Origin of the sequence: Mesorhizobium sp. M0292 (assembly GCF_040321695.1) — a bacterium.
Taxonomy (GTDB): Bacteria; Pseudomonadota; Alphaproteobacteria; order Rhizobiales; family Rhizobiaceae; genus Mesorhizobium.
The window spans coordinates 55799-171141 of record NZ_JAMYSB010000012.1 but is presented as its reverse complement, the minus strand read 5'-3'; the positions used below and the strand labels follow the sequence as shown (position 1 = coordinate 171141).

At 64.0% G+C, this 115343-nt stretch carries 98 protein-coding genes, 1 tRNA gene and 2 pseudogenes (2 of these 101 running past the window's edge); 43 read left to right on the top strand and 58 right to left on the bottom strand.

The window, feature by feature from the left end:
• The 3 genes and pseudogenes from xdhA to xdhC all read left to right on the top strand — a co-directional run.
• Positions 1-1284, top strand: the 3' portion of a protein-coding gene (gene xdhA / locus NKI96_RS20040) for a xanthine dehydrogenase small subunit (RefSeq protein ID WP_352805746.1). It extends 198 nt beyond the left edge of the window; the window shows 1284 of its 1482 coding nt (coding positions 199-1482); its start codon lies off the left edge, out of view; the stop codon is at positions 1282-1284.
• A complete protein-coding gene (gene xdhB, locus NKI96_RS20035; RefSeq protein WP_352805743.1) occupies positions 1284-3650 on the top strand; it encodes a xanthine dehydrogenase molybdopterin binding subunit in 2367 nt (788 codons plus the stop codon). Before xdhA ends, xdhB begins: the two co-directional genes overlap by 1 nt.
• A gap of 74 nt (positions 3651-3724) precedes the next feature.
• Positions 3725-4748: pseudogene (gene xdhC / locus NKI96_RS20030) on the top strand (xanthine dehydrogenase accessory protein XdhC).
• A gap of 12 nt (positions 4749-4760) precedes the next feature.
• Here the strand turns inward: xdhC and NKI96_RS20025 are convergent.
• The 3 genes from NKI96_RS20025 to NKI96_RS20015 all read right to left on the bottom strand — a co-directional run bounded on the left by NKI96_RS20025 (position 4761) and on the right by NKI96_RS20015 (position 7977).
• A complete protein-coding gene (locus tag NKI96_RS20025; protein ID WP_352805740.1) occupies positions 4761-6011 on the bottom strand; it encodes an LLM class flavin-dependent oxidoreductase in 1251 nt (416 codons plus the stop codon).
• On the bottom strand, positions 6008-6949 hold the full coding sequence (locus NKI96_RS20020; RefSeq protein WP_352805738.1) for an LLM class flavin-dependent oxidoreductase: 942 nt from the start codon (positions 6947-6949) through the stop codon (positions 6008-6010). Before NKI96_RS20020 ends, NKI96_RS20025 begins: the two co-directional genes overlap by 4 nt.
• Positions 6950-7056: 107 nt before the next feature.
• Positions 7057-7977, bottom strand: coding sequence for a LysR family transcriptional regulator (locus tag NKI96_RS20015; RefSeq protein ID WP_023671373.1), 921 nt, complete (start codon positions 7975-7977; stop codon positions 7057-7059).
• A gap of 135 nt (positions 7978-8112) precedes the next feature.
• Here NKI96_RS20015 and NKI96_RS20010 point away from each other — a divergent pair, with 135 nt between their 5' ends.
• The 4 genes from NKI96_RS20010 (at position 8113) to NKI96_RS19995 (ending at position 12921) form a co-directional block, all read left to right on the top strand.
• The gene (locus tag NKI96_RS20010; RefSeq protein WP_352805735.1) at positions 8113-9330 is read left to right on the top strand and encodes a urate hydroxylase PuuD; all 1218 of its coding nucleotides are present in this window, start codon (positions 8113-8115) and stop codon (positions 9328-9330) included.
• Between the two features lie 2 nt (positions 9331-9332).
• Positions 9333-10649 (top strand): guanine deaminase, encoded by a 1317-nt coding sequence (gene guaD, locus NKI96_RS20005; RefSeq protein ID WP_352805732.1) that lies wholly within the window; start codon positions 9333-9335, stop codon positions 10647-10649.
• Positions 10650-10959: 310 nt separating this feature from the next.
• Positions 10960-11466 (top strand): heme-degrading domain-containing protein, encoded by a 507-nt coding sequence (locus NKI96_RS20000; protein WP_023711326.1) that lies wholly within the window; start codon positions 10960-10962, stop codon positions 11464-11466.
• A gap of 174 nt (positions 11467-11640) precedes the next feature.
• Positions 11641-12921 (top strand): glycerate kinase type-2 family protein, encoded by a 1281-nt coding sequence (locus tag NKI96_RS19995; protein WP_352805764.1) that lies wholly within the window; start codon positions 11641-11643, stop codon positions 12919-12921.
• A gap of 138 nt (positions 12922-13059) precedes the next feature.
• On the opposite strand, the gene NKI96_RS19990 is transcribed toward NKI96_RS19995, so the two are convergent.
• The 4 genes from NKI96_RS19990 to NKI96_RS19975 form a co-directional block, all read right to left on the bottom strand.
• Complete coding sequence (locus tag NKI96_RS19990) at positions 13060-14529, bottom strand: UdgX family uracil-DNA binding protein (protein WP_352626367.1); 1470 nt, start codon at positions 14527-14529, stop codon at positions 13060-13062.
• Between the two features lie 2 nt (positions 14530-14531).
• Positions 14532-15173: a radical SAM protein gene (locus NKI96_RS19985; RefSeq protein ID WP_352805731.1), complete on the bottom strand. Its 642-nt coding sequence runs from the start codon at positions 15171-15173 to the stop codon at positions 14532-14534.
• A 231-nt stretch (positions 15174-15404) separates the two neighbouring features.
• Positions 15405-16790, bottom strand: a complete 1386-nt coding sequence (locus tag NKI96_RS19980) for a glutamine synthetase family protein (RefSeq protein ID WP_023742588.1) — start codon at positions 16788-16790, stop codon at positions 15405-15407.
• Between the two features lie 65 nt (positions 16791-16855).
• Complete coding sequence (locus NKI96_RS19975; RefSeq protein WP_023711330.1) at positions 16856-18238, bottom strand: aspartate aminotransferase family protein; 1383 nt, start codon at positions 18236-18238, stop codon at positions 16856-16858.
• A gap of 155 nt (positions 18239-18393) precedes the next feature.
• Between NKI96_RS19975 and NKI96_RS19970 the strand changes: the two genes are divergently transcribed.
• Positions 18394-18846: a hypothetical protein gene (locus NKI96_RS19970; RefSeq protein WP_023683507.1), complete on the top strand. Its 453-nt coding sequence runs from the start codon at positions 18394-18396 to the stop codon at positions 18844-18846.
• Between the two features lies 1 nt (position 18847).
• Here NKI96_RS19970 and NKI96_RS19965 read toward each other — a convergent pair whose 3' ends face one another.
• Together NKI96_RS19965 and NKI96_RS19960 are read right to left on the bottom strand one after the other, a co-directional pair.
• The gene (locus NKI96_RS19965; protein WP_023711331.1) at positions 18848-19822 is read right to left on the bottom strand and encodes a WD40 repeat domain-containing protein; all 975 of its coding nucleotides are present in this window, start codon (positions 19820-19822) and stop codon (positions 18848-18850) included.
• Between the two features lie 249 nt (positions 19823-20071).
• Positions 20072-21124: a CobW family GTP-binding protein gene (locus tag NKI96_RS19960; protein ID WP_023703656.1), complete on the bottom strand. Its 1053-nt coding sequence runs from the start codon at positions 21122-21124 to the stop codon at positions 20072-20074.
• Positions 21125-21545: 421 nt separating this feature from the next.
• On the opposite strand from NKI96_RS19960, the gene NKI96_RS19955 reads away from it, so the two are divergent.
• The gene (locus NKI96_RS19955; protein WP_023694717.1) at positions 21546-22016 is read left to right on the top strand and encodes a MarR family winged helix-turn-helix transcriptional regulator; all 471 of its coding nucleotides are present in this window, start codon (positions 21546-21548) and stop codon (positions 22014-22016) included.
• Between the two features lie 26 nt (positions 22017-22042).
• Here the strand turns inward: NKI96_RS19955 and NKI96_RS19950 are convergent, their stop codons facing one another.
• The gene (locus NKI96_RS19950; protein WP_352805727.1) at positions 22043-22906 is read right to left on the bottom strand and encodes an AraC family transcriptional regulator; all 864 of its coding nucleotides are present in this window, start codon (positions 22904-22906) and stop codon (positions 22043-22045) included.
• A 46-nt stretch (positions 22907-22952) separates the two neighbouring features.
• Here NKI96_RS19950 and NKI96_RS19945 point away from each other — a divergent pair, with 46 nt between their 5' ends.
• Positions 22953-23360 (top strand): DUF2000 family protein, encoded by a 408-nt coding sequence (locus tag NKI96_RS19945; RefSeq protein WP_023694715.1) that lies wholly within the window; start codon positions 22953-22955, stop codon positions 23358-23360.
• Here NKI96_RS19945 and NKI96_RS19940 read toward each other — a convergent pair.
• Positions 23357-24145: an alpha/beta fold hydrolase gene (locus NKI96_RS19940; RefSeq protein ID WP_023689240.1), complete on the bottom strand. Its 789-nt coding sequence runs from the start codon at positions 24143-24145 to the stop codon at positions 23357-23359. The genes NKI96_RS19945 and NKI96_RS19940 overlap by 4 nt on opposite strands.
• A gap of 128 nt (positions 24146-24273) precedes the next feature.
• On the opposite strand from NKI96_RS19940, the gene NKI96_RS19935 reads away from it, so the two are divergent.
• The 5 genes from NKI96_RS19935 to NKI96_RS19915 all read left to right on the top strand — a co-directional run bounded on the left by NKI96_RS19935 (position 24274) and on the right by NKI96_RS19915 (position 28801).
• The gene (locus tag NKI96_RS19935) at positions 24274-25176 is read left to right on the top strand and encodes a LysR family transcriptional regulator (RefSeq protein ID WP_023694713.1); all 903 of its coding nucleotides are present in this window, start codon (positions 24274-24276) and stop codon (positions 25174-25176) included.
• A 182-nt stretch (positions 25177-25358) separates the two neighbouring features.
• Positions 25359-26243 (top strand): DMT family transporter, encoded by an 885-nt coding sequence (locus NKI96_RS19930; RefSeq protein ID WP_352447225.1) that lies wholly within the window; start codon positions 25359-25361, stop codon positions 26241-26243.
• Between the two features lie 65 nt (positions 26244-26308).
• Entirely contained in the window at positions 26309-27331 is a 1023-nt protein-coding gene (locus tag NKI96_RS19925; RefSeq protein ID WP_352805761.1) for a LacI family DNA-binding transcriptional regulator, read from the top strand.
• Positions 27328-28308: a 2-hydroxyacid dehydrogenase gene (locus NKI96_RS19920; RefSeq protein ID WP_352805724.1), complete on the top strand. Its 981-nt coding sequence runs from the start codon at positions 27328-27330 to the stop codon at positions 28306-28308. The genes NKI96_RS19925 and NKI96_RS19920 overlap by 4 nt, the downstream gene beginning before the upstream one ends.
• An 82-nt stretch (positions 28309-28390) precedes the next feature.
• Entirely contained in the window at positions 28391-28801 is a 411-nt protein-coding gene (locus NKI96_RS19915; protein ID WP_023695942.1) for a hypothetical protein, read from the top strand.
• A 10-nt stretch (positions 28802-28811) separates the two neighbouring features.
• On the opposite strand, the gene NKI96_RS19910 is transcribed toward NKI96_RS19915, so the two are convergent.
• Complete coding sequence (locus tag NKI96_RS19910) at positions 28812-29585, bottom strand: gamma-glutamyl-gamma-aminobutyrate hydrolase family protein (protein WP_023695941.1); 774 nt, start codon at positions 29583-29585, stop codon at positions 28812-28814.
• A gap of 294 nt (positions 29586-29879) precedes the next feature.
• On the opposite strand from NKI96_RS19910, the gene NKI96_RS19905 reads away from it, so the two are divergent.
• Positions 29880-30989 carry a TRAP transporter substrate-binding protein gene (locus tag NKI96_RS19905; protein ID WP_023695940.1) on the top strand — a complete coding sequence of 370 codons (1110 nt, stop codon included), beginning with the start codon at positions 29880-29882 and terminating at the stop codon, positions 30987-30989.
• Positions 30990-31240: 251 nt separating this feature from the next.
• Here the strand turns inward: NKI96_RS19905 and NKI96_RS19900 are convergent, their stop codons facing one another.
• From NKI96_RS19900 to NKI96_RS19885, 4 genes are all read right to left on the bottom strand, one after another.
• Positions 31241-32269: a zinc-dependent alcohol dehydrogenase family protein gene (locus tag NKI96_RS19900; RefSeq protein ID WP_023695939.1), complete on the bottom strand. Its 1029-nt coding sequence runs from the start codon at positions 32267-32269 to the stop codon at positions 31241-31243.
• A 33-nt stretch (positions 32270-32302) separates the two neighbouring features.
• Positions 32303-34081, bottom strand: coding sequence for a TRAP transporter large permease (locus NKI96_RS19895; protein ID WP_023695938.1), 1779 nt, complete (start codon positions 34079-34081; stop codon positions 32303-32305).
• Entirely contained in the window at positions 34078-34683 is a 606-nt protein-coding gene (locus NKI96_RS19890) for a TRAP transporter small permease subunit (protein ID WP_023671348.1), read from the bottom strand. Before NKI96_RS19890 ends, NKI96_RS19895 begins: the two co-directional genes overlap by 4 nt.
• Positions 34684-34880: 197 nt before the next feature.
• Positions 34881-35786, bottom strand: a complete 906-nt coding sequence (locus NKI96_RS19885; protein WP_023695936.1) for a branched-chain amino acid ABC transporter permease — start codon at positions 35784-35786, stop codon at positions 34881-34883.
• Between the two features lie 89 nt (positions 35787-35875).
• Here NKI96_RS19885 and NKI96_RS19880 point away from each other — a divergent pair, with 89 nt between their 5' ends.
• The 5 genes from NKI96_RS19880 (at position 35876) to NKI96_RS19860 (ending at position 44091) form a co-directional block, all read left to right on the top strand.
• Positions 35876-36484, top strand: coding sequence for a CGNR zinc finger domain-containing protein (locus tag NKI96_RS19880; RefSeq protein WP_023694705.1), 609 nt, complete (start codon positions 35876-35878; stop codon positions 36482-36484).
• Entirely contained in the window at positions 36477-37007 is a 531-nt protein-coding gene (locus NKI96_RS19875) for a hypothetical protein (protein ID WP_023694704.1), read from the top strand. The genes NKI96_RS19880 and NKI96_RS19875 overlap by 8 nt, the downstream gene beginning before the upstream one ends.
• Positions 37008-37229: 222 nt before the next feature.
• Positions 37230-40700 carry an indolepyruvate ferredoxin oxidoreductase family protein gene (locus tag NKI96_RS19870; protein WP_352805721.1) on the top strand — a complete coding sequence of 1157 codons (3471 nt, stop codon included), beginning with the start codon at positions 37230-37232 and terminating at the stop codon, positions 40698-40700.
• A 112-nt stretch (positions 40701-40812) separates the two neighbouring features.
• Entirely contained in the window at positions 40813-43155 is a 2343-nt protein-coding gene (locus tag NKI96_RS19865) for a putative bifunctional diguanylate cyclase/phosphodiesterase (RefSeq protein ID WP_502900280.1), read from the top strand.
• 168 nt (positions 43156-43323) lie between these two features.
• A complete protein-coding gene (locus NKI96_RS19860) occupies positions 43324-44091 on the top strand; it encodes an N-acyl amino acid synthase FeeM domain-containing protein (RefSeq protein ID WP_023695933.1) in 768 nt (255 codons plus the stop codon).
• Here NKI96_RS19860 and NKI96_RS19855 read toward each other — a convergent pair.
• On the bottom strand, positions 44066-44197 hold the full coding sequence (locus NKI96_RS19855) for a hypothetical protein (RefSeq protein WP_280793507.1): 132 nt from the start codon (positions 44195-44197) through the stop codon (positions 44066-44068). The genes NKI96_RS19860 and NKI96_RS19855 overlap by 26 nt on opposite strands.
• Here NKI96_RS19855 and NKI96_RS19850 point away from each other — a divergent pair.
• From NKI96_RS19850 to NKI96_RS19830, 5 genes are all read left to right on the top strand, one after another.
• Positions 44196-44345 (top strand): DUF3096 domain-containing protein, encoded by a 150-nt coding sequence (locus tag NKI96_RS19850; protein ID WP_023671341.1) that lies wholly within the window; start codon positions 44196-44198, stop codon positions 44343-44345. The two genes, NKI96_RS19855 and NKI96_RS19850, sit on opposite strands and share 2 nt — an antisense overlap.
• 165 nt (positions 44346-44510) lie before the next feature.
• Positions 44511-44735 carry an aa3-type cytochrome c oxidase subunit IV gene (locus NKI96_RS19845; RefSeq protein ID WP_023671340.1) on the top strand — a complete coding sequence of 75 codons (225 nt, stop codon included), beginning with the start codon at positions 44511-44513 and terminating at the stop codon, positions 44733-44735.
• Positions 44736-44818: 83 nt separating this feature from the next.
• Positions 44819-46096 (top strand): Re/Si-specific NAD(P)(+) transhydrogenase subunit alpha, encoded by a 1278-nt coding sequence (locus NKI96_RS19840; RefSeq protein WP_023671339.1) that lies wholly within the window; start codon positions 44819-44821, stop codon positions 46094-46096.
• Positions 46096-46521, top strand: coding sequence for a proton-translocating transhydrogenase family protein (locus NKI96_RS19835; protein WP_032885960.1), 426 nt, complete (start codon positions 46096-46098; stop codon positions 46519-46521). The genes NKI96_RS19840 and NKI96_RS19835 overlap by 1 nt, the downstream gene beginning before the upstream one ends.
• Positions 46522-46527: 6 nt before the next feature.
• Positions 46528-47925 carry an NAD(P)(+) transhydrogenase (Re/Si-specific) subunit beta gene (locus tag NKI96_RS19830; protein WP_023671337.1) on the top strand — a complete coding sequence of 466 codons (1398 nt, stop codon included), beginning with the start codon at positions 46528-46530 and terminating at the stop codon, positions 47923-47925.
• A 91-nt stretch (positions 47926-48016) separates the two neighbouring features.
• Here NKI96_RS19830 and NKI96_RS19825 read toward each other — a convergent pair whose 3' ends face one another.
• Positions 48017-48934 (bottom strand): hypothetical protein, encoded by a 918-nt coding sequence (locus NKI96_RS19825; RefSeq protein ID WP_352805719.1) that lies wholly within the window; start codon positions 48932-48934, stop codon positions 48017-48019.
• Positions 48935-49265: 331 nt separating this feature from the next.
• On the opposite strand from NKI96_RS19825, the gene NKI96_RS19820 reads away from it, so the two are divergent.
• Positions 49266-50711: a hypothetical protein gene (locus tag NKI96_RS19820; protein WP_023703663.1), complete on the top strand. Its 1446-nt coding sequence runs from the start codon at positions 49266-49268 to the stop codon at positions 50709-50711.
• 36 nt (positions 50712-50747) lie between these two features.
• Here NKI96_RS19820 and gyrB read toward each other — a convergent pair whose 3' ends face one another.
• From gyrB to NKI96_RS19805, 3 genes are all read right to left on the bottom strand, one after another.
• On the bottom strand, positions 50748-53219 hold the full coding sequence (gene gyrB / locus NKI96_RS19815; RefSeq protein WP_023671333.1) for a DNA topoisomerase (ATP-hydrolyzing) subunit B: 2472 nt from the start codon (positions 53217-53219) through the stop codon (positions 50748-50750).
• Positions 53220-53364: 145 nt separating this feature from the next.
• Positions 53365-55998: a caspase family protein gene (locus tag NKI96_RS19810; protein ID WP_352535861.1), complete on the bottom strand. Its 2634-nt coding sequence runs from the start codon at positions 55996-55998 to the stop codon at positions 53365-53367.
• 76 nt (positions 55999-56074) lie between these two features.
• On the bottom strand, positions 56075-56644 hold the full coding sequence (locus NKI96_RS19805) for an NADPH-dependent FMN reductase (RefSeq protein WP_023745825.1): 570 nt from the start codon (positions 56642-56644) through the stop codon (positions 56075-56077).
• Between the two features lie 217 nt (positions 56645-56861).
• Between NKI96_RS19805 and NKI96_RS19800 the strand changes: the two genes are divergently transcribed.
• Positions 56862-58232, top strand: coding sequence for a cytochrome P450 (locus NKI96_RS19800; RefSeq protein WP_023736883.1), 1371 nt, complete (start codon positions 56862-56864; stop codon positions 58230-58232).
• A 15-nt stretch (positions 58233-58247) separates the two neighbouring features.
• Here NKI96_RS19800 and NKI96_RS19795 read toward each other — a convergent pair whose 3' ends face one another.
• The 8 genes and pseudogenes from NKI96_RS19795 to NKI96_RS19760 all read right to left on the bottom strand — a co-directional run bounded on the left by NKI96_RS19795 (position 58248) and on the right by NKI96_RS19760 (position 64876).
• Positions 58248-59228, bottom strand: a complete 981-nt coding sequence (locus NKI96_RS19795; RefSeq protein WP_023693143.1) for a complex I NDUFA9 subunit family protein — start codon at positions 59226-59228, stop codon at positions 58248-58250.
• Positions 59229-59332: 104 nt separating this feature from the next.
• Positions 59333-59782: pseudogene (locus tag NKI96_RS19790) on the bottom strand (DoxX family protein).
• A 326-nt stretch (positions 59783-60108) separates the two neighbouring features.
• Entirely contained in the window at positions 60109-61110 is a 1002-nt protein-coding gene (locus tag NKI96_RS19785) for an Ldh family oxidoreductase (RefSeq protein WP_023689222.1), read from the bottom strand.
• A gap of 112 nt (positions 61111-61222) precedes the next feature.
• The gene (locus NKI96_RS19780; protein ID WP_023703668.1) at positions 61223-62032 is read right to left on the bottom strand and encodes an ABC transporter permease; all 810 of its coding nucleotides are present in this window, start codon (positions 62030-62032) and stop codon (positions 61223-61225) included.
• Positions 62032-62697 (bottom strand): ABC transporter permease, encoded by a 666-nt coding sequence (locus NKI96_RS19775; protein ID WP_032891566.1) that lies wholly within the window; start codon positions 62695-62697, stop codon positions 62032-62034. Before NKI96_RS19775 ends, NKI96_RS19780 begins: the two co-directional genes overlap by 1 nt.
• A gap of 208 nt (positions 62698-62905) precedes the next feature.
• On the bottom strand, positions 62906-63706 hold the full coding sequence (locus tag NKI96_RS19770) for a transporter substrate-binding domain-containing protein (RefSeq protein WP_023671323.1): 801 nt from the start codon (positions 63704-63706) through the stop codon (positions 62906-62908).
• A gap of 54 nt (positions 63707-63760) precedes the next feature.
• Entirely contained in the window at positions 63761-64576 is an 816-nt protein-coding gene (locus NKI96_RS19765; protein ID WP_023826655.1) for an ABC transporter ATP-binding protein, read from the bottom strand.
• A gap of 144 nt (positions 64577-64720) precedes the next feature.
• Positions 64721-64876 carry a hypothetical protein gene (locus NKI96_RS19760; protein WP_196813600.1) on the bottom strand — a complete coding sequence of 52 codons (156 nt, stop codon included), beginning with the start codon at positions 64874-64876 and terminating at the stop codon, positions 64721-64723.
• On the opposite strand from NKI96_RS19760, the gene NKI96_RS19755 reads away from it, so the two are divergent.
• The 4 genes from NKI96_RS19755 (at position 64803) to NKI96_RS19740 (ending at position 68786) form a co-directional block, all read left to right on the top strand.
• Positions 64803-65675 carry a dimethylarginine dimethylaminohydrolase family protein gene (locus NKI96_RS19755; RefSeq protein ID WP_023826654.1) on the top strand — a complete coding sequence of 291 codons (873 nt, stop codon included), beginning with the start codon at positions 64803-64805 and terminating at the stop codon, positions 65673-65675. The two genes, NKI96_RS19760 and NKI96_RS19755, sit on opposite strands and share 74 nt — an antisense overlap.
• Positions 65645-66313: a TetR family transcriptional regulator C-terminal domain-containing protein gene (locus NKI96_RS19750; RefSeq protein ID WP_023755778.1), complete on the top strand. Its 669-nt coding sequence runs from the start codon at positions 65645-65647 to the stop codon at positions 66311-66313. Before NKI96_RS19755 ends, NKI96_RS19750 begins: the two co-directional genes overlap by 31 nt.
• A complete protein-coding gene (locus NKI96_RS19745) occupies positions 66310-67890 on the top strand; it encodes a 5-guanidino-2-oxopentanoate decarboxylase (RefSeq protein WP_023826653.1) in 1581 nt (526 codons plus the stop codon). The genes NKI96_RS19750 and NKI96_RS19745 overlap by 4 nt, the downstream gene beginning before the upstream one ends.
• Before the next feature lie 188 nt (positions 67891-68078).
• Positions 68079-68786 carry an SDR family NAD(P)-dependent oxidoreductase gene (locus NKI96_RS19740; protein WP_023714555.1) on the top strand — a complete coding sequence of 236 codons (708 nt, stop codon included), beginning with the start codon at positions 68079-68081 and terminating at the stop codon, positions 68784-68786.
• Between the two features lie 146 nt (positions 68787-68932).
• Here NKI96_RS19740 and NKI96_RS19735 read toward each other — a convergent pair whose 3' ends face one another.
• From NKI96_RS19735 to aroA, 4 genes are all read right to left on the bottom strand, one after another.
• A complete protein-coding gene (locus NKI96_RS19735) occupies positions 68933-69748 on the bottom strand; it encodes an MOSC domain-containing protein (protein WP_023826652.1) in 816 nt (271 codons plus the stop codon).
• Between the two features lie 248 nt (positions 69749-69996).
• Complete coding sequence (gene rpsA / locus NKI96_RS19730; protein WP_023671316.1) at positions 69997-71694, bottom strand: 30S ribosomal protein S1; 1698 nt, start codon at positions 71692-71694, stop codon at positions 69997-69999.
• A 204-nt stretch (positions 71695-71898) separates the two neighbouring features.
• Complete coding sequence (cmk, locus tag NKI96_RS19725) at positions 71899-72543, bottom strand: (d)CMP kinase (protein ID WP_352805713.1); 645 nt, start codon at positions 72541-72543, stop codon at positions 71899-71901.
• A 109-nt stretch (positions 72544-72652) separates the two neighbouring features.
• Positions 72653-74011 carry a 3-phosphoshikimate 1-carboxyvinyltransferase gene (aroA, locus tag NKI96_RS19720; protein ID WP_023746535.1) on the bottom strand — a complete coding sequence of 453 codons (1359 nt, stop codon included), beginning with the start codon at positions 74009-74011 and terminating at the stop codon, positions 72653-72655.
• A 206-nt stretch (positions 74012-74217) separates the two neighbouring features.
• Here aroA and NKI96_RS19715 point away from each other — a divergent pair, with 206 nt between their 5' ends.
• The 3 genes from NKI96_RS19715 (at position 74218) to NKI96_RS19705 (ending at position 75351) form a co-directional block, all read left to right on the top strand.
• Positions 74218-74610: a TIGR02300 family protein gene (locus NKI96_RS19715; RefSeq protein WP_023671313.1), complete on the top strand. Its 393-nt coding sequence runs from the start codon at positions 74218-74220 to the stop codon at positions 74608-74610.
• A gap of 173 nt (positions 74611-74783) precedes the next feature.
• A tRNA-Ala gene (locus NKI96_RS19710) sits at positions 74784-74859 on the top strand.
• 102 nt (positions 74860-74961) lie between these two features.
• Entirely contained in the window at positions 74962-75351 is a 390-nt protein-coding gene (locus NKI96_RS19705; protein WP_023693130.1) for a hypothetical protein, read from the top strand.
• 49 nt (positions 75352-75400) lie between these two features.
• On the opposite strand, the gene NKI96_RS19700 is transcribed toward NKI96_RS19705, so the two are convergent.
• The 5 genes from NKI96_RS19700 to msuE are packed head-to-tail and all read right to left on the bottom strand — an operon-like array spanning position 75401 to position 80094.
• Positions 75401-76165 (bottom strand): ABC transporter ATP-binding protein, encoded by a 765-nt coding sequence (locus tag NKI96_RS19700; protein WP_352805711.1) that lies wholly within the window; start codon positions 76163-76165, stop codon positions 75401-75403.
• A gap of 24 nt (positions 76166-76189) precedes the next feature.
• Entirely contained in the window at positions 76190-77188 is a 999-nt protein-coding gene (locus NKI96_RS19695; RefSeq protein WP_352460356.1) for an ABC transporter substrate-binding protein, read from the bottom strand.
• 40 nt (positions 77189-77228) lie between these two features.
• Positions 77229-78077 carry an ABC transporter permease gene (locus tag NKI96_RS19690; protein ID WP_352805708.1) on the bottom strand — a complete coding sequence of 283 codons (849 nt, stop codon included), beginning with the start codon at positions 78075-78077 and terminating at the stop codon, positions 77229-77231.
• 24 nt (positions 78078-78101) lie between these two features.
• The gene (locus tag NKI96_RS19685) at positions 78102-79478 is read right to left on the bottom strand and encodes an LLM class flavin-dependent oxidoreductase (protein WP_352805706.1); all 1377 of its coding nucleotides are present in this window, start codon (positions 79476-79478) and stop codon (positions 78102-78104) included.
• 58 nt (positions 79479-79536) lie between these two features.
• Complete coding sequence (msuE, locus tag NKI96_RS19680) at positions 79537-80094, bottom strand: FMN reductase (protein WP_023683545.1); 558 nt, start codon at positions 80092-80094, stop codon at positions 79537-79539.
• 339 nt (positions 80095-80433) lie between these two features.
• Between msuE and NKI96_RS19675 the strand changes: the two genes are divergently transcribed.
• Positions 80434-81453 carry an LLM class flavin-dependent oxidoreductase gene (locus tag NKI96_RS19675; protein ID WP_352805703.1) on the top strand — a complete coding sequence of 340 codons (1020 nt, stop codon included), beginning with the start codon at positions 80434-80436 and terminating at the stop codon, positions 81451-81453.
• 79 nt (positions 81454-81532) lie between these two features.
• On the opposite strand, the gene NKI96_RS19670 is transcribed toward NKI96_RS19675, so the two are convergent.
• From NKI96_RS19670 to NKI96_RS19650, 5 genes are all read right to left on the bottom strand, one after another.
• Positions 81533-82378, bottom strand: coding sequence for a fumarylacetoacetate hydrolase family protein (locus NKI96_RS19670; RefSeq protein WP_023671304.1), 846 nt, complete (start codon positions 82376-82378; stop codon positions 81533-81535).
• Positions 82379-82524: 146 nt separating this feature from the next.
• Complete coding sequence (locus tag NKI96_RS19665) at positions 82525-83256, bottom strand: SDR family oxidoreductase (RefSeq protein WP_352805700.1); 732 nt, start codon at positions 83254-83256, stop codon at positions 82525-82527.
• 292 nt (positions 83257-83548) lie between these two features.
• Positions 83549-85921 carry an aldehyde dehydrogenase family protein gene (locus tag NKI96_RS19660; protein ID WP_352805698.1) on the bottom strand — a complete coding sequence of 791 codons (2373 nt, stop codon included), beginning with the start codon at positions 85919-85921 and terminating at the stop codon, positions 83549-83551.
• 226 nt (positions 85922-86147) lie between these two features.
• Entirely contained in the window at positions 86148-87197 is a 1050-nt protein-coding gene (gene deoC / locus NKI96_RS19655; protein WP_023703681.1) for a deoxyribose-phosphate aldolase, read from the bottom strand.
• Between the two features lie 218 nt (positions 87198-87415).
• The gene (locus NKI96_RS19650) at positions 87416-88243 is read right to left on the bottom strand and encodes a ferredoxin--NADP reductase (protein WP_023700427.1); all 828 of its coding nucleotides are present in this window, start codon (positions 88241-88243) and stop codon (positions 87416-87418) included.
• Between the two features lie 220 nt (positions 88244-88463).
• On the opposite strand from NKI96_RS19650, the gene NKI96_RS19645 reads away from it, so the two are divergent.
• On the top strand, positions 88464-90548 hold the full coding sequence (locus NKI96_RS19645; protein ID WP_352519713.1) for a hydantoinase/oxoprolinase family protein: 2085 nt from the start codon (positions 88464-88466) through the stop codon (positions 90546-90548).
• A gap of 1 nt (position 90549) precedes the next feature.
• Positions 90550-92232 carry a hydantoinase B/oxoprolinase family protein gene (locus NKI96_RS19640; RefSeq protein WP_352805695.1) on the top strand — a complete coding sequence of 561 codons (1683 nt, stop codon included), beginning with the start codon at positions 90550-90552 and terminating at the stop codon, positions 92230-92232.
• A 22-nt stretch (positions 92233-92254) separates the two neighbouring features.
• Here NKI96_RS19640 and NKI96_RS19635 read toward each other — a convergent pair whose 3' ends face one another.
• Positions 92255-93145: an SGNH/GDSL hydrolase family protein gene (locus NKI96_RS19635; RefSeq protein WP_023703684.1), complete on the bottom strand. Its 891-nt coding sequence runs from the start codon at positions 93143-93145 to the stop codon at positions 92255-92257.
• Between the two features lie 254 nt (positions 93146-93399).
• On the opposite strand from NKI96_RS19635, the gene NKI96_RS19630 reads away from it, so the two are divergent.
• A complete protein-coding gene (locus tag NKI96_RS19630) occupies positions 93400-94170 on the top strand; it encodes an ABC transporter substrate-binding protein (protein ID WP_023671296.1) in 771 nt (256 codons plus the stop codon).
• 70 nt (positions 94171-94240) lie between these two features.
• Positions 94241-95356: an aminomethyl transferase family protein gene (locus NKI96_RS19625; protein ID WP_352538011.1), complete on the top strand. Its 1116-nt coding sequence runs from the start codon at positions 94241-94243 to the stop codon at positions 95354-95356.
• 1 nt (position 95357) lies between these two features.
• On the opposite strand, the gene NKI96_RS19620 is transcribed toward NKI96_RS19625, so the two are convergent.
• Genes NKI96_RS19620 through NKI96_RS19595 form a run of 6 tightly spaced genes read right to left on the bottom strand, consistent with a single transcriptional unit; the run spans position 95358 to position 102653 of the window.
• Positions 95358-95819, bottom strand: coding sequence for a MarR family winged helix-turn-helix transcriptional regulator (locus NKI96_RS19620; RefSeq protein ID WP_352805692.1), 462 nt, complete (start codon positions 95817-95819; stop codon positions 95358-95360).
• Positions 95816-96400 carry an amino acid synthesis family protein gene (locus NKI96_RS19615; RefSeq protein WP_023806235.1) on the bottom strand — a complete coding sequence of 195 codons (585 nt, stop codon included), beginning with the start codon at positions 96398-96400 and terminating at the stop codon, positions 95816-95818. Before NKI96_RS19615 ends, NKI96_RS19620 begins: the two co-directional genes overlap by 4 nt.
• Positions 96393-97277 carry a UPF0280 family protein gene (locus NKI96_RS19610; RefSeq protein WP_023826644.1) on the bottom strand — a complete coding sequence of 295 codons (885 nt, stop codon included), beginning with the start codon at positions 97275-97277 and terminating at the stop codon, positions 96393-96395. The genes NKI96_RS19615 and NKI96_RS19610 overlap by 8 nt, the downstream gene beginning before the upstream one ends.
• Positions 97277-98818, bottom strand: a complete 1542-nt coding sequence (locus NKI96_RS19605) for a hypothetical protein (protein ID WP_023703689.1) — start codon at positions 98816-98818, stop codon at positions 97277-97279. Before NKI96_RS19605 ends, NKI96_RS19610 begins: the two co-directional genes overlap by 1 nt.
• Positions 98815-101778, bottom strand: coding sequence for a molybdopterin-dependent oxidoreductase (locus NKI96_RS19600; RefSeq protein WP_502900281.1), 2964 nt, complete (start codon positions 101776-101778; stop codon positions 98815-98817). The genes NKI96_RS19605 and NKI96_RS19600 overlap by 4 nt, the downstream gene beginning before the upstream one ends.
• A gap of 11 nt (positions 101779-101789) precedes the next feature.
• The gene (locus NKI96_RS19595; protein WP_023829341.1) at positions 101790-102653 is read right to left on the bottom strand and encodes an FAD binding domain-containing protein; all 864 of its coding nucleotides are present in this window, start codon (positions 102651-102653) and stop codon (positions 101790-101792) included.
• A gap of 383 nt (positions 102654-103036) precedes the next feature.
• Here NKI96_RS19595 and pncA point away from each other — a divergent pair, with 383 nt between their 5' ends.
• Together pncA and NKI96_RS19585 are read left to right on the top strand one after the other, a co-directional pair.
• Positions 103037-103651: a bifunctional nicotinamidase/pyrazinamidase gene (gene pncA, locus NKI96_RS19590; protein ID WP_352805687.1), complete on the top strand. Its 615-nt coding sequence runs from the start codon at positions 103037-103039 to the stop codon at positions 103649-103651.
• An 85-nt stretch (positions 103652-103736) separates the two neighbouring features.
• Entirely contained in the window at positions 103737-105104 is a 1368-nt protein-coding gene (locus NKI96_RS19585) for a sodium:proton antiporter (protein WP_352538017.1), read from the top strand.
• 161 nt (positions 105105-105265) lie between these two features.
• Here NKI96_RS19585 and NKI96_RS19580 read toward each other — a convergent pair whose 3' ends face one another.
• From NKI96_RS19580 to gcvA, 8 genes are all read right to left on the bottom strand, one after another.
• On the bottom strand, positions 105266-106003 hold the full coding sequence (locus tag NKI96_RS19580) for an ABC transporter ATP-binding protein (protein WP_023736901.1): 738 nt from the start codon (positions 106001-106003) through the stop codon (positions 105266-105268).
• Positions 106000-106725, bottom strand: a complete 726-nt coding sequence (locus NKI96_RS19575; RefSeq protein ID WP_352805684.1) for an ABC transporter ATP-binding protein — start codon at positions 106723-106725, stop codon at positions 106000-106002. The genes NKI96_RS19580 and NKI96_RS19575 overlap by 4 nt, the downstream gene beginning before the upstream one ends.
• Entirely contained in the window at positions 106722-107684 is a 963-nt protein-coding gene (locus NKI96_RS19570) for a branched-chain amino acid ABC transporter permease (RefSeq protein WP_352805681.1), read from the bottom strand. Before NKI96_RS19570 ends, NKI96_RS19575 begins: the two co-directional genes overlap by 4 nt.
• Positions 107681-108562 (bottom strand): branched-chain amino acid ABC transporter permease, encoded by an 882-nt coding sequence (locus NKI96_RS19565; RefSeq protein ID WP_023671284.1) that lies wholly within the window; start codon positions 108560-108562, stop codon positions 107681-107683. The genes NKI96_RS19570 and NKI96_RS19565 overlap by 4 nt, the downstream gene beginning before the upstream one ends.
• A 159-nt stretch (positions 108563-108721) precedes the next feature.
• A complete protein-coding gene (locus NKI96_RS19560) occupies positions 108722-110026 on the bottom strand; it encodes an ABC transporter substrate-binding protein (RefSeq protein ID WP_352805678.1) in 1305 nt (434 codons plus the stop codon).
• 152 nt (positions 110027-110178) lie between these two features.
• Positions 110179-111621, bottom strand: coding sequence for a hypothetical protein (locus NKI96_RS19555; protein ID WP_352805675.1), 1443 nt, complete (start codon positions 111619-111621; stop codon positions 110179-110181).
• Between the two features lie 191 nt (positions 111622-111812).
• Positions 111813-113117 (bottom strand): nicotinate phosphoribosyltransferase, encoded by a 1305-nt coding sequence (gene pncB / locus NKI96_RS19550; RefSeq protein ID WP_352497003.1) that lies wholly within the window; start codon positions 113115-113117, stop codon positions 111813-111815.
• Positions 113118-113287: 170 nt separating this feature from the next.
• Entirely contained in the window at positions 113288-114256 is a 969-nt protein-coding gene (gcvA, locus tag NKI96_RS19545; protein WP_023671280.1) for a transcriptional regulator GcvA, read from the bottom strand.
• Positions 114257-114468: 212 nt separating this feature from the next.
• Between gcvA and speB the strand changes: the two genes are divergently transcribed.
• Positions 114469-115343, top strand: partial view of an agmatinase gene (gene speB, locus NKI96_RS19540; protein ID WP_023700439.1) — the 5' portion only. The gene runs 187 nt beyond the window's last position; the window shows 875 of its 1062 coding nt (coding positions 1-875); the start codon lies at positions 114469-114471; its stop codon lies beyond the right edge, outside the window.

Below are 115343 nucleotides of genomic sequence, written 5' to 3'. Positions count from 1 at the left end.
CTGGTTTATGAAAGCGTCAATGCCTGCATCCGCTTCCTGGGCTCGCTCGACGGCACCCATGTCGTCACCGTCGAGCATCTGCGCGGCGCGCCTGGCCAATTGCATCCGGTGCAGCAGGCGATGGTCGATTTCCACGGTTCGCAATGCGGCTTCTGCACGCCGGGCTTCGTCATGTCGCTCTACGGCCTGTGGATGAAGTCGCCGGACCCGTCGAATGCCGCGATCGAAAAGGCCTTGCAAGGCAATCTTTGCCGCTGCACCGGCTATGAGGCAATCATGCGCGCCGCGCGTGCCATCTCCAGCTACGGCAAGGCGGCGAAGGATCCGCTGGCGGCCGAGCGCAAGGCGATCACCGCCAGGCTCGAGGCTATGCATGACGGTGCCCGCGTCGAAATCGGCGCCGGCAAGCAGCGGCTGGTTGTGCCGGCTGACGTCGACGATTTCGCCGCTGTACTGGACAAGGAGCCCGGCGCCACTGTTGTCGCCGGCTCGACCGACGTCGGCCTGTGGGTCACCAAGCACATGCGCGACATCTCACCGGTAGTCTTCATCGGCAATCTCGAGGGGCTGTGCGCGATCTCCGAAGACAATGACGTCATCACCATCGGCGCCGGCGTCACCTACACCGACGCCTTCGCGACACTGGCCAAGCGCATCCCCGCGCTCGGGCCATTGTTCGACCGCATCGGCGGCGAACAGGTACGAAACATGGGCACCATCGGCGGCAACATCGCCAATGGCTCGCCGATCGGCGACACGCCGCCGCCCCTGATCGCGCTTGGTGCGCAACTGACGCTGCGCCGCGGCAAGAAGCGGCGCACCATCGCGCTCGAGGATTTCTTCATCGCCTATGGCAAGCAGGACCGGCAGCCAGGCGAATTCGTCGAGGCCGTGCACGTTCCCGTGCCGGCCAAGGGCACGAAGTTTGCCGTCTACAAGATCACCAAGCGCCGCGACGAGGACATCACCGCAGCCCTTGGCGCCTTTTTCCTCGACTTGGCCAAGGACGGAACCGTGGCCGATATATGCATCGCCTATGGCGGCATGGCGGCCACCCCGAAGCGGGCTTTCGGTGTCGAAAAAGCGCTGCTCGGCAAGCCGTGGACGGAGACGACGGTGGAAGCGGCCATGGCTGAATATGCCTCCGATTTCACCCCGCTGACCGATATGCGGGCATCGGCCGAATACCGGGCCCTGGCGGCGAAGAACCTGTTGCTGCGCTTCTTTGCCGAGACCAGCGGCAGCAAGGCGCCGTTCCAGGTGTCACGCAACGAGGCGGCCTGATGGACAAGCACGCCTCTCCCGACCTCAAGGCGCAGAAGATTTCCGGTGGCGTCGCCACCGACCAGCGCCACGATTCCGCGCACAAGCATGTCAGCGGCAGCGCGGTCTATATCGACGACATGCCGGAACCGGCGGGCATGCTGCATGGCTGCCTCGGCCTGTCCACGGCGACGCATGCGACGATCAGCAAAATGGATCTGTCGGCGGTGCGTGCGGCGCCTGGCGTCGTCGATGTGCTGACGGCCAAGGACGTTCCGGGCGAAAATGACATTTCGCCGACCGGTCGACACGACGAGCCGGTGCTGGCCGACGGCAAGGTGCAGTTTTATGGTCAGCCGATCTTCTGCGTTATTGCCAAGACGCGCGAGCAGGCGCGGCGCGCCACCCGGCTGGCCAAGGTCGAATACAGTCCATTGCCTTTCGTCACCGACATCGGCGACCTCGACCCCTGCAAGGACAAGCTGGTCACGCCGCCACTGACCTTGAAGCGCGGCGATGCCGCCGCCGCGATCAAGGCGGCGCCGCGCCGGCTGAAGGGCAAGATGCGCATTGGCGGCCAGGAGCATTTCTATCTGGAAGGCCATATCGCCGTGGCCATTCCCGGCGAGGACCAGGACGTCACCATCTATTCCTCGACCCAGCATCCGAGCGAAGTGCAGCATATGGTCAGCCATGCGCTGGGCGTGCCGAGCAATGCCATCACGGTGGAAATCCGCCGTATGGGCGGTGGCTTCGGCGGGAAGGAGACGCAAGGCAACCAGTTTGCGGCATTGGCGGCGATCGCCGCCAAGAAACACCATCGCGCGGTCAAGATCCGGCCCGACCGTGACGACGACATGATTGCCACCGGCAAGCGCCATGACTTCCTCGTCGACTACGAAGTAGGTTTCGACGACGCCGGCAACATTCTTGGCGTCGACTTCATGTTCGCGGCGCGTTGCGGCTTTTCATCGGACCTGTCCGGCCCGGTCACCGACCGCGCGCTGTTCCATTGCGACAACACCTATTTCTGGCCGGCGGTGCATGCGCAATCGGCGCCGCTTTACACCAACACCGTGTCGAACACGGCGTTTCGCGGCTTCGGCGGCCCGCAAGGGATGGTCGGTGCCGAACGCGTCATCGACGAGGTTGCCTTTGCCGTCGGCAAGGACCCGCTCGAAATCCGCAAGCAGAATTTTTATGGCACCAGTGGTGATAAGGACGGGGGCCGCAACGTCACCCCGTATCACCAGACGGTCGAGGACAACATCATCCACCGCATCGTCGCCGAGCTGGAGGCGAGCGCCGACTATGCGGGGCGCCGCCGCATCATCCAGGCCTTCAACGCCAACAGCCGCTTCATCAAGCGCGGCCTGGCGCTGACGCCGGTCAAATTCGGCATCTCTTTCACGGCCACCCACTACAACCAGGCCGGCGCGCTGGTGCATGTCTACACCGACGGTTCGGTGCATCTGAATCACGGCGGCACCGAGATGGGGCAAGGCCTCTACGTCAAGGTGGCGCAGGTGGTGGCGGAAGAGTTCCAGATCGACCTCGACCAGGTCAAGATCACCGCGACGACCACCGGCAAGGTGCCCAACACTTCGGCCACCGCGGCGTCGTCCGGCACCGACCTCAACGGCATGGCGGCGCAGAACGGCGCCCGCCAGATCAAGGAACGGCTGACCGACTTCGCCGCCGAAAAATACCAGGTGCCGCGCGAGCAGGTGCTTTTCCTGCCCAACCGGGTGCGCATCGGCAACCAGGAGATCGCCTTCACCGACCTCGTCAAGCAGGCCTATATGGCCCGCATCCAACTGTCGGCGGCGGGTTTTTACAAGACGCCGAAAATCCACTGGAACCGTGACAAGGGCGAGGGCCGTCCGTTCTATTATTTCGCCTATGGCGCCTCGTGCTCGGAAGTCTCGGTCGACACGCTGACCGGCGAATATGTCGTCGAGCGCACCGACATATTGCATGAAACCGGCCGCTCGCTGAACCGCGCCATCGATCTCGGCCAGATCGAGGGCGGCTTCATCCAGGGCATGGGCTGGCTGACGACGGAGGAGCTGTGGTGGGACGACAAGGGCCGGCTGCGCACGCATGCGCCGTCGACCTATAAGATCCCGCTCGCGTCCGACCGGCCGAAGATATTCAACGTCACGCTGGCCGACTGGCCGGAGGCCAACGAGCCGACGGTGCACCGTTCCAAGGCGGTCGGCGAACCGCCCTTCCCGCTCGGCATGTCTGTGCTGCATGCGCTGTCGGACGCGGTGGCAAGTGTGGCCGATCATAAGGTCTGTCCGCGTCTCGACGCTCCTGCAACACCAGAACGGGTGCTGATAGCGATCGAACGGTTGAAGGGTGAAGCCGAGAATAGCGCCTGACTCTGACCTGGATTCTGGCAAAACGTGCAATTCAGACTGAAAAACTCTATATTTCCCGTACGGGAATGCGAAATATGAACTCGAAAGTGCAAAGCCTCAGAGCTTTTCTCGCCAGCGCCGGCCGGCTTGCTCTGGTCGAAGTGGCCGGCACCAAAGGCTCGACCCCGCGCGAGAAGGGCGCCTTCATGCTCGTATCGCAGGCGGCGATTTTTGGCACGATCGGCGGCGGTCAGCTCGAGTACATGGCGATCGACAAGGCGAGGCAGATGGTGGGGTCTTCACCCTCCCCCTTGTGGGGAGGGTCGGGGGCCGGGCGCCCCCCCGGGGGGGGGGGGGGCGGTCGATCGTGCCAAGCCACCCCGTTTCGCTGACGCCGCCACACGGCGTCCGCTCACCGACCCTCCCCACAAGGGGGAGGGTAAAGAAGCCCGCATCGGCTTCGACGAAGTTTGCGCCACGCTTGACGTGCCGCTAGGCCCCGAGATCGGCCAGTGCTGCGGCGGGCGCGTCGAAGTCTTGATCCGTATCGTCGATGCCGCGCTTACTGCCGAGCTGATCGCGGCCGCAGAAGCCGAGGAAGCCCACCTGCCGCATGTCTATATCTTCGGCGGCGGCCATGTCGGCCAGGCGCTGGCCGCGACGGTAGCACTTCTTCCCGTGCATGGCGTCGTCATTGAGACGCGGGCCGAAGCGCTGGAAGGTATGCCGGAGACGGTCGAGAGGCGGCTGACGCCGATGCCCGAGGCCGAGGTGCGAAACGCTCCCGCCGGCACCGCCTTCGCCATCCTCACCCACGACCATGCGCTGGATTTCCTCATCGTCGCCGAGGCGCTGAAGCGCGACGACGCGGCCTATGTCGGCATGATCGGCTCGAAAACCAAGAGAGCGACGTTCAGGAACTGGTTCCTGAAATCGGCGGATGGCACGGAGGCTGAGTTCGCCCGCCTCGTCTCCCCGATCGGCGGCGACGCCGTCAGGGACAAGCGCCCGCCGGTGATCGCGGCGCTCGCTGCAGCCGAGATCGTGACGGCACTGGTCGTTCACAACACCGCGCCGAATGCCGACCATGAAGTCCAGCACAAGATGATGGCCGGCTAAGCTTCGGCGCGGCTAAGCAGGCCGCTTCAGGCCGAGATGATCTCGCAAGGTGCTGCCTTCGTATTCCCGACGGATCAGTCCGCGCCGCTGCAGTTCCGGCACCACCAGCGTGGCAAAGGCATCGAGCTCGCCGGGGAAGTATGACGGCATGACGTTGAAGCCGTCCGCGCCGCCGCCCTCGAACCGCGCCTGCAATTCGTCAGCGATCTGCGCCGGCGTGCCGACGATACGCCAATGGCCACGTGCGCCGGCGAAATGGCGCGCAAGCTGGCGGATCGACAGGCCGTCGCGGCGCGATTGTTCGATGACCAGCGCCTGGCGGCTTTTCATGCCCTCGGTCTCCGGCAGCTCGGGCATCGGTCCGTCGATCGGATAGCTCCCGAGATCGGAGATGCTGAGATAGCTGGACAGCAGCGCCACGCCGACATCGTCAGGGATCAGCGCCTGCAATTCCTCCTGTTTCTCCCGCGCTTCGGCCTCGGTTTCCGCCACCACCGGGGAGACGCCGGGCATGATCTTGATGTCGTCGGGTTCCCGCCCATAGGCCGCCATACGGCCCTTGAGGTCGTCGTAAAAGGCCTTGGCTTCCTCGAGGGTCTGCGCCGCAGTGAACACCACGTCGGCCGTGCGTGCGGCAAGGTCGCGGCCGACATCCGAGGCGCCGGCCTGCACCATCACCGGCGCGCCCTGCGGCGAGCGCGGCAGGTCGAGCGGGTCGCGCACCGAAAAGCTCTGGCCGTTGTGACAGTGAAAGCCACTGCCTTGCCAAAGTCCCGATACCACCTCGGCGAATTCGCGCGCCCGCTCGTAGCGGTCGGCATGGGGTTTCAGGCCCGTCGCGCCGAAATTGGCGGCTTCGATGGGGCTGGCCGACGTCACCAGGTTCCAGCCAGCCCGGCCACCACTCAGATGATCGAGCGACAGAAAGGTGCGCGCCAGCCCATAGGGCTCGTTGTAGCTGGTCGAGGCCGTCGAAACGAGGCCGATGCGGCTGGTCTGGACGGCGAGCGCGGACAGCAGGCTGATCGGCTCGAAGCCGATCGAGCGTGAGGTCTGGCTGGCGATGCCGACATTGGCTTCGCGCAGGCCGGCGGCGTCCTCGCAGAACACCATGTCGAACTTCGCCGCTTCCGCCGTGCGCGCCAGCCGGATGTGATGATCGATGTCGATGCCTGCCGTGACATGCGCCTTGGGGTGACGCCAGGCGGCGATGTGGTGGCCCGTCGCCCACAGGAAGGCGCCAAGCTTCATCTGGCGGGTCATTGCGCTCCTCCGGCAAGTCCGAGATGCGAGCGCAAGGCGGTGCCGGGATAATCCGGGCGGACGAGGCTGCGGCGCTGCAATTCCGGCAGCACGCGGCCGATGAAACCGTCAATCGCGGCAGGCGGTATTGCGATGTTGAACCCGTCGCAGCTTTGCGAGCTGAACAATGTTTCGAGCGCGTTAGCAGCGACATCTGCGCCAACGTTCAGCAGCAGCTTGACCGCACCCGGATCGCGTCCGCAGGCCACAACGCGGCGCTTGAGATCGTCATGGCGCGCCTTGGCGTCCTCTGTGGGTCTGTCCAGCAGGACGACATCGGCGGTGCGGGCGGCGATATCCAGGTCGGCCTCGGACAGGCCGGACAGCACCAGCACCGGCGTATCCTGCGGCGAGCGCGCGACGCTCAGCGGCCCGCGCACGGAGAAAAATTCGCCTTTGTGGTCGAGCAGGTGCATTTTTTCGGGATCGTGGAAGCGGCCGCCGGCCTTGTCGAACAGCAGCGCGCCGGCATCCCAGCCCTGCCACAGGCGCTGAACGATGCCGATGTATTCCTGCGTGCGGCGGCGGAACACATCGTCGGAAAATCCATCCGGCCGGCTGAAATTGGCGGCTTCCCGTGGCGCCTGCGCCATGGTCGCGTGCCAGCCGGCGCGGCCATGGCTGATGATGTCGAGCGAAGCAAAACGGCGCGCCAGATTGTACGGCTGGTGAGCCACCGTCGAGGCTGCAGCGACAAGGCCGATCCGACTTGTCACCGTCGCCAGCGCCGCCAGCAAGGTCGTCGCTTCGAAAGAACTCGACCCGGCGCTGTTCGGCGCGGAATCATCGAGGACAATCATGTCCAGCCCCGCCGCTTCCGCTTGCTTGGCAAAGCCGGCCAGGTCGCTGAACCCGAGCGGCTGCCCGGAAGTAATGTTGAGCGAAACGGCAAGATGCATTGTGGCTTGCTGGTCAGTCGGCATGGGACCATCGATCATAGGGCGGCGTATGCGAACCTAAGGTCACCTGCTTGTAAGACAACCCTGGCGACTGGGCCAACAGCCCCTCACTTGCCGGCCAGCAAATCCTTGATCAGCCGCTGGCAACGCTCGGCCATGAAGTCGAGCAACAGCCGCACCTTCGGGTCCTGCAGCTTCTTGTGCGGATAGACGGCGGCGAACTGCACCGGCGTTGGCGGCGTGCTGGCCAGGATGACCTGCAGCCGCCGGTCGCGGATGAAGGGTTCGACCTCGAAGCGCGGCTTGTTGATGATGCCGCGGCCCGACAGCGCCCAGCCGGTCAGCACATCGCCATCGTCGGTGTCGTAGGGGCCGTGCACCTCGAATTTCTGCGGGCCGGACGGCGTCTGCAGCGTCCAGACATATTCGCGCGCCCCGGAATAGCGCAGCATCAGGCAGTCGTGCTTCTTGCCGATCAGCTCCTGTGGCTCCACCGGCTCGCCGCGCGCTTCGAGATATTTCGGTGCCGCCACCAGCACGCGTTCACATTCCATGATGCCGCGCATCCGCAGGCTGGAATCCTCAATGATGCCGAGCTTGAAGGCGACGTCGATGCCTTCCTTCATGATGTCGATATTGTGGTCGGAGAGCCTCAGCCGCACCTCGATATCGGGGTATTTGTCGTGGAAATCCGGAATGCCCGACGCAACCAGCCGCCGTCCAAGGCCGAGCGGGGCGGTCACCTTGATGGTGCCGCGCGGCTGGCCGGAAAGAGCCGAGACCGCGGCTTCCGCCTCGGTGATCGCCTCCAGCACCTGCTTGGCGCCGGAGTAGAACACCGTGCCATGCTCCGTCGGCATCAATTGCCGTGTGGTGCGGTTGAACAGCCGCACGCCGAGGTGTTTTTCCAGCTCCTTGATGCGGTTGGAGGCGACCGCCGGCGAAATGCGCATGTCGCGGCCCGCCGCCGAGAGATTACCAAGCTCGACGACGCGGACGAAGACGGCGATGTTGTCGAGATAGGCCATTCGTGGCTCTTTATGTGGCGGCGTACGTGGTCAGCCTAGTATTTTCCATTTTTTTTTGAAAGTCATCGTACACCTCGCCTCTTTTCGTTTGCGCCCCACACCGTAAAGTCAGCCGATCGGCAGGGACGATTTCACATGATGGATTTGGCGATTTTCTGGGACTGGCTGAGTTTCGCCGTGCGCTGGCTGCACGTCGTCACCGGCATCGCCTGGATCGGCTCGTCCTTCTATTTCGTCGCGCTCGACCTTGGCCTGCGCCAGCGCCCCGGCATGCCGGTCGGCGCATTCGGCGAGGAATGGCAGGTGCATGGCGGCGGCTTCTACCACGTCCAGAAATATCTGGTGGCGCCGGCCGAAATGCCGGAACACCTGACTTGGTTCAAGTGGGAATCCTACGCCACCTGGCTGTCCGGCTTCGCCATGCTGTGCGTGGTCTACTATGCCGGCGCCGATTTGTTCCTGATCGACCCCAATGTGCTGCCGATGTCGGTGCCGGTCGGCATCCTTTTGTCGATGGCCACCATCGGCGTCGGCTGGGTAGTCTACGATCTGCTCTGCCGCTCGCCGCTCGGCAAAAGTGACACCGGACTGATGCTGGTGCTCTATGGCGTGCTGGTGTTCATCGCCTGGGGTCTGACGCATCTGTTCACCGGCCGCGCCGCTTTCCTGCATCTGGGCGCCATCACCGCCACGATCATGTCGGCCAATGTCTTCATGGTGATCATTCCAAACCAGAAGATCGTCGTCGCCGACCTGATTGCCGGCCGCAAGCCCGACCCGAAATACGGCAAGATCGCCAAGCAGCGCTCGCTGCACAACAATTACCTGACGCTGCCCGTGCTGTTCCTGATGCTGTCGAACCACTATCCGCTGGCGTTTGCGACGGAGTTCAACTGGGTCATCGCCTCGCTGGTGTTCACCATCGGCGTCTTGATCCGGCACTATTTCAACACCGTGCATAAGCGTGCCGGCAACCCCCACTGGACCTGGATGGCGGCTGCGGTGCTATTCGTCATCATCATGTGGCTGTCGACAGCGCCGAAAATACTGACCGGCGAGCCCAAGGCATCCGCCGCGGCCGAAGTCTATATCGCCTCGTCGCATTTCCCGGCGGTGCGCGACACCGTGCTTGGCCGCTGCTCGATGTGCCATACGGCCGAGCCGGTCTATGAAGGCATCTACCATGCGCCGAAGGGCGTGATGCTCGACACCGACGCCGGCATTGCCGAGCATGCGCGTGAAATCTATTTGCAGGCCGGGCGCAGCCACGCCATGCCGCCCGCCAACGTCACCCAGATCAGCGACAAGGAACGGGCGCTGCTGGTCGCCTGGTTCGAAGGCGCAGGGAAATAAGCATGACTTCGACACTTCTGCGCGGCCGCACGCTGAGCTTTTTGCGCTTGCCCGAAGCCATCACCGACCATGCCGCCTGGCGCTATGAGGAGGATGGCGGCCTGCTGATCCGCGATGGCCGAATCGTTGCCGCCGGCGCCTACGCTGATGTGGAAAGGCAGGCTGGCGCCGGTGCGAAAAAGATCGATCATCGGCCGCATCTGTTGCTGCCAGGCTTCATCGACGCGCACGCGCATTTTCCGCAGATGCAGGTCATCGCCTCCTATGGCGCCGAACTGCTCGACTGGCTGAACACCTACACCTTTCCCGAAGAGACCAAATTCGCAAATGCCCAGCACGGCCGCCGCATCGCGCGGCTGTTTTTGGATGAAATGGTGCGCCACGGCACGACGACGGTCGCCGCGTATTGCTCGGTGCACAAGGCCTCGGCCGAGGCGTTCTTTGCCGAATCGCATGCGCGCGGCATGCTCAACATTGCCGGCAAGGTGATGATGGACCGCAACGCGCCGGCAGGCGTGCTCGACACACCGCAATCGGGCTATGACGACACCAAGGCGCTGATTGCGGAATGGCACGGCAAGGGCCGCCAGCTTTATGCGATCACGCCGCGCTTCGCCATCACCTCTTCGCCCGAACAGTTGGAGATGTCGGGCGCGCTCTGCCGCGAGCATCCCGATCTGCATATGCAGACGCATCTGTCGGAAAACCACGCCGAAATCGCCTTCACGCAAAAACTCTATCCGCAGGCGCGCGACTACACCGATGTCTACGAGCAGTATGGCCTGCTGGGGCCAAAGAGCCTGTTCGGCCACTGCATCCATCTCTCGGAACGCGAGGCCGATGCGCTGTCGGACAGCGGCTCGGTGGCGGTGTTCTGCCCGACCTCGAACCTGTTCCTCGGCTCCGGCCTGTTCGATTACCAGCGCTTTCGGCGCCGCGACAAGCCGCTGCGCATCGCCGCGGCCAGCGATGTCGGCGGCGGCACCAACTATTCGATGCTGCGCACCATGGACGAGGGCTACAAGGTGATCGCGCTGACTGGCGAAAAGCTGAACCCGTTCCAGTCCTTCTGGCAATTAACGCGTGGCAATGCCGAGGCGCTGTCTGTGGCGGAGAAGGTCGGCACGCTGGATGAAGGCACCGACGCGGATATCACCGTGCTCGACGCCCGCGCCACACCGGCGATGCGGCTGAGGATGGAGACTGTGGAGACGCTGGCGGAGGAGCTGTTCCTGCTGCAGACGCTGGGCGACGACCGCGCGGTGCGCGAGGTCTATGTCGCGGGGCGGCCTGCCAAGAGTGATATAATCGCCGGTTAGGACCCATCATCCGCGCGGGACAAGATGATGATTGCGCCTGGTTGCCAAGTGGTTCCCCCACTCCGTCGCCGCTTCGCGGCGCCACCTATCCCCCTCCGAGGGTGAGGAAGGGAGCCTTTGCTTCGGAGGACGGGCGCCGGTTCGGACAGCTTGGCGCCCTTCCTCTACCCCGTCGATCGGGGGAGAGGTGTCGAGAGAAGCTCGAAGGAGTGGGGGGCGACCCTGGCGGGGCAAGACCACCACCGCGACGAGACCTTGACCGGGCGGAGCTTGTCGTACACACGATTTGTGAAGATTTCGGAGAACAAAAATGGCCGCCGCGGACGACATCGCTCTGATCCAGAAACAGGAAGAGACGCTGGTCTTCCCGGCCTTCGACGAGGCCGTCGCCTTCAAGGTCGGCGCGGCGATCCGCGAGCGGGCGCTGGCCGAAAAGCTGCCCATCATTGTCGATATCAGGCTGTGGGATCGGCCGCTGTTTTATGCCGCGATGCCCGGTTCAAACGCCTCCAACCCCGACTGGGCGCGACGCAAGATCAATGTGGTCAAGCGCTACCTCAGGAGCACCTATCGTCTGGTGCTGGAACAGCAGCGTCCGGACCGCACCTTCAAGGTCGGCGAGGGGCTGGATATTGCTGATTACGTACTGGCCGGCGGCGGGTTTCCGGTGACTGTAAAGGGGGCTGGCGTGATCGGCGTCATCGCCGTCTCCGGCCTGCCGGAACGCCAGGACCACGGCGTCGTCGTCGATGCACTGTGCGATCATCTCGGCGTCGATCGGACACAATTGGCGCTGCCGCCGGAAGGTAAATCGTGACGTTGGCGCTGCCCCTCATCCGCCTGCCGGCACCTTCTCCCCGTATAGGGACGGGGAGAAGGGACAAGCTCGAGCGCTGGCGATCCCCTCTCCCCGTCTTTCACGGGGAGAGGGTAAGGGTGAGGGGCAACGCCAACGTTTGCTCATTTTGAAAACCGCCAGTTACGGCCAAGGATAACCGTGCTCGATCCCAAATCCTTTCTCATCTCGATCTTCGATGCCGCCGTTGCCGCTGCCGATCCTGAACGGACCATCCGGGACCACCTTCCGGCCAGGCCGAAGGGGCGGACCATTGTCATTGGCGCCGGCAAGGGCTCGGCACAGATGGCCGCTGCCTTCGAGAAAGTGTGGGACGGGCCAATCGAAGGGCTGGTCGTCACCCGCTACGGCTATGGCGCCAAATGCGAGCGCATCGAAATCATCGAGGCGGCACATCCGGTGCCGGACGCTGCCGGTCTTGAGGCGTCGCGGCGCCTGCTCGAAAAGGTGCAAGGGCTGACTGCGGACGACCTGGTAGTGGCGCTGATATCGGGCGGAGGATCGGCGCTGCTGCCGTCGCCTGCCGCCGGCCTGACGCTCGCCGACGAAATCGCCGTCAACGAGGCGCTGCTTGCCTCCGGCGCGCCGATCGCGGCGATGAACACAATCCGCAAGCATGTCTCGACCATCAAGGGCGGCCGGCTGGCAGCTGCCGCCTGGCCGGCCAAACTGGTATCACTGGTTGTCTCTGACATTCCCGGCGACAACCCGGCGCTGGTGGCCTCCGGCCCGACCGTGCCCGACTCCGGCAACCGCGCCGATGCGCTGGCCTCGATAGCGGCCTACGGCATGAAACTGCCCGACGCCGTCATGGCGCACATCAACTCGCCAGAGGCCGATGCGCCAGATCCGGATGACCAGCGCTTTTCACGCAATGAAGTGCACCTGATCGCCTCGGCTGGCGTGTCGCTGGAAGCGGCAGCCGCTGAGGCAAAACGGCAGGGCATCGAAGCCGTCATCCTCTCCGATTCCATCGAGGGCGAGGCGCGCGAGGTCGGTGGCGTGCATGCAGCCATTGCGCGCGAAGTGGCGACGCGCAACCGGCCGTTCAAAAAGCCGGTGCTGATCCTGTCCGGCGGCGAGACGACCGTGACCTTGCGGGCCCCTGTTGACGGAAAAAGGGGCAAGGGCGGCCGCAACTCCGAATTCCTGCTCGCCTTTGCCATCGGCATCAGCGGCGCGGAAGGTATTCATGCACTGGCCGCCGATACCGACGGCATCGATGGCTCGGAAGACAATGCCGGCGCCTTTGCCGATGGCTCGACCGTCTCGCGCATGCGTGCCGCCGGCGTCGGCGCCAAGGCGATGCTGGCCGGCAACAATGCCTGGACGGCGTTCAACGCGATCGGCGATCTGTTCGTGCCGGGGCCGACGGGTACGAATGTGAATGATCTGAGGGCAATCCTGATCAGTTAATTCGGCCGTGGCGGCCGAAGTTTCCAACGTTGGATTCACGACCGTGAAGCCACTCAGCTTCGTCATCCCTGGGCGAAGCAGGAGCGAAGCTCCTTGTTCCGCCCGCGGATGACGATGTCGCTGAGGCTTTCGCTCATCTCACGACCCCATCAGCCGCTTCACCTCTTTCATATCCTTTAGGAACCGCTCGCGCTCAGCCTCCTTGTCCGTCGGCTCGTGAATGCGCAGGATAAAGGACGGGTGGATGGTGATGAACACGCGCAAGCCATCCTCGCGTTCGATCAACTGGCCGCGCATTTTCGTCACGGCAATGGCCTTGCCCAGCAGCGACAACGCCGCCGTTGCCCCAAGCGCCACGGCGAGGTCCGGCTTGATCAGCTCAAGCTCCCGGCCGATCCACCAGCGGCAGGCCTGGACTTCGCCGGTATTTGGCTTCGAGTGGATGCGGCGCTTGCCGCGCGGCTCGAACTTGAAGTGCTTGACGGCGTTGGTGACGTAGACTTTTTGCCGGTCGACGCCTGCGTCATCGAGAATTGCATCGAACACTTTGCCCGCTGGCCCGACAAAAGGTTTGCCGGCGAGATCTTCCTGATCGCCAGGTTGTTCGCCGACGAAGACCACCTTGGCGTCATCCGGCCCCTCGCCGAACACGGTCTGTGTCGCGTCGCGCCAGAGCGGGCAGCGACGACAACCCTTTGCAGCCTCGCGCAAATCGGAAATCGTCTTGGCATCGTCTTCATCCGGCGCCTCGGCCGGCTCGGGCTTCGGCCAATGTCTTGCCTGCAGCTTGGCGTGGTGCGGCGCCGGCGTCGTCGGTTGTCTGGCAATCATGGCTATAGCGGCCTCGTCCGCTCCTGCGATCAGATCTGGAATGAGCGAGGCCTCGGGAAGGTTCCGCCAATATTTCTTCGGCATCTCCTTCTGCATCGCCTTCACCTTGAGCCGCGCCGGGTTGAAGATGTTCTGGAAATAGGTCAGCCACAACGCCTCGGTGTCGTCCTGATCGGGTGCATCGCCCTTGGCCGCACCCGGGCCGATCGCCAGCCTTTCGCCATTCCAGTCGGCGGAGGCATAGGGCGTCAGGACGGTCCAGCGCATGCCGGTGAACCGCCGGACGAAGAAATCCGCGTTGCGCTCGACAATGAAATGCTCCGGCTCGAACCAGGCGACGTAGCGCTCGTCCTCGCCGTAGCCGATCTTCCGGAAGCGTACGAAGGCATGCATCTTATGGCCGTCGCGCCGCACCGCCTTTTCCATGGCTTCGAGCCGCCTGGTGTCGGGATCGGATGCGATCGCCAGCAGTTTCGGCTCGGTGCGCAGGCGCCAAAGCATCCAGTAGAGAAAGGCAAACCGGCCGGGGTCGGAGTGGCAGAAGGCGGTTTCGGCATGGGCGATGAACTCGCGCGGGACGGTAAGCTGCGCGCCCTCTGGCACCGCCGGCAAGGCATCTCGAGGATCATTGGCGTCGGACCCGACACCCCAACTAATATCCTCAGGCCGGACCTCATTCAGCGTCAGACGCCGTGCCGCATCGCGCCAACCGGCGAAATCGGTCTGGCTCGCTAGCCGGACAGTGTATCGGGCAAGGTCGAGCTGGGCCGGCTGCATGGTCAAAACAGCGACAGTTGTTCGCAGGACTTTACGATCGTATCGCGCAGGCCTGTCTTGTCGGTGAGTCCGCCCGGCGACCAGCCTTCGGCGATGATGAAGGGCCTCAGCTTGGCGATCGAATGGCAGATCCGTCCGACATCTTCCAGCCGCATGCGTCGGTGGCGGCGGGTTTTAAGGATCTTCGCCACCACCTTGGTGCCCAGACCCGGAACCCGCAGCAGCGCTTCCCGATCGGCGCGGTTGATGTCGACGGGAAACCTCGCCCGATTGCGCAAAGCCCAGGCGAGCTTGGGGTCAATGGCGAGATCGAGCATGCCGTCGCTGCTGCCGGCGAGGATTTCCGGCTGCGAAAAGCCGTAGAAGCGCATCAGCCAGTCGGCCTGATAGAGCCGGTGCTCGCGCGAGCGGTTGATGCAGTAGCTGCAATCGTAAATGCAGAAATTGGTGAGCAGGATTTTCAGGAGCGAAATGCAGCGGCCATCCGGCGCGTAGGAATGGCAGATGCCCATGCCTTCTGTGGAGCCGATACCGCCGGATTGGAGCGAATCCTTCTTCGCCGAGCCGGACGAAGCACAGGAGGCGTCGTATTTGGCGGCGTCAGACAGGATTGCCAGCTTTTCACGGACGGTGGGCGCGCTCATCTGTTCATGATATGTTCTTGAAGGCTGCAGCGCCACCTCATTTGATGCAGGCGGCGAAAAAGTGATCGCCGCCCGCCGTCAGGGCAATCAGAGACCGTTTCGAAATTCGCTCTGGCGAGTCATATGGTGGTGGTTTCGAGAACCGAAGCGCAGCGGACATTTGGTCCGTGAGCATCGGAAGCGCAGAAACCACCATCGATGGCCGCCGGAGTAGAATTTCGAAACGGTCTCTCAGACCTCGTGCAGGTAGAGGTGGTAGTCCAGCTCGCTCACCGTACGCGCGACGCGCAGATACTCCGACTGCTTGATCGCCACGAAGGTGCGATGCAGATCCTCGCCAAGCGCCTCTTTCAGGAAGCTCGAGGCCCGCGCCGCCTCGATCGCGGCGCGCCAGTCGACCGGCATGGTCGTGCGCGTGACAGCGGCTTCATAGCCATTCCCAGTGGTTTCAGGGCCGGGGTCGAGGCCTTCGTCCAGACCCTTGATGATGCCGGCCAGCACCGTTGCCGCGATCAGGTAGGGATTGGCGTCGACGCCCGACGGCCGGTGCTCGATGCGCCGGTTCTTGGCGTCGCCGGCCGGCACGCGCAGCGCCACCGAACGGTTGTTGACGCCCCAGGTCGGCGCCACCGGCGCATAGGACTGCGAGACGAAGCGCCGCCAGGAATTGGCGTGCGGCGCAAACACCAGCATCGATTCGGCCATGGTCTGGATCAGCCCGCCGAGCCCCTGCAGCAGCGGCAGCGACCAGCTTTCGCCGCCGGCTTCGGCAAAAACGTTGCGGCCGTTCTTGTCCTGCAGCGAAACATGGAAATGCATGCCGGAGCCGGCATATTTTTCGATCGGCTTGGCCATGAAGCAGGCGGTAACACCATGGCGGCGCGCCTGCGCCCGCACCAGCCGCTTCAACATGACGAGGTCGTCGGCCGCCCGCATGACATCCTTGCGGTAATTCAGCGTCAGCTCGTACTGGCCGGGCGCGTATTCCGAAATCACCGTTTCGGCCGGAATGCCTTGCGCCTTAGCCGCGGCATAGATGTCGGAAAACAACGGCTCCATGCCGTGCAGATGGTCGACGGAATAGACTTCCGTCTTGGCCGAGCGGCGGCCGTCGAGCACGGCGTCCGCCGGTTTTACCTTGCCGTCGGCGTCACGCTCATTGGCAAGCAGGAAAAATTCGAGTTCGAAGGCGCCGGCGGGATAGAGGCCCTTGGCCGCCAAGATGTCGACCTGCCTGGCCAGCGCCAGCCGTGGGTCCGACGACATAGGCTGTCCCTCGAGATGGTACATCGCCATCAGCAACTGGCCGCGCGGCGGGTTCGTGCCGTAAAGCGGCACCAGCGTGCCGGGGATCGGCCATGCCCTGAGATCGCCGTCTCCAGTCGTCCAGATCAGCCCGGTTTCGTGCACATCCTCGCCGGTGATGTCGAGGCCGAGGATCGAGATCGGCATGTGGCGGCCGCCCTCGAAGATGCTTTTCAGCTCATGCCGGCGCACGATCTTGCCGCGGCCGACCCCGTTGGCGTCGGTCAAGACGATATCGAAGGCTTCGATTTCCGGATGAGCAGCGAGAAAGGCTTGCGCCTCGGCGGGCGTCGAGCCCGAAGGTGAGGTCATGATTACTGTACTCAAGGTTTGCTTTGGCGCCTGTTTGTTGATCACCCGCTTGTTGGCAGCTTGTCTCATGCCGTCAGCCTTGCCGCAACCGTGGCGAAGGCGGTGATCAGCCGGTTGACCTGGGCGCCGGTGGTGGCCGGTGAGATCAGCATCATGTTGTGAAAGGGCGCGATCAGCACGCCCTGGTTGACCAGCGCGACATGGATAGCCGCCTCAAGCTCCGGCGCATGGGCAGTCTCGGCTTCGGCGCCGTTCCTGAGCGGGCCAGGGGCGCAGATGAACTCGACGCGGGCGCCGACGCGGGCGACATGCCAGGGCAGATTGTAGCGATCGATGACGCCGGTCAGCCCGGCATCGAGCCGCAGGGCGAGGCGATCCATCCGGGCATAATTCTCCTGCGTCATCACCTCTTCGAGCGTTGCGCGCATGGCTGCGAACTGCAGCGGGTTCGCCGACAGCGTCGTGCCCATGCCGGAATAGCCCGGCTCCTTGGTTCGGTTGTAGTCGGCATAGCGCGAGGCGACCTCGTCGCTCATGCCCCACACGCTTGCCGGCACGCCACCGGCGATCGGCTTGCCCAGCACGAAAAGGTCGGGCTGCAGCCCGAATTTTCTGGTGTAGCCCCCTGGGCCGGTCGAGATGGTGTGGGTCTCGTCGATCAGCAGCAGCGTTCCGGCCGCGCGCGTCAGTTTGCGCAAGGCGTCGTGAAAACCCGGATCGGGCAGCACCATGCAGGAATTTGTCAGCACCGGCTCGGCGATGACGCAGGCGACATCGCGGTCGGCGAGCGCCGCTTCCAGTGCAGCAACATCGTTGAATTCGATGACCTTCGCCGTCCTGGTCAGGTCGCGGAATTCGCCCGCCAGGCCCGGCCGGTTGACAGCTTTGCCGTCGACCAGCCGGACCATCGTCTCGTCGACCGAGCCGTGATAGCAGCCGTTGAAGACCAGGATCTTTTCCCGACCGGTGATAGCGCGGGCAACACGCAGCGCGAAGCGGTTGGCGTCGGTGGCGCTGGTGGCGATCTGCCAGAACGGCAGACCGAAACGCTGTGTGAGCAGCGGCCCGATGGCCAGCGCATCCTCCGAAGGCAGCATATAGGTCAGGCCGCGCCCGGCCTGGCGGCGGATGGCGCGCGCCACCGGCGGCGGCGAATGGCCGAACATCGAACCGGTGTCGCCGAGGCAGAAATCGTCCAGCCTGTTGCCGTCGATATCCGTGATGGCGGCGCCCTTGGCGCTTTCGACCAGGATCGGGAATGGCGTCGGCCAGTCGTTCATCCAGTGCATCGGCACACCGCCGAAGAAGCCTGGCAGGCCGTTACCGACCTTGGCCTGCGATTTCGGCCGCGCCTTGCGGAAGGTGTTCGCCTCGCTTGTCCGCAATGCAGCGATGCGGTCACGGCTGATACCGCCAATGGACGCCTTTGAACTGTTCGTGCTGTACATGAAATCCCTCTCGGCCGGCACACTACCCAATTGGCGACGGCAACCGCAATTGGCCGTGTTGGTGCGCTGCATTGGGTCAGCAGCAAGTTCGGCAGACTTGACCTTCCGGCGCAGTCGGGCGCCAATGCGATCGGGTCTGTGGTTTGGGGAGAAAAATGCGGACGATCATCTGCGCTATTGCGCTACTCTTGTCGGCCGCTGCGGCTTCCGCATCGGGCGGCGTCTGGTGTTCCGTCGATGACAAAGCGGTGCAATTCGAGGTCGGCGCCGGGGTCACCAGAGGTATGGGCGGCCCGACCTTCAATTTTCGCGGCGATCTCGAGATACTTGGCCGGCCGGAAGGCGACAGTCTGCGCAAGACCGTCTTCGAGGATTCCGACCTCACCCAGTACTGGCTGGACGACAAGGAGTTGCGGCTGAACGTCTACCACGAGCATCAGCTCGGAGATAAATTCAACTCTGTCGAACTGACGATCCTGACCAAGACCAGTGACGAGGGCGTCTATGACGGCCGGTACACGCTTGCCGTCTACGACAACGCCGCCGACACGGAACAGGACGGCAAGCCGAAAGAATTGACCGGCAAGGTGTCGTGCGGAGCCGAATAGGTCACGCCGAGATATCGATGACGCCGCAGTCGCCGGCGGCACTGCCGAAGGCGACCCGGCGCTCTTCCTTGTCCCACATCATCGCGGTGATGGCGCCCATGCCCGGGCGGCGCAACAGCACCTCTTTGGCATCGGTAAAGCGCACCGCCATGACCATGCCGTCATCATAGCCGACGGCGACGACATCCTGGCTCGGATGGCAGGCAACCGATGTCACCATGGCGTTGCCGCGCGTGCCGAGCTCCAGCGGCGCCTTGCCCATCGGGCCGTCCTTGCCCGAAAACGGCCAGACGATCGCCGCCGGCGCGCCGGAACTCGCCAGCCACTTGCCCTTCACGCTCCACGACAGGCTTTTGACCTTGCCGGGATAGCCGGTCATGCGCATGTGCTTGCCGTCGGCGAGCTTCCAACCATGCAGCGCGTTTTCCTGCATGGTGGTGACGAGGAAGGCGCCATCCGGCGAGAAGGTCACGCCGGTATGGGCGCCGGCCCATTCCAGCTCCACCGGTCTGCCCTCGGCGGCCGGGAAATGCAGCGTCGCGCCATTGTAGCGGGCGACGCCGAAGCGCATGCCCTTGGGGGAGAAGGCCAGCCCCTCGACCGAACGTGGATGGGCAAACTCTTTGGTCTTGCCGTCGGCAAAGCGCACGAACGCAGTCTTGCCTGTGGCATAGGCGATAGCGCCTTGCGGCCCGGCGGCGACGCTGGTGATCCACTTCTTGCCGGCGCTGGCGAGTTCGCTGACATTGCCGCCGGCGGCAACGGCAAAAATCTTGCCGTCCTCGCCGCCGGTGATCAGGCGGTCGTTGGCGGCGTCATGGAACGTGGAGAGCAGGCCGTCATTGGCCTGAATTGTCTTGTGGCCGTTGTCGAGCCTATGAACTGTCCCATCGGCGAGCGCAAAATGCGGCACGTTGTCGAGGAAGACGGCGGCAAGGCAGTGACCTTCCAGGTCGAGGGGAGCAACTGTGGGCATCAGGACCATTCCAATGAAGCTGTCACCACTCCCGGGAAGCCACTGAGGCGGCCAGGCCTGGCGTCAACCTTCTCCCCTTGTGGGAGAAGGTGGATCGGCGCGCAGCGCCGAGACGGATGAGGGGTGTTGAACGGATCGCCGTCGGTGCCGAGCTGGAGCACCCCTCATCCGACCTCGCTTCGCGAGGCCACCTTCTCCCACAAGGGGAGAAGGAAGAGCGGGCAGCGCTAGCGCCATAGAGTCCGGAAATCAAGCCGCCTGGCAGGCGTCAAAGCTCTTCTTCAGCCGTTCGGCGTCAAGCTCGCGGCCGATGAACACCAGCCGGCTCTCATGCTTTTCGCCGTCTTTCCAAGCGCGCTGGTGGTCGCCTTCGATGATCATGTGCACGCCTTGGATGACATAGCGCTCGTCGTCGCCCTTGAGCGCGATGATGCCTTTCAGCCGCAGGATGTTGGGACCTTCCATCTGAGTGATCTTCTCGATCCACGGGAAGAATTTCTTCGGGTCCATCTCGCCGCCGCGCAGCGACACCGACTGCACGGTCACGTCATGGATGTCGGAGGGATGCGCGTGACCGTGATGATGATGGTCGTGATCATGGTCGTGGTGATCGTGGTCGTGATCATGGTGGTCGTGATCATGATCGTGCGCCTCAAGGAAATGCGGGTCGTTTTCCAATGCGCGCGACAGGTCGAAGGCGCCGCGGTCGAGCACTTCGGACAGCGCCACGCCGGCGCGCGTGGTGCGGTGGATCCTGGCCGCCGGGTTGATGGCGCGGATGGTGGCCTCGACCTTGGCCAGTTCTTCGGGCGTAACCAGGTCGGTCTTGTTGAGCACGACGACATCGGCGAAGGCGATCTGGTCCTCGGCTTCCTTGGAATCCTTCAACCTGAGCGGCAGGTGCTTGGCGTCGACCAGAGCCACGACAGCGTCGAGTTTGGTCTTGGAGCGCACGTCGTCGTCCATGAAGAAGGTCTGCGCCACCGGCACAGGATCGGCGAGGCCGGTGGTCTCGACGACGATGGCGTCGAAGCGGCCGGGACGGCGCATCAGGCCTTCGACGACGCGGATCAGGTCGCCGCGCACCGTGCAGCAGACGCAGCCATTGTTCATTTCGTAGATTTCCTCGTCGGATTCCACGATCAAATCATTGTCGATGCCGATCTCGCCGAATTCATTGACGATGACGGCATAACGCTTGCCATGGTTTTCCGACAGGATGCGGTTGAGCAGCGTCGTCTTGCCGGCGCCGAGATAGCCGGTGAGAACGGTCACGGGGATTTGCGTCTGTGCTTCGCTCATATCTTGCCTCGAAATGGCTGGGCCACGGAATTGCGGGCCGCAAGAAGGGATTGTTGGCCTGATATAGGATGTGTGCCGGCCTTTTGCACGAGGCAAACCGCCTGGGTGTTTGACCCAGGATTGACGAAGCGGATGGGTAGACCCGAGAGGCCGAGTGCGAGGGATGCCGACCATCAACGTGTCGCCGGAAACGCCTCTTCGTTGACCTGTGCTGAGCCGCGCCGCGTCAAACCGTTGCAATCGCCTTGGCGGAAACTCGTTTGTCATCTAACTGAAATAAACATCTGGCATCACCATTTCGAGCACCACAAATGCTTGCCGGCAAAGCTGTTTCGAAAGCCGGAATCTTTTGGATCGTCGATTGCCAACCGGCCGGCTGCGTCTATGCTGCACGCACCGGTACGGCCGAAGAGGGATCACCATGGCCAAGGCGGACAAGACTGCAACGATGAGCCGGCTGCATTCGGCGGCAAGGCTGGCAAGGACCGCGCTGGCGGCGCGGCTTCTGGCGCACGGCTTCTATGCCGGCCAGGACCAGATCATGCTGACGCTCGACCGCGAGGACGGCCAGACGCCCGGCAATCTCGCCGGCCGCCTCGGCGTGCGCCCGCCGACCATCACCAAGACCATCAACCGGCTGCAGGCCCAGGGCTTTTTGGAAAAGCGCGCCTCTTCCGCGGATGCACGCCAGGCGCATATCTTTCTCACCGACACCGGCCGCGAGATCATCCACGCCATCGAGAAGTCGGTGAAGAAGACCGAAAAGCAGGCCTTGAAGGGCCTCGACAAGAAAGAACAGAAGACGCTGTTCAAGCTGCTCGCCCGCATCGAGGCCAATTTGTCGAACGAGGAGCTGGTGCTCGTCGACGACGACGCCGACATCGACGACTGACCGGCACGGCGGCCGCGTGTCTTGAGCTAGGCCGCCACCGAAGGGCCGCGCACCAGCGCCGACCAGCGGCCGGGCGTCAGGCCGAATGCTTTCTTGAAATGCCTGTTGAAATGACTCTGGTCGCTGAAGCCGGCGCCAACGGCAATCTCGGCCAGCGGCTCGCCCACCTCGATCATCCGTCTTGCCTTTTGCAGCCGGCGCATCAGCAGGAACCGATGCGGGCTGGTGGAATAGGTCGCGCGAAAATGGCGTGACAGCGCATAGCGGTCGAGCCCGGTGACGGCTTCCAGCTCATCGGAACGAACGGACCGCTCGGCATTCTCCTCGAGATAGCCGCGCGCCAGCGCTGCCGCACGCGAGGCCGACTTCCCCATCGGCTTTGCTTTCTGTCCCGCATGACGCCCCAGATGCTGCGCCAGCTCCGCAACGAAATCGGCGACGAACAGCTCGTCCAGTTCCTCATCGAGCGGCGACAGGGCCGAAAGCAGCGTGCCACGCAAGGCAGGATCGCTGACCACAGCATCCCTGACGAAAGGCAGCGGCGCGCCGTCGAGGCAGTCGAGCAGCAGTGAGGGTTCCAGATAGAGGATCCGGTAGCGCAGACCATCCTCGGTCCCGGCGCCGCCATCGTGCACTTCGTCGGGATGCAGCACGATAACCTGGCCGGGCAGGCTGTGGTTGACAGTGCCCCTGTAGTGGAAGCGCTGCACACCGGAAAGCGTCACGCCGACGGCAAGTGTATCATGACGGTGTAGGTCGAAGGCGTTGCCATGGAAATGCGCCTCGATGCGCTCGATGCCAGCGGTAACAGGCGCCGAGACGATCCGGTCTTCATCCGCGCACGAACGTCCAAGACCCTGTGTCGCCTCACCGTCTAGATCGTGCGTCATCACCTATCCCTGCCCTTCATGGGCGTGCTCCGGAGTCCTCATTTTGGTGTTCGATACGAAATTTGCAATCGTGCTGCGGGACGATCTCGCCGTCTGGCAAAAGCTCAACGTCACGGCCTTCCTGACCAGCGGCGTCGTCGCGCAATTCCCCGACATTATCGGCGAACCCTACCGCGACCGCGCCGGCAACCTTTACAATCCTCTGTCGATCCAGCCGGTCATCGTGCTTTCGGCCGATGGGCCGACGCTCAACTCCATCCACCGGAAGGCGCTGGAGCGGGGCGTGACGGCGTCAGCCTATGTCGAGGAGATGTTTGCCACCGGCTTCGATGCGGCCAACCGCGCCGTCTTCGCCGAGTTCGGCCCTGAGGACGCCAAGATCGTCGGCATCGCGCTGCGTGCCGACAAGAAACTCGTCGACAAGATCACCAAGGGCGCCCGCATGCACGCCTAATTCAGCAGGAAGCGTGTAACGGCGCTCATGAATTCAGTCGGCCGCTCGACGTTCAGCATATGGACGCCCGGAAGCAGTGTAAGCGTGGCGCCGGGGATGCTGGCTGCGATCGCCTCGCTGTGGCTTGCCAGCGTTACCTTGTCGTCTTCTCCACCGATCACCAGGGTGGGGGCGGTAATGAGGGAGACAGTCCGGCGCAGATCGCAATCGCGTACGGCGGCGAAGCATCCCGCGAGACCTTGGGGCGGCGTCGCCAGGACCATCGCGCGGAACGCGTCGACGGTTTCGTTTGGGCCGGCAAGCATCGAGGCGGGAAACCAGTTGTGCATGAACATGTCCGCGGCGGCCGACATGTTGCTCGCAGCAAGGACAGTACGGATCTGCTCGTCAAAGTAAGAAGCCGGCCCGAGATGTGGCGAGGTGTTGGAAAGGATGAGACGCTCGATGCGGTCCGGGGCATGGATACCCAGCCACTGCCCTACGAAGCCGCCCAGCGACAGCCCGCAGAAATGCACGCGGGCGATCTGAAGCGCATCCAGCAGCTCAAGGACGTCGCGGCCCAGCCGATCGAGCGAATAGGCTCCGGCCGGAGCATCGGAACTGCCGTGGCCGCGCAGATCATAGCGCAGCACCCGGAAAGATCCGGCAAATTCCGCAAGCTGCCGGTCCCACATATGCAGGTTCGTCGCAATGGAATTCGAGAGCACAAGCACAGGGCCGGCCCCCGCCAGCTGATAGGCGATCCGGCAGCCGTCGCCCGTCGTAAAATAAAGCGTGTCAGTCATCTGGTCCTCATCTCACCCTGGCGAAAGGAGTTCGATGCTCCCGCCGCCCTTTGAATGAGCCACCCTAGGCCTCGTAATTATCCAGGAAAATTACTATGATTGGACAATCTCAGTAGGTTTTGGCGATAATGAATGGTCTGAAACTCCACGACCTACGGTGCTTTGACGCCGTGGCAAGCGAGGGCAGCTTCCAGGCGGCCGCCCTTGCCTTGAACCGATCGCATCCATCCGTCTTCGCCGCTGTCGCACGCCTCGAGCAGTTGCTCGGGCTCACACTTCTCGACCGCAGCGGATATCGGGTGGGGCTGACGGAGGCGGGCCGCGAGTTTCACGCGCGAGCGCAGTTGACATTGCGCGAGCTCGACCATCTGCGAACCTATGCGGGCCAGTTGGCGAGTGGCGAGGAGACGGTCCTGCGTGTGGTCGTGGGTGATCTGTGCCCGCGACCGCAAATCCTGCCTATGCTCAGCGGCTTCTTTGCCGAACGCACCGGGACACGCCTGCACCTGGAGTACGAGGCGGTCGGCGGTCCGCTCGAACGGTTGATGGAAGGCGAGGCTGACCTCATCTTCCATCGCGCGGATCCTTCCGATCCGCATCTCGAGCGGATCCATCTCTGCGCGGTGCCCCTCGTGCCGGTGGTGGCGCCTGGGTTCCTTCCGTTCGCGCCTGGCCGCGAGATTGCGCCGGAGCAGATGCGGCCCTTCACCCAGTGCGTGATCCGCGACACGGCGCGGCGGCCGTCGCCGGAGAGCTATTTCCTCGTCGACGGTGCGCATCAGTGCTCGGTGCCGGATCATCTGATGAAGAAGGAACTGATCCTTCACGGATTGGCCTGGGGCCATCTGCCGGCATGGCTGATCGAGGACGAACTGCGGGATAGGAGGCTGATCTCGATCGCTGGTGCACATCTGCCCGGCCGGACGGAGACCCTGGCGGCGGTGCGCCGGCGCGACCGACCGCATGGACCCGTCGCCCAGGCGTTGTGGCTTCATCTCCAGGCGCAAGTGGCATCCGGCGAGGCGCTTTAGCCGGCATAGGATCGGCCCGCGCTGAGCCTGCGCGCGGCTCCTGTTGTGCCAGTCGCTTTTGGCTTGCCGGGCGCAGGCGATTGCCGCAAAGGTTAAGCGTTGATCCTCCCTGCCCGGCCTGACATTTGAACGTTCCCGCAAAATCAGACGAAAGCGCAACGCCGCCCGCGGCGATGCTGTTCATGCTTTCGACCTATGTCTTTTTCACCTTTCTCGACACCTCGAGCAAATATCTGGTCCTGGCCGGCGTCTCGGCGCTGATCGTCGCCTGGGCCCGCTTCACCGTCCATGTCCTGCTTGTCGGCGTCTTCCTGCGCGGCTGGCGCGAGCCGTCGCGCTTCCGCGCCAACAACCTGCCGGCCCACATCCTGCGCGGCGGTCTGCTGTTCGGCTCGACTATGTGCAACGTCATGGCGCTCAAGACCCTGCAACTGGCCGAGACCACCTCGATCTACTTCTTCGGGCCGATGGTGATCACCGCCCTTGCCGGACCGCTGCTTGGTGAATGGGCCGGCTGGCGGCGCTGGCTGGCAATCCTGTCGGGCTTTGTCGGCGTGCTCGTCATTACAAGGCCGGGCATCGGCGTGTTCGGCATCGGCCATCTTTTCGCGCTCGGCTCGATGCTGTCGAACAGTTTTTACGTCATCATGACGCGGCGGATGTCAGCCAGCGAAACCTCGGAAAGCCTGATCCTGTTTTCGGCGCTGGCGCCGGCCGTGCTGCTTCTGCCGATGCTGCCGTTCTCGCATGGGCTGCCGCAGGATGGCTGGCACTGGTTCATACTGGTGATGCTGGGCGTGTTCGGCGCCGGCGGCCACTGGCTGCTGGTGCAGGCCTACCGCCTGGCGACCACCACGGCGCTGGCGCCGTACCCCTATTCGCAGATGGTCTGGATGATCCTGTCCGGCTGGATCATCTTCCACCAGTTCCCCGACCGCTGGACGCTGGTGGGTGCAGCCATCATCGTCGCCAGCGGCCTTTACATCATCCATCGCGAGCACCGTTTGCGGCTGCGCAATCGCACGACCGTCGATGTCGAGGCGGAGGCTCTGGCGAAAAAACTTTGATTTGCTCCGAATCCGATGGCATAACGCCGCATTTAAAAAATTTAAAAAACTCGGGGAGCCAAGGGCTGGCACAAAAGATCAAGCTTTCGACGATCGCGGATGCGCTTGGCGTCTCCACGGCCACCGTCTCCCTCGCCTTGCGCGACAGCCCGCTGGTCGCAGGCGCCACGCGTGACCGCATCAAGGAGCACGCGCGGGCCATCGGTTATATCTACAATCGCCGCGCCGCCTCACTGCGCACCTCGCGCTCGGGCATTGTCGGCGTCGTCGTGCATGACATCATGAACCCGTTCTTCGCCGAGATCCTGCGCTCGATCGAGAGCGAACTCGACCGCAGCCGGCAGACCTTCATCCTGTCCAATCACTACGACCAGCTGGAAAAGCAACGCACCTTCATCGATACGCTGCTGCAGCTCGGCGCCGACGGCGTCATCATGTCCCCGGCCATCGGCACGCCGGCCTCCGACATCGTCATGGCCGAGGAAAACGGCCTGCCGGCGGTGCTGATCGCACGCAGCGTGGAAGGCGCCGACGTGCCGGTGTTTCGCGGCGACGATGCCTATGGCACGGCACTTGCCACCAATCATCTGATCTCGCTGGGGCACAAGCGCATCGCAATGATCGGCGGCACCGACCAGACCTCGACCGGGCGCGACCGCTACCAGGGCTATCTCAACGCCATGGAGGCCGCCGGGCTTGAGGTCAGGCCGTCCTGGCGCATCGCCGGGCCGCGCACCAAGCAGGGCGGATTCGAGGCGGCTGGACAGTTTCTGGCGCTTAAAGACAAGCCAACCGCCGCTTGCTGCTGGAATGATCTGGTCGCCATCGGCCTGATGAACGGCATTGCCCGCGCCGGCCTGGTGCCGGGCGCCGACATCTCGGTGACCGGCTATGACGATCTCGAGGAGGCGGCAATCGCGACACCGGCGCTCACCACAGTCTGGAATGGCCAGCGAGAGGTCGGCCGCCGTGCCGCCAGCGCGCTGCTCGACAAGCTGAACGGACAGACGGTACGGCCGTCACAGGAACTGATCAAGCCGGAACTGCATGTGCGCCAGTCGACCGGCAAGCCGGTGGAGCGTGCATGACCAAGACTGATGCGTTGCAGACCGTCGCCGTTCTGGTGCCAGGACATTTCAACGACCATGCGGTCGAGCGCATCGACCGCACCTTCAAGCGGGTCAAGATAGAGCGCGCCGATCCCGCCCTGGTCACCGACGAGATGCGCCATGACGTGCGCGCCATTGCGTCCTTCGCTGGCGTCAATGCGGCATTGATGGATGCATTGCCCAACCTCGAACTCATCGCCTCCTTCGGCGTCGGCTATGATTCGGTCGATGCCGGCCATGCGGCCAAGAAAAACATCATGGTCACCAACACCCCCGATGTTTTGACCGAGGAGGTCGCCGACACCACGATCGGCCTTTTGCTCAACACCGTGCGTGAACTTTACAAGGCCGAGAAATGGCTGCGCGACGGCAGTTGGGTGAAGAAGGGCAACTATCCCCTGAGCCGGCTGACCTTGCGCGGTCGGCATGTCGGCATTTTCGGCATGGGCCGCATCGGCCTTGCCATTGCGCGCCGGCTGGAAGCGTTCGGGCTGCCGGTGGCCTACCACAACAGGCGCAAGGTCGAAGGTCTGGCTTATGAATACCACCCGACGCTGAAGGGCCTTGCCGAAGCGGTCGATACGCTGATTTCCGTAGTGCCGGGCGGCGCTTCCACGGAGAAGGCGGTCAATGCCGAAATCCTGGCGGCGCTTGGCGCCAACGGCGTTTTCGTCAACATCGGCCGTGGCAGCACGGTCGACGAGGCAGACCTCGCCGCAGCGCTTGCCAACGGCACCATCGCCGCGGCCGGGCTCGATGTTTTCGCCGATGAACCGAATGTGCCCAAGGCTTTGCTGGACGCGCCAACCTCGCTTTTGCCCCATGTCGGCTCGGCCTCGCACCATACGCGCCGCGCCATGGCGGATCTGTGCGTCGACAATCTGGTATCCTGGTTCAGCGAGCGCCGGCCACTGACCCCGGTGCCTGAGACGGCGCAAGTCAAGCCACGAAGCTGAGCGGCTCTCTGCCACACTCGTTAACGTCGGCTTAACGCTTTGGAATCATTCTGCATCTGCGCCGGGGGGCGCGGAGTGCAAGATGACGAAAGTTCCGGCATTGATTGCGGCAGCGGCACTTTTCGCCGGCTTTCAGCTGTTTCACGGCGGCAGCAGTGAAAGTTCGGCCAATGAAGCAAGGCCGGCAACCACCTTCAGGCTGGTCGCCAATGGCGACGAAGGCGACTGCGCGGTTAGCCGCGGCGCCGCGATTGACGATGGCCTGTCGCTGTTGGCCGTGGCGCCGAGTTGCCGCGGGTTGCTGCCGGGGATCGAGCGGGCAAAATTCTGGCGAGAGGGCGAGGACGGCACAATCGCGTTCAGCGCCGACGGCACCGACCCGATCGTCACCTTCTCGGTTGCGGATGGCGACGGCTACGAATCCTACGCTCCGGCCACGCCGCTGCTTTCGCTGGCGACAACCGGCGAACGGGATCAATCCGCCGGCAATTGATCGTCGGGATTTATTCCGCCGCCGCCCGTGCACCGGCCTTCGCCGCCGCATGCAGCCGCACCGCATCGCCGAAGGCGCGGAAGATCTTGGCCGAGTTGCCGTCCGACTTGACCCAGTATTCGGGGTGCCATTGCACGCCGACGGCGAAGGCGCGGGCGTCCTTCACCGAAACCGCCTCCACCGTGCCGTCGCCGGCAACCGCCTCGACTTGCAGCTTCGAGCCGAGCCGGTCGATGCCTTGGCGGTGCAGCGAGTTGACCTTGATGTCGCCGGCGCCGAATACACCGGCCAGGCAACTGCCCGGCTTGATCGAAATGGTCTGGTGAATGGCGAAACGTTCGTCCTGATTGTCGCTCACCTGCGCGCGATGGTCCAGCGAACCTTCGCGCTCCTGGATCTCGGTGCCAAGCGTGCCGCCTAGCGCCACGTTCAACTCCTGGATGCCGCGGCAGATGGCAAGCAGCGGCACGCCGCGCTCGATCGCCTTGCGGATCAGCGGCAGCGTGGTGGAATCGCGCGCCGGGTCGTAGGGGCCGTTGGCTTCGCTGGCGTCGCCGCCATAGAGCGATGGATGCACGTTGGACTTCGAGCCAGTGACCATGACACCGTCGACCGAAGACAACAGCTCGTCGAAGTCGAGCCGGTCACCGAATGACGGCACCAAAAGCGGGAACACGCCGGCGCCGGAAAGTGCTGCCTCGATATATTGCTGCGGGACGGCATGCCAAGTGTAGTTGTCGAACTGACGGACGTCGGTTGATATGGCGACGAGCGGCTGGTGCATTTTGGGTCCGGATTCCATTTGGAGCGAAGCGAATAATCTATTGTGCCTGCAAAATAGGCGATCCGAAGGCGCTTTTCCATGCCAAGTTTCGCCATCTCGCATGGGCCACGCGCGACCGTTAGACTATAGTTGCAGGCCGGGCGCGCGCCTCGCGGATTTGTCATTAGCGCCGCCTCAAATCCCGCCGCCATGCTGGACTCGACCCCTTGCCCGTGTATTGTTTCGGGCAAATCGACAGCGGGCGCGAGGAGATGTCCCTGATGTCGGTTTGTTGGTCCAAAAGGGAGGTTCTGCATGGATCGTCGTTCATTCATCCGCAAGGCCGGGGTCACCGGCGTGGGCGCCGCGGCGGCTGCCGCGACGCTAGCCGCACCGGCAATCGCCCAGTCCAATCCGAAAGTGACGTGGCGGTTGGCGTCATCCTTCCCCAAGTCACTCGATACGATCTATGGCGGCGCGGAAGTCTTCTCCAAGATGCTGTCGGAAGCGACGGACGGCAATTTCCAGGTCCAGGTCTTCGCCTCCGGCGAACTCGTGCCCGGCCTGCAGGCCGCCGACGCCACCACTGCCGGCACTGTCGAGGCCTGCCACACGGTGTCATACTATTACTGGGGCAAGGACCCGACATGGGCGCTCGGTGCGGCAGTGCCGTTCTCGCTCAACGCGCGCGGCATGAATGCCTGGCACTATCATGGCGGCGGCATCGACCTGTTCAACGAGTTTCTTGCCACGCAGGGTCTTTTCGGCCTGCCCGGCGGCAACACCGGCGTGCAGATGGGCGGCTGGTTCCGCAAGGAGATCAACACCGTCGCCGACCTGTCCGGCCTCAAGATGCGCATCGGCGGCTTTGCCGGCAAAGTGGTGCAGAAGCTCGGTGTCGTGCCGCAGCAGATCGCCGGTGGCGACATCTATCCGGCGCTGGAAAAAGGCACGATCGACGCCGCCGAATGGGTCGGCCCCTATGACGACGAGAAGCTCGGCTTCTACAAGGTCGCGCCCTATTACTACTATCCCGGCTGGTGGGAAGGCGGCCCGACCGTCCATCTCCTGTTCAACAAGGCGAAGTACGAAGAGCTTTCGCCGGCCTACAAGTCGCTGGTGCACACGGCCGCGCACGCGGCGGACGCCAACATGCTGCAGAAATACGACTACCTCAATCCTGCAGCAGTCAAGCGGCTGGTGGCCGGCGGCGCGAAATTGCGCCCGTTCAGCCAGGACATCATGGCCGCCTGTTTCGAGAAGGCCAATGAGGTCTACACCGAAATGGAAGCCACCAACGCACCGTTCAAGAAGATCTGGGACTCGATCAAGGGCTTCCGCAAGGAGCACTATCTGTGGGCGCAGGTGGCCGAGTACAATTACGACACCTTCATGATGGTCCAGCAGCGCAACGGCAAACTGTAGGCTGGGATCTGTCCCTTCTCCCCGTCACTATACGGGGAGAAGGTCCCGGCAGGTGGATGAGGGGCGGCGCAAACTTCGGCGATTGATCGCCTTGGGCTTGGTAGCCGCCCCGAAATTATAGCTTATCTCTCCAAGCGTTGACGCTGCACCTCACCTGCCTGCCGGCATCCTCTCCCCGTATAGTGACGGGGAGAGGGACGCGGTCATCGTCGTTTCGCCAATCGCCAACGTCGCAGGATTGAGGCTGCCCTTCATTCCCTGCCCGGCACCACCAACACCTTGACCTCGCCGGGCGCTGCCGGATTGGCGATCACCGAGGCGGCTTCCTCCAGGCCGACCTGCCTTGAGATGAGCTTGTCGATCTCGATTGCGCCGGACGCGACAAGGTCCGCCGCCCGCCTGTGGGTGAAGGGGTTGATGAACGAGCCGAGAACCTTCAGTTCGCGAAACAGGATGTCGAACGGTTCGAAGGGCACTTTCACGCCTTGCGGCATCACGCCGACGATCACCACCGAGCCGCCGGACTTCGCCAGCCGCATCGATTGTTCGACGGTATCGGGGACACCGGCGCATTCGAGCACCACGTCGGCCCCGCCGGGCACAAGACCGGCTGGGCCGGCGATCGCCTCGATCGGGTCGACCGCGTTTGGGTCGACCGTCGCCGTTGCACCGAGTTCTTCAGCGAGCGCCCGGCGGGAGGCCTGCCGCGTCGACAGGATGATGGTCGCCGCTCCTGCGAGCCTCGCCAATTGCACGGTAAGCAGGCCGATGACGCCGCCACCAAGCACCACCACGGCAGCGCCGGGTCTGATTCCGGCGAGGTCGACAGCGTGCAGGCAGCAGGCCAGCGGCTCGCAGAAGGCGCCATGCGTTGGCTTGAGGTTCGCAGGCAGAAGAAAGGCCTGGTTCTGCGGCATCACGACGTAGTCGGCGAAGCCGCCGTCGCGATGGATGCCGATGGCCCTGAGATTGCTGCACAGATTGACGCGGCCGGCTCGGCAATGACTGCAGCGTCCGCAGAAGATGTTGGGATCGCCGGTAACACGGTCACCGATGGCGATGCCGGAAACCGCGTCGCCGACAGCCTCGACGATGCCGCAGAATTCGTGACCAAGCGTCACCGGCGGGCTCGAAGGGAATTCGCCGTGGAGGAGGTGACGGTCGGTGCCGCAAACGCCGCAGGCTTCAACGCGCACCAGAACGTCCTGCGGTCCCGCAACAGGCTTGTCGACCTCCCGTAGCGCAATGCTGGCCACGGCTTCCAGGCGCACGGCTCTCATGACATCCTCACTCAGGTTCTCAGTGTTCACACATCAGTTGAAGTTCGGCGGCTGCGACAGGTCGGTCGCCGGCGGCGCCGGCTTGGCGGGCGGCGTCTCGCCGAAATTCGGCGGCTGCGAGAGATCGTTCGACGGTGGCGCCGCGGGTGATGGGCCACCGTTGGCTGGTGGTGGTGTGCCGAGAGGCGCAAGGCCTGGCATATCAGGCAAGTTGATCTCGATCGTTCCCGGATCGACGGCCGCACCCTTGTAGCGCATGACCATTTGCGGGAAGGCGATGGTCAGCCCGATCATGATCACCTGGATGCAGACGAAGGGCACGGCGCCCCAATAGATCTGGCCGGTGGTCACCGGCGCGATCTGCTTGCCGGTGAGGCGATCGAGATAGGGCACGCGCGCGGCGACAGAGCGCAGGTAGAACAGCGCAAAGCCGAAAGGCGGGTGCATGAAGCTTGTCTGCATGTTGACGCCGAGCAGCACGCCGAACCAGATCAGGTCGATGCCGAGCTTATCGGCAGCCGGCGCCAAGAGCGGTACGATGATGAAGGCGAGCTCGAAGAAGTCGAGGAAGAAGGCGAGCACGAAGACCAGGATGTTGACGCCGATCAGGAAGCCGACTTCGCCGCCCGGCAGCGACGTCAACAAATGCTCGACCCAGACGTGGCCGTTGACGCCGTAGAAGGTCAGCGAGAACACCCGCGCGCCGATCAGGATGAACAGCACGAAGGAGGAAAGCCTGGTGGTCGACGCCAGCGCCTGCTTGATGACATCCAGCGACAACCGCCCCTTCATTGCCGCCATCGCCAGGGCGCCAACCGCGCCCATGGCGCCGCCCTCCGTCGGGGTTGCGATGCCAAGGAAGATGGTGCCCAGCACCAGGAAGATCAGTGCCAGAGGCGGGATCAAAACGATGATCACCTGCTGCGCCAGCCTGGACATCATGTTGATGTTCAGGCCCTTGTCGGCGATCGCCACGATGTAGATGAGGATCACGCCGATGCTGGCGCCAAGGATGTCGGCATTGTCGCCATGCGCCGGCTCAAGGTAGCGATAGGCCGCATAGGAAGCCGCGACTGCCACCAGCAGTGCCGCGAGCAGCGACAGCACGCCGTGGCCAAGCGTGCGGGCCGCCAGCGGCAACGCCGGCATCGAGTTCGGCCGGACGATCGACATGATCAGGATGTAGAGCGTGTAAAGGCCGGTCAGCACCAGGCCGGGGATCAGCGCGCCGGCATACATGTCGCCGACCGAACGGCCGAGCTGGTCGGCCAGAACGATCAGCACCAGCGACGGCGGGATGATCTGGGCGAGTGTGCCGGATGCCGCGATGACGCCCGACGCCAGTCGTCGGTCATAGCCGTAGCGCAGCATGATCGGAAGCGAGATAAGTCCCATGGCGATGACCGAAGCCGCGACCACGCCAGTGGTCGCGGCAAGCAGCGCACCGACGAAGATCACCGCATAGGCAAGGCCGCCGCGAACCGGGCCGAACAGCTGGCCGATCGTGTCGAGCAGGTCCTCGGCCATGCCCGATCGTTCCAGCACGATGCCCATGAAGGTGAAGAACGGGATTGCCAAGAGCGTGTCGTTCGACATCACCCGGCTGCCGTAGAAATTGTCGGGCAGCGCATGCAGCAGCGGCCACGCCAGGTTGATCGAGCCGCCCGAATAGGGCGACAGCACGACACCGATGAAGAAGAACATCAGGCCGTTGGCGGCGAGCGAGAAAGCGACGGGGTAGCCGATCAGCAGGAAGATGATCAGCGAAGCGAACATGATCGGCGCCATGTTCTGGGCGATGAACTCGATCATGGGCGCGCCTCCTGGGCGAGCGCCTTGGCTTCTTCGGCAAGGGCTTTCGCCTCGAGCTCGGCCTGTTCGTGCACCGAGATGAACGGATTGGGATCGTCCATGTCGCCGCGCATGATGGCGATCTTCTTGATGATCTCGGAGATGCCCTGCAGCGCCAGCAGAAAGAAGCCGACGAGCAGGATCGCCTTGGCCGGCCAGATGATCAGGCCGCCGGAATTGTTCGACATTTCGCCGCTGCGGAACGACAGCGACACGTAGGGTATAAAATAGATCACCATCAGCGTCACGAACGGCATCAGGAAGAAGACATGGCCGAGCAGGTCGATCCAGTGCTGCACGCGGCGCGACCACATGCCGTAGACGATGTCGATGCGGATATGGTCGTTCTGTTTCAGCGTGTAGGCGGCGGCCAGCATGAAGGCGGCGCCGAACAGGTACCACTGCAGTTCCAGCCAGGCATTCGACGAGACGTCGAAGACCTTGCGGATGATGGCATTGGCGGCGCTGACCAGGATTGCCAGCAGGATTAGCCACGATATCCACCGGCCGATGAACTCGTTCATACGGTCGATCGTTCTGGATAGAGCGAGCAGCCCTGCCATGCATTTCCTCCCTGAGGTCGAAGGCGCGCCGGCTCCCCTATTTTCCGTCGCGCCGCTGTGGCCCAACGGTATGCCGTGCGTGGTTCGGCGGGTCAACATGGCATGGGCGCGATCAACGCCGTCGTGACGGGAGGCAGGGGATAAGTGCCGACCGGCTGCTGCGTCATGCAACCAAAGTCTGACAGCGGATGCGGCGATCAGGCGATCTTCTGCTGGTCGCGGCCGGGACCGATCAGCACAAGTGCCGCGACCAGGAACAGATACATCCAGCCATCGCGCCATTCGATCGGGAAATAGCCGGCCCATAGCGACTCCGCCATGCCGAAGGCGGCCGCACCGAGCGCGGCCCGAGGCGGAGAGAGATAGCCGCCCACCGCCGTCACGAACAGGATTTTCAGCCCGTAGACGAGGCCGGAGCCGAAGCTGACATTGCCGTAGTAAAGGGCGGCCATGATTCCGGCCAGCGCGGCGCAGAAACCGCCGAACAGCACCGCATGCCGGAACACTGCGCGCACGTCCACGCCGCACATGGCAGCCGCTTTGGGATCGTCGGAGACGGCGCGCCAGCGGCGGCCGAAGCCCGAGCGGGCAAACGCCCATGCAGCGAGCATGATTGCCGCCAGAACCACCGCGCAATCGATGAGCTGGATCAGCGTCAGCGTCGCCTGGAAGCCGGCATCCTGAGCAAAAACGATGGGCTGCGCCAGCATCGGCGGCAGCCACCAATCATGCGTGTCGGCGGCGATACGGCTTGCTTCCGACAGCACCAGCAGGATGCCGAGCGTCGTCACCACAATGGCATTGGGCGTGCGGTCGGCCAGCGGTTCGAAGACGCTGCGCGACAGCACGTGGCCGATCAGCGCGGCATAAAGGAAAGCCGTGACGACGCCGAGCACCACTGCCGCCAGCAAGGTCAGCCACAATACCTGATAGCCGAAGGCCACGGTCAGGATCATCGTCTGGCCGCAAAAGGCGAACAGCGCGCCATAGGCGAGATTGGTCCGGTGCAGGATGCCATTGGTCAGCACGTAGCCGAAGGCAAGCAGCGCATAGAGCGCGCCGGAATGCAGCCCGTTCAGCACCTGCTGGAAGAAATAGAGCATAGACAGCTTTCCGGGCGCCGGAGCCCGCGCCAAGGTTTGCATCGTAAAATCTAACTTGTCAAACGCGATTTATCGGTTAGATTTCTGATATGACAGTATCTTGGAGCCCACATCGCTTCACCGGCGGCATTCTTGCGCTCGATACGGCCAACACCGTGGTGTTGCGCAACGATCCGGAAAAGACTTTCGACCGTTTTGCCGATCCGGCCGAGATCGCGCGCTTCGCCAACGCCGCAACCGGCTTTCGCGGTGCCGAGCTTGGCGGCAGACCGCTAGAGGCGACCTCGCCGGACAGCATCGCGCCGGTGGTGCTGGCGATCCGCGAGACGACCGACCGCCTGTTTCGCGGCGCGGTGTCGAAAGGTGCGCTTGCCGCCGGCGACCTCGCCGCTTTTCTCAAGGCCTGCGCCAACGGCCTCGATCGGAGCCCTGCCGAAATCGGCGCACCGGGTAGACCGTTCGGCGATCCATCGACGCCGATCGCGTTCGAGGCGGCGCTGGCGGTTTCGGCCTTGTCGCTGCTGCGCGACGACACGGTCGCCAGGCTCAGGATCTGTCCCAATTGCAGCTGGCTGTTTCTCGACAGGAGCCGCAATTCCAGCCGCCTTTGGTGCGATATGGCTGTGTGCGGCAACCGCCAGAAAGCAAGCCGTCACTATCGCCGCCGCACGGCGGCACATGAGGTCAACAATGCTTAGGGTTGTTTTTCGTTCAATCCTTGTCGGTGCTGCGCTCATTGCAGCCGTTGCGCTTGGCGCCTGCCGCGACACCGGCGGCGACGGCAAGCTGTTCGAGGTTTCCGGCAAGGTCGTCGTCTTCAACTACCGTCTCGCCCGGGCGACCTATGTCGTGACGCTGCGGCCCCTGCAGCCGATGGGCGAAGGCCAGGTGGCGGTCGCCAGTTTCCAGAATCCGGCCGGCGGCCCTCCCCTGGTAGTCGAGCAGAAGGTCTGGCCGAAGCTCGACAAGGTCAGCCTGGAGAGCCCGGCGCTCACCTGCATCGTCAAGGACAAACCCTATGCGATCTCCATCAGCATCAGGGGTCCTGACGGCACGTTCCTGCAGAAGATCGACACGACGCTGATGTCGAGCGAGGACCAGTCGATCCTTCCCGACCGGCCGCTGGTGGTCGACCAGCTCTATACGGCCAATCCCGATCTTGCCGGCCATCCCGACGGCAAGCTGCCGGGTGAGCCGAAGCCGGATTGCTCGAAAGGCTGACGCGTCTTTGCCGGGCGCGACTGCGTGGAAATTTTCGGTCGCCGGACAACCGCCGCGGACCGATTTCGTGCCGGATACGCGACGGCAGCGGATCGTTCGTTGCGCTTTGCCTGGCACTTTCGATTTCGTTTGACCTGCCTTGCAAGCGGAGAAAGACTGCGCCATCTCACTCCTACGTTGGCTGCGCGCCCCCCGGTGCTGCCTCCGCCGAGGAAATGCCTGATGACGCTGCACGACGTCGCGCTCGACGACAAGTTCGATCTCGGTAAGGAGCGCATCTTCCTGTCCGGCGCACAGGCGGTCATCCGCATGCTTTTGATGCAGCGCGAGCGCGACCGCCGGGCCGGCCTCAACACGGCCGGCTTCGTGTCCGGTTATCGCGGCTCGCCGCTCGGCGGCCTCGATATGCAGCTGTGGCGGGCGAAAAAGCAGCTGGCGCAGGCCGACATCGTTTTCCAGCCCGGCCTCAACGAGGAGCTTGCCGCCACCGCCTGCTGGGGCTCTCAGCAGACGGAATTGCTGGGCGAAGGCAAGCATGACGGGGTATTTTCGGTCTGGTACGGCAAGGGTCCGGGCGTCGACCGCTCCGGCGACGTTTTCCGCCACGCCAACCTCGCGGGATCGTCGAAGTATGGCGGCGTGCTTGCGCTGATGGGCGACGACCATATGGCCGAATCATCGACCAATGCGCACGCCACCGAATTCCTGTTCGTCGACACCATGGTGCCGATCCTCAACCCGGCCGGCGTTCAGGAGATCATCGACTACGGCCTCTACGGCTTTGCCATGTCGCGCTTCGCCGGCACCTGGGCGGCTATCAAATGCGTCAAGGACAACATCGAATCCACGGCCTCCGTCGATGCCGCGCTCGAGCGCCTGAACATCGTCGTGCCGGAGTTCGATATGCCGCCCGGCGGCCTCAACATCCGCGATGAGATCGACATGCTCGGCCAGGAGGAGCGGCTGCATGAATACAAGCGCGCCGCTGCATCCGCCTTCATCCATGCCAACGGCCTGAACCGCATCGTCTATTCGGGCGGCCGCGCGCCGAAGCTCGGTATCATCACGCTCGGCAAGAGCTATCTCGATGTCCGCCAGGCGCTGGAAGACATCGGCATCGACGAGGCCGCCGCCGGCCGCATCGGCATCCGCCTGTTCAAGGTCGGTTGCCCATGGCCGCTCGACCTGCAGCATATCGCCGAATTCGCCCGCGGCCTCGACACCATCGTCGTCGTCGAGGAGAAGCGCTCGCTGATCGAGGTGCAACTGCGCGAAAACCTCTACGGCACCGCCACCCAGCCGATGATCGTCGGCAAGAAGGACGAGCGCGGCGACTGGCTGTTCCCGGCCAAGGGCGCGCTCGACCCCAACGAGATCGCCATTGCGCTGGGCGAGCGCATCCTGCGCACAATCGGCCCTTCGGAAGAGATCACTGCCAAGGTGGCAAAGCTGCGCCAGTTCCAGGCGATGCTTGCCGACACCAGCGATATCGGTTCGCGCACGCCGTTCTTCTGCTCCGGCTGCCCGCACAATTCCTCGACCAAGGTGCCGGTCGGCTCGATCGCCGCCGCCGGTATCGGCTGCCATTTCATGGCGCTGTGGATGGACCGCAACACGGTCGGCTTCACCGCCATGGGCGGCGAGGGCGCACAATGGGTCGGCCAGGCGCCATTCTCCAAGCGCGGCCACATTTTCCAGAATCTCGGCGACGGGACCTACAATCACTCCGGCACGCTGGCGATCCGCTTCGCGCTGTCGACCGATGCCAACATCACCTACAAGATCCTCTACAACGACGCCGTCGCCATGACCGGCGGCCAGCCGCATGAGGGCGGCCTGACTGTCGACATGATCGCCAGGCAGGTGCGCGCCGAAGGCGTCGAGCGCATCGCCATCGTCACCGACGAGCCGGACAAATATGCGGGGAAGGCCGAATTCCCCTCCGGCGCCACCATCCACCACCGCGACGACCTCGACCTCGTCCAGCGCGAGCTGCGCGACGTCAAGGGCGTCTCGGTGCTGCTCTACGACCAGACCTGCGCCGCCGAAAAGCGCCGCCGCCGCAAGCGCGGCACCTTCCCGGATCCCGACAAGCGGGTCTTCATCAACGAACTGGTCTGCGAGGGCTGCGGCGATTGCGGGGTGCAATCGAACTGCGTCTCGATCCAGCCGGTCGAAACCGAGTTCGGCCGCAAGCGCAGAATAGACCAGTCGAGCTGCAATAAGGACTTCTCCTGCGTCAACGGCTTCTGCCCGTCCTTCGTCACCGTGCACGGCGCCAAGATCAGGAAGGCCGAAGGCATTGCCGGGCGCTCCGACCCGCTTGACGGCGTGCCGGTGCCAGCCGAATTCCCGCTCGGTAGCGAGGGTTGGGCGGCGATCATCGACGGCGTCGGCGGCACCGGCGTCGTCACCATAGGTGCTGTGCTCGGCATGGCCGCCCATCTCGAGGACAAGGGCTGCGGCATGATCGACATGGCCGGCCTCGCCCAGAAGGGCGGCTCGGTGTTCACCCATGTCCGCATCGCCCGCACCCCGGACGACATCCACGCGATCCGCGTTTCGGCCGGCAAGGCGGACCTGGTGCTCGGCTGCGACCTCGTCGTCTCGGGCGCCAAGAAGGTGCTTGGCGCGGTACGCGAAGGCCATACCATCTTCCTCGCCAACACCGCCGAGATCATGCCTGGCGAGTTCGCCCGTTCGGCCGATTTCTCGCTGCCGATCGAGCGCCTGAAGAAGGCGATCCGTGCTGCCGCCGGCGAAGACAAGACCCATTTCTTCGACGCCACGCGCACCGCCACCCAATTGTTCGGCAATTCGCTCGGCGCCAACATGTTCATGCTCGGCTTCGCTTTCCAGCATGGCGGGCTGCCGCTGTCCGCGCAAGCCGTTGAAAGAGCGATTGAATTGAATGGCGAGGCGGTGGCGATGAACATCGCCGCCTTCCGCTGGGGCCGGCGCGCCGCGCATCAGCCGGAGTTTGTGCGCGGCCTCATCGCGCAACCGAGCAAGCCCACTGAGATCGCCGAGACGCTGGACGATATCATCGCCCGCCGCGTCGCTTTCCTCTCTGCCTATCAGAATGCCGCCTATGGCAGGCGCTATGTCGAGCGGCTGGCGGTCCTGCGTGCCGCCGAGGCAAAGGCCGTGCCCGGCTCGACCGCGGTGACCGAGGCAGCCGCCAAAAATCTGTTCAAGCTGATGGCGATCAAGGACGAATATGAGGTGGCGCGGCTCTACACTGACGGCTCCTTCGCTATGGAGCTGTCAAAACAGTTCCAGAGCTACGAAAAGCTCGAATTTCATCTGGCGCCGCCGATCATGGGCAGGCGCGGCAATGACGGCAAGCCGAGGAAATCGAGCTTCGGCCCGTGGATGATGAAGGGTTTTCGCCTGCTGGCGGCGCTGAAAAGCCTGCGCGGCACGGCCTTCGACGTGTTCGGCTACAGCGCCGAGCGGCGCATGGAGCGGCAGCTTCTGGCCCGCTATGAGGCCGATCTGGAGCTTGTCGCCAAAGCACTTGCGCCAGGCAGGATCGAGGCCGCCATCGCCCTTGTCTCGGTGCCGGCGCTCATTCGCGGCTACGGCCATGTCAGGCAAGCCAGCGCCGAAAAGGCCGAGGGCGAGCGCACAAGGCTTGTCGAGCGGCTGGCCAACACGCCGGCGCGGCCTGAACTTCAGGCCGCCGAGTGATCGATACGCCTTGTTTACCTGAACACGAATTTTCGCGGTTTACGCCGATGGAGCCGACTTGACGCCAAGCGTCGAAACGGCATCTCTAAACCTTTCTTAAGGCGAATGTGACATGACTGCGGTTCGTGCGACACCGCAGGCCATGCAAGAAAACAAAGCCGCAGAGATAGGTGAGGACGTCTATGCTGGGTTCGTGCGATCGTTGTTCAACGATCCCGGGATCCTGCTGATTGGCGCATTTTGCCATGGCCTCATCGGCATTCTGGTTTATTTTACCTCGGGGCATCCGGCCTATCTTGCATTGGCCGGGCTTATGCTTGGGGCGGGGCTTTACCGTTACTACGGCATCCGCAAAGGCCTGCGCATAGGCAGTTTCGAAACTTATGAACAAGCCAAGAAGTGGGAACGCTACTACCTGGTTGGCGGCACCATCCAGGCTTTCTTCATGGGGCTTTTCTGCTTCACCTCAATCTATCTCATTCCCGATGTCTTCGGGGAAAGTGCCGCCATCGCCGTCATAATGGGCTCGACGGTGACCATTGTCGGCCGCAATTACGGCTCCAAGACCATGGTTGCGGTGCAGGCCTTCACGGTCGTGCTGCCGATCGCGGTCGGGCTGATGCTCAAGGGACATCTCGGCGATTTCATCCTCGGCCTCTACATAGTGCCGTTCATCTTCATCATCACCCGGATGGCCAGCCACGTCCGCACCGTGCTGTTCAACGCCATTTCGGAGCGCAAGACGGCCGCCAGGCTCGCCGAGCGCTTCAACCGCGCGCTCAACACCATGTCGCATGGCCTGGTCATGCTCGGCCCCGACGGCAAGGTCGTGGTCGGCAATGCCGAAGCCGCGCATCTGATGTCGCTGCGCTCTCCCGACCAACTGCTCGGGCGGTCGATCCATTCGCTGCTCCTGCGCGGCGTCGCCGGCGGCATGCTGGCGCCGAAAGACTGTCGTTATGTCGAAGCGCAGCTGACGCGCGCCTTGCGCGAGGGCCGCGACCGCAAGGTGCTGGTCTCCTTCTCCAATGGCCAGCACTACGAGTTCTCGGCCCGCGAAGGCAATCAGGACCTCGGTGTCATCACCTTCGAGGACGTCACCGCCCGTGTCGAGGCTGAGGAAAAAATCCGCTTCATGGCGCGCTATGACAGCCTTACCGGCCTGCCGAACCGCGCGTATTTCCATGAGCTGGTCGGCGAGGCCATGGCGTCGGGCAGCCGCGACCGCCTGTGTGCCCTGGCGGTGCTCGATCTCGACGATTTCAAGAGCGTCAACGACACCCTCGGCCATCCGGTCGGCGACGGACTTATCTATGCCGTTGCCGAGCGGCTGGCGGCCGTCGCCGGGCAAGGCGTCAATGTCAGCCGTTTCGGCGGCGACGAGTTCATGATCTTCTTCGACCGCGTCGAGGATGAAAGCCATCTGACGGGCCTGCTCGACCAGATCTTTGCCGATCTGCAGGGCGAGGTCGACGTCGCAGGCCACGGTCTGCGCATCCAGGCAAGCGCGGGCGCCGTGCTGTCCAGGGTCGACGACACCGATGTCGACGCCATGATCGTCAAGGCCGATCTGGCGCTCTACAAGGCCAAGGAACTCGGCAAGAACAACTGGCGGCTGTTCGAGGCAGCGATGGATGCGGCGTTCCGCAACCGCCAGCTGATGAAGGCCGACCTGCGCACGGCGGTCGAAGGCAAGGCGCTGCGGGTGGTCTATCAGCCGATCGTGGCGATGAACACCATGCGCATTGCCAGCTGCGAGGCCCTGTGCCGCTGGGATCATCCCGATCTCGGGCCGGTTTCGCCCAGCATCTTCATTCCGCTGGCCGAAGAAATGGGCATCATCTCCGAGATCAGCACCTTCGTGCTCGCGGCTGCCTGCGCCGAATGCGCCAAATGGCCGGGCCAGACCAGCGTCTCGGTCAACCTTTCGGCCAAGGATTTCCGCAACCGCGACGTTGTCCAGAAGGTTCGCGACGCGCTTGCCACTTCGGGGCTCGCCGCCGGCCGCCTCGAGATCGAAGTCACCGAAACCGCGCTGCTCGACGACAAATCGCTAACGCGCCAGTATATCGAGGAACTGAAGCAGCTTGGCGTGCGCATTGCGCTCGACGATTTCGGCACCGGCTATTCAAGCCTGAGCTACCTCCACAAGCTGCCGCTCGACAAGATCAAGATCGACCGTTCGTTCCTGATGGACGTGACCCAGAACAAGCGTTCGCTCGACTTGTTGAAGGGCATCGTCGACCTGACTCGCGTGCTCGGGCTGACCGTCACCATCGAAGGTGTGGAAACCTTCGAACAGCTGAAGATCCTGGTGCATTCGGTCAAGCCGGACCTCGTCCAGGGCTTCCTGTTTGGCGCAGCACTCAGTGCCTCGGGCATAGAGACCATGTCCAACGTGACCTGGCCTTTCGCCGCCGAGCTGCGGCCGGCGGCAAAACTCGCCACGCCCTGACCCCGTCATTAAATTGCGCTTGAAAAGCCCGTCTAAAAAGCGTTGTATTGTCTAGACGTTAACTGATTGTTAAGGTTAATGATCGGTAAACACAGACGATTAGAGTTTCATCTTCTTGTTCCTTCGGTCGTCCGGTATTGTTCTCCTGCGGCGGTACGAGGGGAAGTAATGGACACGCATCAGTCAGGTGTGCTTTCGGGTGCGGCAGTCAAATCTGGCCCGCCTTCCCTGTTCGCCCGCAACGTCCTCGACGTCCTCGAGCGTGTCGAATACCGGCGCTGCGAAAGCGGCGAGGATCTCGAAGCGGTCTACCGGCTGCGCTACAAGGCCTTTCATACACACGGCCTGCTTGACACCATTACCGAACAGAAGCTCGTCGATCCCCTTGACGAAGTGCGCAATTGCTACTGTTTCGGCGTCTTCATGGATGGCGAGCTGGTCAGCACCGTCAGGCTCCACCATTTGACCCGTGAGACCCCCGAAGCGCCGATCATGACCGTTTTCGGCGACCGGCTGCTGCTGCGGCTGGCGCGCGGTGAAACCTTCATCGACCCGAGCCGGTTGGCGATCGATCCGCAAATGTCGTCGGCCAACCGCGCCCTGCCCTATGTCACGCTGCGGCTCGCGGTTATCGCCAACACCTTCTTCAACGCCACCAGCTGCATTTCGATGATCCGCGAGGAGCACACGGCCTTCTACCATCGCATCTTCGGATCGGTGCAGGTCGGCGAGCCGCGCCTCTACCCGCCCTTCACCATGCCGATCTTCTTCTATGAATCGATCTGCGAGCAGAACATGGCCCCGACGCTGGAGCGCTTTCCCTTCTTCCAGTCGACGGCGCTGGAGCGGCGTATGCTGTTTGCCAAGGCGCCGGCCGGCGAGCTCGCGCCGCTGACCATCCTGCCCACCGCTAAATATTTTCGCGAAGCAGCGTAATGTCGGCAAAGCCGGCGCACTTTAGCGCCCGGTGCGAGGAGCTTTCCGGCCGCTTCGGCGTTCTGGACGTCACGACGCCGACGCGGCCATAGAAAGGAACCGACATGCATATTCCCGAGCTAGCACTGACCCCGCTGATCTCGCTGATTGCCGGCGTGCTGATCCTGGTGATGCCGCGGCTGCTCAACTACATCGTCGCGCTCTATCTGATCGTCATTGGGCTGCTCGGGCTGTTTCCGCATCTAGCCGGTTGAAACGCAAAATCCTCAACCTTCGACGCCAGGCCGGCGACAAGCCCATACCGCCGGCTTTCAACATTCCTTTGAGGCTGTTGTCACTGGTCGTGCGGCAATAGCGCCATTGCTCTTGGCCCGGCTTTTCGCTATGTGCCTCAAAGATGTCTTCGAAGGGGTATTCCTATGGCTGATCACACGCCGACCGGTCCTGTCGAACTGGGCGCGAAGATGGACTATGCCGAACATGACCGCACCTATCATGGCTTTCTGGCGCTGGCCAAATACGGCTCGCTGTTCTGCGGCGCCCTGCTCCTGGCCATGGCTTTCGGCTTCTTCGCAGGCGGCTTCTTCTCCGCGACCATCCTGTTCGTGCTGATCCTCGCCCTCGGCGCCTTCATTCTCCGATAGTCTATACAGACCCCTTGCCAGGGCGTAGCCGGATATCCGGCCGCACTCTTGCGCAAACAGGTTCCAGCCGAAAGGATCATGCGGTGGGACAGACGGTTTTCATCCCTCGCGAGCTCGATGCCAGCGAGCCTCGTGTCGCGGCCTCGCCCGATACCGTGAAGCGGCTGGCGGCGCTGGGCTTCGACGTCACCGTCGAGACGGGCGCCGGCACCAGGTCGCGCATTCCCGATGAGGAGTTCGCCAAGGCGGGTGCCGCGATCGGCAAGGCTTCGGATGCGAGACGGGCGGATGTGGTGCTGAAGGTGCGCCGGCCGACCGACGCCGAGCTGAAGGGCTACAAATCGGGTGCGGCGGTCATCGCCATCATGGATCCCTACGGCAATGATGCCGCGGTCGCGGCGCTTGCCGAGGCTGGGGTCACCGCCTTCTCGATGGAATTCATGCCGCGCATCACCCGCGCCCAGTCGATGGATGTGCTGTCGTCGCAGGCCAATCTCGCCGGCTACCAGGCCGTGATTGACGGCGCATCGGAGTATGACCGCGCGCTGCCGATGATGATGACTGCGGCCGGCACCGTGCCGGCGGCGAAGATCTTCATCATGGGCGTCGGCGTTGCCGGCCTGCAGGCGATCGCCACGGCGCGCCGTCTCGGCGCTGTCGTCACCGCCACGGACGTTCGTCCCGCCGCCAAGGAACAGGTGGCGTCGCTTGGCGCAAAGTTCCTCGCCGTCGAGGACGAGGAGTTCAAGGCGGCCGAGACCGCCGGCGGCTACGCCAAGGAAATGTCGAAGGAGTACCAGGCGAAGCAGGCAGCGCTCACCGCTGAGCACATCGCCAAGCAGGACATCGTCATCACCACGGCGCTGATCCCCGGCCGGCCGGCGCCGAAGCTGGTGTCGGCGGCGATGGTCGCCTCGATGAAGCCGGGTTCGGTGATCGTCGACCTCGCCGTCGAGCGCGGCGGCAATGTCGAAGGCGCGGTTGCGGGTCAGGTGGTGACGACGGCCAACAACGTTAAGATCGTCGGCCACCTCAACGTGCCCGGCCGCGTCGCCGCATCGGCCTCGCTGCTCTACGCCAGGAACCTGTTCGCCTTCCTCGAGACGCTGGTCGACAAGACCAGCAAGACGCTCGCCATCAACCGCGAAGACGATCTGGTCAAGGCGACGATGCTGACCGACGCTGGCCGCGTGGTGCATCCGGCCTTCGCCAAGGCGGCGGAACAGCCCCATATCGAACCGGCGGCCATTCCGGCCGAGACCATGGTGGCTGATGCCACGCCGAAGAAGGCTGCACCGAAAAAGGCGTCCGACAAAGCCACTGCCGGCAAGTCCGCCGCCAAGCCGAAGGGGATCGCGTGATGGATCAGACCTTGCAGAAAGCCCTCGATCAGCTCGACCAGGCAAGTGCCGCCGTCCGGCTGGCTGTGCAGAACCTGGCCAACGCGCCCGGTGGCGCCGATGCGGCGGGCGATGCCGCGCACGCACTGTCCGGCGGCGCCATCGATCCCTTCGTCTTCCGCTTCGCCATCTTCGTACTTGCGATATTCGTCGGATACTACGTCGTCTGGTCGGTGACGCCGGCGCTGCACACGCCGCTGATGGCGGTCACCAACGCCATCTCCTCGGTCATCGTCGTCGGCGCGCTGCTGGCCGTCGGCATCTCGGCCTCCGGCATTGCCACCGGCTTCGGCTTCGTCGCGCTGATGCTGGTCTCGGTCAACATCTTTGGCGGCTTCCTGGTCACCCAGCGCATGCTGGCCATGTACAAGAAGAAGGACCGGTAGAGAGCCATGAACGCCAACTTCGCGTCCTTCCTCTACCTGGTCTCCGGCGTCCTGTTCATCATGGCGCTGCGCGGCCTGTCGCATCCGACCACCAGCCGCCAAGGCAATCTCTACGGCATGATCGGCATGGGCATTGCCATTGCCACCACGCTGGCGCTGGCGACTCCGTCCGCCGGGCGCTTCGGCCTGATCGTGCTTGGTCTGGCCATCGGCGGCGGCGTCGGCGCCGTTACAGCGCGCCGCATCGCCATGACTTCGATGCCGCAGCTGGTCGCCGCCTTCCACTCGCTGGTCGGCCTTGCCGCCGTCATGGTAGCGGCAGCCGCCATCTACGCGCCGGAAAGTTTCGGCATCGGCACGAATGGCGACATCCACGCCCAGGCGTTGATCGAGATGAGCCTTGGCGTTGCCATCGGCGCCATCACCTTCACCGGCTCCGTCATCGCCTTCCTCAAGCTCGATGGCCGCATGTCGGGCAAGCCGATCATGATCGGCGGCCGTCACATCATCAACGCGGTCCTCGGCATCGCGCTGATCGTGCTGATCGTGCTTCTGGTCACCACCGAGGCCAAGCTGGTGTTCTGGCTGATCGTCGCGGCGTCGCTGGCGCTCGGCGTCCTCTTGATCATCCCGATCGGCGGCGCCGACATGCCGGTCGTCGTCTCGATGCTGAATTCCTATTCCGGCTGGGCCGCCGCGGCACTCGGCTTCACGCTTGGCAATCTGGCGTTGATCATCACCGGCGCGCTGGTCGGCTCGTCCGGCGCCATCCTGTCCTACATCATGTGCAAGGGCATGAACCGGTCGTTCATCTCGGTCATCCTCGGCGGCTTCGGCGGCGAGACCGCGGCGGTTGCCGATGACGGCATCGAACGCACGGTCAAGCAGGGCTCGGCCGACGACGCTGCCTATCTGATGATGAACGCACAGAAGGTCATCATCGTGCCGGGCTACGGCATGGCGGTCGCCCAGGCCCAGCACGCGCTGCGCGAAATGGCCGACAAGCTCAAGGCCAATGGCGTGGATGTCAAATACGCCATCCACCCCGTGGCCGGCCGCATGCCCGGCCACATGAACGTGCTGCTCGCCGAAGCCAATGTTCCCTATGACGAAGTGTTCGAACTGGAAGACATCAACTCCGAGTTCGCGCAGGCCGATGTCGCCTATGTCATCGGCGCCAATGACGTCACCAATCCGTCCGCCCGCGACGACAAGTCGTCGCCGATCTACGGTATGCCGATCCTCGACGTCGACAAGGCCCGCACCTGCCTGTTCGTCAAGCGCTCGCTCGGCTCGGGCTACGCCGGCATCGACAACACGCTGTTCTACAAGGACGGCACCATGATGCTGCTCGGCGACGCCAAGAAGATGACCGAGGAAATCGTCAAGGCCATGGATCACTAAGCCGCCGCAACCTTCCACTGGAAGGTTGTCGGTCCATCATCGGAAACAAAAAAGCCCGGTTCGACCGGGCTTTTTGATGTTGAAGACCGGTTCAGCGGCTGGTCAGGAAAACCGCTTCCTCGTCGTCGCGCTGCCTGCCGCCCAGGGCTGCCGCAGCGCTGGCGATGAAGGCGCCGATAACCAGCGACAGGGCGCCAAGCAGGGCGAAGGTGGCGCTGCCTTTCCGCGCGGCGTCGGCGGCCTGCTTTGCCTTGACCTTGGCGTCCTCGACCCTGGCCACCAGGGCGTCGACACGCGCCTTGGCGTCGGCCTCGGAAAGCCCGGTGCGGGCGGCGACCAGCTGCGACAGATAGGTCTTGTCGTCAGCCGAAACTTCGCCTGCCGCCGCACTGGCGACGAGGATGCGCGAAGCCTGCCCGGCCGCAGCCGCATCGCTGTCCGGATTGGCCGCCGCGAGCCTGGCGGCATCAGCCGGACGGAACAGCGTATCCACGAGATAGGACGTTGCATTGTCGGCCGGTGCGCTGCCGGCATTGGCGGACGCGCCGGCCGAAGCACCCATGGCGGCGCCTGAGGCAACAGTAGAAGCCGCCTGCACGCCTGAACCAAGCACTGCCGACAGCGCCGACCCGAGAATGCCGACGACCAGCAATGTCGCCAGCGCCCAGGCGAGGAGGCCGTGCGCGGTGTCACGGAAATAGACCTCGTCGGTGTGGATGCCGACCCATTTGGTGCGCAGGCGTCCGGCAAGATAGCCACCGACCCCGGAGGACAGCCATTGCACGATGATGAGCCAGATGGCGCCGGACACCGCGAAGGTGGTCAGCGAGGCACTGGCGCCGGACCACGGCGAGACCATGGTCAGCCCCAGCCCCGAACCGAGCAGCATGAGGATGAAGGTCAGCGTCGAGGCCGCGAAGGCGCCGGCGATGATCGGACCCCAGCTGACGGCCGGGGCGGAGGATTCCGTTGAGGCGGATACGTCGACAGCCGATACGGTGGACTGCATCGACGCCTCCTACCGTACGAACAGCATGATGAGAATGATGATCGGGATCGGAATACCGAGCAACCAGAGCAAAATACCGCGTCCCATAAAGAGCCTCCCTGCGAGAAATTGATCGATGTCGTCACAATGTTCCTGAGCGATTTCCGTTCCGAAGGGCAATGAAATGATTTGCTTGCCGGGAACGGAACTATTTTCCGCGCGGCCCGAGGCACAACTGCGAAACTGTGGATTGGTTCACGGAGTTCCACATGGGCTGCCGTGTATTGTTGGCTCGGTGAGCCGGGGGTAGCATGAGCGATCCCGCCGTCGGATGTCGTCAACGGAGACGCTGATGCCCAAGACTGTCGCATCGCTGGCTTACAAAAAGGCGCAGCCCGGCCAGGCGGTGGTGATCGTGCACGGCATGGGCGAGCAGCGGCCGATGGGTACGCTGAGGGGATTCGTCCAGGCGGTCTGGAGCAGCGATCCCACCCGTGCTCCACCCTACGCCCAGATTCCCGATCCGGCCGTTTCCGGCGCCACGATCAACCAGAGCTGGATCACGCCCGACAGCCGGACCAAGTCACACGAGCTGCGCCGCATCACCACGCCCTACGACGTCGATGGCCGCCGTACCGATTTCTACGAGCTTTATTGGGCCGACATCACGCAAGGCACGACGCGCGGCCGGCTGGCCGCCTGGGTGACGAACCTGTTGTGGCGCAAGCCCGCCGACATTCCGCTCGACGCCCGCAAGCTTTACGTCGCCACACTTCTGATCGTTATCGTCATTCTGGGCGCAGCACTCGTGCTGGCAACATCGGTCTGGCAACAGGCCGTTACCTTGACGACCGGCCTGATGATCACCACCCTCGCTTCTTTTGTCATCTGGGCGGTGGATCAGTTCGCCCTGCCCTATTTCGGTGACGTCGCCGCTTATGTGCGCGCCGAGGCGGCGACGATCGAGAAGCGTGCGCTGATCCGCGACAGAGGCCTGACGTTGCTCAAGACGCTGATGAAGGACGATGCTTACGACCGCATCGTGCTGGTCTCGCACAGCCTTGGGTCGATCATCGCCTATGATTTGCTGCAGATCCTGTGGGCCGAGTTCCGGCCGCGAAGGCTGGAAGCGGTCCGCGACAAGGCCAAACTGGCGGCGGTCGAGGCCGTCGACAAGGCAACGCTCGGCTCTGATGGGTCAGCGTGGCCAAAGAACCTTGAAGACCTCGCCGGATTCCGGCGCGGTCAATGGGCGCTCTACCAGCAGCTTCGGACCAAGGACGCCGACCACCCGCTGCCCTGGAAGATCAGCGATTTCGTCACGCTTGGCAGTCCGCTCTCCCACAGCGAATTCCTGGTGACCTACAATCTCGCGGAATTCAGGCGTGGCCTTGCCGAGCGCCTGTTCTCGGCTTGCCCGCCGATTGCCGATGACGGGCGCCCCGGCGGCACCGTGCTTTACCGGGAAGGACACAGCCAAGGCAAGGCGCAGCGCGCGGTGCATCATGGCGCGGTGTTTGCGGCAACGCGCTGGACGAACGTCTACGACCGCGGCAATGGCTGGGCGACAGGCGATCCGATTTCCGGTCCGATGACGGAAAACTTCGGCCCCGGTGTGGAGAACATCCAGATCGAGCTTCGCAGCTCACTTGGCCGTATCTTCACCCACACGCTTTATTGGTCATCGACGGCAAACGGCGTCGAAATCGCCCTGCCGGCGGGCACCGCGCCGCGCTCGCATCTGCAAGTGCTGCGCGACGCGGTGGACCTTGGTCGGAAGCTGGAGCCAAAGGCCTGACCCGGAGTGGAGCTCCGGCGGCAAGGCCCCCAGCCCTCAAATGTCCAGATTGGCAACTGACAGCGCGTTGTCCTGGATGAATTCGCGCCGCGGTTCGACCTCGTCGCCCATCAGCCGCGAAAACAGCGAATCCGCATCGGTGGCGTCATTGACCTTGACCTGCAGCAGCGAACGCACATTCGGGTCGAGCGTGGTTTCCCAGAGCTGCTCGGCATTCATCTCGCCGAGGCCCTTGTAGCGCTGCATGGTCAGGCCCTTGCGGCCGGTCGCAAACACCGCGTTGAGCAGCGCCAGCGGCCCCGAAATGGTTTCGGAGACATCCTTGCGGCGCAGCACCGGCGGCTCGCCATAGACTTCCATGAGGCGCGGGGCATAGCGGTCGAGCTGGCGTGCGTCGGCCGAATTTATCAGCCCGGCATCGAGCTGCGCGAATTCCTTGACGCTGCGCACCGTGCGTTCGAACACATAGCCGCCGACGCCTTCATTGGAGGTCGACAGCCGGCCGGTCCAGCCGCGCTCGGTGTCCTCGGCAATGATGTCGAGGCGCTGGGCGACGCGTTCGGCCATGGCATTGGCGCGGCCGAGGTCGTTTAGCACATCGGCGTTGAGCGCGCCGGCGATCGCCGCCTGTTCGACCACGCCCCTGTTGTAGCGCGTGTGCAGCCCGTTGATGAGCTGGCGCACGGCCAGTGCATCATCGATCGAGCCGCGCAGATCCTGTCCGGCCCGCGCCTCGCCGGAGGCAAGCGTCAGCGACGCCTCCTCCAGCCCGGAGCCGATCAGGAACTCCTCGAAGGCGCTCTCGTCCTTGATGTATTGCGAGCTTTTTCCGCGCGTCACTTTGTAGAGCGGCGGCTGGGCGATGTAGAGATGGCCGCGCTCGATCAGCTCCGGCATCTGGCGGAAGAAGAAGGTGAGCAGCAAGGTCCTGATATGGGCGCCGTCGACGTCGGCGTCGGTCATCAGGATGATCTTGTGGTAGCGCAATTTGTCGGCGTTGAACTCGTCCTTGCCGATCGAGGTGCCGAGCGCGGTGATCAGCGTGCCGATCATCTCGGAGCCGAGCATGCGGTCGAAGCGCGCCCGCTCGACATTGAGTATCTTGCCGCGCAACGGCAGGATTGCCTGGTTCTGGCGCGAACGGCCGCCCTTGGCAGAGCCGCCGGCCGAGTCACCCTCGACGATGAAGATTTCGGATTTCGCCGGGTCGCGTTCCTGGCAGTCGGCAAGCTTGCCAGGCAGAGAGGTGACGCCGAGCGAGCTTTTGCGGGTGATGTCTCGGGCCTTGCGCGCGGCTTCGCGCGCCGCGGCCGCCTGGATCACCTTGTCGATGACCACCTTGCCCTCGGTCGGGTGTTCTTCCAGCCAGGTGCCAAGCGCCTCGTTGACCAGGCCTTCGACCACCGGGCGGACTTCCGACGAGACCAGCTTGTCCTTGGTCTGGGAGGAGAATTTCGGGTCGGGAACCTTGACCGACAGCACCGCCGTCAGGCCTTCGCGGCAGTCGTCGCCGATCAGCGCCACCTTTTCCTTCTTGGTCAGGCCCGACGATTCGCCATAGCCGGTGATCTGGCGCGTCAGCGCGCCACGGAAGCCGGCCAGATGGGTGCCGCCATCGCGCTGCGGGATGTTGTTGGTGAAGGCCAGCACGTTCTCGTGGTAGCTGTCGTTCCACCACATCGCCACTTCGACGGTAATGCCGTCGCGCTCGGCCTTGATGGCGATCGGCTTGTCGATCAGCGGTTTCTTGACCCGGTCGAGATATTTGACGAACTCTTCCAGGCCGCCATCATAGTGCAGTTCGTGGCGCACGAGATCGGCATGGCGGGCATCGGTCAAGATGATGCGTACGCCGGAATTCAGGAAGGCGAGTTCGCGCAGCCGGTGCTCCAGCGTGCCGAAGTCGAACTCGACCATGGTGAAGGTTTCGGACGACGGAAAGAAGGTGATCTCGGAACCGCTGCGGCCCTCATAGGTGCCGGGCTGCTTGTTCTGCTCATAGCTGCCGGTCGCCTTGAGCGGCGCATCGGCATTGCCATGCGTGAAGCTCATCTCGAAAATCTGGCCGTTGCGGCGGATTTTCAGCTTCAGCCAGGCCGACAACGCGTTGACCACCGAGACGCCGACGCCGTGCAGGCCGCCGGACACCTTGTAGGAATTCTGGTCGAATTTGCCGCCGGCATGCAGCTGCGTCATGATCACTTCGGCCGCCGAAATGCCTTCGCCAGTGTGAATATCGGTCGGAATCCCGCGGCCATTGTCGATAACGGTGACCGAACCGTCGGGATTGAGCGTCACCGTGACGAGATCGGCATGGCCGGCCAGCGCCTCGTCGATGGCGTTGTCGACCACCTCATAGACCATGTGATGCAGGCCCGAGCCGTCGTCGGTGTCGCCGATATACATGCCCGGCCGCTTGCGGACAGCGTCCAACCCCTTCAAAACCTTGATGGAATCGGCGCCGTATTCGGCCTCAGCGCCGTTGGCGTTGTCGCTTTGATCGCTCATGAAAACCTGTCTGATTGATGCCGCATGCTCAGCGCGAAAAAATGGCTTCGAATCACGCCGCTTTGATGTCCTAGATATAGGCGCAAAAGGCGGTTTTTCCAAGGTTTGCGGGCATTTCAGGGCTGAATCCCGAGCTGGCAGCCGGCTATTTTTTCGCGGCTTTCAATTTGGCCAGAAGACGGCGCAGATATTTGATCGTGGGTTTGTCCCTCGGCGCCAGTTTGCCTGTGCGGTCAAGCTCCAGCGTCAGGTCTAGCGCCTGGGACAACACAGCCTTCGGATTCTTCGCCACATAGGCATAGTTGATGTAGGCCTGTACCAGATCGAATTGCCAGATCGCATTGTCCGGATCGGACAGGGCCAACCGCTGGCGGATGGCCAGGCTGGCTTCGAAGGCCTTCTTCGAGCCATCATAGTGGCGCTGCTTGGTCTCCAGCAGGCCTATTTCCTCGAACGTGATCGACAGGTCGCGCTGCCAGTCGGAATTGCCCGGGTCGAGATTTGCCAATCGGTTGGCAATGACGAGACTGTCCTGATAGTTCTGCAAAGCACCGGCGATATTGCCCTGGGCATCAAACACGCCGGCAATTTTTTCCAAACAGACCGATAGGTCGCGCTGCCAGTCGGTGTTGCCTGGGTCGCTGGCGGCAAGGTCTCGCGCCGTGGCCCGCGCTTGCTGGTAGGCCTCCAACGCGAGTGGCCAGTCCTTCTGGTCGCCGTAAGCATTGCCGATCTTGGCGTAACCGACCGACAGGTCGCGCTTCAAATCGGTGTCGTTTGAGTCGCGGCGCACCAGCGCTTCGGCGATTATTTGGCTCTTGTTGTAGGCGTCGAGCGCGCCCGCAGCGTCGCCACGCTCGCGCAGGACGTCGCCGATCCTGGTGTAGCTCACGGAGACGGCGCGCTGATGCCTGGGGTCGTCGGGGTTGTTCTGCGCCAGCGCCAGCCGAATTCTCAGGCTCTCTTCGAATGCAGTCTGGGCGCCATCCAGCTGGCCGGCGGTGCGGGCAAGACCGCCGATTTCGTCGTAGGTAATGGTCAGGTCGCGCAGCAGATAGACGCTGTTCGGCTCCGCGTCGGCCAATTGCTGCTTGATGGACAGGCTTTGCTGGTAGGCCTGGGCTGCCGCACCCACGTCGCCTTGCGTGGCCAGCACATTGCCGATCTTATCATGGGCCATGGCGAGATCGCCGAGCCAGTCCTTCTTGTCCGGCACGTCTGTGGTCAGGCCCTGCAACATGTCCCTGGCCGCCTCATAGTTTTGCAGGGAGGCCGGCAGATCGCCTTGCGCCATCTTGATGTTGGCGAACTTGATATGGCCGATGGCCAGGTCGCGCTTGACGCTCGGATCGGTTTCCTGGCGCGCTCGCTGCTCAAGATTGGCGACCAGCGCCGCAAAGGCGCGGCCGGCGGCGTCGGTGTTGCCGACCGTTGTGTAGAGGATGCCGAGCTCTTCCAGCGTGCGGCTTTGGCGGTCGGCCTGTTCCAGGCTGAGCGAGGTCTGCCCGGCTTCGCCATAGAGCGCCAGCACCGTTTCATAGTCCTTGATGGCGGTTGCATAGTCCAGGGTGGCACGCGCCGCGCCGCCCGAGAGAAATCGCGTCGCGGCTTCGGACAGGGTGCGGCTGACGAAATTGGCCTTCAACGCCTGGCGCGAGACATTGTCGACGTCGGCGGCCTTGGCGAGGATCACGCGTGCACCATCGAAAGCGCCGAGCGCCAACTGTTCCTCGGCCTGGCGGCGCAGTTCGGTCACCTGCGGGTCGTCGGCGGCCAGCGTCTTCATCTCGCCGCGCACCTTGACGAAGGCGTCGGCCGCCTCGCGCAGCTTGGCGTCCAGGCTTTCGCCGGAGAGATGGCTGGTGTCGGAACTGATCAGCGCGCCATAGAGCGGCGCCAGCGGCATGTCGGCATCGCTGGCGACCCGCTCGACCGCGCCGCGCATTTCCGGCGTCACATCGGCCATGGCAAGCAGCAGCCGCTCGCGCTCCGGCAATTGTTCCTTGGCCGCCGAGGCGAAGAACAGCTTCGGCAGCCCGCTCTCGACGTAGGGCAGCTGTTTCCCGCGCGAAAGGTCGTAGACCTCCTGCTGCACCAGCGTCAGCACCGAGCGGATTTCGAGCCCGTCGGTGCCGAGGTATTTGGTCAGCGCCGCTGTAAAGGGCGAATTCGCACCGGTACCGTCGTCGGCAGCCGTCTCGCCGGGCGCCGCCGAAAAGGCGAACAGGATGTTTTCCGCCTTGCCGACTCGTCCGAGGCCCGGCTTGATCTTGTCCACCAGGTCCTTGATCAGCGATGTGGCGCCACGCCCGTCGCCGCTGCCGCCCGTGAACGGATCGCTGCGGCAGGCGTCGAGCACGATCAGCCCGACCTTCGCCGTGGCGGCAACCGCATCGCGCACTTCCTCCAGCGGCAGGCTGGTCTTCTCCAGCTGGTCGAGCGAGGAGGCATCGGCATCGACCGGCAGAAGACGGTTGTCGCCGGAGATTTCGACGCCATGGCCGGAGAAATACACCAGCGCCACGTCGGCGCCCTTGGCGTCCTCGCGAAAATCGTCGAGAGCCCGGCGCATGCGCCTGAGATCACGATTGGTCTCAAGCACGACTTCGAAGCCGAGCTTCTTCAGCGCCGCTTCCATCGCCTCGCCGTCATTGACCGGATTGGAGAGCTTCCGCACCAGCCGGTAGTCGTCCTCGGCAATGACCAACGCCACGCGCCGCTCCGCCACCGCTGTGGCGGTGGTCGCAAGCATCAACAGCAAGGCAAACAACAGGCGCAAATCGAACCGCCCCCGGCTCAGTCACCTGCCGACCATTCCACCTCTTTATGGCATGAGCAAGCCGGGGCCGGCTGCGTTACGTAGCCCGCATCGGCTTCAGCGCCCCGCTCCAGCGCGAGAGCTCGTCCAGCATGGTCTTGGTCCCACCCTCTACCTGCTCACTAGCCTGGAAGGAGCCGTCGCTCTCCAGCAGTTTCTGATACATCGGCAGCGCGACGCCTTCCGAGATGGGCATGACGCCCACCGCGGTCAGCAGCGGCTTCAGCGCCTGCGCGGCGCGCAGGCCTCCGGAAACGCCGCCATAGCTGAAGATGGCGGCTGGCTTGTATTTCCATTCGCGCGCAAGGTAGTCGATGGCGTTGACGATCGCAGGCGCCACGAAATAATTGTACTCCGGCGCAACGAACACGAAGGCGTCGGCGGCATCAATGACCTTCGACCAGGCTTTGGTGTGGTCGTTCTGGTAATTGCCGAGCCTGGGGTGATGCGGCTCGTCCAGAACCGGCAGATGGAACGTGGCAATGTCGGTCAGCACCGGTTCGAATTTGCCGTGCTCGCGGGCAAAATCCTCCAGCCAGTGGGCGAAGACCGGCCCGGCGCGGCCCGGCCGCGTGCTGCCGATTATGATGTTCAGCTTGTGCTTCAAGCGGGCTCTCCTGGGCGATTGGCAGTAGCTGTTGGTAACTGTCACCTATGGCAGAGTGTCCAACCGGACAAGCCGCAACCGTTTCACCGGCGGTCACGATCCGATGAACACACCGTCTGTCGGGCACACCGGGCGCTGCAGCGTTTCAGTTTGCCGTTCGGTCACATGGACGCCCGGATTGCCAGCCACTACATCTGAGCTATCAGCGGAGCACCTCATGGACACGCAGCCCGTCCCCTTCGTGCCGCCGGCGCCCAAGCCGCGCACGACGCCGCCTTCGACGCTGGAGATGATGCGGATCGTCTACCGCAATCCGCTCGAACTGTGGGGCGAGCACACCTACAACGAGCCCTGGATTTCGGCGAATGGCGTCGGCGGGCATCTGATCGTCGCCAACGATCCCGGCCTTATCCGCCACGTGCTGATCGACAACGCCAAGAACTACAAGATGGCGACGGTGCGCCAGATGATCCTGCGACCGATCTTGCGCGACGGGCTGTTGACCGCCGAAGGCGAGGTGTGGAAGCGCTCGCGCAAAGCGATGGCGCCGGTGTTCACGCCGCGGCATATCTTCGGCTTCGCCGAGCCGATGCTGCGCCGCACGATGCAGTTCGTCGCCCGCTATGACGAAGGCGGCATGACCGATGTCGCCCATGACATGACGCTGCTCACCTACGATATCCTGGCCGAGACGCTGTTTTCGGGCGAGATTGCGGGCGAGCCCGGCAGTTTCGCGCAGGAGATCGACCGCCTGTTCGAGACCATGGGCCGCGTCGATCCGCTCGACCTGTTGCGCGCGCCCGAATGGCTGCCGCGGCTGACCCGCATCCGCGGCCGCAAGACCATGGCGTATTTCCGCAAGATCGTCACCGATACGGTCAAGATGCGCGAGGAGCGGCTGAAGCGCGACCCCGACACCGCGCCGCAGGATTTCCTGACGCTTCTGCTGCGCGCCGAAGGCCCCGACGGGCTGACGCGGGCGGAAGTCGAGGACAACATCATCACCTTCATCGGCGCCGGCCACGAGACCACCGCGCGGGCACTGGGCTGGACGATCTACTGCCTCGCCGAAGCGCCGTGGGAGCGTGAAAAGGTCGAGCGCGAGATCGAGGCCGTGCTGGCGCGCGAACCCGACCCAACGAAATGGCTCGACGCAATGCCGTTCACCCGCGCCGCCTTCGAGGAGGCGCTGCGGCTTTATCCGCCGGCGCCGTCGATCAACCGCGAGCCGATCGAGACGGAGACCTGGAACGATCTGGTGCTCCCCAAGCGCGCGGCCGTACTGGTGATGCCTTGGGTCGTCCACCGCCACAGAAAACTGTGGGACATGCCCGACGCCTTCATGCCCGAACGCTTCCATCCGGGAAACCGCGAGAAGATCGACCGCTTCCAGTATCTGCCGTTCGGCGCCGGTCCGCGCATCTGCATCGGCGCCAGCTTCGCCATGCAGGAGGCGATCATTGCGCTGGCCATCATGCTGTCGCGCTTCCGCTTCGATGTGACCGCCGAGACCAAGCCGTGGCCGGTGCAGAAACTGACGACACAGCCGCAGGGCGGCCTGCCGATGCAGGTCACGCGGCGCGTTTAACGGCGCAACGCCTTGTTACGCGATGCCGGCGGGCTTGCGCTGGAACTGGCCTGCGGCGCGGAAGCGCCAGAGATAGCTGGGCAGGATGGTGCCGATAGACTGCGGCTGGATATCGAGGCCGGCAAGGTTCCGGTTGGCCTTGTTGGCCTCCTCCGACACGATGTTGGGCTGGCGCAGCAGCAGCACCTGGTCCTTGGTCAGCAACGGGTTGGGCAGCAGGCCGAGGATCGAGGCCTGCAGATTGGCCATCCACCACGGCACCGGTACCAGGAGCCGCTTGCGCTCGATGACGGTCAGCAGCTCTTCCATGCACTGCTTGAAGGTGAGCACTTGCGGCCCGCCGAGTTCATAGATCTGGCCGCCCTTGATCTTGCCCTCGACCGAACGCGCCACCGCTTCGGCGACATCGCCGACATAGACCGGCTGGAACTTGGTCTGGCCGCCGCCGATCAGCGGCAGCACCGGCGAATAGCGCGCCATGTCGGCGAAGCGGTTGAAGAAACTGTCCTCGGGTCCGAAATTGATCGACGGACGGAAGATGACGGCGTCCGGGATCGTCTCCAGGACGGCCTTTTCGCCGAGCGCCTTGGTGCGGGCATAGTCGGATTCGGCGTTGAGGTCGGCGCCCAGCGCCGAGATGTGGGTGAGCCCTGCGCCGACCGAGCGTGCGGCTTCGGCGACGGCGCGGGCGCCGAATTCGTGCACGGTGTTGAATTTCTGCCGGCCGCTTTCATGCGGGATGGCGACCAGATTGATGACATGGTCGGCGCCCTGCACGGCGCGGTCGACCGACCAGCGCACGCGCACATTGGCCTGCACCGGCTGGATCTGGCCGACATTGCCGAGCGGCTGCAGATGTCCCGCCAGATCGGGCCGGCGCACCGCCACCCTGATGCGGTAGCCGCGCTTGGCCAGCGCCCGCACGATGTGGCGGCCGACGAAGCCGGAGCCGCCGAAGACGACCACGAGCTTGGGGATCTGCAGGATTTCGGTCATGGCTGGCTCCGGCGCTCGAAAGCTTGGCTGAAGCCGTTTCATAGTCCGTTTTGGGCCAAAGGCAAAGGGTGACGCGTCGTCGCTGCCACCCTCTTATAGACCCTTCAGAACGCCTTGCCGATGCGCGCGTCGACCGACTGGCGGTTGCCGCCGCGGATAACGAAGAACAGCAGGATCGCCGCCCATAGAAGCGACTTTTCAGCGCCGGAAAAGCCCTGGCCGGCAGTGATCCAGTGGAACCAGACGGTGACCAGCAGCACGATCATGCCGGCAAAGGCGGCGGGCCGAGTCAACAGGCCGATGGCGATCAGAATGCCGCCGAAGAATTCGGTGCAGGACAAAGCAACGACCAGAACGCGCCGGGATAGAAGCCGAGGCCTTCGACCATCTCGGCGGCGCCGAAAGGGTTGGCGATCTTCTGCGAGCCGTGAATGGTGAAACCCGCCGGCGACGACGCGCAGAAGGGTTTCGGCGCCATCATGCAGCGACGAATACAGGCGGCCAAACACCGGAACGATAAGTTTGCCGCGGGAAGCGTCGGTGGTTGCGGAAATCGTAGCTCCTGTTTTTGTGACGATCCCTTGCAAACGCCCGATGGTTCCGGCAAGTCAAGTTAACAAAAGTTAACTTCCGCCACATGTTTTAGCACACAGAGCACGAACGCAGAAAACCCCGCCGAAGCGGGGTTTTCCGGGTGACGCAACGGTCGAGACAGAGCGCAACGGGGCGGATAACCTGAGACGGCATACGCCCGCCCGGGCCCTAAACGCATCCGACAGAAGACACCGACCGGGCAAACCCGACCCGGCAGCTATTGGTCGTTGCGATCGGTAGAAAGGTTCAGTCAGGTCGCGTAAAAATTCGTTGTCGCAGGACCGCTTCAGCCCGAATAGCGCTCGGCGAACTCGGAAATGCGCTGCACCACGGCTTTGGGGGCATTGATGCCGCGCGCCTGCGCCTTCTCGGCCGCTTCGGCCCGCGCCCGGCCCGGAACGTGCACGCCAAAGCGCCGGCGCAGCCGGTCGAGCTGGTCCTTCATGCGTTGCTCGAAATCCGGGTCGAGCAGCTTGGGCTCGACGGCGAGCACGAACAGGCCGGTTCCCGGGCTGTCCGGTCCGCCGGAGAACCAGGGCGCGTCGAGCGACCAGTTGGCGCCCGACAGGCCAGCCGCCAGCACTTCGACCATCAGCGCGATGTTGGCGCCGCGCTGGCCGCCGAAGGCCAGCATGGCGCCCTTCATGGCCGCGGCCGGATCGGTGGTCGGGTTGCCGCTGGCGTCCAGCGCCCAGCCTTCGGGGATCTTCTTGCCGTCCTCGGCCGCCTTGCGGATGTTGACGAACGCCGTGGCGCTCGACGACTGGTCGATGACCAGCGGCGCGCCATCGGCGGCGGGTGCCGCAAACGACATCGGGTTGGTGCAATAGACCGGCTTGACCGAGCCCGAGCCTGCCAGCACCGCCGGCCCGTTGGTGGCGGCGAAGGAGACCAATCCCAGTTGCGCCAGACGCCCGGTGAAATAGCCTAGTGCGCCGCAGGTATAAGCGTTCTTCTGCGAGAAGATGGCGACGCCGAACAGCTTTGCCGCCTTGGCAAGGTCATCGATGGTGCGGTCGAAGCCGGTATGGGCGAGGCCGCCACGCGCATCGGATTGATAGACGGCGAGCGCCGGCCTGGTGATCACGGGATCGGCATTGCCGTCGATGCGGCCGGCTTCCAGCGCTTCGAGGTAATCGATGAAATGGGTCAGCCCGACGGTCGAAAGCCCTTCCGCCTCGGCGGCAATGATCGAGGCGGTGAGTGACCTCGCCGCCTCCTCATTGGCGCCGGCGCCGAGCGCCGCCATCCGGCACAGCCCTGTTGCCTGATCGAGAGAGAGTTGCATGTTGCGGACCCGATTGGTGGTGAGTGAGTAGGGAGTAGTCAGTAGGGAGTAGCGAAAGCAAGCGGTTTCCCGGTCATATGCTGACTACTCACTACTGCCTACTCACTATTCCCTAGCCCACCTTGTTCGGTATGCGCGCCTCGATCTTGCTGAATGCAAACACCAGGAGGCCGGTGATGATCATGTAGATCAGCGCCAAAAGCAGCAAGGGTTCGTAGGTGAGGTAGGTGTCCTGCCGGACCTTGGACGAGACTGCGAAGATGTCGATGACGCTGATCGTCGCCACCAGCGGCGTCGACTTCAGCTGCAGCACGGTTTCGCCGGTCAGCGTCGGCAGCGCCCGGTAGATGGCCTGCGGCAGCCAGATGCGGCGGAAAATCTTCCAGCGGCTCATGCCGAAAGCGCGGGCCGCCTCTAACTGCCCCTTCGGCACGCCGGCAAAGGCGCCGCGCATCACTTCGCCCTCATAGCCGGCGAAGGACAAGGTCAGTGCCAGCACTCCATAAGGCCAGGCTTGCCTCAGATACGGCCACATCCAGGATTCGCGGATCCAGGGAAATTGCGGAAACAGCGAGCCTAGCCCGTAATAGAGCAGCCATAGCTGGATCAGCAGCGGCGTGCCCCTGATGACGGTGCAGAATGTCCTGGCGGGCGCGGAAAACCAGAAAGAGCCGGCGGCCTGCGCCAGCCCGAGCGGCACGGCGAGCAGGAAGCCGAGAAAGCAGGTGACGGCCAGGATCCACAGCGAGCGCCAGATGCCGATCAGTCCCATTTCATAATATTGCGGAAGCCAGTCCCAGCGCATGAAAAAGGCGGCACCGAAAACCAGCGCGATTGCGACCAGGATCAGCACGATGCGATGCGGCTGCAGCCACAGCGACGTGCGCGCGGCAGCGTTGATGATGGTCGCTTCTCCGGCCATCAGCGCGCATCCTTGAGCGACGGCATACCGCGCCGCGACCAGGCCTCGAGACGGCCGATGAGGAGGTTGGAGACCAGCGACAAGATGAGATAGAGCACGCCCGCGGCGAAAAAGAAGGTGAAATAGGCTTTGGTGACGCCCGCCGCCTGCCGCGTCGCCAGCGCCAGCTCGTAAAAGCCGACGACCGCCAGAAGGGCCGTATCCTTGGTGGCGATCAGCCACAGATTGGCGAGCCCGGGTATGGCGAAGGGCAGCATCGCCGGCAAGGTGATGCGCCGCAGCATGAGCCCGGGTGACATGCCATAGGCACGGGCGGCTTCGATCTGGCCCTGCGGTATGGCCAGGATGGCGCCGCGGATCACTTCGGTCGAATAGGCACCCTGGACAAAGCCGAGCACGGCGATGCCCGCGGCAAGGCCGCTGATGTCGACGCGCTGGTAGCCCATTGCGGTCAGCGCCTGGTTGATCAGGTCTGTTCCGGCATAATAGAGCAGCAGGATCAGCACCAGTTCGGGCACGGCGCGCACGATGGTGGTGTAAACCGCCAGCAGGTCGCGTACGACCGGCCCGCCGTAAAGCTTGCCAAAGGCGCCACCGGTGCCGATCAGGAGACCAAGGACCGTGGCGCCGAGCGCGATCTCGATCGAATGGAGCAGCCCAAGCAACAGCGTGCCGCCCCAGCCCGGCGGATTGGGCGAGAGAAGTTCTATGATGCTGGCCGCCGAGGCCGAAAGAAGTGCGTCGATCAGCGTCGCCCCCGGATTGCTGGCTTCAACCACCGCCGACGGCAGCGTCGGTGGCAGCATGTCTGGGAAAGGTCGGGCAGGAGGGGCATGGCGTTGGCGCCATGCCCCTCAGCTCATGCGAGGATCGTCAGTTCGACTGCGCGCCGCCACCACCGTAAATGTCGAAATCGAAGTATTTCTTCGATATCTCGTCATATTTGCCGTTCGAGCGGATCGCCTTGATGCCGGCGTTGATCTTGGCCTTAAGGTCGGTGTCTTCCTTGCGCACGCCGGCGCCCACGCCCGGTCCGAGCACTTCATCGTCCGGAGCCACCATGCCCTTCAGATCGCAGCAGGCCTTGCCCTGGTCCGACTTCAGAAATGCGTCGAGCGCGATCGAATCCGCCTGGACGGCGTCGAGGCGGCCTGCGGCCAGATCGTTGTTGGCTTCGTCCTGCGTCTGGTATTCCTTGATCTCGGCGGCCGTGGGCCCGAAATGCTTCTTGGCATAGGCCGAATGGGTGGTCGACACCTGCACGCCGAGCACTTTGCCCTTGAGATCGTCCGGCGTGGCGCCGAATTTCTGGTCCTTCGGCCCGATGATGGCGGTCGGCGTGTTGTAGTACTTATCCGAGAAGTCGATGGTCTTCTCGCGTTCGGCGGTGATCGACATCGAACTGGCGATGACGTCGATCTTCTTGGTCGTCAGCGCCGGGATGATGCCGTCCCAGGCGACAGGCGTGATGACGCAGTCGAGCTTCTCCTCGGCGCAGACGGCGTCGATGAACTCGATTTCCCAGCCAACCCATTTGCCGGAAGCGTCCGGCGAGGTGAAGGGCGGATAGGGCTCGGCGGCGACACCGATCTTGACCGGATCGGCCTTGGCCACGCCCATGGCGGCAACGCCGAGCAGCAGCGCTGCGGCGAATGTTTTCAGAACAGTCTTCATGTCACGACTCCCAGTTTGTTGTTGGTTCCCGGTTTTCTTCCGTCCCGGCTTGTCCTAGCCGATGTTGCGGATGAACTGCTTCAGCCTTTCGGATTTCGGTGCGCCGAATATCTGCTCCGGCGGCCCCTCTTCCTCGACCAGCCCGTTGCAGAGGTAGACGACATGGGTCGCGACCTCTCGGGCGAATTTCATTTCATGCGTGACCAGCACCATGGTGCGGCCCTCGCGCGCCAGGTCGCCGATCACCTTCAGCACCTCGCCGACCAGCTCCGGGTCGAGCGCCGAGGTCGGCTCGTCGAACAGCATGACGCGCGGGTTGATGGCCAGGGCGCGGGCGATCGCCGCGCGCTGCTGCTGGCCGCCCGAGAGATAGGCCGGATAGACGTCGCGCTTTTCGGCCAGGCCGACGCGCGCCAAAAGCTTTTCGGCTTCCCTGATCGCCACGTCGCGCCTGACGCCCAGAACATGCACCGGAACCTCGATGACGTTCTCGATCAGCGTCATGTGGCTCCACAGGTTGAAGTTCTGGAACACCATGCCGAGCTTGGCGCGGATGCGTTCGATCTGCCGGCGGTCGGCGGGCACGGTGTGGCCGTGGCTGTCGGCCTTGAGTTTGATCTCCTCGCCATTGACGCGGATGATGCCGCTGGTCGGGTTTTCCAGGCAGTTGATGCAGCGCAGCAGCGTCGACTTGCCGGAACCCGAGCCGCCGATAATGGCGATCACCTCGCCGTCGCGCGCCGACAGCGAAACGCCTTTCAGCACATGCAGATGGCCGAATTTCTTGTGCAGGTTCTCGACATGGATGGCTTCGGCGGCGCCGTCCTGCGCCTTGCCGGATTGGACTGCGGCGGTTCCCACCGCGCTCACCGGGGAACCTCTGCCACAGGGTCCACGGCAGATCGTCGAACGTCTATCCGGCTAATCAACATACGCTGTAATGCCCACTCCAGACTTCAGCATGGACCCAACAGCGCGAGCCCGTCAATCCCGCTCATTACGGCACTTGCGGCCTTATTGTGCAAGTGTATAAATAGCCTCCGATGAAATTTTTTCCATTTTTTTCACCTTGAACACGGCATTGAAAAGGGCACTGATGAGCGCTTTCGGATCACAATCCATGGCGGCGCCGTTGCGGCGCGTGCTGATGCGGTCGGCGGCCAATGCCATGCGCGGTGCCGACCGGGTTATCTGGCACTATGGCCCGGGTTTCGACCCGGCGAAAGCGGCGGCGCAGCACGCGGCTCTCGCTGAGCTGGTGACGGCGTCCGGCGCCGAAATCGAATGGATCGATGACAAGGCCGATGGGCTGTCGGATTCCGTATTCACCCACGACCCGTCGCTGATGACCGACCGCGGCGCGCTGATCCTGTCCATGGGCAAGCCATTGCGCGCCCGGGAGCCATCGCTGCATGAGGAAACCTACACACGCCTGGGTATTCCTATCCTCGGCCGCGTCGAGGCTCCCGGCCAGGTCGAAGGCGGCGATTGCGTATGGCTGGATAAAAACACGCTGGTAATCGGGCGCGGGGTGCGCTCCAACCAGGAAGGCATACAGCAGGTTTCCAACCTGCTGACGCCGCTCGCCATTTCCGTCTACGGTTTCGATCTGCCGCTGTGGCAGGGCGAGGAGGCGTGCCTGCATCTGATGTCGGTGATCAGCCCGCTGGCCGACGACCTGGCCCTGGTCTATTCACCGCTTTTGCCGGCGCCGTTCTATCAGTTGCTGAAGGCGCGCGGCATCCGGCTGGTGGAAGGCGACGCCGAAGAGTTTGCCGCTTCGAACGGCCTCAGCCTGAACGTGCTGCCGACCAGCCCGCATAAGGTCATTGCCGTCGCCGGCTTTCCCAAGACCAAGGCCGCGATGGAAGCCGCCGGCTGCACGGTTCAAATCTTCGAGGCGGATGCGCTCTGCATCGCCTGCGAAGGTGGGCCGACATGCCTGACGCGGCCCATCCTGCGGCAATGAATGAGCGCCGCAAGTTCCGCCGCGAGGGCGAGGAGCGGCGGCGGCAGGATCTGATCGACGCGACCCTGGACAGCGTGGCCGAACATGGGCTGGAGGGCGCCAGCCTGCGCACCATCGCATTGCGCGCCGGCGTCACCGCCGGGCTGATCCGGCACTATTTCCCCGGCAAGGAAGACTTGCTGCAGGAAGCCTACGCGGCGCTGATGGGCCGCATGATCGAGCAGGCGAAGGCGGCATTGCTCATGGAAAACGCCTCGCCGCGCCAGCGCCTTGCCGCCTTCGTTACTGCCAACCTCAACGCGCCGATCATCGATGCACGCGTGTTTTCGCTGTGGGCAACCTTCATCGGCCGCGCCGGCGCGGATCCGAGCCTGGCTCGCGCCCACCGCGAAGGCTATCTCGGCTTTCGCAACGAGGTGGAAGCAGTCGTTGCCGAAGTGCTCGGCGCCGAGCAGCGCAGGCCAAACGCAAATGAACTGCGCCGCCATGCCATTGCCATCAACGCGATCATCGACGGGCTCTGGATCGAAGGCTGTCTGGCCGCAGAGATGTTCTCGCCTGGCGAATTGGCGGCGATCGGCGTCAAAGCCATAGAGGCCGAGCTCGGCCTCGCGCCGCAAAAGGGAGAGAAGCCATGACCACCATCGGCGAAGCGCTGATCACGCTGCTCGAAGCGCATGGCGTCGACACCGTTTTCGGCATTCCTGGCGTCCACACTGTCGAGCTTTACCGCGGGCTGGCGCGTTCAAAGATACGCCATGTCACGCCGCGTCACGAACAGGGCGCCGGCTTCATGGCCGACGGCTATGCCCGTGCCAGCGGCCGGCCGGGCGTTGCCTTTGTCATCACCGGACCGGGGCTGACCAACACCATCACCGCAATGGGCCAGGCGCGCGCCGATTCGGTGCCGATGCTGGTGATTTCGGGCGTCAACGCGATGCCGACGCTGGGAAAGGGGCTGGGCTTCCTGCACGAACTGCCGGACCAGCGCGGCATGATGGAGAAGGTGGCGCTGTTTTCGCAGCGTGTCACCGAGGCCAGCGAATTGCCGGGCGCTCTGGCGCGGGCCTTCGCGCTGTTTTCGTCGTCGCGGCCGGGCCCCGTCCATATCGAAATCCCGACCGACGTCATGGTCAAACCGGCGGACGGCATCGCTGCTTCGCTCACCAATGCGGCGGCGCCCGCGCCGGATGGCGCGGCCATTGCCGAGGCCGCCAGACTGATCGCAGCCACGCGCCGGCCGCTGATCCTTGCCGGTGGCGGTGCCAAGCGCGCTGAACAGCCACTGCAGCGCCTGGCCGAGCGGCTCGGCGCGCCTGTCGTCCAGACCGCCAATGCGCGCGGTCTGCTGCACGCGCATCCGCTTTGCGTGCCGGCCAGCCCCAGCCTGAAGGCGGTGCGTGCGCTGATGGCAGACGCCGATCTGGTTATCGCCGCCGGCACCGAATTCGGCCCGACCGATTATGACGGTTACAGCGACGGCGGCTTCGTGCTGCCCGCCAATCTGATCCGCATCGATATCGGCGCCGACCAGCTCGCCCGCCGCCCGGTGAGCGTCGGCATCCAGGCCGATTGCGCGGAGGCACTTGGTGCACTGCTAGGCGCGCTCCACCCTGATCATGCCGCAGCGAAGGACGGCGAGAGCCGCGCAGCCGCGTCGAGAAAGGCGGCCTTTGCCGAGCTCAGCCCGGCCTATGCCGCGCAGGTGCGTGCGGTGGAAACCATCCGCGACGCACTGCCGGGCGCCATCATCGTCGGCGATTCCACGCAGCCGATCTACGCCGCCAATCTCTATTACGACCATGACCGGCCAGGCGGCTGGTTCAACGCCGCCACCGGTTTCGGCGCGCTCGGCTACGGGCCGCCGGCGGCGATCGGCGCAGCGCTCGCCATGCCCGGCGTGCCGGTGGTTTGCCTCACCGGCGACGGCGGCTTCCAGTTCACCTTGCCGGAGCTGGGCGCGGCGCTCGATGCACCCGCACCGGTCATCTTCGTCGTCTGGAACAACAGAGGCTATCGCGAGATCGAAACGTCGATGCTCGATGTCGGCGTCGAGCCGGTCGGCGTGTCCCCGGCGCCGCCGGATTTCTGCAAGCTGGCCGAGGCCTACGGCATATCAGCCGAGCGGCTTGCCGGTACTGCCGGTCTCGCCGATGCGCTCAAACGCGCACGCGCAACCAGACTGCCGCACGTCATCGAAATCACCATCGACTGACGCCTGGTCGCGCGCCGTACGTCCATGCGCGGGGGTCGGAAGGGGCGGTCGGCGACTTCGAGCGATGCAAAGACGCAACAACTGCCATGTCGAGATGTCGGTTGAGTGATCGTGCAAAAGGCGCGACGCTCTGCGTCGGCGCGGCACGACAAGCGACATAATCATAAGAAACGACAGGAGCGTCCAGGATGACGGAAACAGTTCAGGGCAAGCATATCGTGGTGACCGGTGGCACCGGGGCGCTGGGTGCCGCGGTCGTCGGCAAATTGCTGGGGGACGGCGCGATCTGCCATGTGCCGAATGCCCACGCGTCGGCCCCCTCGCATTTCCCCTTCGCGGCCCATGATCGCGTCCGGCTGGCGCACAATGTCGATCTCGCCGATCCTGCCAAGGTCGATGCCTTCTATGACAGCGTCCCCGAATTGTGGGCCTCCATCCATCTGGCCGGCGGCTTTGCCGCAGCCCCGGTCGAGAAGATCGAATCCGCATCCTTTGCCGAAATGATGGACACCAACGCCCGCACCGCCTTTCTGTGCTGCCGCGCTGCGGTGCGCTCCATGCTGGGCTCGAACACAGCGGGCCGCATCGTCAATGTCACGGCACGCGCCGGGCTCGACCCGCGCCGGGGTGCCGGCATGGTCGCCTATAGCGCCAGCAAAGCGGCGGTGGCAGCGATGACCGTGGCGATGGCCGAAGAGCTGAAAGGCAAGGGTATCCTGGTCAATGCGGTTGCGCCTTCGACGCTCGATACGCCGGCCAACCGCGCCGATATGCCGGACGCCGATTTCGGCAAATGGGTCAGCCTCGAAGCCGCCGCCGAGGCAATCGCCTATCTGGCATCACCCGCCAATCTGGCAATGAGCGGCACGCTGGTGCCGCTCTACGGCCGCGCCTGAAGTTCCGCCGCGCAGAGCGGCTCATTTGGTTTGGCTTCCGATGGCGGCCTTTGCCGACCTCGCCTGATCTACAGCGGAGGTTGGCCATTCAATCATGGCGACCGCCGACGCCTCCACGGCATTAGACTAGAAGGCCTGCGACTACGTCAGGTTCGAGACCCCACTTCCACGACCTCGACTGCGTCGCCGATGGCGATCGTGCCGGCGTTGTTGGGAATGGCATTCTGGCCGAAAATGATGCCGCCCTTGGCGGAGCGGTGGAGTTTGCCAAGCGTCTGCAACGGCTCGCGCGGGTCCGGCTGCTCGCCGCTCAACGGATCTCGGGTGGTGATGACGCAGCGCGAGCAGGGCTTTGCGATGCGCAACTCGACAGCGCCGATGCCGATCGTCTTCCAGCTGTCTTCGAGCCATGCGCCGTCTGCGTCGACGACGATGTTTGGCCGGAACCGCGCCATCTCGATTGGCCTGGCAAGATGGCTGTTCAGATGGTTCAGCGAGCCTGTCGTGGCGATCAGCAGCGGAAAACCGTCGGCAAAGCCGACGAAATCGCCGGGCTGGCCGAATTTCGCATCGACCGGCCGGTTTTGCGGATCGTCGAAATAGACGAGATCGACAGGCCGGCCAAGAATAGCCGAGAGATAGGCGCCGGCGGCCGGATCGCCCGGCCGCGCGGCAACCATATCCTTCCAGATCTTGACTTGCCGGAGCGCGGTGCCGGGAGCCGGTGCCTCGACGAAGTGCGAGCCATGCCTGTCATGTTTCAACAGGATGCCCGTTCCGCGATGCTCGACGTCGATCGTCGTCATATCAGGTATCTGGCGAATGGTGAGGAACTGCCCATCCTTGTCGACGACCATCCAGCGGCGGTCGCCTTCCATGCCCATTGTCTCGATGTCGGCGCTCGGCACGGCATGGCCGCGCAGGCTCTTGACCGGATAGCGATAGAGTTCGACGACCTTCATCGCGCATGCTTCTCCGTTGCCCGAAGGGCCGGACTTCCGTGTTTACGTCTGCAACGACAGCCGAGCCTACAGCCGCGCATGCGGAATTGAAGGGGTTCCGCCGTCTTTGTCTTGTGCCAACCGCGTCGCCGAGCATGAAAAAACCCGCGAGCCTTGCGGCCCGCGGGTCTTCTTGTTCAAGCCGCGCGTGAGGCGCAGCCGAGGTTTACGCTTGCGCGAAGCGGCTTACGCGCTGCGCGCGAAGCGGCTTAGCTGCCCTGCTTCTTCAGCGCGGCGCCAAGGATGTCGCCCAGCGAAGCGCCGGAGTCGGTAGAGCCGTACTGTGCGACGGCTTCCTTCTCTTCCGCGATTTCCAGCGCCTTGATCGAGACCTGCAGCTTGCGGGTCTTCTTGTCGAAGGCGATGACGCGGGCGTCCAGCTTCTGGCCGACCGAGAAGCGCTCGGGGCGCTGCTCGTCACGGTCACGGCTGAGGTCGTTGCGCTTGATGAAGGTCTCGATGCCGCTGTCGACCAGCCGCACTTCCAGACCGCCATCCTTGATGCCGGTGACTTCGCAGGTGACCACCGCGTTCTTGCGCAGTTCGCCTGAAGTCGCCGCTTCGCCGACCGTATCCTTGGCCAGCTGCTTGATGCCGAGCGAGATGCGCTCCTTGTCGATGTCGACGTCGAGCACCTGCGCCTTGACCATGTCGCCGCGATTGTACTCTTCGATGACCTGCTCGCCCGGACGGGTCCAGTCGAGGTCGGAAAGGTGCACCATGCCGTCCACGTCGCCTTCAAGGCCGATGAACAGGCCGAACTCGGTCTTGTTCTTGACCTCGCCCTCGACCTGGCTGCCGACCGGATGGCTCGCGGCAAAAGCCTGCCACGGGTTTTCCAGCGTCTGCTTGAGGCCGAGCGAGATGCGGCGCTTGGCCGGATCGACCTCGAGCACGACCACGTCGACTTCCTGCGTCGTCGACAGGATCTTGCCGGGGTGCACGTTCTTCTTGGTCCACGACATTTCCGAAACGTGGATGAGGCCTTCGATGCCCGGCTCCAGCTCGACGAACGCGCCGTAGTCGGTGATGTTGGTGACGGTACCCTTGATCTTCTTGCCGATCGGGAACTTGGTGCCGATCTCGGACCACGGATCGCTCTCGAGCTGCTTCATGCCGAGCGAGATGCGGTGGGTTTCCTGGTTGATGCGGATGATCTGCACCTTGACCGTCTGACCGATGTTGAGGATCTCGGTCGGGTGGTTGACGCGGCGCCATGCCATGTCGGTGACATGCAGCAGGCCATCGATGCCGCCGAGGTCGACGAACGCACCGTAATCGGTGATGTTCTTGACGACGCCTTCGACAACCTGGCCTTCTTCGAGGTTCTGCACGATTTCCGAACGCTGTTCGGCGCGGCTTTCCTCGAGCACGGTGCGGCGCGACACCACGATGTTGCCGCGGCGGCGATCCATCTTGAGGATCTCGAAGGGCTGCGGGTTGTGCATCAGCGGAGAGACATCGCGGATCGGGCGGATATCGACCTGGCTGCGCGGCAGGAAGGCCACGGCGCCGTCGAGGTCGACGGTGAAGCCGCCCTTGACCTGGTTGAAGATGACGCCTTCGACGCGCTCACCCTTGGTGAACTTCTCTTCGAGCTTGACCCAGCTCTCTTCGCGGCGGGCCTTGTCGCGCGACAGGACGGCTTCGCCCAGCGCGTTTTCGATGCGCTCGACCATGACCTCGACCGTGTCGCCGACCTTGAGCGTCGAGTCCTTGCCCTTGACGCCGAATTCCTTCAGCGGCACGCGGCCTTCGACCTTGAGGCCGACATCGATGATGGCCATGTCTTTTTCGATCGCCAGGATCGTGCCCTTGACGACCTGACCTTCGCCGGAGTGACCGGTGGTAAATGATTCTTCGAGCAGGCTCGCGAAATCGTCGCGAGTGGGATTTGCAGCTGACATATTTTCTCCTGGAGTGCCCCGCATCTGAAGCGGAACGGGCGCCGTGGGTTAGCGTTGCGTTGGCCTGCCGGCGTTCCGGGCTACAAAAGCCCTGGGCCGCCTAAGCGGCAATTCCGGCGCATGAAGAATGCTGGCAGGCTGGTTCGTGCCCGATATGGGTATTTTCTTCGCTTCCGGCAATCGGTGGAGCGGGAAAACCCTGGATCAGGCTTTGTCTCTCTTAGCCAGGGCGTCGTCGATGATCGCTTTGGCCGCTAGAAACGCGGCCTCTATAGCCATTTCGGAGGTATCAAGCAAGTGCGCGTCCGCCGCCGGCTTCAGCGGCGAGTCGGCGCGGCCCATGTCGCGCTCGTCGCGCCGCACGATATCGGCAAGGATTTCGGCGTAATCGGCAGTGCCGCCAATGCTCTCGATCTCCGCCAGCCGGCGCTGCGCGCGCACCTGCGCGCTCGCCGTCACATAGAGTTTTATGTCGGCATCGGGGCACACGACGGTGCCGATATCGCGCCCGTCGAGCACCGCGCCCGGCGGCGTCCTGGCGAAATCGCGCTGCTTTTCGACCAGGATGCGCCGAACGGTAGGGTAAACCGCTACCTTCGAAGCCGCTTCGCCGACAGCATGCGCCGACAAGACCGCCCGGTCGAGCTTGGCTAGATCGACCTGGCGGGCAGCGGTTTCGGCGGCCGAGACATTGTCGAGCGGCAGCGCATACTGAAGCAACGCATAGGCGACGGCGCGGTAGGTCAGGCCAGTGTCGAGCAGGTTGAGGCGGTAGTGGTCGGCGAGACGCCGGGCCAGCGTGCCTTTGCCGGCGCCGGCGGGGCCGTCGATGGCTATGGTGAAGGTCATTGGCGGGCCAACACAATCGAAAGGCTCGATGAAAAAGACAGACGCCGCGATCCTTCGCGCCCCCCTCTGTCCTGCCGACATCTCTGCTTGCTTTGCGCTTGGCATAAACCTACCCGATCTCCGCACCGAGCCCCGTCATCAGGCCCATGAACTCCGGGAAACTCGTCGCGATCATGGCGGCGTCGTCGATGGTTACCGGCTTTTCCGTTGCCAGCCCCATCACCAGGAAGCTCATGGCGATACGATGGTCGAGATGCGTCTGCACCGTCGTGTCCTGGCCATTGCGATGGCCGCCCAGCCCCTTGCCGCCGGGCTTTCCGCGCACCGCGAGCGAAGCTTCGCCTTCGGTGCAGTCGACGCCGTTGAGCTTCAGCCCATTGGCAACCGCTGCCAGTCGGTCGGATTCCTTCACCCGCAGCTCTTCCAGCCCCTGCATCAACGTCTCGCCCTCGGCGAAGCTCGCGGCAACCGCCAGCACCGGATATTCGTCGATCATCGACGGCGCCCGCTCGGGCGGCACGGTGACGCCCTTGAGCTCGGAGTAGCGCACGCGCAGATCGGCGACATCCTCGCCGCCGGCATTGCGCGGGTTCAAGATGTCGATCTGGCCGCCCATTTCCTGCAACGTTAGAAGCAGGCCGGTGCGGGTGGGGTTCATCAGCACGTTCTCGATGACGATGTCCGAACCCGGCACGATCAGTGCCGCGACCAGCGGGAAGCCGGCCGAGGAGGGGTCGCCGGGCACGGCGATGGTCTGCCCCGTCAATTTGCCCTGGCCCTCGATGAAGATGTGGCGCACGCCGCGCTCGTCGGTCTCGACCGAGAGATTGGCGCCAAATCCCCTAAGCATCTTTTCGGTATGATCGCGCGTCATCACCGGCTCGATCACGGTGGTGATGCCGGGCGTGTTGAGGCCTGCCAGCAGCACGGCCGACTTCACCTGCGCCGAGGCCATCGGCACGCGGTAGGTAATGGGTGCGGCATGTTTCGGCCCATGCAGCGTGATCGGCATGCGGTCGCCCGGCGTCGCCTTCAGCACCTGCACGCCCATCTGGCGCAAGGGTTCGAGCACGCGGCCCATCGGCCGTCCCGACAGCGATGCGTCGCCGATGAAGGTCGTTTCCATGTCGTAAGTGCCGACGAGGCCCATTGTGAGGCGGGAGCCGGTACCGGCATTGCCGAAATCGAGCGGGCCTTCCGGCTGCAGCAGCGCGCCATTGCCGGTGCCGCGGATCACCCACTCGGCGCCGCGCTTCTCGATATGCGCGCCCATCGCCTTCATGGCGGCCGCCGTGCGCATCACATCCTCGCCTTCGAGCAGGCCGGTGACGCGGGTTTCGCCGGAGGCAAGGCCGCCGAACATCATGGAACGGTGCGAAATCGACTTGTCGCCCGGCACGCGAGCGGTGCCGGAAAGGGCGGATGATTTGCGGGCGGTGGCCGGCTTGGCAGCGGCGGCGTGAGACATGGAATTTCCCTGGACGGAATGCCGGCGCACCGGCGCTTTTCATTTGTTGCGGCGGTCTCGTATCACGGCGGGCACGAATGGTCATCCCCATGGTCGTCGCTTGGCGCGAGGCCTTTCAGTGCTTGGTTTTGTGACGCCGGCTTTTCGCTTTGACAGCGCGGTAAACTGTGGTTAAGGGGACCACTCTTTTACTGACGAGGCTTGACGTGGCAAAAAACGAACTTGGCACAAAGCGTGTCGACCCTGAAACGGGCCGAAAATTCTACGACCTGAACAAGGACCCTGTCGTCTCGCCCTATACGGGCAAGACGTATCCGCGTTCCTATTTCGAGGACGGCAAGATCGCCGCCCTCGAAGAGGAAGAGGAAGTGGCCGAGAAGGAAGTGGACGCCGAGGAAGAAGAAGGCGTTGAAGTCGTCTCGCTTGAAGAGGCCGACGAAGACGTCAAGGCCGGCGACGAGCTTCCCGACCTGGGCGACGACGAGGACGATGTCGATCTAGGCGACGATGAGGACGATACTTTCCTTGCCGACGAAGAGGAAGAAGACGACGACGTCGCCGACATGATCGGCGTCGGCGACGACGACGACGAAGTCTAGGAACGCTTCGAACGCATGCATTTAGCGGCGTTCACGGGCTATGATGAAAAAGCGGGCCTCGAAGGCTTGATCTTCAGGGAAGGCGGGGTTAGAAGCCGCCTGCACTAAACGGCGCGGTCCTGAAACCCGCGCCGGACCTCTCGCCGGCAACGGCGACGGCTGACTGCCGGAGTGGGGCCATAGCTCAGTTGGGAGAGCGCTTGAATGGCATTCAAGAGGTCGTCGGTTCGATCCCGATTGGCTCCACCAAACAGTCTCTTTCCGACGCTCGGTTTCGCGGCATTCATGCTTGTCGCCTGCCAGTCGGCGCCTGAACCATCATCGCCGCCGCCAGCGCCCGCACCTCAGCCCATGGCGCCTGCCGCGATCTCTGCTCCGGATGGTGCGGCGGTCCTCGATCCATCTGTGCGGGTCATGCCGCCCGGCGAAGGAGTCCCGGCCAAGTATGTCGCGTTTTCCGGCATATGGGGCGGACAGTTGGACGGGATGTATGATGGCAAGCTCGCTGTGCTGACGATTACGCGCGGCGGCAATGTCACCGCCACCTATGCCTGGGGCGATGTCGGCGACAACAAACCGGGCGTGGCCGACGGCGAAGGCAAGATTTTCGGCAACACGTTGAAACTGCGGCGCCTTCCCAATGGCGCGGACGTCAGCGCGGTCATTCAGGCGGACGGAACGCTGGCCGTCACCTATGGGCTTGCCGACCGCACCTATACGGGCACGTTCACCAAGCAGTAATCGCGAGAGCTAATCTTCCGGGGAAGCCACGGCTGGCTCCTTCCCTTAATCAATGCAGGCCGAATTCGCGCAGCAGTTCTTCGCGATAGCGCACGAAGCGGCTCTCGCTGCGCTCGCGCGGGCGTGGCAGGTCGATGTCGATCAACCGCGCCGCGCCGCCTTTCTCCTTGGGCAGGATCAGCACCCGGTCAGCCAGATAGATCGCCTCCTCCAGATCGTGGGTGACCATCACCATGGTGACGTTCTCCTCGCTCCAGATGCGCGCCAGTTCCTCCTGCATGCCGATCTTGGTCATGGCGTCCAGCGCCCCCAGCGGCTCGTCGAGCAGAAGGATTTCGGGCTGCACGGTGAGCGCTCGGGCGATGCCGACGCGCTGCGCCATGCCGCCGGAAAGCTGGCTCGGAAAAGCATCGGCGAATTCGGCAAGGCCGACCAGGGCGAGGTAGAAGCGGGCGCGTTCCTCGGCCTGCCTCTTGGGAACACCGCGCACTTCGAGGCCGAACGCGACATTGCCGAGCACGCTCAGCCACGGCAGCAGCCGCGGCTCCTGGAAGATCACGGCACGCTCGGCGCCGACGCCATGCACCGGCTGGCCGTCGATCGCGACACCGCCGCTGTCGGCCGCCTCCAGCCCGGCCAGAATACGCAGCAGCGTGGTCTTGCCGGAGCCGCTGGCGCCGACAATGACCAGGCATTCCCCCGAACGAATGTCGAGGTTGAGCGTCCGCAGCACGGCAAGCTGGCGCCCGCCGAGGCTGAAGGATTTGGAGAGGTCGCGGATCGAGACCTCTCCGCCACGGTTAGAACCGCCCATCTTGTCTCTCAGCTATTTCAAAGCTCAGTTGATCTTGGTTTCGCCGGGCCGGTACAGGATGTCGGCGGCTTTCAGCTTGCCCTGGGCCAGACGGCCGTCGCGCTCCAGCACGGCGACCCAGAAGTCGATGTCGCGGTCGGTCGCCTGTGCACCTTCGCGCAGACCAAAGCCGGTCCAGTAGCGGGCGAGATCGCCGTTTTCGCCGCGCTTGTCGAGGATAGTGGCCAGCACCTTGCGGGCTTCGTCCGGGTTCTGGCGCGACCAGTCCGAGGCGCGCGCCGACTGTTCGACGAAGTTGCGCGCCGCATCCGGGTTGGCGGCAATGAAGTCGCGCCTGAGTACGACGAAGCCTCCGGCGAGTTCGCCGAGCACCTGGGTGTCGTCGAACACGCCGCGCACGCCGCCGTTGGCGACCAGCGCGCCGGCAAAGGTCGCCTGCCAGTAGCCGAGGCCGGCAATGTCGACCTGGCGCGAGCGCAGCGTCTGCTCAAGCTGCGGGCCGGGCACGACAATGAGGTTGGCGGCGGTCGGCGGCAGGCCGACGCTGTGCAGGGCCTCACGCACCGTATAGTCGAGATGAGCGCCGAGCGTGTTGACCGAGATGGTCTTGCCGGCAATGTCGGCGATCGATTTGATCGGGCTGTCTTCCAGCACGTAAAAGACGCTCTTCACATCCTTGTTGATGCCGTTGCTCGGATACGCCGCGACGAAATCGTTGCCGCCCGAGATCGAGTTGATCACCGCCGCGGTGGCGGCCGAGCCGATGTCGACGCTGCCGGAAGACAGCGCAAACAGCGATTCCGGTCCACCCGAGGAATAGCCGACATTCTCCAGCTCGACGCCGAGCCCTTTGAAGTAGCCGAGCTCGTCGGCCAGCTCATGCGGGGAGATGCTGCCACGGCTGGCGAGGTAGCGGAACTTGACGGCTGCGGCTTGCGCAAAGGCCAGGCGCGGCAGGCCGGCGGCGATGAGGCCGGCGGCAAGCGGCGCGCCGGCAAGCAGCGAACGGCGGGTGATTTTCATGATCGGGTCCTTGTGAGGTAAACGGTGAGGGGCGGACTGCTCAGTTGACAGGATTGCTCCAGCGACAGAGCCGCCGCTGCAGGGTGACCAATGCCTGGTTGGCGATCAGGCCAAGCCCGGCGAGGATGACGATTGCCGCAAACATCAGCGGGATCTGGAAATTGTACTGCGCGTTCATCACCTGGAAGCCGATGCCCTTGTTGGCACCGATCATCTCGGACGCGATCAGCAGCAGCAGCGCGGTGGTGGCGCTCAGCCGCAAGCCGACGAAGATCGACGGCACGGCGCCCGGCAGTACGACGCGGCGAAACACGGTGAGCCGGCTCGCACCATAGACGCGCGCCATTTCAAGCAGCTTGGGATCGACTTCCTTGACGCCGCTGGTGGTGTTGAGCAGCAGCGGAAACAGCGTCGCCCAGAAGATGACGAAGATCTTCGAGGTCTCGCCAAGTCCCAAGAGCAGGATGAACACCGGATAGAGCGCCAGCGCCGACGTCTGCCGGAACACCTGCAGGATCGGATCGAGCGCGGTTTCGACCGGGCGCACCTGGCCCATGAACAGGCCAAGCGGAATGGCAACGGCGACAGCCGCCGCAAAGGCGATGCCGGCGCGTTGCAGGCTGATGGCGATGTCGCCGAGCAGGCTGCCGCCGGCAAGCCCCTTCCAGAGTGCGACGACGATCATGTCGATCGGCGGCAGCACCGCCGCGTTGACCCAGCCGACGCTGCTCGCCACCTGCCAGAGCGCCAGGAAGCCGGCAAGCACGCCGTAGCGCTTCAGGAAGCGAAAAGCCGCCTTGCTACCGAGGTTCAGGAAGTCGGTGCCGAGCCCGGTTTCGCCACCACCGCGGCGAACCGTGATTTGCCGATCGATGTGCTGCAACGTCATTGCTTCACCCCTTCGATGCCAAGGTCATTCGGCGGCAAGGACGGTCGAGCGGGCGACGGTCCATGGATTTTCCGGGCGCCTGAGGCCGAGATTCTCGCGCAGCGTGCGGCCTTCGTAAGCCGTGCGGAACAGGCCGCGCCGCTGCAGCTCGGGAATGACCAGGTCGACGAAATCGTCGAGCGCGCCGGGCAGCCAGGGCGGCAGGATGTTGAAGCCGTCGGCCGCGTCGCTGGTGAACCATTCCTCCAGCTGATCGGCGACCTGCGTGACGCTGCCGACGATGGTGTAGTGGCCGCGCGCCGTCGCTACCCATTGGTAAAGCTGGCGGATGCTGAAATTGTGCTCGTCGGCAATCTGCCGGATCAGCGCCTGGCGGCTTTTCATGCCTTCGGTTTCCTTGCTCGGCGGCAACGGGCCGTCGAGCGGATAGCCCCTGATGTCGAGCGTCTGGCCGGCCAGCCCGTTGAGGAGCGCAACACCGTCCTCGGGCAGGATAAGGTCGTTGAGCTGTTGGTATTTGGCGCGGGCCTCGTCCTCGGTGCGGCCGACAAAGGGCGCGACGCCCGGCATGATCAGCACCTGGTCGGGATCGCGGCCGACTTCAGCCACGCGCGCCTTGATGTCGCGGTAGAATTCCTGCGCCGTCTCGAGCTTCTGATGGGCGGTGAAGATGACCTCGGCCGAGTGCGCGGCAAGCCCGCGTCCGTCTTCCGACTGCCCGGCTTGTACGACAACCGGATGCCCCTGCACCGGGCGCGGCACGTTGAGCGGACCCTTGACGCTGAAATGCTCGCCCTTGTGGTCGATGTCGTGCAATCTGTCCTTGTCGTAGAAACGGCCCGACTGCTTGTCGCGGATGAAGGCGTCATCCTCCCAGCTGTCCCACAGCGCCTTGACCGTCTCGACATGCTCATGCGCCCTGGCATAGCGCTCGGCATGGCTGGGCTGGACGTCGCGGTTGAAATTGCGTGCCGTTTCGTCGCCGGCCGAGGTCACCACGTTCCAGCCGGCGCGGCCGTTCGACAACAGGTCGAGCGAAGCGAATTTGCGCGCCAGCGTGTAAGGCTCCTCATAAGTGGTGGACGCCGTTGCGATGAAGCCGAGATGCGTCGTCAGCGGCGCCAGCGCCGCAAACAGCGTCACCGGCTCGAAACCGGCGATCTTGGCATTGCCGCCCTCGCGGGCGCCGAGGCCGACGGTCAGGTTGTCGGCCAGGAAATAGGCGTCGAACAGGCCGCGCTCGGCGGTCAGCGCCAGTTGCTTGTGGAACTCGAAATTGGTGGCCCCGTCGGCCGGCGCATCGGGATGACGCCAGGCGGCGATATGCTGCCCGCCGCCGGGCAGGAAAGCGCCGAGCTTGATCTGCCGCGGCCTGCTATCGGACTTGCTGGCTCGAGTCATTTGCAGGCGTCCTTCTGGTCTATGCGGGATGGAATGTTGCGTCGCGGATCGTTGGTTTTCAGGCGGCAAGGACGACGCTGTAGGGCACGCCGGCCACCCGGCATGCCTCGGCGACCGCCTGCCGGGCTCGCGCCTTGACTGCCTCTGACACCAGCACGCCATCGGCAAAGTCCTTGTCCGAGGCGTAGATCGCGGTCGGCAGGGTCTGCGCCTCGAAGAAGCCGAACAACGGCCGCAACTGGTGTTCGACGACAAGCGAATGACGCTCGCCGCCGCCTGTTGCCGCCAGGATGATCGGCTTGCCGCGCAGCGACGACGGGTCGAGCAGGTCGAAGAAGTGCTTGAACAGCCCGGTGTAGCTGCCCTTGAAGGTCGGGGAGCCGACCACCAGCACGTCGGCGCCGAGCAGCTGCTCGATAATACCGCGCGCCGCCGGATCGAGATCGCCAAGCTGTCTTGCAGGCGCAAAGGACGGGCCGAGATCCTCGATGTCGAAAACGCTCAAAGCCGAGCCGGCCCGGCTCGCCACCTCACCGGCGATGTGGCTGACGAATGCCTTCGTCTTGGACGGACGGGTCAGGTTGCCGGACAACCCCACCACCAGCTTTTTTGACATCCGAGGCTCCTTCTCGCAAACGCACTATCCGCATTAAGCCTACCGATTTTGTAGAATTAAATGAGCGAGAAGATTTCAAAACCGGGCTCTGAAGCGAATGGAGTTTGCGGGACATCGCCTTTGGTTGGTTCATTTGGCCCCAAAAGCGCCGCGGCAGATGCTGACCCGACCGCACAAGGCATCGCCGGGGACCATGGCCTGGTCCTTTGCGCACTGATGGGTAACGTTGCGAAACCGTCAAGGGCCGGCGGCATTGACACTGCGTTGTGTCAGTGTCGATTGAACCCAATCGCGTGGGCGACGAAGTAGGCAACTGCAATCAAAGAACAGGATGCGCGCATGAAGAAGATCGGCTTTCTTTCCTTCGGCCATTGGTCGCCCTCGTCGCAATCGCAGACGCGCTCGGCGTCCGACGCGCTGCTGCAGTCGATCGACCTGGCCGTCGCCGCCGAGGAGCTGGGTGCGGACGGCGCCTATTTCCGCGTCCATCATTTTGCCCGCCAGCTCGCTTCGCCGTTTCCGCTTCTGGCCGCGGTCGGCGCCCGCACCAACCGCATCGAGATCGGCACCGCCGTCATCGACATGCGCTATGAGAATCCGCTGTATATGGCCGAGGATGCCGGTGCTGCCGACCTGATCGCCGGTGGCCGGCTGCAGCTTGGCATCAGCCGCGGTTCGCCGGAGCAGGTGATCGACGGCTGGCGCTACTTCGGTTACGTGCCGCAGGACGGCAAAAGCGATGCCGACATGGCACGCAACCATGCCGAGGTGTTCCTGGACGTGCTGCGCGGCGAAGGTTTCGCGCAACCCAATCCGCGGCCGATGTTCCCCAATCCTCCGGGAATGCTGCGGCTCGAGCCATTCTCGGCCGGCCTGCGCGACCGGATCTGGTGGGGTGCCGCTACCAACGCCACCGCCGAATGGGCGGGCAAGCTCGGCATGAACCTGCAAAGTTCAACGCTGAAGTTCGATGAGAGCGGCCAGCCGCTCCACATCCAGCAGGCCGAACAGATCCGCGCTTATCGCGCGGCGTGGAAGGCGGCCGGCCATGCGCGCGAGCCGCGCGTGTCGGTCAGCCGCAGCATCTTTGCGCTGGTGAACGACCGCGACCGCGCCTATTTCGGCGGCGGCAGCAGCGAAGATCATTTCGGCTATATCGAGCCTGAGAAGCTTGCCGTCTTCGGCCGCTCCTATGCCGCGGAGCCCGATGTGCTGATCGATCAGCTGAAAGAGGACGAAGCGATCGCCGAGGCCGACACGCTGCTTCTGACCGTCCCCAACCAGCTCGGCGTCGAGTACAACGCCCACGTCATCGGGGCGATCCTGAAGCACGTCGCGCCGGCTCTCGGCTGGCGCTGACAAGAGGCGCCAGCCGCCGGGGAAACAAAGAGATTGAGCGTTTCGCCGCCGAACGTGAAACGCTCAAGAGAAGAGATGGCTAAACATCCGCCTTGAAGGTCTGCTTCTGCTGGCCGAGCCCCTCGATGCCCAGTTCCACCACATCGCCAGCCTTCAAGAACACCGGCGGCTTCATGCCCAGCCCAACGCCGGGCGGGGTGCCGGTGGAGATGATGTCGCCAGGATGCAGCGACATGAACTGGCTGAGATAGGAAACGAGATAGGCGACGCCGTAGACCATGGTCCTGGTCGAGCCGTTCTGCATCGTCTTGCCGTTGACCGTCAGCCACATTTTGAGGTTCTGCGGATCGGCAACCTCGTCCTTGGTGACAAGCCACGGCCCGGTCGGACCGAACGTGTCGCAGCTCTTGCCCTTGGTCCACTGGCCCTGGCGCTCGGCCTGGAAGGCTCGCTCGGACACGTCATGGGCAACGGCATAGCCGGCGACATAATCCAGCGCCTCGGCTTCGCTGACATATTTGGCTTTTCTGCCGATGACCACGGCGAGTTCAACCTCCCAGTCGGTCTTTTCCGAACCGCGCGGGATCAGCACGTCATCGTCGGGACCGACAATGGCCGAGCTTGCCTTCATGAAGATGATCGGCTCCGGCGGCACGGTGGCGCCGGTTTCGGCGGCATGGTCGGAATAATTCAGGCCGATGCAGATGAACTTGCCCGTGCCGGCGACGCAGGCGCCGAGGCGCGGCTTGCCGGAAACCGCCGGCAGCGAGTTCGGATCGAGCTTCGACAATGTCTCGAGCGACGCCGGATCGAGCGCCTTGCCGGCAATGTCGGTGACATGACCCGAAAGATCGCGGATCGTTCCATCCGCATCGAGCAGGCCGGGGCGTTCGCTCCCTATCTCGCCATAGCGCAGCAGTTTCATCTTGCTCTCCAAATTGCGGCCCAAGGCCGTTTTCAAAACTCGCTCCGCCAAGCGATGACTGGGCGGACTCTGGCTATCGGACCCGACCTGGGGCAAGCCGGACTTTAGAACTGTTCGAGCCTGGACCTGCGGATCGAGGCTATTGCTCAGATCGACCAGCCGCCGTCGATATTATAGGCCTGGCCTGAGGTGTACGTGGCGCCGGCGAGGTAGACGGCAAGGTCGGCGATTTCCTCGGGCGTGCCGAGACGGCCCATCGGCTGGCGGGCAATGAAGGCCGCGCGGGCCGCCTCGTAATCGCCCTGCGCATGCATGCGGTCCTGCAGCGACGGGCTCTCGACGGTGCCGGGGCAGATGGCGTTGCAGCGAATGCCCTTGGCGACATAGTCCGCGGCAATCGCCTTGGTGAGACCGATCACGGCCGCCTTGGAGACGCCATAGGCGAAGCGGTTGGGCACGCCCTTGCCGGCGCCGGCGACGGACGACATGTTGATGATCGAGCCATCGCCGCGCTCCAGCATGCCGGGCAGTACGGCCCGAATGGTGCGGATCATGGCGCGGACATTGAGGTTGAAGGCGAAATCGAGATCGGCGTCCTTCATCTCGAGGATGGACCCGGAATGGACGAAGCCGGCGCAGTTGAACAGCACGTCGACGCGGCCGATTTCGGCGAAGCCGGACGTGACGGCATCATCGTTGAGGACGTCGAGCTTGCGGGTCTTGATGCCGGAGGTCTTGGCGAGTTCGGCCAGCAGCGCCTCGTTGATGTCGGTGGCGTGCACGACGGCGCCTGCCTTGGCGAAGGCCAATGCGCTCGCCCTGCCGATGCCTTGCGCCGCCGCCGTGACGACAACGACCTTGCCTGCCAGATCCGCCATGCGTTTCTCCTCGCCTCTTTGGCCACTTCTCGGCCCGATTTAATGCGGGCTGACCGGGGCGTCCTGTGCCAGACAGGCGCGACTATGCGGCCTGCACAATCCATCAGTCCATAAACAACAAATGTTTTTTCTGGTTAAAGAACACATGTCCGGGCGTCAAGCCCGAACGCGATCACCTTCGCGACGGCTGATGTAATGCACATCGCTTGCTCTGATGCAACAACATGTATGACAACCGGGCAACGAGTCGCGCTGCCATGGTTCACTCAAGCACAGCGCGCTTCAGGCGGCATTAGTCGCCGTATGGCACCCAGACGTTCTTCACTTCGACGGTGCGGCGCAGCAGGGCATCGCCGGCGGCCTCGTCGGAGGCCCAGTCGAGGCTGCGGCCGTTTCCGGTCCAGACGCGCTTGAGATTGCCGATGGAATCGGCCTCCGCCCTGGCGCAGGTGTCGGCATCGGCGAACAGCCACAACCCGTCGACATCGTCATGCTTGGCCAGCACGCCGGCAAGCTCCGCCGTGCGGCCGGTGACGATGTTGATGGCGCCTGCCGGAACGTCGGAATATTCGATCACCTGGTAGAGATCGGTGGCGAGCAGCGGGTATTTTTCCGACGGCACGGCCACCACGGTGTTGCCCGTGGCAAGCGCAGGTGCGATCAGGGAGATCAAGCCGAGCAGCGGCGCGCTGTCCTGGGCGACGATGCCGAGGACGCCGACCGGCTCGTGCAAGGCGAGCGTGACGGCGCGGGCCGGTGGCTGATGCACCCTGCCCTCATACTTGTCGGCAAGGCCGGCATAGAGGAACAGGCGCTCGATCGATTGTTCCACTTCCTCCCGCGCGGCCTTGGCGTTGGCGCCGGTCAGTTCGGTCAAGCGTGCGGTAAATTCGCCGGTGCGGCCGGACAGATTTTCGGCGAGGTAGTAGAGCACCTGGGAACGATTGTAGGCGGTAGCCTCCGGCCACGCCTTGCAGGCGCGGGCGGCGGCAACGGCGTCGCGGATGTCCTTGCGGCTGCCGAGACCGACTTCGCCGGCGAGCTTGCCCTTGGCAGTGGCTATCGCCAGCGAATAATTGCCGTCGGGCCGCACCTGCTTGCCGCCGATGAACAGCTTTGCGGTACGATCGATGGCGCCGCCATCCGATTGCTCGACCGGCTGCGCCGAAGACGCCGTCGGCTTGATCACCGGGCCGAGCGGCAGCTTTGCCGAGAGATACTCGAACATGCCCTCGCGCCCGCCCTCGCGGCCAAAGCCGCTTTCGCGATAGCCGCCGAAGCCGCAGGCGGCGTCGAACATGTTGGTGCCGTTGACCCAGACGACGCCGGCCTTCAGCTGCGGCGCGACATGCAGCGCGAGGTTGATGTTTTCGCTCCACACCGAGGCGGCCAGCCCATAGCGCGTGTTGTTGGCAAGCTCGATCGCTTCCTCAGTGTTGCGGAAGGTCATGGTGGCCAGAACCGGACCGAACACCTCTTCCTGCGCCAATATATTTGCCGGCGAAACACCCGTGGCGAGCGTCGGCAGGTGGTAGTAGCCGGAAGACGGCAGCACCGCGTCGGGCTGCCAGCAGACGGCGCCCTGTCTGGCGCCTTCTGCGACCAGGCCCTTGACGCGGTCGAGCTGTGTGGCGTCGACCAGCGGTCCGATATCGGTGTTCTTGTCGAGCGGGCTGCCGACGCGAAGCCGGCTCATCCTGACCTTGACCTTGGCGATCAACGCGTCGGCAATGCCTTCCTGCACCAGAAGCCGCGAGCCTGCGCAGCAGACCTGGCCCTGGTTGAACCAGATGCCGTCGACCAGTCCTTCGACGGCGCTGTCGAGATCGGCGTCCTCGAAGACGATGAAGGCCGATTTGCCGCCAAGCTCCAATGACAGCTTCTTGCCCGATCCAGCCGTGGCTTTCCTGATGATCTTGCCGACCTCCGAAGAGCCGGTGAAGGCGATCTTCTGGATGCCGGGATGGTTGACGATGGCGACGCCCGCTTCCGGCCCGCCCTGGACGATGTTGACGACGCCCTTGGGCACGCCGGCACGCTCGCAGATCTCGGCAAACAGGATGGCGGTGAGCGGCGTGAACTCGGCCGGCTTCAGCACCACCGTGCAGCCGGCGGCGAGCGCCGGCGCAATCTTCCAGGCCAGCATCAGCAGCGGGAAATTCCATGGGATGATCTGGCCGACGACGCCGACACCCTTGTGGCCTGGGAAATCCTTGTCGAGCGCCTGCGCCCAGCCGGCATGATGGATGAAATGGCGGATGGCCAGCGGCACGTCGATGTCGCGGCTTTCGCGGATCGGCTTGCCGTTGTCGATTGACTCAAGCACTGCGAACAGGCGCTGATGACGCTGCATCGCGCGGCCAATGGCGTAAAGCACTTTTGCGCGCTGGTAGCCCGAGGATGCCGACCATTTCGGCAACGCCCTGGTGGCTGCAGCGACGGCTGCGTCGATATCGGCGGCGCCGGCATCGGAGATCTTGGCCAGCAGCTTGCCGGATGAGGGTTCGCTGGTCTCGAAGGTCTTGCCGCCGCCTGCTGCCTTCCAGCCGCCGTCGATGAACAGCGCCTTGCCGAAATCGCGTCCGGCAAGCCAGGCATCGGCCTCGGTGCGGGCTTCCGGCGCCGGGCCGTATTCCATGGCGTGATAGCGTTCGAGAATGTTCATGACGCGCTCCAGATAATCGTCTTGGCAGGCGCTCTGTGGCGCCCCCCTCTGTCCTGCCGGACATCTCCCCCACAAGGAGGGAGATTAGCCTTCGCGCCTGTCGGCTCTGAAACGTCGACAATTGGCGAAATCGCCGACGTTAGCCAATCTCCCCCCAAGTGGGGGAGATGTCCGGCAGGACAGAGGGAGGCGCGAAGGAACACGACGTTCAAGGCCTTCATCCGCCTCACGCCATTGCGTGGCGGTGATTGGCCGAATAATGCCCGGTCAGATGATGCTCGAGCTGGCGCTCGATATCGGTGAGGAGGCTCGAGGCGCCGAAGCGGAACAGGTCTGGCTCCAGCCAGGGCCGGCCGAGCTCCTCCTTCATCAGCACCAGCCAGTCGAGCGAGGCCTTGGCGGTAGAGATGCCGCCGGCCGGCTTGAAGCCGATGAGAAAGCCGGTCTCCTCGAAATAGGCTCGGATGGCGCGCACCATGGCAAGGCCGACGGGCAGCGTGGCGTTGACGCTTTCCTTGCCGGTCGAGGTCTTGATGAAATCGGCGCCGGCCATCATCGCCACCATCGAGGCCAGCATGACATTTCGCAGCGTGGCGAGGTCGCCGGTGCCGAGAATGACCTTGAGATGCGCATCGCCGCAGGCTTCGCGCATCGAGACGATCTCGTTGTAGAGCTCCTGCCACTTGGCGCCGAAGACCAGGCCGCGCGGGATGACGACGTCGATCTCGTCCGCGCCGTCGCGCACCGATGCCTCGATCTCCTGCAGGCGGGTCGACAGCGGCGCAAGGCCGTGCGGGAAAGCGGTGGAGACGGCGGCGACATGGATGCCGGTGCCGCGCACGGCATCAACAGCCGTCGCGACGAATGGATGATAGACGCAGACCGCCGCCGGGCGGATTTTTTCGCCCTCGATGCCAAGCCCCTCGACGATGTCGCGGCGGAACGGGTTGATCGCCTTGGCGCACAGGCGGCGCACGCGCTCTTCGGTGTCGTTGGAATTCAGCGTCGTCAAATCCATGCAGGAGACGGCGCGCAGCAGCCATGCCGCCTGGTTGTCGGCCTTGATCGAACGACGCTTGGTCAGGCTGGCGACGCGGCGCTCCAGCGCCGAGCGATTGACCGAGCGCACCGATTCCATGAAGCCGAGATCGAGCCGCATGCCGGTGTTGCGGGCGATGCCATGCGATTGCGGAACGGGCGTGTTGGCTGCGGCACGCGCCGGCAGCGGCGTGACCTTGGACGCGCCGAGATCGGCTTCGCGGATTGTGCTGCTCATCTCCTGCCCTTTCGCTCGACGATTTTACGTCGTGGTGCGTGTCGTTGCTCCCGGACCGCACGGCGGCTTTAGGCGACGCACACCGAAGATAGCCCGTGAAGCATCGCTTCACGAGTCCTTCAAGCGGTCATAGCGGAAAAAGGCGGCGAAAGCAGCTGAATTTTGACCGCATGGTCAAAATTCCAATCGAGAAGCAGGCGCCGAGGCGCCTGCTGATGTCAGCCGACGAAAGCGCGCTCGACGACGAAGGTCGAGGGATGGCTGAGCGAGCCCTCATGGAAGCCGAGGCCTTCGGCCATTTCCTTGACGTCCTTCAGCATATGCATCGAGCCGCAGATCATGATGCGGTCCGTCTCCGGATTGAGCTTCTCGATGCCGAGGTCGGCGTAGAACTTGCCCGAGCCGATCAGCGCCGTGATGCGGCCCATGCGCGCCGATTCTTCGCGGGTCGTCGAATTGTAGAGGGTGACGCGGCCGCCGGTCAGTTCGCCGATCAGGGGATCGTTCTCGAGCGCGGCCACCAGTTCCTGGCCATAGGTCAGTTCGGCATTGTCGCGGCAGGTGTGGGTCAGGATGACCTGATCGAATTTTTCGTAGGTATCGGGGTCGCGCAGAAGGCTGGCGAAGGGCGCAATGCCGGTGCCGGTCGAGATCATGAACAGGCGCTTTGCCGGGGTCAGCGCGTCGACAACCAGCGTGCCGGTCGACTTCTGGCGCATGATGACGGTGTCGCCGACCTGGATCTTCTGCAGTTCGGAGGTCAGCGGACCATCCGGCACCTTGATCGAGAAGAATTCCAGCTCCTCGTCCCAGGCCGGGCTGGCGACCGAATAGGCGCGGTACACCGGCTTTTCGGCATTGGGCAGACCGATCATGACGAACTCGCCGGAGCGGAAGCGCAACGACTGCGGACGGGTGATGCGGAACGAGAACAGGCGGTCGGTGTAATGCTTCACCGAGACGACGGTTTCGGCATAGACATTGGCCGGAATCGGAAACTGCAGCGGACGGGCGCCGGCTGTGTTGAGTGCGGATGTGGTGTTCATCAAATCCAACTCTGTCTTGCCCACGCCTGTGCGGGCGCCAAACCGTTTCCTGCGCGCCCAGACCATTCAGGTCCCGGCGAGCCGTTCACACACTCCAAAGCAGTGAGCTCTTGTGTCCCAAATTTATTAGTATACAAACGATATTTGTGTCAAGATACCACGCTAAAACAGCTTTCCAAACTGCGGCATATTCGTAGTTCCGCCATTTCGGATTTCGACAATGAAAGAGAATTTTTCGGTGCAACAACCGGATTCCCTGGGTCACGTCGTTGCCGGCATCGATGTTGGCGGAACCTTCACCGACCTCATTTTGATCGACGGAAATGACGGCGGAAAGGTGCATATCGCCAAGACGCCGACGACGGTCGACAACCAGGCGTTCGGCGTGGTTTCAGCGCTGGGCGCCACAGGCTTTGCCATAGACGGCATCGACCTCATCGTGCATGGCACGACCACCACCACCAATGCGGTTCTGGAACGCCGGCTGGCGAAAACCGGCATGATCACCACGCGCGGTTTTCGCGACGTGATCGAGTTGGGACGGCGCACACGGCCGCAGCCCTATGGCATGACCGGCACCTTCGTTCCGATCATCCCGCGCGATCTCCGGCTCGAAGTCTCGGAGCGCGTCGAAGCATCCGGCGCGGTGCGCACCCCGCTCGATGAGACCGAGATGCGCGACGCCGTGAAGACGCTGATCGTGGCCGGCTGCGAGTCCCTCGTCATCCATTTCCTGCATTCCTACGCCAACCCTTCGCATGAGCGGCGCGCAGCCGAAATCGCCGCCGAGCTTTGGCCGAACGGCTACATCACGACTGGCCATGCGCTGCTGTCGGAAGCCCGCGAATTCGAGCGCGGCGTGACCGCCGCGGTCAACGCCTCGGTGCAGCCGATCCTCGAGCGCTATGTCGAGCGGCTGCGCAAGGAATTGGCCGCCAAAGGTTACGCCCGCGACTTCCTGATCATGAACGGCAATGGCGGCATGATCTCGGCCCGTTTCGTCACCAGGGAATCGGCCAAGACCGTGATGTCCGGCCCGGCTTCCGGCGTCATCGCCGCCGCCTATACGGGCAAGCGTGCCGGCTTTGAAAACCTCGTCACCTACGACATGGGCGGCACCTCGACCGATGTGGCGCTGATCCGCAATGCGGAGCCCGCCGTCTCGAACGAGATCGAGATCGAATATGCGATGCCGATCCACGTGCCGATGGTGGCGGTGCATACGGTCGGTGCCGGCGGCGGCTCCATCGCCCGGGTCGATGCGGCCGGGCTGATCCAGATCGGCCCGGAAAGTGCCGGCGCCAATCCCGGCCCGATCTGCTACGGTCGTGGTGGAGCCGAGCCGACCATCACCGACGCCAATCTGGTGCTGGGCCGGCTGGCGCCGAAGAAGCTGCTGGCGGTCGAAAATCCGGTCACCGTCGAGCGGGTCACCGGGATCTTCGAAGACAGAATAGGCAAGGCCGCCGGCCTCTCCGGCGTCGAAGCGGCGGGCGCGGTGCTGCGCCTCGGCAACATGAAGATGGCCGGCGCCATCCGCATGGTCTCGGTGTCGCGCGGCCATGATCCGCGCGATTTCGCGCTGTTCGCCTTCGGTGGCGCCGGGCCGCTGCATGCCTCCGCCCTGGCGCGCGAACTCGGCCTGCCCCGTGTGCTGGTGCCGGCGCGTCCGGGCATCACCAATGCGCTCGGCTGCGTCGTGGCCGATCTGCGTCACGACTTCGTCAACACGATCAACCAGCCGGTCGCCGTGCTCGATGAAGCCAAGCTTCGCGAGGTGCTGGAACGTCACCGCGGGGAAGGCGAGGAACTGATCGGCAAGGAAGCGGTGAAGCCGGAAACGATCCGCGTTACGCACTCTGCCGACATGCAGTTTGTCGGCCAGACCCACATCATCAACGTGCCGTTGCCGTCTTCATCGGTGACAAGGCAGGAGTTGCAGGCGCTGTTCGAAAAAGCCTATTTTGCCCGCTTCAAGGTCGAGTTGCCGGAGATCCGCGCCAATCTGGTCAACCTCAACACGTCGGTGACGGGCGTGCGGCCGGCAATCGACCTGTCACGGCTGATCGACCCGGCCGGACGTACAAAGACGCTAGACGAGGCGCTGCGCGAAACAAGGCCTGTCTGGTACGCAGGACGCTGGCACGATACGCCGATATACGCACGCGAAAAGCTGCCGCCCGATGCCGTCATCGAAGGGCCGGCGATCCTCGAACAGATGGACGCCACCACCGTGCTCGAACCCGGCGACCGCGCAAGATCGGACGCCGACGGCAACATCATCATCGATATCGGCGAGGCCTGAGATGCAAAAGCTCGACGCCATCACGCTTTCGGTCCTGCAGGCAGCCTTGCAGCAGGTCTGCGACGAGATGGATCTTACTTTCTCCCGCGCTGCCTTCTCGCCCGTCATCGCCGAAGCCAATGACCGCTCCGACGGCATCTACTCCGCCGTCGACGGCTCGTTGATCGCACAAGGCAGCCAGGGCCTGCCGGTGTTCGTCGGCGTCATGCAGTATTCGACCAGGACGGTGATCGAGATGATCGCCAACGGCCGTTGCCTGCCGCCGGAACCCGGCGACATCTACATCGTCAACGATCCCTATCTCGGCGGCACGCATCTGATGGACGTGCGCTTCGCCATGCCGGTCTACCGCGACGGCAAGATATTTTGCTGGCTATCGAATACCGGCCACTGGCCCGATATCGGTGGCTCGGTGCCGGGCGGCTTCTCCGCTTCCGCCACAGCCGTCGAGCAGGAAGGCCTGCGGCTGCCGCCGGTCAAGCTGTTCAAGAAGGGCGTGCTGGACACGGAAATCTACGCCATCATCTGCTCCAACATCCGCGTCGCCGACCAGCGCATCGGCGATATAAGAGCGCAGGCCGCAGCACTGCTGATCGGTCAGGACCGGCTCAATGGAATCCTCGATCGTTACGGCGACGAAACTGTCGTCGGGGCGATCGCCGAACTGCGTCGCCGCGCCGCCGAGCAGATGCGCGCCAACATCTCCGCCATTCCCGACGGCACATACAGTTCGAAGGCCTTTGTCGACTCGGACGGCGTGGTCAACGAACCGCTGACCATCGCGCTCGCCGTCGAGAAGCAGGGCGACACGCTGACCTTCGATTTTACCGGCTCGTCAAAACCATGCGCGGGGCCGATGAACAGCGTGCTGGCGACGACATTGTCGTCGGTCTATCTCGCCATGCGCCATATTTTTCCTGATGTGCCGATCAGCGCCGGCGCCTTCGAGCCGCTGATCGTCAAGCGGCCGGAAGGCACGTTCCTCGACGCCAAATACCCGCGTCCCGTCTCCGGCTGTGCGGCTGAAGTCTCGCAGCGCATCGCCGAGGCGGTGTTCGCGGCGATGGTGCAGGCGCTGCCGGAAAAGGTGACGGCCGCGCCCGCCGGCTCCAGCGGCAATTTCGCGCTCGGCGGCAACGATCCGGCCCGCGGCCGCGACTATGTGATGTATCAGATCTCCGGCGGCGGCTATGGCGGCAATTCCGGCCATGACGGCCTGACCAATGGCTGCTCGACCATCGGCATTTCGAAATCGCCGCCGGTCGAGATCATGGAGCAGGCCTTTCCGGTTCTCTACCGCCACTATGCCTTGCGCGAAGGCTCCGGCGGCGCCGGCAAGCAGCGCGGCGGTTTTGGCCTCGCCTATGAGGTCGAGATATTGCGAGGAGAGGCGCGCGCGTCCTTCGTCATGGACCATGGCCGTTTCGGCCCGCAAGGCGCGCTCGGCGGCAAGGACGGCGCGGTGAACACGGTGACCGTGTTCCGCGACGGCGAGGCACATGTGCCGCCGCATCTGTCCAAGGAACAGGACATCGCGCTCAAGGCCGGCGACCGCGTGAGGGTCGGCACGCCCGGGGGCGGCGGCTATGGTGATCCGCGTCAGCGCGACCCGAAACTGGTCGCCGAAGACATCAGGCTTGGTTACTACACCGTTGAACAAGCCAAAGAGCTGTTCGGAACCTGACAGCCGACAGGCCCGAGCCGCGTCAGGTCTGCAGCTTGGCCTTCAGCGCATCGGCGAATTTTTGCGCGATCTTCTTGAAGCCGGCGGGATCGGGATGCAGTTCGTTGGCCCAGTCGGCCACCTTCAACGTTCCCTGCGTGTCGACCAGATGGAAATTGTTGTTGGGATCGTCGGCCAGGCGCTTCACCACATCGCGGAACGCCGCCAGCGCGTCGTGAACGATGACCGTGCCCTTGCCGACCGTCCAGTTGCAGAAATCGAGCGACGGTTTCAGCCACGGGCCGACACAGGACGGATGCGCTCCGTTCGGGATCGGAAAATCATAGCAATGGCCAAAGATCGGCACGCCTGGCGCGACGCGGTCGCGCAGCGCGAACAAATCGAGATAGCAGGCCTCGACCATGCCGAGCGCCTTGGTGAAGCGGTTCTTGTTCAGCCCGGGGGCGTGGCCGTCATTGAAGTCAAGGAAGATGCAGAACTGGTCGCCGGCAATGTCGTTGCCACCGGCAGAGAACAGGATGGCATCGGGCTTGCCGTCCAGCCAGTTGGCCTTGTTGCGCAGGGCGGCGATCATGCGCTGCTGCTTGGGCAGCGACATCTCGTCGGTCGCCGCATCGCCATGATGGGCAAGGTTGAGGATGGTCGGCGGCATCGAGCCGATGCGGCGCAGCTGCGCGATCACGTCGGTGTCGACGAACGGAAAGCCGTTGCCGGTGAGCGGATAGTCGAACCAGGAATCGCCCTGCGCCAGCATCACCAGCGGCCGGTTGGCGACGGCCGCCTCGAGATTGCCGGCGCTTTCCCTTGCGGTTTCGAGCCGCTCGATGTTGGCCTGGTGAACCTTGATGCGCTTGGCGATGTCGTCGTCTATGCGCCGCTGCGCGGCTTCCTGCACGAATTCCTGCTGGTCCATCCCCAGGTCCCTCCCACGACCGTCTACTTCCAGCTGAACATGCGCCCATGTCCATGATCGGTCTGTAATTTAGATCACAGTAAGATTCCTGGGGAAGGACGGCTTGCCGCGCCGTGATCGCCGCAGAGCATGTCGTTTCCGTCTCCGTGGGGCCTGCAAAAGACCATAGACTTCTATCCTTGTTTTCGCGCAATTCCGGACGGGAAACCGCCAACACCTTCCCTGGAATTGCTTAGTCAACGGAGATCAGGAACATGCGTCTTTTCGGTCGTTTCGTGCTTGCCGCTTCCGCCGCCCTGCTGCTTGGGACCGGTGCTGCCTCCGCCGAGAAACTCAGGATCGGGACCGAGGGCGCCTATCCGCCTTTCAACTATGCCAATTCGGACGGCACGCTGGGCGGCTTCGACATCGACCTCGGCAAGGCGCTGTGTGCCGAGATGAAGGCCGAGTGCGAATTCTCCGTACAGGATTTCGATGGTTCCATTCCGGCGCTGCAGGCCGGCAAGTTCGACGCCATCATCAACATCACCATCACGCCGGAACGGGCCGAGAAGGTCGAGTTCACCCACAAATATTACCAGACGCCGCCGGCCATCGCCGTGCCGAAGGATTCGACCATCGCCGGCACATCGCCGGACGATCTGAAGGGCAAGGTGCTGGGCGTGCAGAGCGCAACCATCCACCAGAATTTCGCCGAGCAGAAATACTCCGGCTCGACCGTGAAAGCCTATCCGACGGGCGACGACGCCCGCACCGACATGGCCAATGGCCGGCTCGACGCGATGATGGACGGCTCGATCATCCTGACCGAATGGCTGAAGAAGCCCGATGGCGCCTGCTGCAAATTGCTCGGCACGCTGACCGCCGATCCGGCCATTCACGGCCCCGGCGTCGGCATCGCCCTGCAAAAGGGCAACAAGGAACTGGCCGACAAGTTCAATGCCGCAATCGAGGCGCTGCGCGCCAACGGCAAGTACAAGGAAATCAACGACAAGTACTTCGCCTTCGACGTCTACGGGGGTTAATCCCTCAGCCAACCCGACCTCGGCAGCGCCACCCGGCGCTGCCGTTTTCATGAGATGACGGAGAAGTTTCTTGGTTGAGCGGCGCTCCCCTTTCTACACCAGCATCGTTGGCCTCGGCGCCACGATGGGCCGGGTCGGCGGCGACTTCGTCTCGGCCAAAACTTATTCCGGCATCGCCGACGAGCATCTGAACACGCGCAAGAATGTCGGCGTGCAGGATCTCAGCACCATGGGCAAGATGGACATCAAGGGGCCGGAAGCGGAGGCGCTGGTCAACCACGTTATCGTCAACGATGCGGCCGCGATGAGCCCCGGCCAGGTGCGCTATTCCACCGTCTGCCGCGACGATGGCGGCATCATGGACGACCTCACCGTGTTCCGGCTGGCGCCTGAGCATTTCATGCTGGTGACCGGCTCGGTCAACCGGCTGAAGATGCTGCCCTGGCTGCAGCATCATGCTGAAGCGCGAAAGGCCTATGTCACCGACATCACCGCGGCCGTCGCCTTCCCGACCATACAGGGGCCGCGCTCACGCGAGCTGCTGAAAGCACTGGTTTCGGATGCCGATCTCGATGAGTTGAAACGCTGGGCGTTCACTTCAGGGCGCGTCGGCGAGACCAAAGTCCTGATCTCACGCACCGGGGTGACCGGCGAGCTCGGCTTCGAACTGTTCGTGCCGGCGGACGAGGCGACTTCCGTCTGGGACGCGCTGGTGCGGACCGGCGGCGATTTCGGCTTGAAGCCATACGGCGTGCTGGCCATGTTCACGCTCGGGCTGGAAAAGGCCTATCCGGCGCATGGCATCGACATGGACGAGAGCCGTACGCCCTTCCATGTCGGGCTCGATCGCTGGATCAAGTTCGACAAGGGCGAGTTCATCGGCCGCGAGGCATTGCTCACAATTCGCGGCAAGGGGCTCGACGAACGCTGGACCGGGCTGATTCTCGACGGTGACAAGCCGGCCGCGACGGATGCCAGGGTTTTCGCCGACGGCGAGGATGCCGGTGTCGTCACCTATAGCGATCACGGCTATTCCTTAGGCAAAGTTCTGGCGACGGCGCATTTGCGGCTGCCGTTCACCGCCATCGGGACCGAACTCAGCATCGACATTGACGGCAAGCCGACCCGCGCGGTGGTGGCGCCGATGCCGTTCTTCGATCCTGAAGGCGCTCGGCTGCGGGCCTAAATCAGGCTAACTTCGCTAGCAGCCGCATAAACGTGGCCGCTTCCTTGACCGTCAGCGGCGCCAGTGTCTCGTGGGTGATGGCGCGGGCCAACGGGATCAGCCGTTCGATCGCCTCGCGTCCCTCTGGCGTGAGGTTGACCAGCAGCCGCCTCTTGTCGACCTCGTGTTTGGTCAGATCGACCAGGCCACGCGCCTTCAGCCGGTCGATGACGCCCTTGACCGTCGCCGCATCCATGGCGATCAGCGTGCCCAACTGGTTCTGCGAGGTCTCGCCGACGTCGTGCAGCTTGGCAAGTGCAGCGAATTGCGGCGGCGTCAGGTCGCTGATCTGGGCGGCAAAGATCGAGACATGGCGCTGATGCGCCTTGCGCAGGATGAAGCCGACCTGCTCCTGCAGGCGGTAGTCATGTTCGTCGGGCTCTTCGGCCTCGACGAGCTTGAGAAGATTGTCCCCGCCGCTCATCGCAAGCCGTCCCAGGCCTTGATGTCGCCGACCGCCAGGCCGCCCATGCGGTCGTGCACGCGGGGGCCGCAGCTCATGGCGAGGCAGAACAGGATTTCGTCGGCGCGCGGCCCGTCGCTGAGACCGACCTCCATGGCGTCGAAATGGCTACGCACATAGGCGGCGTTGGTGTGGCCGAGCGGCACGTCGAGCCGCGAGCCGAAGGCGCCGACCTTGGTTGCCGACGGCACGATCGCCTTGGCGTCGCCCAGCCGCTCGCGCATGGCGTAACCGCCCGGCACATGCCACAGCGCGCCGTGCTCCAGCTCCCCTGACGAACCGACGATGGTGCCCTTGCCGTAGGCGTCGATCTGCTTGATGTCGCCGCCCAATGCGGCAATGAGCTTGTCGGTGAGCAGCAGGCCGAGCGGCTTCAGATCGTCCATGGCGCTCTGCAGTTCTTCGACGTAGCGGCCGGCGAACGGGTTCTTCACCAGGGCCACGGCTGCAGCGCGGCGGCGCGGCGCAGCTGCGACCGGCCCACCATCGTGAAAGATCTCTTCGGTCAGAACCGCGATTTTGCGGATCGGAAACTCAGGCATGGGCGACTTCCTTCCCTGGATTTTTGTTGGGCGCGGCAAGCGCCATGGAACCACTGATGCGCGCTTCCCCACCTAGAAACAGCGCCGATGCGGCAATCAGGCCGCGCCGGCGAAAATCTTCGGCGACGGCAAGGCCATTGTCCAGCGCCCGCTCCACATCGCCACGCGCGAGCATGCCGACGGCTTGTGTCACCAGCCGCGCGCCGAGATCGCTGTCGGGCGCCAAGTCCTGCGCGGGAATGCGCTTGATGGCGGGATTGCCGGGCAGGTCGACGGCGTTGGCAATGAGTGTCGCGGCCGCATCGGCCTCGGCGCCGGTGTGCGCCAGCACGGTGACGGCGTCGGCAATGCCAAGCGAGAACGAACGGCCGCGCCAGCCGCTGGTGGCGACGCCGCGCACGCCGTCCGCCGAGCGAATGGTGAGGCGGTCGGCCATGCCGTTGCCGGTGCCGGCGATCGCTAGGTTCATCGACTGGCCCTTGCCGATATGGAGGGCGCTGTCGCCGCCATTGTTGACATAGGCCCGGTCGAGTCTGCGACCGGCAAGCAATGCCGAGAGCATTTCGTCGGCTACCGATCCGGCGACGGCGGCCATCGGCGTGATGAAGCATTCCGCCAAGGGCATGACGGCTGCTTCCATGCGCCGCGCCGTCGGGCCGGCGAAGGTGCGCGGCGCCAGGAAAAATGCCGGCAGCCGCAATTCGGGAAGCTCCTCGACCAACTCGATCAGGATCGTCTGGAAGCGCTCGATCGCCTGATCGTAGGCGGCACGACACTCAGCCGCCTCACCAAAGGCTTCGACGATCAGGTCGATCGGCCCGTGGTTGAGGTGCAGCCGCTTACCGTCCTGCAGCCAGTGGACTTGCGGGCCTTGCATCAGGTGGCCCCGTTCGAGCCGACGCGGCGCAATTGCGCGAGCGGCGGCCATGGGTTTTGAGCCTCGGCGGCTGAGCCGCGACGCGGGTTGAGATACTCGCCGCCTTTGGCAACGATATCCTCGACGCTTCGTATCTCGGCCTCGTAGCCGCCCAGCCGGACATAGTCGTCGCGACGCAGCGTGAATTCGATCGGCGCCACCAGTGCCGGGGTCGGGACATAACCGAACGCGCCTTCCGGCACGCGCATGACGTCGACCATCAGCGTGATGCCGCCGCCCGGCCAGACATAGACCGGCGCGCCGCCAACGGTAACATAGGTCTTCAAGCCCTGCACCGAGCGGGTGAGATTGACCGGGTTTTCGGTGACGCCGGCGCGCAGCGAACCGCCGGCGCCGCCGATGAACAGCACGGTGCAGAGCGCCGGCTCGCAATTGTCCTCGATCAGGCCGACCGATTTCTGCAGCCGCTCGGGGAACGGTTTTTCAACCGGCTTCAACTCGTCGTCGAGTTCGTAATAGGCGAACTGCTCGCCGGTGGTCGACACCATCAGCAGCGACAGGCCGGGGCGGGCGCCCTTCTTGGCGTTCCATCCGCCGAGGATCGACAGCGGGTCGGAAATCGAGGTGCCGCCCCAGCCAAGGCCGGGCTCGGAGACCTTGAAATAGCGGCCCGGCGTCGAGCGGCGGCCGATGATCTTGATGCCGGTGTCCTGCCAGCCCAGCACCTTGCCGGCCTGATGCTCGGAGACAACGCCGGTGATATGGTCGTCGACCACCACCACCTCGTCGACTAGGCCGCGCCATTGCGTGGCGAACATGCCGATCGTGGCCGAGCCGCAGCCGACCCGCATACGGTGTTCCTGCTTGCCGTCGATGACAGGTGGTTTGCCGGCTTCGACGATGATGGTGGCGCCGCCATCGATGGTCAGTTCGACCGGCTTGCGATTGCACAGACTGAGCATCGCGTCACAGGTTGCCCGGCCTTCGGCCTTGGAGCCGCCGGTCAGATGATGCACGCCGCCCAGCGACAGCATCTGCGAGCCATACTCGCCTGTCGTGACGTGGCCGATCGGCTCGCCTTGCGCGCGCACGATTGCCGTTTCGGGACCGAGATGGCGGTCGGTGTCGATCTTCACCTTGACGCCGCAGTACGAAAAAATGCCTTCGGTGACCACGGTCACCAGATCGACGCCCTCGACCTCCTGGCTGACGATGAAGGGGGCCGGCTTGTAGTCGGGATAGGTGGTGCCGGCGCCGATCGCAGTGACGAAGCGGCGGCCGGTGTTGACCAGTTCGCCGTCCCATTGCTCGCCCTCGGCGGTGAAGGGCACGACCGCGGCGCCACTCTCTGCCGCATGGTCGAGGATGGTCAGCGGGTCCATACGCACGATGCGGCCACCGACATTGCCGTAGCGGTCGCAGGCGCCGGTGCGGCCATCGGCGATGTAGCACATCACCGGACAGGCATCGCAGCGGATCTTTTCCGCCACCAGCTTTTCGCCCGGATCGTGGGTTTCGAAGCGTTCGGCAAGCTCGCTCATCGGCGTGCCTCCTTGTCGCGGATGCCATCTTTTTCGCGGATGGCGGCGCGGATGCGCGTCGGCGTCGCCGGAACCTTGGTGATGAGAACGCCGGTGGCGTGGCGTATGGCGTTGAGGATGGCGGGTGCGGTCGGGATCAGCACATGCTCGCCCAGGCCCTTGGCGCCGAACGGTCCCTCCGGATCGGGAACCTCGATCAATATGTGCTCGATCTCAGGCACATCGCCGATGGTCGGGATGAGATAGTCGTGCAAATTCTCGGTGCGACCGGGGATGTATTCCTCCATCAGCGCCATGCCGATGCCTTGCGCGATGCCGCCTTCGATCTGGCCTTCGACCAGCAGCGGGTTGATAGCCTTGCCGACATCGTGCGCGGCGGTGATTTTCAAGAGCTTCACCGTGCCGAGCTTGAGGTCGACCTCGAGTTCGGCGATCTGCGCGCCATAGCCATAGACGGCGTAAGGCTTGCCCTGGCCCTTGGCGTCGAGCGGCAGCGTCGGCGGGTCGTAGGTTTCCTCGGCGCGGAAGACGTAGCCGTCCGCATCGACATCGAGCGCGGCGAGATCGATACGCCGAGTGGCTTCGCCCTCACGAATGACGATCGCCGGGCCGTCCAATTGCAGGGCCGCATTCTCCGAGACATTGGCAAAGCGCAGGATTTTTTCGCGCAAGGCGCGGCTGGCTTTTTCGGCCGCCTTGCCGGTGACAAAAGTCTGGCGCGAGGCCGATGTTTTGCCGGCGTCGGGGCTGATCGCAGTGTCGGCGCTCTTCAGCTTGAATTTTTCCAGCGGCAGGCCGAGTGCGTCGGCGCAGATCTGGGCGATGACGGTGTTGGAGCCCTGGCCGATATCGACGGCGCCCTGGTGCAGGATGACCTCGCCCTCCGGCGAGATACCGACCCTTATGGTCGACGGATTGGGCAGCGAGGTGTTGCCGCAGCCATACCAGCAGGACGCGATGCCGACGCCGCGCTTTTTGCTCGTATTGGCATTGTTGAATGTATCTGCGTCGGCCTTCGCGCGAGCCCAATGCGGTCGCAAGGAGTCGAGGCACTCGAAAATGCCGACGCCCGACTCCAGTCGCTGTCCGGTAACCGTTTCGGATCCGTTCCGAAGGCAGTTCTTCAGCCGAAAATCGAGCCGGTCCATGCCAAGCTTGCCCGCAAGCTCATCGTAAAGCGTCTCCTGCATGATCGTCGCCTGCGGCACGCCGAAGCCACGGAAGGCGCCGGAGATCGGCCCGTGGGTGTGGATGGCGCGGCCTTCGGCGCGGTAGTTCGGCGTCGCATAGGGACCGGAGGCATGCACCGGCACGCGGTTGGCGACGGTCGGGCCCCAGCTGGCATAGGCGCCGGTGTTGAAATCGCCTGTGAAGACCATGCCGGTGACATGGCCCTCGGCATCTACGCCGATGGTCGCCTTCATCTCCGACGGATGTCGCTTGGTGGTCGACATCATGGATTCGTTGCGGGTGTAGGCCAGTGCTGCCGGCCGGCCGGTCTTTAGCGCCACAAGGCCGATGAGCGGCTGCAGTGAAACGTCCAGTTTCGAGCCGAAGCCGCCGCCGGTCGCGGTCGGCACGATGCGCACCTTGTCGACGGCAAGACCGAGCACCTTCGCCGTTTCGTCGCGGTCCATGTAGGGGGCCTGGGTGCAGGCGACGACGACCAGCGTGTCGCCGTCCATGTAGGCATGGCCGGCTTCCGGCTCGATGTAGGCGTGCTCGACATAGGAGGTGTCGATGGCACCGGACACTGTGAAGGCAGCCTCGCCAAGCGCCGCCTCGGGGTCGCCGCGCTCTACAAAGCCCTTGGTCAACAAATTGGCCGGGCGGTTCGCGTGGATGAGCGCCGCCCCTTCTGCCTGCGCGTCGCCGGGCTGCAGAAAATGCGGCAGCTCGGTCCAGCGGACCGGGAAATCCTGGAGGTCCAGATCGAGCATGGCCTCGCGCTCGCCGGCGACCAGCGCCACTGCCTCGCCGCGCAGCCGCGCAAAGCCTTCGGCCAGCGCCGGCTGGTCGGCAAACGGACCGATGACGCCGAAACAGTTTTTTCCCGGAATGTCGGCGGCGGTGAAGACGCCGACGATGCCGGGATGCGACTTCACCCAGCCCTCCAGGTCGCCGAAGGCGAAGCCGGCATGATAATGCGGCGAGCGGACCACCAGCACGGCCAGCGCATCGGCGGGAAAGGCATCGGCGCCGAATTTTTCAGCGCCGGTGACTTTTGGCACGCCGTCGAGCCGGACCGGGGAGGCGCCTACAGCATTCCCTGTGGTTGGCATTCTACGTTCAAAATTGAATTCCAACGAATGACGTTGGCGCTGCCCCTCACCCTTACCCTCTCCCCGTGAAGAACGGGGAGAGGGGAGCGTCGGCGCTGGAGCACTTCCCTTCTCCCCGTCACTATACAGGGTTAAGGTGCCGGCAGGCGGATGAGGGGCAGCGCCGTCGGTCGACGTCTCGAACCGTCCCGCATCCATCACTGCCGCAATGATCTTTCTGTACCCGGTGCAACGGCACAGGATGCCACCCAGCGCATCCTGTGCCTCGGTCTCGGTCGGATTCGGTGTGCCATCCAGCAGCGCAGTTGCCGCGACCAGCAGCGCCGGCGTGCAGATGCCGCATTGCGCGGCGCCATGTGCCAGGAAGGACGCCTGCAGCGCCGAGAGCCGGCCATCGGCGAGGCCTTCGACGGTCGTTACGGACGTCCCGGCTGCGGAGGCCGCCGGCATCAGGCAGGCGCAGACGGCGTCGCCGTCGACCAGCACCGTGCAGGCGCCGCAATCGCCGGCGTCGCAGCCGACTTTGGTGCCGGTCAGCTGCAATTCATCGCGCAACACCTGCGACAGCCGGCGCAACGGCGGCACATTGACCGAGACGGCGCCGCCATTGACCGCGAAGACGATGTCTACGCGCTCGGGGCCGAAACCCGGCACGAGATCAGGCAGGGCTTCAATCATCTCGGAGTGGCTCATGCCGCCACCATGCTGTTGTCGTTCGTCAGCCCGCAAGCCCCCAGCACGGCGCGGGCGACAAGCTCGCGCGCTGCGTCGAGCCGGTATTCGGCGCTGCCGCGCACGTCGGCGATCGGCGAGAGCTCGTTCATCGGCGCGGCCAAGATCGCACCGGCGAGTGCCGGGCGGACAGGCTTGCCCACCAGCACGGCTTCGACAGCGGCGAGCCGCTTGGCCACGGCCGAGCAGGACCCGACCGCGACAGCGGCTTCCATGACGATGCCAGCCTCGGCAACGAGGCGCGCCGCCACCATGGCGATGGAGATGACGAGGTAGCGCCGCGCACCGAGCTTGACGAAGGCCGACGTGCCGGCGGCCCTGGGCTTCGGCACCCGGATGGCGGTGACCAGCTCGCCCGGTAGCAGCGCGGTGCGGCGGTTGCCGAGAATGAACTCCTGCAGCGGCAGATTACGCGTCGCGGCTGCAGAGCGCAGCTCGACCTCGGCGTCCAGCACCAGCAGTCCCGGAACGCCATCGGCGGCAGGCGAAGCATTGCAGAGATTGCCGGCGATCGAGGCGACATTCTGGATCTGCAGGGAGCCCACTTCGCGCGCGGCCTGCTTCAGCGCATCGAAAGCCGCCGGCAATGGATGGCGGACAAGGTCGGTCCAGGTGGTGCGGGCGCCCAAAACCCAATGGGTTTCGGTCTCGGCAATGCCGCGCAGCGAGTGCAGGCCGTTAATATCGAGAACATTCTCGCGGAACGGTTTGGCGCCCTGCGCCGGATAGAAATCGGTGCCGCCGGCAAGCACGCGCCAGGCGCCCTCGCCCAGCAGAGCGAGCGCCTCGTCGAGCGTGGTGGGTTTCGCGTAACGGATCACGCTTTGCCTTCCAAAAAAATCGGCCTTCCCATTGGGGCCTTCAAAGGTGGGGACTTCCCGAACCCGCCAGTGTCTGATCAGGCCAAATTCATTCGTATGCAAATGATATCAAGCTGGCGGAAATTGTCAAAGCCGGAGTTTAAGGGAACCCGGCCGCCACGCATTTGTTACGTCCGCGCACGATCCCCAAAAATCGGAATCGATTTTCGGAAAGGATCCTGCGCAAAGTAAAGTGCTACAGCGTCCTTTGCGCGTCCGAAGGGGACGCGCGGCGCTGTAGGAGGTTGACGCAGGCGGCCATCCGGTCAAGTTTCTGCATCCGGTCGCATCAGCGGCGTATTTCACTCGATCCCCCGTTCGAGACGTAGAAGAGGAGAGGCGCCATGGCCGACGAAGCGCTTGTTGTCATCGACCTGCAAAACGACTTCTGCCCCGGCGGCGCGCTGGCGGTTGCCGGCGGCGACGAGATCGTGCCGCTGGTCAACGATATGATTCGGCACGCCGAGCATGTCGTGCTGACGCAGGACTGGCACCCGGCCGGACATTCGAGCTTTGCCTCCAGCCATCCGGGTGCCCAGCCCTTCAGCGCCATCGAGATGCCCTATGGGCCGCAGACTCTGTGGCCCGACCATTGCATCCAGGGCAGCCTCGGCTCGGACTTTCACTCGGGGCTCGCCTGGACCAAGGCCGAGCTGGTGATCCGCAAGGGATTTCGCCCTGATATCGACAGCTACTCCGCCTTCTTCGAGAACGACCACAAGACGCCGACGGGGCTCGCCGGCTACCTCAAGGAGCGCGGCATCGGCACCGTGACCCTGGTTGGCCTGGCGACCGACTTCTGCGTTGCCTTCTCGGCCCTCGACGCGGTCAAGCAAGGCTTCAAGACGACGGTGCGGCTCGACGCGTGCCGCGGCATCGATCTAAACGGTTCGGTCGAGGCGATGCTGAAGAGGATGCGCGATGCCGGGGTGAAGCTCGAAGACCCGATCTCGGAGTGACTGGATCGTGACGCATCGAGGGGGCTGCACACAGTTGGGGAAGGCTTTCGCGGCAGGTGTACTCGCTTCCGCTGTGTCTCCGCAAATGGCCTTCGCGGCCGAGGCCCGCGGCCTGCCCGATGCTGCCATGTCGCTGTGGTGGGCGCTGCCTTTCGCCGGCCTGCTGCTCTCGATCGCCACCGGACCGCTGCTGTTCCACCATGTCTGGGAGCATCATTACGGCAAGATCGCCGCCGGCTGGGCAGCGCTGGCGGTCATCCCGCTGATGGTTGCATTCGGCGTTCCGGTAGCCGGTGAAGCCGTGCTGCACACGCTGCTCACCGAATACATGTCGTTCATTATCCTGCTGTTCGCGCTCTACACCATTTCGGGCGGCATCCTTGTCGCCGGCAACATCCATGGCACGCCGCTGGTCAATGCCGGGCTGCTGCTCGTCGGGGCGATGCTGGCCTCGGTGATCGGCACCACCGGCGCCTCGATGATCCTGATCCGGCCGATGCTGCGCGCCAACGACAACCGGCAGTTCAACGCCCATGTCGTCATCTTCTTCATCTTCCTGGTGTCTAACATCGGCGGCTCGTTGACGCCCTTGGGCGACCCGCCATTGTTCGTCGGCTTCCTGCGCGGCGTCGACTTCTTCTGGACGTCGGCGAACCTCTGGCGCGAGACGCTGTTTACCGGCGGCCTGGTGCTGCTTGTCTTCCTGGCCATCGACATCATGCTGCATCGCCGTGAAGGCGGCGCGCCGAAGATCAAGGATCCGACGCCGGATACGAAGGTGCGCCTTCGCGGCCTGGCCAATCTGCCGTTGCTGGCCGGCGTCATTGCCGCGATCCTGCTTTCAGCTGCCTGGAAGCCGGGCGTGACTTTCTCCATCCTCGGCGTCGGCCTCGAACTGCAGAACCTGGTGCGCGATGCCATCATCCTGGCGCTCGCCGGGCTGTCGCTTGTCGTTTCCCTCAAGAGCCATCGCGAGGCCAACGGCTTCACCTGGGGCCCGATCGCGGAGGTGGCAAAACTGTTTGCCGGCATCTTCATCTGCATCGTGCCGGTCATTGCCATCCTTCGCGCCGGCCATGACGGCGCGCTGGCGCCGCTGGTGGCGCTGGTGACGTCACCCACCGGCCAGCCCAATGATCTCGCCTATTTCTGGCTGACCGGCGGGCTGTCGTCCTTCCTCGACAATGCGCCGACCTATCTGGTGTTTTTCGAACTCGCAGGCGGCGACGCGCGGCACCTGATGACGGAGGCGGCCTCGACGCTGGCCGCGATCTCGGCCGGCGCGGTGTTCATGGGCGCCAACACCTATATCGGCAATGCCCCCAACTTCATGGTCTACGCCATCGCCCGGCATCGCGGCGTGAAAATGCCGGGCTTCTTCGGCTACATGGCGTGGTCGGGCGTGGTGCTGATCCCGATATTTCTGATTACAGGTTTTGTCTTCTTTGCGTGATGCGAAGGGCGCTGGGCCCTTACCTACCCCGTGTGGGGAGGTCGGACCGAAGGTCCGGGTGGGGGTCGGTGCCGCCCCCACCCGGCTGCTTCGCAGCCACTTGTCGGGGCGAGCCACGGGTCTCGCCCGTCCTTCGGACCCCCACAAGGGGGAGGGTAATCTTAGCCGACGCCCACATATCGGCGCACCGCCGACGGATCGGCGCGAAGCTGTTCGACATCCACCGTCTCGCGGTTACGGCCGTTTTCGATGAAGCAGACGCGGTCGGCGACGGACAGCACGGCGTCGACGCGCTGTTCGACCAGAATGGTGGAGACACCTAGCTCACGCAGCTTCACCACCGTCTCGCGGATTTTGGCGATCATCGACGGCATCAGCCCCTCCGTCGGCTCGTCTAGCAACAGCACCTGCGGCTCCAGACAAAGCGCGCGGGCCATGGCCAACATCTGCTGTTCGCCACCGGACAAAGTGCCGGAGCGCTGCCGCAGCCGCTGGCGCAGCAACGGGAAGAGGTCGAGCACGCTCTCGCGCGTCGCTCTTCCCTTGCCGCGCGCCATCAGGCCGATCTCGATGTTTTCCGCCACCGTCATCTCGGCGAACAGCCGCCTGCCTTGCGGCACATAGGCGACGCCGGCCTTGGGCACCTCATGCGCCGGCAGGCCGGTCAACTCCTTGCCGGCGAGCCGGATCGAACCGGCGCTCGACCGAACCAGCCCCATGGTCGCTTTCAGCGTCGTCGTCTTGCCGGCGCCGTTGCGACCGAACAGGCACAGCACCTCGCCCTTGTTGAGCACGAGATCAAGACCGTAGAGCACCTGAACCTCGCCGTAGAAGCAGTCGAGCCCGGAGATGGTCAGCGCTTCAGTCGTGTGGGTATCAGTTTTGGGGGCTTCGCTCATGCCGCCGTTCCCAGATAGGCTTCCTGCACCTGTGTGTTGGCGCGGACCTGTTCGGGCGTGCCTTCGGCCAGGATCCTGCCGGCGTTGAAGACGGTGATGCGGTCGGCCAGTTGCATGACGACAGGCATGTTGTGCTCGATCAAAAGCACGGTGGCGCTCTTGGCGATCTCGCGCACCAGGTCGATGAAATTGTCGATCTCGCTGTCGGCCAGCCCTTGCGTCGGCTCGTCGAGGATCAAAAGCCGCGGCTTCAGCGCCAGGCCCATTGCCACTTCCAGCAGGCGCTGATGGCCGTAGGAAAGCTGGCCGGCCGGCATATGGGCGCGGCCGGCCAGTCCGGTGCGTTCCAGCGCGGCCATGACGCCGGTGCGCACCGCACCTTTCGAGCGGGCATCGGTCAGCGTGCGCTGCACCGGCAGCGCGACATTATCGTAGGCAGAGAGGTTGGCGAAGACGCTGGTGATCTGGAAGGTGTAGGCGATGCCCCGGCGCACCCTGAGATAGGCCGGCTGGCTGGTGATGTCGGCGCCGTCGAAGACGATCATGCCGGACGATGGCTGAATGCGGCCGCTGACCAGGCTGACGAAGGTGGTTTTGCCGGCGCCATTGGGGCCGATGACGGCGCGGATCTCGCCCGGCATCAGCTGAAAATCGACACCATCGACGGCGCGCAGGCCGCCGAAATTGCGCGCCAGGCCTTTGGTGGTCAGCAACGGCATCATGGCAGCCACCGGAGCCAGCGCTGGCGGATGGTGCCCAGAATGCCTTTGGGGAAAAACAGCACCAGAAGGATGAGTGCAATACCGACGATCAGGAGATAGGCGGAGGTGTAACCGCTGGCGGTGTCGATGACATAGTACATGAACACAGTGCCAAGCAGCGCGCCCAGCGTCGTGGCGGCGCCGCCGAGCAGCACCCAGAGCAGCGGCAGGATGGAATACTGCACCGAGGCAAAGCTCGAGCCGACATAGCCGAACAGCAGCGCATAGGCCGCACCCGAGGCGGCGCAGATGGTGCCGGAGACAACGACGGCGATCAGCTTATTGGAGAAGGTGTCGTAGCCCAGCATTTTCGTACGCTCCTCGTTCTCGCGCACCGCGACCAAAACGCGGCCATAGCGGGAGCGGACGATGGCGAGGGTGATCAGCAGCACGACCGAGAACAGCGCCAGCGCGCTCATGTAGCGCACGGTCGGGTTGGTTAGGTCGAGCGATGTCGCGCCGAAGGCCAGAACCCGCGCGGGCTGCGGCACGACCAGACCCTGGTCGCCGCCGGTCCAGGCGGCGAAATAGAGGATGACGAGGTAAAACACCTGCGCGAACATCATGGTGACGATCATGAAGGCGACGCCGGTGGTGCGCAGCGCCAGCAGGCCGATCACCAGTGCCAGCAGCGCGCCGCAGGCGATGCCGGCGAGGAAAGCCAAAGGCACGCTCCAGCCGAGATGGATGACCGCGAGACCAGCGCCATAGAGCCCGGCGGCGAAGAACATGGCGTGGCCGAGGCTGAGCAGGCCGACATAGCCGAACAGCATGTTGTAGCCCATGGCGAACACCGCCAGCACCATGATGCGGGCCAGCAGGCCATGATGGTAGTCGGGCAGGACGAAGCTCAGCGCAAACAGCAGCGCGATGACGCCGAGATGCAATGCATAGGCTTTTGCCGGCGAAGCTTCGCTCATCGCGACGCCTGCCCGAACAGGCCCTGCGGCCGGAATACCAGCACCATGGCCACCAGCAGCGTGGCGATGATCTTGGCCAAAGTCGGCGAAAAGAACACCGAGATGATGCCGTCGGACAGGCCGATCAGCACGGCGGCGACGACGGTGCCGCGCAGCGAGCCGAGGCCGCCGATGATGACGACGATGAAGGACAACAGCAGCGGGTCCTGTCCCATCAGATAATGCGCCTGACTGATCGGCACGATCAGCACGGCGGCGATGGCCGCCAGCATGGCGCCGAGCCCGAAGACGCCGGCATAGACGCGGTCGACCGGAATGCCGAAGGCCTGCGCCGTCTCGCTGTCATATTGGGTGGCGCGCATGATGAGGCCGATCTTGGTGCGCGTCAGCACCAGCCAGGTGGCGATGAGCAGAAGGGCCGAAGCGGCAATGATCGACAGCTTGTAGCCGGAATAGCCGAACCAGGGCAAAAGGATGCGGTAGCTGAAGGGCGGCTCCACCGGGCGGGCTTCCGGGCCATAGAAGCTCAACGCCAGCTGCTGGATGATGTAGAGCATGCCGATCGTGGCGACGATGGTGGCTTCCGGATTGTAATTGAGCCGCCGCAGCACAAGCCGCTCGGCTACCAGCGCAATGGCGCCGACAATCAGCGGCGCAATCACCAGCGCCGCCAGGAAGCCGAGCGTGGGATGGCCGGGTATCGCCGTCGAGATCGCCCAGGCCAGCACCGCGCCCAGCATGAAGAACTCGCCATGGGCGACGTTGACGACGCGCATGACGCCGAACACCAGCGACAGCCCAAGCGCCGTCAGCGCCAACACGGCTGAGGTGACGAGGCCTTCGAGGGCGGCGAGGAGGAGATGGGGTCCAAAGTGCATTCAGGGCGCCCTTACCCTCCCCTTGTGGGGAGGGTGACCGCGCAGCGGTCGGGTGGGGGTTGGGCACGGGCCGTCGCGACCCCCACCCCGTCTCGCAAGCTTCGCAAAAGTGCGAAGCTTGCGTGCCGACCCTCCCCACAAGGGGGAGGGTAAGGCGCCTCACAGCGCCTGCGTCGTATAATCCCCTTCGGCCTCGTAAAGCCCGTCCTCGATCTTGGTCTTGTGGACGACATTCAGCTTGCCACCTTCGACCTTGGAGATGTTCTGGATGCCAAAACACTGGTGGATCTTGCCGTTGAAGGTCTTCGGCCCCTGCGGATGCTCCGGCCCTTCGGCGAATTCGGTCAGCGCCTCGGTCGCCTCGACCAGCTTGGCGCGGTCTTCCGGGCCCTTGTAGCCGGCATCTTCCATCGCCTTCTTAACGACATAGAGCGTCTCCCAGCAGCCGAACATGTGGGCGGCGGTGGAGACGTCCTTGGGGTCGCCGACGGCAGCCCCATTGTCGTCGATGCCGACAGCGGCGCGGTAGGCTTTCTGGGCGGCCGAGTCATTGGCCTGCGCATAGCGCGGCGAACCTTCCCAGAAATGGCTGCCGTCCAAAAATTCGAGGCCGGGGCTGTTGATGTCGGTGGCTTCGAGCGAATCGATGAAGCCGAACAGTTGCGGCCGGTTGGAGCCGTAGAACTCGCCGAGTTCCTTGACGAAGGTGAGCACGGCCGGGCCGACCATCACGTGGTAGATGACTTCGGTCTCGGCCGGGATCTGCGGGAAGTATTTCGTGAAAGACGACTCTGTCGGCGGGATGGCGATCTGGGCGATGACCTCGGCGCCTTGCGCCTTCAGCGCCGGCGGCAGGTAGTCGCGATGGTCGTAGCCGAAGGCGAAATCGGGGAAGATCTGCGTCACCTTCTTGCCGGCATTGGCCGCGATCCATGGCGCCATCGACTGGATCTGGCTCTTCACATCGGTGATGCCGGGCTGGAAGACGTAGCGGTTGAGCTTGGTCGAAGCGACGTGGTGGCCTTCGCTGACGACGAAATAAGGGATCTTGTTTTCGCCGGCGGCCGGCGCCGAGCCGATCACCACATGCGAGAACAGCGTGCCGAAGACGATGTCGGTCTTGTGCTGGGTGGCGAACTTGCCGACCACCTCGGCGCCACGGCCGGGATCGGTGCCGTCATCCTCGATCACCAGTTCGACCGGCCGGCCGTTGATGCCGCCGGCATCGTTGATCGCCTTGACCGCGGCGGCACTGGTCTTTTCGTACCAGCGGCCATAGGCGGCGCCGATGCCGGTGCGGTGCGACTGGAAGCCGATCTTGATTGGCGCCGAACTCTGCGCCTGGCTGTAGCGGACGAAGCCGGGCGCGAGCGTCAGCCCGGCGCCGGCGGCGAGACCTTTCAGCGCGGTGCGGCGGCTAAGGGTGCATTTGGAGAGATCGAAAAACCCATTCTTGTCAGTCACGGCAGTTCCCCTGTTTTTGAGTTTTGACTGTCTGTAACGAGGCAAGGCCACTCCCTTGCAGGAGGGGCAGAAATTGCATGTGTACAAACTAAATCACCAAAGCACAGAGCTTGCAAGCGGGCTTTCCGCAAAGGCATGTTGATCAGCTTGTCTCATCCGGCCGTCGGCGTGGCAAGCAACCACAGGCCGAAGATCGTGTAGGCAATCATCAGCATGGTGAGCGGCAACTGGCTGAGGGCGGCGCGCGATGGCACCTGGTGCAGTCGCCAGGCCAGTCCATGGGCAACGAGCACCGCCAGCATATGGCCGGCGATGATGATGCCGGCCTGCAGGTTCCACAGCCACCAGGCGGAGTGGGCCCCGGCGACGATGCCGGCCTCGATCTGCATGTCGGCGGCGCCGAACAGGTTCCATCCCAGCGCGAACGGGTCGGACAGAGCGGCGATCGCATACTGGCCGTCGACCAGCAGCGCCGTCAGATAGTGCGCGACATGATAGGCGAGCGCGATCGGCACGATCGACCACACCAGCAGCCCGGCGGCCTCGCGGAGGGAATGTCGGCTGCCGGCGAGGCGCTGGCCGAGGATGACGGCCAGCAGGAATGCCGCCGCCAGCAGAACGAAGGTCAGCACGAGGCCGAAGCTGCTAATGCCGATGAGCGCGGTGCGGCCGGGATATTCCAGCGGGTTGATGCCGGACAGGCCGAGCCAGAAGAAGGTTTTCGACAGGCCGTCGAAGGACACCGATGACAGGCTGAGCAGCAGGAAAGCGATGCCGCTTGCCGGCAGGGGTGCCGCGCCGAGCAGTTTTGAGCCCGGCCAGCAGAGAGCGAGCCGCCCGTGTTCATCGCGCTCGACGATGGCGAAGCGCGCCACCATGGCGAAGAACACCGTCAGGAATTCGCCGCGCCGGCTCCAATCGCGGTAGCCGAAGGCGAGCATGGCGATGAAGGTAAGCAACCAGTAGAGGCCGGCGGCATAGGCCAGCCGCGCCGGGTCGTCGGGCGCCGGGTCGATCAGCTCGAACCAGGCAAAGGCGAAGAACAGGATAACGGCCGGCCAGCAGCCGAGCCATGAAGGCAAACGCGATTTCTGTCCCTCACCGCCACGAAGCTTGAACAGGCGGCTTACGATCCGCCGCGGGCCATACCATGGATTCGGCCACGACCAGACATCGCCGAACAGGCCTTGCGCGATGGCAAGGCCGACCCAGAGCAGCGTCCAGATGGTTAGCGGCAGCGGATTGGAGAGCGGATCGCGGCTGCCGAACAGGCCGGCGGCGATGAGCGTTGCGAAACCGGCAAAGGAGATGAGGCTGATGATTGCGCGAGGGGTGTCGGCGAATGGGAAGAGCGGCAGGCGGCGGCGCCAGAAGCGGTCGAGGGTTGCGGGTGGCAGCAGGGCGAGGACGAGGAAGCTTACCGCGACGGCAAGCGCGCCGCCGGCGATGTAGTAGCCGGTCGGGAGGAGGAGGACGTGGCCGCGGTCGGAGGCGTGGGGGAAGGCAGGGGTGGGGAGGAGTGTGAGGGTGGTGGTGATAAGGGTTGGCCGGTAACAGCCGCGCTCTACGACGCCCCCCTCTGTCCTGCCGGACATCTCCCCCTCAAGCGGGGAGATTGGCAGTTGCCCTGCCGGCGCTTCCTTTGCAACGTCGGAGATTAGCGAAGGCGGAGATGACGGGGTAATCTCCCCCCTTGCGGGGGAGATGTCCGGCAGGACAGAGGGGGGTGGGCGGGAACTCACGCTATCGCGATTTCCATTTCGTCCAGCAAGGCACCCGCCGACCCTCAAACCTTGACCAGCTGCTCCACGCGATCCTTCGCCCCAAAAATCCGGAGATAGCGCTCGATCTCCTTCTTGTCGCCCGTCGCTTTCGCCGGATTGTCCGACAGCTTCACCGCCGGCCGGCCATTGGCCTCCGTCACCTTGCAGACCAGCGATATCGCATCGAGGCTGTTGGTTTCGGTCGGCGCGCAGCCTTCGAAATCGTTGGTGAGGTTGGTGCCCCAGCCGAAGGACATGCGCACCTTGCCCTTGAAGTGCTTGTAGGTCTCCTCGATGGTCTCGACCTCGAGCCCGTCGGAGAAGATCAGCAGCTTCTGCCTGGGGTCCTTGCCCTTCTCGCGCCACCAGTCGATGATTTTTTCGCCGCCTTCGATCGGCGGCGCACTGTCGGGGCGGAAGCCGGTCCAGTCGGCGACCCAGTCCGGCGCGTCGCGCAGGAAGGATGCGGTGCCGAAAGCGTCGGGCAGCACGATCAGCAGGTTGCCGCCATAATAGCGCTGCCAGTCCTGCAGCACCTTGTAGGGCGATTCCTTCAATTCCTTTTCCGACTTGGCAAGGGCGGCAAAAACCATCGGCAATTCATGCGCGTTGGTGCCGAGCGCTTCGAGGTCGTTGTCCATCGCCAGCAGCACGTTGGAGGTGCCGGTGAAGGCTTCGCCAATACCTTCCTTGAGCGCCTCGACGCACCAGCGCTGCCACAGGAAGGAATGGCGGCGGCGGGTGCCGAAATCGGAGATGCGGATGCCGGGCAACGCCTTCAAGCGTTCGGTCTTGGCCCACATCTTCCCCTTGGCGCGTGCATAGAGCACGTCAAGCGCGAAGGGACCGAAGGCGCGCATGGCGGCGCGGGAACGAAGCTCATTGATGATCGCCAGCGCCGGGATTTCCCACAGGGTGGTGTACATCCAGGGACCGCTGAAGGAGAGCTCGTACTGACCGTCGCGCTTGGACAGCTCGTAGTCGGGCAGCCGAAAACCTTCCAGCCAGGCGAGGAATTCCGGCTCGAAGATCTGCTTGCGGCCATAGAAATTGTTACCGCCAAGCCAGATCATCTCCTTCTTGGAGAAGCGCAGCGTGCGGGCATGGTCGAGCTGGTCGCGCAATTCGCCTTCGTCGATGTCGTCGGCAAGCCGCACCGAGGTAGTGCGGTTGATCAGCGAAAAGGTGGCGTCGACCTTGGGGTACATGCCCCAGATCATCTGCAGCATCAGAAGCTTGTAGAAATCGGTGTCGAGCAGGCTGCGGACGATCGGGTCCAGCTTCCAGGTGTGGTTATAGACGCGCCGCGCTATATCGGTTCTTGCCATGTCCTGCCGTCGCCTTCGCTGCTCACGTCTGTCTTACGCAATTCCGGACGGGAAACCGCCGCACAGTTTTCCTGGAATTGCCGGGCAAGAGCTTATTAGCATTGAATTTTTGAAAGCGCTTCCCGCTTTCCGGGCTGGCCCGACAAAAAGCAGTCGCTCCCGGTCCAGCCTCAACTCTTGGCGCCCACCACCCGCAGCGCCGGACGCTTCCGGCGGCTGCCGATGCGGCCGGCCACCGGCGCGTCGGCGCGGCTGTCGGCCTGTTCCTTTTCGGCGAACAGCCAGTCGACGAACAATTGCACGATCGGCGCTGAACGCATCTCGTTGCGGCAGACGACATAGAAATCGTCGACCGCCGGCACCGACAGGCTGAACGGCGCCACCAGCAGGCCCCTGGCGAGCAGCATGCTGGCGGTGACGGAATCGCCGAGCGCCACGCCATGTCCGTGCACCGCGGCTTCGATCGCGGTGCGGGCGTCGCCGAGATGGTGGCGGCGGCCACGTTCGAGGTCGAGCCCATCGGCGGCGGCCAGCCAGGTGTGCCATTCGCGGCCATCATCGCCATGCAGGATGACATGGCCAGCAAGATCCCGGCAGATGCGGAGCGGCCGGTTGTTGATCAGCGTCGGGCTGACCACCGGGAACAGTTCGAGGCCCGACCATTTGCGCATCCAGCAATCGGTCCAGCTGCCGTCGCCATAGAGCACACAGACATCGACCTGTGGGGCGCGGATGTCCTTGGGGTCGTTGGACGGGATCAGCGTCAACCTGATATCAGGATATTGCGCCATGAAGCTGCCGAGCCGCGGCGTCATCCACAGAAGCAGCAGCGCCGGCACGCAGGAGACCGACAGCGTACCGGCGCTGGCTGGCCTGGTCATGCGCTGGGTGGCGGCGGCGATGCCGTCGAAGGCGGTCGAGACCGCCGGCAGCAATTCGGCGCCGTGCGGGGTGAGCTTTACCCGCTGTCCGGTGCGTTCGAACAGTTTTACGCCGAGTGATTGCTCGAGCGCCTTGATCTGGTGGCTGATTGCGCCGTGGGTGACGTTGAGCTCACTCGCCGCCTTGGTCAGCGAGGCATGCCGCGCCGTCGCCTCGAAGGCGCGCAAGGGATTCAAGGGGGGCAGACGCTTGGCCATGAGCAACCGGATACTCTGTGAGATTTTCTCACAATCAGCACCGTAACAATATCAATTGATTTTTCAATGCGGCTGCCGGACACTTTGGCAGGTCAACAGCATCAATGACGTGAAATCTACAGGCAGCCAGCGGGACAGCGACCCGGCCGGATGATGGTCAGTTCGCAGATGTCGCCACGGCCGCATGCATCAGCCCGCAGGAGGAGACCGACATGGGTTATGACAGAGGCAAGCTGGAAGCCTTGCGCCGCAAGTATGGCGAGAGCCATGGCGGCGAGATGTTCGACCCGAAGTTCCGCAAGGTCGCCGACAAGATCTTCTCCAAGAGCGGCACAAGGCTGGCGCCCTATGCCGGCATCCCCACCTTCCTCGCCGCGCCCTACCGTGAAATCGCTGCCGACAATCCGGATTTCGGCGATTTGCAGGTGGCGATCATCGGCGTGCCGATGGATCTCGGCGTCACCAACCGGCCCGGCTCGCGCTTTGGACCCAGGGCGCTGCGCGCCATCGAGCGCATCGGCCCTTACAATCATGTGCTGGAATGCGCGCCGACGCATGAGCTTCGCGTCGCCGACATCGGCGATACACCGTTCCGCAGCCGTTACCGGCTGGAGATCAGCCACGAGGATATCGAGCGCCGCACCAACCAGATCGTCGATGCCGGCGTGCTGCCGCTCTCGGTCGGAGGCGACCACTCGATCAGCCATCCGATCCTGAAGGCGGTCGGCAAGAAGGCGCCGGTCGGCATGATCCACATCGACGCTCATTGCGACACAAGCGGGCTGTTCGACATGACCAAGTTCCACCATGGCGGCCCGTTCCGCAACGCGGTGCTGGACGGCGTGCTCGACCCCACCCGCACCATCCAGATCGGCATCCGCGGCTCGGCGGAGTATCTGTGGGAGTTCACCTATGAATCCGGCATGACGGTCGTGCATGCCGAAGAGGTGACGGGTCTCGGCATTCCGGCCATCATCGAGAAGGCGCGCAGAATAGTCGGCGACGGCCCGACCTACATTTCCTTCGACGTCGACAGTGTCGATCCGGCCTTCGCGCCGGGTACCGGCACGCCGGAAATAGGCGGCCT

Excerpts from the sequence above, each read along its gene's own strand:
- xdhB (WP_352805743.1), top strand. The coding sequence starts at position 1,284 with ATGGACAAGCACGCCTCTCCCGACCTCAAGGCGCAGAAGATTTCCGGT.
- NKI96_RS20025 (WP_352805740.1), bottom strand. The coding sequence starts at position 6,011 with ATGACCCGCCAGATGAAGCTTGGCGCCTTCCTGTGGGCGACGGGCCAC.
- NKI96_RS20020 (WP_352805738.1), bottom strand. The coding sequence starts at position 6,949 with ATGCATCTTGCCGTTTCGCTCAACATTACTTCCGGGCAGCCGCTCGGG.
- NKI96_RS20015 (WP_023671373.1), bottom strand. The coding sequence starts at position 7,977 with ATGGCCTATCTCGACAACATCGCCGTCTTCGTCCGCGTCGTCGAGCTT.
- NKI96_RS20010 (WP_352805735.1), top strand. The coding sequence starts at position 8,113 with ATGATGGATTTGGCGATTTTCTGGGACTGGCTGAGTTTCGCCGTGCGC.
- guaD (WP_352805732.1), top strand. The coding sequence starts at position 9,333 with ATGACTTCGACACTTCTGCGCGGCCGCACGCTGAGCTTTTTGCGCTTG.
- NKI96_RS20000 (WP_023711326.1), top strand. The coding sequence starts at position 10,960 with ATGGCCGCCGCGGACGACATCGCTCTGATCCAGAAACAGGAAGAGACG.
- NKI96_RS19990 (WP_352626367.1), bottom strand. The coding sequence starts at position 14,529 with ATGCAGCCGGCCCAGCTCGACCTTGCCCGATACACTGTCCGGCTAGCG.
- NKI96_RS19985 (WP_352805731.1), bottom strand. The coding sequence starts at position 15,173 with ATGAGCGCGCCCACCGTCCGTGAAAAGCTGGCAATCCTGTCTGACGCC.
- NKI96_RS19980 (WP_023742588.1), bottom strand. The coding sequence starts at position 16,790 with ATGACCTCACCTTCGGGCTCGACGCCCGCCGAGGCGCAAGCCTTTCTC.
- NKI96_RS19975 (WP_023711330.1), bottom strand. The coding sequence starts at position 18,238 with ATGTACAGCACGAACAGTTCAAAGGCGTCCATTGGCGGTATCAGCCGT.
- NKI96_RS19970 (WP_023683507.1), top strand. The coding sequence starts at position 18,394 with ATGCGGACGATCATCTGCGCTATTGCGCTACTCTTGTCGGCCGCTGCG.
- NKI96_RS19965 (WP_023711331.1), bottom strand. The coding sequence starts at position 19,822 with ATGCCCACAGTTGCTCCCCTCGACCTGGAAGGTCACTGCCTTGCCGCC.
- NKI96_RS19960 (WP_023703656.1), bottom strand. The coding sequence starts at position 21,124 with ATGAGCGAAGCACAGACGCAAATCCCCGTGACCGTTCTCACCGGCTAT.
- NKI96_RS19955 (WP_023694717.1), top strand. The coding sequence starts at position 21,546 with ATGGCCAAGGCGGACAAGACTGCAACGATGAGCCGGCTGCATTCGGCG.
- NKI96_RS19950 (WP_352805727.1), bottom strand. The coding sequence starts at position 22,906 with ATGACGCACGATCTAGACGGTGAGGCGACACAGGGTCTTGGACGTTCG.
- NKI96_RS19940 (WP_023689240.1), bottom strand. The coding sequence starts at position 24,145 with ATGACTGACACGCTTTATTTTACGACGGGCGACGGCTGCCGGATCGCC.
- NKI96_RS19935 (WP_023694713.1), top strand. The coding sequence starts at position 24,274 with ATGAATGGTCTGAAACTCCACGACCTACGGTGCTTTGACGCCGTGGCA.
- NKI96_RS19930 (WP_352447225.1), top strand. The coding sequence starts at position 25,359 with ATGCTTTCGACCTATGTCTTTTTCACCTTTCTCGACACCTCGAGCAAA.
- NKI96_RS19920 (WP_352805724.1), top strand. The coding sequence starts at position 27,328 with ATGACCAAGACTGATGCGTTGCAGACCGTCGCCGTTCTGGTGCCAGGA.
- NKI96_RS19915 (WP_023695942.1), top strand. The coding sequence starts at position 28,391 with ATGACGAAAGTTCCGGCATTGATTGCGGCAGCGGCACTTTTCGCCGGC.
- NKI96_RS19910 (WP_023695941.1), bottom strand. The coding sequence starts at position 29,585 with ATGCACCAGCCGCTCGTCGCCATATCAACCGACGTCCGTCAGTTCGAC.
- NKI96_RS19905 (WP_023695940.1), top strand. The coding sequence starts at position 29,880 with ATGGATCGTCGTTCATTCATCCGCAAGGCCGGGGTCACCGGCGTGGGC.
- NKI96_RS19900 (WP_023695939.1), bottom strand. The coding sequence starts at position 32,269 with ATGAGAGCCGTGCGCCTGGAAGCCGTGGCCAGCATTGCGCTACGGGAG.
- NKI96_RS19895 (WP_023695938.1), bottom strand. The coding sequence starts at position 34,081 with ATGATCGAGTTCATCGCCCAGAACATGGCGCCGATCATGTTCGCTTCG.
- NKI96_RS19890 (WP_023671348.1), bottom strand. The coding sequence starts at position 34,683 with ATGGCAGGGCTGCTCGCTCTATCCAGAACGATCGACCGTATGAACGAG.
- NKI96_RS19885 (WP_023695936.1), bottom strand. The coding sequence starts at position 35,786 with ATGCTCTATTTCTTCCAGCAGGTGCTGAACGGGCTGCATTCCGGCGCG.
- NKI96_RS19880 (WP_023694705.1), top strand. The coding sequence starts at position 35,876 with ATGACAGTATCTTGGAGCCCACATCGCTTCACCGGCGGCATTCTTGCG.
- NKI96_RS19875 (WP_023694704.1), top strand. The coding sequence starts at position 36,477 with ATGCTTAGGGTTGTTTTTCGTTCAATCCTTGTCGGTGCTGCGCTCATT.
- NKI96_RS19870 (WP_352805721.1), top strand. The coding sequence starts at position 37,230 with ATGACGCTGCACGACGTCGCGCTCGACGACAAGTTCGATCTCGGTAAG.
- NKI96_RS19865 (WP_502900280.1), top strand. The coding sequence starts at position 40,813 with ATGACTGCGGTTCGTGCGACACCGCAGGCCATGCAAGAAAACAAAGCC.
- NKI96_RS19860 (WP_023695933.1), top strand. The coding sequence starts at position 43,324 with ATGGACACGCATCAGTCAGGTGTGCTTTCGGGTGCGGCAGTCAAATCT.
- NKI96_RS19850 (WP_023671341.1), top strand. The coding sequence starts at position 44,196 with ATGCATATTCCCGAGCTAGCACTGACCCCGCTGATCTCGCTGATTGCC.
- NKI96_RS19855 (WP_280793507.1), bottom strand. The coding sequence starts at position 44,197 with ATGTCGGTTCCTTTCTATGGCCGCGTCGGCGTCGTGACGTCCAGAACG.
- NKI96_RS19845 (WP_023671340.1), top strand. The coding sequence starts at position 44,511 with ATGGCTGATCACACGCCGACCGGTCCTGTCGAACTGGGCGCGAAGATG.
- NKI96_RS19835 (WP_032885960.1), top strand. The coding sequence starts at position 46,096 with ATGGATCAGACCTTGCAGAAAGCCCTCGATCAGCTCGACCAGGCAAGT.
- NKI96_RS19830 (WP_023671337.1), top strand. The coding sequence starts at position 46,528 with ATGAACGCCAACTTCGCGTCCTTCCTCTACCTGGTCTCCGGCGTCCTG.
- NKI96_RS19825 (WP_352805719.1), bottom strand. The coding sequence starts at position 48,934 with ATGCAGTCCACCGTATCGGCTGTCGACGTATCCGCCTCAACGGAATCC.
- NKI96_RS19820 (WP_023703663.1), top strand. The coding sequence starts at position 49,266 with ATGCCCAAGACTGTCGCATCGCTGGCTTACAAAAAGGCGCAGCCCGGC.
- gyrB (WP_023671333.1), bottom strand. The coding sequence starts at position 53,219 with ATGAGCGATCAAAGCGACAACGCCAACGGCGCTGAGGCCGAATACGGC.
- NKI96_RS19800 (WP_023736883.1), top strand. The coding sequence starts at position 56,862 with ATGGACACGCAGCCCGTCCCCTTCGTGCCGCCGGCGCCCAAGCCGCGC.
- NKI96_RS19795 (WP_023693143.1), bottom strand. The coding sequence starts at position 59,228 with ATGACCGAAATCCTGCAGATCCCCAAGCTCGTGGTCGTCTTCGGCGGC.
- NKI96_RS19785 (WP_023689222.1), bottom strand. The coding sequence starts at position 61,110 with ATGCAACTCTCTCTCGATCAGGCAACAGGGCTGTGCCGGATGGCGGCG.
- NKI96_RS19780 (WP_023703668.1), bottom strand. The coding sequence starts at position 62,032 with ATGGCCGGAGAAGCGACCATCATCAACGCTGCCGCGCGCACGTCGCTG.
- NKI96_RS19770 (WP_023671323.1), bottom strand. The coding sequence starts at position 63,706 with ATGAAGACTGTTCTGAAAACATTCGCCGCAGCGCTGCTGCTCGGCGTT.
- NKI96_RS19755 (WP_023826654.1), top strand. The coding sequence starts at position 64,803 with ATGAGCGCTTTCGGATCACAATCCATGGCGGCGCCGTTGCGGCGCGTG.
- NKI96_RS19760 (WP_196813600.1), bottom strand. The coding sequence starts at position 64,876 with ATGGCATTGGCCGCCGACCGCATCAGCACGCGCCGCAACGGCGCCGCC.
- NKI96_RS19750 (WP_023755778.1), top strand. The coding sequence starts at position 65,645 with ATGCCTGACGCGGCCCATCCTGCGGCAATGAATGAGCGCCGCAAGTTC.
- NKI96_RS19745 (WP_023826653.1), top strand. The coding sequence starts at position 66,310 with ATGACCACCATCGGCGAAGCGCTGATCACGCTGCTCGAAGCGCATGGC.
- NKI96_RS19740 (WP_023714555.1), top strand. The coding sequence starts at position 68,079 with ATGACGGAAACAGTTCAGGGCAAGCATATCGTGGTGACCGGTGGCACC.
- NKI96_RS19735 (WP_023826652.1), bottom strand. The coding sequence starts at position 69,748 with ATGAAGGTCGTCGAACTCTATCGCTATCCGGTCAAGAGCCTGCGCGGC.
- rpsA (WP_023671316.1), bottom strand. The coding sequence starts at position 71,694 with ATGTCAGCTGCAAATCCCACTCGCGACGATTTCGCGAGCCTGCTCGAA.
- cmk (WP_352805713.1), bottom strand. The coding sequence starts at position 72,543 with ATGACCTTCACCATAGCCATCGACGGCCCCGCCGGCGCCGGCAAAGGC.
- aroA (WP_023746535.1), bottom strand. The coding sequence starts at position 74,011 with ATGTCTCACGCCGCCGCTGCCAAGCCGGCCACCGCCCGCAAATCATCC.
- NKI96_RS19705 (WP_023693130.1), top strand. The coding sequence starts at position 74,962 with ATGGCGCCTGCCGCGATCTCTGCTCCGGATGGTGCGGCGGTCCTCGAT.
- NKI96_RS19700 (WP_352805711.1), bottom strand. The coding sequence starts at position 76,165 with ATGGGCGGTTCTAACCGTGGCGGAGAGGTCTCGATCCGCGACCTCTCC.
- NKI96_RS19695 (WP_352460356.1), bottom strand. The coding sequence starts at position 77,188 with ATGAAAATCACCCGCCGTTCGCTGCTTGCCGGCGCGCCGCTTGCCGCC.
- NKI96_RS19690 (WP_352805708.1), bottom strand. The coding sequence starts at position 78,077 with ATGACGTTGCAGCACATCGATCGGCAAATCACGGTTCGCCGCGGTGGT.
- NKI96_RS19685 (WP_352805706.1), bottom strand. The coding sequence starts at position 79,478 with ATGACTCGAGCCAGCAAGTCCGATAGCAGGCCGCGGCAGATCAAGCTC.
- msuE (WP_023683545.1), bottom strand. The coding sequence starts at position 80,094 with ATGTCAAAAAAGCTGGTGGTGGGGTTGTCCGGCAACCTGACCCGTCCG.
- NKI96_RS19675 (WP_352805703.1), top strand. The coding sequence starts at position 80,434 with ATGAAGAAGATCGGCTTTCTTTCCTTCGGCCATTGGTCGCCCTCGTCG.
- NKI96_RS19670 (WP_023671304.1), bottom strand. The coding sequence starts at position 82,378 with ATGAAACTGCTGCGCTATGGCGAGATAGGGAGCGAACGCCCCGGCCTG.
- NKI96_RS19665 (WP_352805700.1), bottom strand. The coding sequence starts at position 83,256 with ATGGCGGATCTGGCAGGCAAGGTCGTTGTCGTCACGGCGGCGGCGCAA.
- NKI96_RS19660 (WP_352805698.1), bottom strand. The coding sequence starts at position 85,921 with ATGAACATTCTCGAACGCTATCACGCCATGGAATACGGCCCGGCGCCG.
- deoC (WP_023703681.1), bottom strand. The coding sequence starts at position 87,197 with ATGAGCAGCACAATCCGCGAAGCCGATCTCGGCGCGTCCAAGGTCACG.
- NKI96_RS19650 (WP_023700427.1), bottom strand. The coding sequence starts at position 88,243 with ATGAACACCACATCCGCACTCAACACAGCCGGCGCCCGTCCGCTGCAG.
- NKI96_RS19645 (WP_352519713.1), top strand. The coding sequence starts at position 88,464 with ATGAAAGAGAATTTTTCGGTGCAACAACCGGATTCCCTGGGTCACGTC.
- NKI96_RS19640 (WP_352805695.1), top strand. The coding sequence starts at position 90,550 with ATGCAAAAGCTCGACGCCATCACGCTTTCGGTCCTGCAGGCAGCCTTG.
- NKI96_RS19635 (WP_023703684.1), bottom strand. The coding sequence starts at position 93,145 with ATGGACCAGCAGGAATTCGTGCAGGAAGCCGCGCAGCGGCGCATAGAC.
- NKI96_RS19630 (WP_023671296.1), top strand. The coding sequence starts at position 93,400 with ATGCGTCTTTTCGGTCGTTTCGTGCTTGCCGCTTCCGCCGCCCTGCTG.
- NKI96_RS19620 (WP_352805692.1), bottom strand. The coding sequence starts at position 95,819 with ATGAGCGGCGGGGACAATCTTCTCAAGCTCGTCGAGGCCGAAGAGCCC.
- NKI96_RS19615 (WP_023806235.1), bottom strand. The coding sequence starts at position 96,400 with ATGCCTGAGTTTCCGATCCGCAAAATCGCGGTTCTGACCGAAGAGATC.
- NKI96_RS19610 (WP_023826644.1), bottom strand. The coding sequence starts at position 97,277 with ATGCAAGGCCCGCAAGTCCACTGGCTGCAGGACGGTAAGCGGCTGCAC.
- NKI96_RS19605 (WP_023703689.1), bottom strand. The coding sequence starts at position 98,818 with ATGAGCGAGCTTGCCGAACGCTTCGAAACCCACGATCCGGGCGAAAAG.
- NKI96_RS19600 (WP_502900281.1), bottom strand. The coding sequence starts at position 101,778 with ATGATTGAAGCCCTGCCTGATCTCGTGCCGGGTTTCGGCCCCGAGCGC.
- pncA (WP_352805687.1), top strand. The coding sequence starts at position 103,037 with ATGGCCGACGAAGCGCTTGTTGTCATCGACCTGCAAAACGACTTCTGC.
- NKI96_RS19585 (WP_352538017.1), top strand. The coding sequence starts at position 103,737 with ATGGCCTTCGCGGCCGAGGCCCGCGGCCTGCCCGATGCTGCCATGTCG.
- NKI96_RS19580 (WP_023736901.1), bottom strand. The coding sequence starts at position 106,003 with ATGAGCGAAGCCCCCAAAACTGATACCCACACGACTGAAGCGCTGACC.
- NKI96_RS19575 (WP_352805684.1), bottom strand. The coding sequence starts at position 106,725 with ATGATGCCGTTGCTGACCACCAAAGGCCTGGCGCGCAATTTCGGCGGC.
- NKI96_RS19570 (WP_352805681.1), bottom strand. The coding sequence starts at position 107,684 with ATGAGCGAAGCTTCGCCGGCAAAAGCCTATGCATTGCATCTCGGCGTC.
- NKI96_RS19565 (WP_023671284.1), bottom strand. The coding sequence starts at position 108,562 with ATGCACTTTGGACCCCATCTCCTCCTCGCCGCCCTCGAAGGCCTCGTC.
- NKI96_RS19555 (WP_352805675.1), bottom strand. The coding sequence starts at position 111,621 with ATGTCCGGCAGGACAGAGGGGGGCGTCGTAGAGCGCGGCTGTTACCGG.
- pncB (WP_352497003.1), bottom strand. The coding sequence starts at position 113,117 with ATGGCAAGAACCGATATAGCGCGGCGCGTCTATAACCACACCTGGAAG.
- gcvA (WP_023671280.1), bottom strand. The coding sequence starts at position 114,256 with ATGGCCAAGCGTCTGCCCCCCTTGAATCCCTTGCGCGCCTTCGAGGCG.